The 115,343-nt window shown below is 45.3% G+C and carries 108 protein-coding genes, 1 other RNA gene and 3 pseudogenes (2 of these 112 running past the window's edge); 24 read left to right on the top strand and 88 right to left on the bottom strand.

What is annotated here, in order from left to right; translation table 11 throughout:
• A protein-coding gene (locus RRU94_RS11855; protein WP_315694475.1) for a methyl-accepting chemotaxis protein crosses the window boundary here: on the top strand, positions 1-1,278 show its 3' portion. Its footprint begins 429 nt before the window's first position; 1,278 of the gene's 1,707 nt are visible here — the last part of the coding sequence; its start codon lies beyond the left edge, outside the window; the stop codon is at positions 1,276-1,278.
• 33 nt (positions 1,279-1,311) lie between these two features.
• Here RRU94_RS11855 and lepB read toward each other — a convergent pair whose 3' ends face one another.
• Positions 1,312-1,848: a signal peptidase I gene (lepB, locus tag RRU94_RS11850; protein ID WP_315694474.1), complete on the bottom strand. Its 537-nt coding sequence runs from the start codon at positions 1,846-1,848 to the stop codon at positions 1,312-1,314.
• A gap of 173 nt (positions 1,849-2,021) precedes the next feature.
• On the opposite strand from lepB, the gene RRU94_RS11845 reads away from it, so the two are divergent.
• Together RRU94_RS11845 and RRU94_RS11840 are read left to right on the top strand one after the other, a co-directional pair.
• Positions 2,022-2,888, top strand: coding sequence for an SDR family oxidoreductase (locus RRU94_RS11845; protein ID WP_315694472.1), 867 nt, complete (start codon positions 2,022-2,024; stop codon positions 2,886-2,888).
• 66 nt (positions 2,889-2,954) lie between these two features.
• On the top strand, positions 2,955-4,130 hold the full coding sequence (locus RRU94_RS11840) for an AGE family epimerase/isomerase (protein ID WP_315694470.1): 1,176 nt from the start codon (positions 2,955-2,957) through the stop codon (positions 4,128-4,130).
• Positions 4,131-4,203: 73 nt separating this feature from the next.
• On the opposite strand, the gene RRU94_RS11835 is transcribed toward RRU94_RS11840, so the two are convergent.
• From RRU94_RS11835 to RRU94_RS11810, 6 genes and pseudogenes are all read right to left on the bottom strand, one after another.
• Positions 4,204-4,347, bottom strand: coding sequence for a hypothetical protein (locus tag RRU94_RS11835; RefSeq protein WP_315694468.1), 144 nt, complete (start codon positions 4,345-4,347; stop codon positions 4,204-4,206).
• 73 nt (positions 4,348-4,420) lie between these two features.
• Positions 4,421-5,299: a UTP--glucose-1-phosphate uridylyltransferase GalU gene (galU, locus tag RRU94_RS11830; protein WP_410493019.1), complete on the bottom strand. Its 879-nt coding sequence runs from the start codon at positions 5,297-5,299 to the stop codon at positions 4,421-4,423.
• On the bottom strand, positions 5,296-5,682 hold the full coding sequence (locus tag RRU94_RS11825) for a GtrA family protein (protein ID WP_315694467.1): 387 nt from the start codon (positions 5,680-5,682) through the stop codon (positions 5,296-5,298). Before RRU94_RS11825 ends, galU begins: the two co-directional genes overlap by 4 nt.
• Positions 5,666-6,631: a glycosyltransferase family 2 protein gene (locus RRU94_RS11820; RefSeq protein WP_315694465.1), complete on the bottom strand. Its 966-nt coding sequence runs from the start codon at positions 6,629-6,631 to the stop codon at positions 5,666-5,668. Before RRU94_RS11820 ends, RRU94_RS11825 begins: the two co-directional genes overlap by 17 nt.
• A 4-nt stretch (positions 6,632-6,635) precedes the next feature.
• Entirely contained in the window at positions 6,636-8,588 is a 1,953-nt protein-coding gene (locus tag RRU94_RS11815; RefSeq protein WP_315694464.1) for a glycosyltransferase family 39 protein, read from the bottom strand.
• A 148-nt stretch (positions 8,589-8,736) separates the two neighbouring features.
• Positions 8,737-9,192, bottom strand: a pseudogene (locus RRU94_RS11810) (VOC family protein).
• Positions 9,193-9,284: 92 nt separating this feature from the next.
• On the opposite strand from RRU94_RS11810, the gene RRU94_RS11800 reads away from it, so the two are divergent.
• Together RRU94_RS11800 and RRU94_RS25695 are read left to right on the top strand one after the other, a co-directional pair.
• Positions 9,285-10,073 carry a nucleotidyltransferase domain-containing protein gene (locus tag RRU94_RS11800; protein ID WP_315694461.1) on the top strand — a complete coding sequence of 263 codons (789 nt, stop codon included), beginning with the start codon at positions 9,285-9,287 and terminating at the stop codon, positions 10,071-10,073.
• A complete protein-coding gene (locus RRU94_RS25695; RefSeq protein WP_410493018.1) occupies positions 10,070-11,089 on the top strand; it encodes a GNAT family N-acetyltransferase in 1,020 nt (339 codons plus the stop codon). Before RRU94_RS11800 ends, RRU94_RS25695 begins: the two co-directional genes overlap by 4 nt.
• An 11-nt stretch (positions 11,090-11,100) precedes the next feature.
• Here the strand turns inward: RRU94_RS25695 and sda are convergent, their stop codons facing one another.
• The 8 genes from sda to RRU94_RS11750 form a co-directional block, all read right to left on the bottom strand.
• Positions 11,101-11,241 carry a sporulation histidine kinase inhibitor Sda gene (gene sda / locus RRU94_RS11785; protein WP_315694460.1) on the bottom strand — a complete coding sequence of 47 codons (141 nt, stop codon included), beginning with the start codon at positions 11,239-11,241 and terminating at the stop codon, positions 11,101-11,103.
• Positions 11,242-11,325: 84 nt separating this feature from the next.
• Complete coding sequence (locus RRU94_RS11780) at positions 11,326-12,468, bottom strand: CapA family protein (RefSeq protein ID WP_315694459.1); 1,143 nt, start codon at positions 12,466-12,468, stop codon at positions 11,326-11,328.
• A gap of 65 nt (positions 12,469-12,533) precedes the next feature.
• Positions 12,534-12,923 (bottom strand): putative periplasmic lipoprotein, encoded by a 390-nt coding sequence (locus tag RRU94_RS11775; RefSeq protein WP_315694458.1) that lies wholly within the window; start codon positions 12,921-12,923, stop codon positions 12,534-12,536.
• Entirely contained in the window at positions 12,920-14,233 is a 1,314-nt protein-coding gene (locus tag RRU94_RS11770; RefSeq protein ID WP_315694457.1) for a PepSY-associated TM helix domain-containing protein, read from the bottom strand. Before RRU94_RS11770 ends, RRU94_RS11775 begins: the two co-directional genes overlap by 4 nt.
• A gap of 91 nt (positions 14,234-14,324) precedes the next feature.
• Positions 14,325-14,732, bottom strand: a complete 408-nt coding sequence (locus tag RRU94_RS11765) for a disulfide oxidoreductase (protein ID WP_410493017.1) — start codon at positions 14,730-14,732, stop codon at positions 14,325-14,327.
• Positions 14,722-15,372: a DsbA family protein gene (locus RRU94_RS11760; protein WP_315694456.1), complete on the bottom strand. Its 651-nt coding sequence runs from the start codon at positions 15,370-15,372 to the stop codon at positions 14,722-14,724. Before RRU94_RS11760 ends, RRU94_RS11765 begins: the two co-directional genes overlap by 11 nt.
• A gap of 56 nt (positions 15,373-15,428) precedes the next feature.
• Positions 15,429-16,271 carry a M56 family metallopeptidase gene (locus tag RRU94_RS11755; RefSeq protein WP_315694454.1) on the bottom strand — a complete coding sequence of 281 codons (843 nt, stop codon included), beginning with the start codon at positions 16,269-16,271 and terminating at the stop codon, positions 15,429-15,431.
• Position 16,272: 1 nt separating this feature from the next.
• A complete protein-coding gene (locus RRU94_RS11750) occupies positions 16,273-16,686 on the bottom strand; it encodes a BlaI/MecI/CopY family transcriptional regulator (RefSeq protein ID WP_309088450.1) in 414 nt (137 codons plus the stop codon).
• Positions 16,687-16,864: 178 nt separating this feature from the next.
• Between RRU94_RS11750 and RRU94_RS11745 the strand changes: the two genes are divergently transcribed.
• The gene (locus RRU94_RS11745) at positions 16,865-17,245 is read left to right on the top strand and encodes a DoxX family protein (protein WP_315694453.1); all 381 of its coding nucleotides are present in this window, start codon (positions 16,865-16,867) and stop codon (positions 17,243-17,245) included.
• A 26-nt stretch (positions 17,246-17,271) separates the two neighbouring features.
• On the opposite strand, the gene RRU94_RS11740 is transcribed toward RRU94_RS11745, so the two are convergent.
• From RRU94_RS11740 to RRU94_RS11710, 7 genes are all read right to left on the bottom strand, one after another.
• Complete coding sequence (locus RRU94_RS11740; protein WP_315694452.1) at positions 17,272-18,417, bottom strand: DUF3238 domain-containing protein; 1,146 nt, start codon at positions 18,415-18,417, stop codon at positions 17,272-17,274.
• A gap of 180 nt (positions 18,418-18,597) precedes the next feature.
• Entirely contained in the window at positions 18,598-18,753 is a 156-nt protein-coding gene (locus RRU94_RS11735) for a hypothetical protein (RefSeq protein ID WP_251269937.1), read from the bottom strand.
• 226 nt (positions 18,754-18,979) lie between these two features.
• Positions 18,980-19,900: a hypothetical protein gene (locus tag RRU94_RS11730; protein ID WP_315694451.1), complete on the bottom strand. Its 921-nt coding sequence runs from the start codon at positions 19,898-19,900 to the stop codon at positions 18,980-18,982.
• 77 nt (positions 19,901-19,977) lie between these two features.
• Positions 19,978-21,207 carry a S1C family serine protease gene (locus tag RRU94_RS11725; RefSeq protein WP_315694450.1) on the bottom strand — a complete coding sequence of 410 codons (1,230 nt, stop codon included), beginning with the start codon at positions 21,205-21,207 and terminating at the stop codon, positions 19,978-19,980.
• 186 nt (positions 21,208-21,393) lie between these two features.
• Positions 21,394-22,794, bottom strand: a complete 1,401-nt coding sequence (locus RRU94_RS11720) for a sensor histidine kinase (protein WP_315694449.1) — start codon at positions 22,792-22,794, stop codon at positions 21,394-21,396.
• On the bottom strand, positions 22,784-23,458 hold the full coding sequence (locus tag RRU94_RS11715) for a response regulator transcription factor (RefSeq protein WP_315694448.1): 675 nt from the start codon (positions 23,456-23,458) through the stop codon (positions 22,784-22,786). Before RRU94_RS11715 ends, RRU94_RS11720 begins: the two co-directional genes overlap by 11 nt.
• An 85-nt stretch (positions 23,459-23,543) precedes the next feature.
• Positions 23,544-25,202, bottom strand: a complete 1,659-nt coding sequence (locus tag RRU94_RS11710; RefSeq protein ID WP_315694447.1) for an ATP-binding protein — start codon at positions 25,200-25,202, stop codon at positions 23,544-23,546.
• A gap of 142 nt (positions 25,203-25,344) precedes the next feature.
• On the opposite strand from RRU94_RS11710, the gene RRU94_RS11705 reads away from it, so the two are divergent.
• Entirely contained in the window at positions 25,345-25,587 is a 243-nt protein-coding gene (locus tag RRU94_RS11705) for a hypothetical protein (RefSeq protein ID WP_315694446.1), read from the top strand.
• Between the two features lie 276 nt (positions 25,588-25,863).
• On the opposite strand, the gene RRU94_RS11700 is transcribed toward RRU94_RS11705, so the two are convergent.
• The 8 genes from RRU94_RS11700 to RRU94_RS11665 all read right to left on the bottom strand — a co-directional run bounded on the left by RRU94_RS11700 (position 25,864) and on the right by RRU94_RS11665 (position 36,628).
• Positions 25,864-27,063 carry an MFS transporter gene (locus RRU94_RS11700; protein WP_315694445.1) on the bottom strand — a complete coding sequence of 400 codons (1,200 nt, stop codon included), beginning with the start codon at positions 27,061-27,063 and terminating at the stop codon, positions 25,864-25,866.
• 80 nt (positions 27,064-27,143) lie between these two features.
• Complete coding sequence (locus RRU94_RS11695; protein ID WP_315694444.1) at positions 27,144-28,196, bottom strand: iron-containing alcohol dehydrogenase family protein; 1,053 nt, start codon at positions 28,194-28,196, stop codon at positions 27,144-27,146.
• Positions 28,193-28,846 (bottom strand): MtnX-like HAD-IB family phosphatase, encoded by a 654-nt coding sequence (locus tag RRU94_RS11690; protein ID WP_315694442.1) that lies wholly within the window; start codon positions 28,844-28,846, stop codon positions 28,193-28,195. The genes RRU94_RS11695 and RRU94_RS11690 overlap by 4 nt, the downstream gene beginning before the upstream one ends.
• Positions 28,847-28,981: 135 nt before the next feature.
• Entirely contained in the window at positions 28,982-33,292 is a 4,311-nt protein-coding gene (locus RRU94_RS11685; RefSeq protein WP_315694441.1) for a rhamnogalacturonan lyase family protein, read from the bottom strand.
• Positions 33,293-33,574: 282 nt separating this feature from the next.
• Positions 33,575-34,795 (bottom strand): hypothetical protein, encoded by a 1,221-nt coding sequence (locus tag RRU94_RS11680; protein ID WP_315694440.1) that lies wholly within the window; start codon positions 34,793-34,795, stop codon positions 33,575-33,577.
• A complete protein-coding gene (gene nfsA / locus RRU94_RS11675) occupies positions 34,792-35,520 on the bottom strand; it encodes an oxygen-insensitive NADPH nitroreductase (RefSeq protein ID WP_315694439.1) in 729 nt (242 codons plus the stop codon). The genes RRU94_RS11680 and nfsA overlap by 4 nt, the downstream gene beginning before the upstream one ends.
• Before the next feature lie 6 nt (positions 35,521-35,526).
• Positions 35,527-35,985 carry a small multi-drug export protein gene (locus tag RRU94_RS11670; RefSeq protein ID WP_315694438.1) on the bottom strand — a complete coding sequence of 153 codons (459 nt, stop codon included), beginning with the start codon at positions 35,983-35,985 and terminating at the stop codon, positions 35,527-35,529.
• Positions 35,986-36,145: 160 nt separating this feature from the next.
• Complete coding sequence (locus tag RRU94_RS11665; protein ID WP_315694436.1) at positions 36,146-36,628, bottom strand: HXXEE domain-containing protein; 483 nt, start codon at positions 36,626-36,628, stop codon at positions 36,146-36,148.
• Positions 36,629-36,735: 107 nt separating this feature from the next.
• Here RRU94_RS11665 and RRU94_RS11660 point away from each other — a divergent pair, with 107 nt between their 5' ends.
• Positions 36,736-37,512: a 3-ketoacyl-ACP reductase gene (locus RRU94_RS11660; RefSeq protein WP_309088416.1), complete on the top strand. Its 777-nt coding sequence runs from the start codon at positions 36,736-36,738 to the stop codon at positions 37,510-37,512.
• 139 nt (positions 37,513-37,651) lie between these two features.
• Here the strand turns inward: RRU94_RS11660 and RRU94_RS11655 are convergent, their stop codons facing one another.
• A complete protein-coding gene (locus RRU94_RS11655) occupies positions 37,652-38,485 on the bottom strand; it encodes a VOC family protein (protein WP_315694435.1) in 834 nt (277 codons plus the stop codon).
• 445 nt (positions 38,486-38,930) lie between these two features.
• Here RRU94_RS11655 and RRU94_RS11650 point away from each other — a divergent pair, with 445 nt between their 5' ends.
• Complete coding sequence (locus tag RRU94_RS11650; protein WP_315694434.1) at positions 38,931-39,620, top strand: TerC family protein; 690 nt, start codon at positions 38,931-38,933, stop codon at positions 39,618-39,620.
• A gap of 43 nt (positions 39,621-39,663) precedes the next feature.
• Here the strand turns inward: RRU94_RS11650 and RRU94_RS11645 are convergent, their stop codons facing one another.
• The 26 genes and pseudogenes from RRU94_RS11645 to RRU94_RS11525 all read right to left on the bottom strand — a co-directional run bounded on the left by RRU94_RS11645 (position 39,664) and on the right by RRU94_RS11525 (position 65,495).
• A complete protein-coding gene (locus RRU94_RS11645; protein ID WP_315694432.1) occupies positions 39,664-40,425 on the bottom strand; it encodes a DeoR/GlpR family DNA-binding transcription regulator in 762 nt (253 codons plus the stop codon).
• Between the two features lie 39 nt (positions 40,426-40,464).
• Positions 40,465-40,779: an L-rhamnose mutarotase gene (gene rhaM / locus RRU94_RS11640; protein WP_315694431.1), complete on the bottom strand. Its 315-nt coding sequence runs from the start codon at positions 40,777-40,779 to the stop codon at positions 40,465-40,467.
• A gap of 505 nt (positions 40,780-41,284) precedes the next feature.
• Positions 41,285-41,590 (bottom strand): Dabb family protein, encoded by a 306-nt coding sequence (locus tag RRU94_RS11635; protein ID WP_285878795.1) that lies wholly within the window; start codon positions 41,588-41,590, stop codon positions 41,285-41,287.
• A 140-nt stretch (positions 41,591-41,730) separates the two neighbouring features.
• Positions 41,731-43,011, bottom strand: coding sequence for an L-rhamnose isomerase (gene rhaA / locus RRU94_RS11630; RefSeq protein ID WP_315694429.1), 1,281 nt, complete (start codon positions 43,009-43,011; stop codon positions 41,731-41,733).
• Positions 43,008-44,459: a rhamnulokinase gene (gene rhaB / locus RRU94_RS11625; protein ID WP_315695928.1), complete on the bottom strand. Its 1,452-nt coding sequence runs from the start codon at positions 44,457-44,459 to the stop codon at positions 43,008-43,010. The genes rhaA and rhaB overlap by 4 nt, the downstream gene beginning before the upstream one ends.
• An 87-nt stretch (positions 44,460-44,546) precedes the next feature.
• Positions 44,547-46,613: a bifunctional aldolase/short-chain dehydrogenase gene (locus tag RRU94_RS11620; RefSeq protein WP_315694428.1), complete on the bottom strand. Its 2,067-nt coding sequence runs from the start codon at positions 46,611-46,613 to the stop codon at positions 44,547-44,549.
• Between the two features lie 149 nt (positions 46,614-46,762).
• On the bottom strand, positions 46,763-46,897 hold the full coding sequence (locus tag RRU94_RS25690; protein WP_410493042.1) for an SDR family oxidoreductase: 135 nt from the start codon (positions 46,895-46,897) through the stop codon (positions 46,763-46,765).
• Between the two features lie 94 nt (positions 46,898-46,991).
• Positions 46,992-47,276, bottom strand: a pseudogene (locus RRU94_RS25685) (SDR family NAD(P)-dependent oxidoreductase); the annotation flags it as partial.
• A 602-nt stretch (positions 47,277-47,878) separates the two neighbouring features.
• A complete protein-coding gene (locus RRU94_RS11610) occupies positions 47,879-48,979 on the bottom strand; it encodes an ABC transporter ATP-binding protein (RefSeq protein ID WP_242231781.1) in 1,101 nt (366 codons plus the stop codon).
• 115 nt (positions 48,980-49,094) lie between these two features.
• Positions 49,095-49,979: a PucR family transcriptional regulator gene (locus RRU94_RS11605; RefSeq protein ID WP_315694426.1), complete on the bottom strand. Its 885-nt coding sequence runs from the start codon at positions 49,977-49,979 to the stop codon at positions 49,095-49,097.
• Positions 49,980-50,207: 228 nt separating this feature from the next.
• A complete protein-coding gene (locus RRU94_RS11600) occupies positions 50,208-50,333 on the bottom strand; it encodes a hypothetical protein (RefSeq protein WP_315694425.1) in 126 nt (41 codons plus the stop codon).
• 74 nt (positions 50,334-50,407) lie between these two features.
• Positions 50,408-51,376, bottom strand: a complete 969-nt coding sequence (locus tag RRU94_RS11595; protein WP_251269961.1) for a sugar phosphate isomerase/epimerase family protein — start codon at positions 51,374-51,376, stop codon at positions 50,408-50,410.
• 14 nt (positions 51,377-51,390) lie between these two features.
• Complete coding sequence (locus RRU94_RS11590) at positions 51,391-52,428, bottom strand: Gfo/Idh/MocA family protein (protein ID WP_251269962.1); 1,038 nt, start codon at positions 52,426-52,428, stop codon at positions 51,391-51,393.
• Positions 52,429-52,445: 17 nt separating this feature from the next.
• Positions 52,446-53,471 carry a Gfo/Idh/MocA family protein gene (locus RRU94_RS11585; protein WP_315694422.1) on the bottom strand — a complete coding sequence of 342 codons (1,026 nt, stop codon included), beginning with the start codon at positions 53,469-53,471 and terminating at the stop codon, positions 52,446-52,448.
• Positions 53,472-53,476: 5 nt separating this feature from the next.
• A complete protein-coding gene (locus RRU94_RS11580; RefSeq protein ID WP_315694421.1) occupies positions 53,477-54,196 on the bottom strand; it encodes a ThuA domain-containing protein in 720 nt (239 codons plus the stop codon).
• Positions 54,193-55,227: a LacI family DNA-binding transcriptional regulator gene (locus RRU94_RS11575; protein WP_315694420.1), complete on the bottom strand. Its 1,035-nt coding sequence runs from the start codon at positions 55,225-55,227 to the stop codon at positions 54,193-54,195. The genes RRU94_RS11580 and RRU94_RS11575 overlap by 4 nt, the downstream gene beginning before the upstream one ends.
• Before the next feature lie 180 nt (positions 55,228-55,407).
• Positions 55,408-56,226 (bottom strand): carbohydrate ABC transporter permease, encoded by an 819-nt coding sequence (locus tag RRU94_RS11570; protein ID WP_315694418.1) that lies wholly within the window; start codon positions 56,224-56,226, stop codon positions 55,408-55,410.
• On the bottom strand, positions 56,226-57,086 hold the full coding sequence (locus RRU94_RS11565) for a carbohydrate ABC transporter permease (protein ID WP_251269967.1): 861 nt from the start codon (positions 57,084-57,086) through the stop codon (positions 56,226-56,228). The genes RRU94_RS11570 and RRU94_RS11565 overlap by 1 nt, the downstream gene beginning before the upstream one ends.
• Positions 57,087-57,173: 87 nt before the next feature.
• Positions 57,174-58,466, bottom strand: a complete 1,293-nt coding sequence (locus tag RRU94_RS11560; protein WP_315694417.1) for an ABC transporter substrate-binding protein — start codon at positions 58,464-58,466, stop codon at positions 57,174-57,176.
• Between the two features lie 258 nt (positions 58,467-58,724).
• Positions 58,725-59,276 (bottom strand): 6-phospho-3-hexuloisomerase, encoded by a 552-nt coding sequence (gene hxlB / locus RRU94_RS11555; protein WP_315694416.1) that lies wholly within the window; start codon positions 59,274-59,276, stop codon positions 58,725-58,727.
• Positions 59,273-59,893 (bottom strand): 3-hexulose-6-phosphate synthase, encoded by a 621-nt coding sequence (gene hxlA / locus RRU94_RS11550; protein ID WP_315694415.1) that lies wholly within the window; start codon positions 59,891-59,893, stop codon positions 59,273-59,275. Before hxlA ends, hxlB begins: the two co-directional genes overlap by 4 nt.
• A 64-nt stretch (positions 59,894-59,957) precedes the next feature.
• Positions 59,958-60,950 (bottom strand): LacI family DNA-binding transcriptional regulator, encoded by a 993-nt coding sequence (locus RRU94_RS11545; RefSeq protein WP_315694414.1) that lies wholly within the window; start codon positions 60,948-60,950, stop codon positions 59,958-59,960.
• A 39-nt stretch (positions 60,951-60,989) separates the two neighbouring features.
• Positions 60,990-62,288, bottom strand: coding sequence for an MFS transporter (locus tag RRU94_RS11540; protein ID WP_315694412.1), 1,299 nt, complete (start codon positions 62,286-62,288; stop codon positions 60,990-60,992).
• Positions 62,269-63,249, bottom strand: a complete 981-nt coding sequence (locus RRU94_RS11535; RefSeq protein WP_315694411.1) for a sugar kinase — start codon at positions 63,247-63,249, stop codon at positions 62,269-62,271. The genes RRU94_RS11540 and RRU94_RS11535 overlap by 20 nt, the downstream gene beginning before the upstream one ends.
• Entirely contained in the window at positions 63,246-63,989 is a 744-nt protein-coding gene (locus RRU94_RS11530) for a hypothetical protein (RefSeq protein WP_315694409.1), read from the bottom strand. The genes RRU94_RS11535 and RRU94_RS11530 overlap by 4 nt, the downstream gene beginning before the upstream one ends.
• Positions 63,990-64,466: 477 nt before the next feature.
• The gene (locus RRU94_RS11525; protein WP_315694408.1) at positions 64,467-65,495 is read right to left on the bottom strand and encodes an oxidoreductase; all 1,029 of its coding nucleotides are present in this window, start codon (positions 65,493-65,495) and stop codon (positions 64,467-64,469) included.
• A 160-nt stretch (positions 65,496-65,655) separates the two neighbouring features.
• Between RRU94_RS11525 and RRU94_RS11520 the strand changes: the two genes are divergently transcribed.
• The 4 genes from RRU94_RS11520 to RRU94_RS11505 are packed head-to-tail and all read left to right on the top strand — an operon-like array spanning position 65,656 to position 70,087.
• A complete protein-coding gene (locus tag RRU94_RS11520; protein ID WP_315694406.1) occupies positions 65,656-67,272 on the top strand; it encodes a diguanylate cyclase in 1,617 nt (538 codons plus the stop codon).
• Entirely contained in the window at positions 67,269-68,315 is a 1,047-nt protein-coding gene (locus RRU94_RS11515; protein ID WP_315694405.1) for a HEAT repeat domain-containing protein, read from the top strand. The genes RRU94_RS11520 and RRU94_RS11515 overlap by 4 nt, the downstream gene beginning before the upstream one ends.
• Positions 68,315-69,712: a glycosyltransferase family 2 protein gene (locus RRU94_RS11510; RefSeq protein WP_315694404.1), complete on the top strand. Its 1,398-nt coding sequence runs from the start codon at positions 68,315-68,317 to the stop codon at positions 69,710-69,712. The genes RRU94_RS11515 and RRU94_RS11510 overlap by 1 nt, the downstream gene beginning before the upstream one ends.
• A 21-nt stretch (positions 69,713-69,733) precedes the next feature.
• Entirely contained in the window at positions 69,734-70,087 is a 354-nt protein-coding gene (locus RRU94_RS11505) for a response regulator transcription factor (protein WP_315694403.1), read from the top strand.
• A 30-nt stretch (positions 70,088-70,117) separates the two neighbouring features.
• Here RRU94_RS11505 and RRU94_RS11500 read toward each other — a convergent pair whose 3' ends face one another.
• The 3 genes from RRU94_RS11500 to RRU94_RS11490 all read right to left on the bottom strand — a co-directional run bounded on the left by RRU94_RS11500 (position 70,118) and on the right by RRU94_RS11490 (position 77,348).
• The gene (locus RRU94_RS11500; protein WP_315694402.1) at positions 70,118-73,237 is read right to left on the bottom strand and encodes a hypothetical protein; all 3,120 of its coding nucleotides are present in this window, start codon (positions 73,235-73,237) and stop codon (positions 70,118-70,120) included.
• Positions 73,224-76,091, bottom strand: coding sequence for an ATP-binding protein (locus tag RRU94_RS11495; RefSeq protein ID WP_315694401.1), 2,868 nt, complete (start codon positions 76,089-76,091; stop codon positions 73,224-73,226). Before RRU94_RS11495 ends, RRU94_RS11500 begins: the two co-directional genes overlap by 14 nt.
• A gap of 87 nt (positions 76,092-76,178) precedes the next feature.
• Complete coding sequence (locus RRU94_RS11490; protein WP_315694400.1) at positions 76,179-77,348, bottom strand: FtsW/RodA/SpoVE family cell cycle protein; 1,170 nt, start codon at positions 77,346-77,348, stop codon at positions 76,179-76,181.
• A 205-nt stretch (positions 77,349-77,553) separates the two neighbouring features.
• Here RRU94_RS11490 and RRU94_RS11485 point away from each other — a divergent pair, with 205 nt between their 5' ends.
• Positions 77,554-77,874, top strand: a complete 321-nt coding sequence (locus tag RRU94_RS11485; protein ID WP_251269983.1) for a thioredoxin family protein — start codon at positions 77,554-77,556, stop codon at positions 77,872-77,874.
• Positions 77,875-77,910: 36 nt separating this feature from the next.
• Here RRU94_RS11485 and RRU94_RS11480 read toward each other — a convergent pair whose 3' ends face one another.
• From RRU94_RS11480 to RRU94_RS11470, 3 genes are all read right to left on the bottom strand, one after another.
• Positions 77,911-78,816 (bottom strand): CobW family GTP-binding protein, encoded by a 906-nt coding sequence (locus RRU94_RS11480; protein ID WP_315694399.1) that lies wholly within the window; start codon positions 78,814-78,816, stop codon positions 77,911-77,913.
• Between the two features lie 108 nt (positions 78,817-78,924).
• On the bottom strand, positions 78,925-79,059 hold the full coding sequence (locus RRU94_RS11475) for a hypothetical protein (RefSeq protein WP_315694398.1): 135 nt from the start codon (positions 79,057-79,059) through the stop codon (positions 78,925-78,927).
• 81 nt (positions 79,060-79,140) lie between these two features.
• Positions 79,141-79,455, bottom strand: coding sequence for a winged helix-turn-helix transcriptional regulator (locus RRU94_RS11470; protein ID WP_242231801.1), 315 nt, complete (start codon positions 79,453-79,455; stop codon positions 79,141-79,143).
• Positions 79,456-79,616: 161 nt separating this feature from the next.
• Between RRU94_RS11470 and RRU94_RS11465 the strand changes: the two genes are divergently transcribed.
• Complete coding sequence (locus RRU94_RS11465; protein WP_315694397.1) at positions 79,617-80,231, top strand: nitroreductase family protein; 615 nt, start codon at positions 79,617-79,619, stop codon at positions 80,229-80,231.
• A 59-nt stretch (positions 80,232-80,290) separates the two neighbouring features.
• Here the strand turns inward: RRU94_RS11465 and RRU94_RS11460 are convergent, their stop codons facing one another.
• From RRU94_RS11460 to RRU94_RS11445, 4 genes are all read right to left on the bottom strand, one after another.
• Positions 80,291-81,319, bottom strand: coding sequence for a LacI family DNA-binding transcriptional regulator (locus RRU94_RS11460; protein WP_315694396.1), 1,029 nt, complete (start codon positions 81,317-81,319; stop codon positions 80,291-80,293).
• Positions 81,320-81,419: 100 nt separating this feature from the next.
• Positions 81,420-82,412, bottom strand: a complete 993-nt coding sequence (locus RRU94_RS11455) for an ABC transporter permease (RefSeq protein WP_410493016.1) — start codon at positions 82,410-82,412, stop codon at positions 81,420-81,422.
• Between the two features lie 19 nt (positions 82,413-82,431).
• Positions 82,432-83,952, bottom strand: a complete 1,521-nt coding sequence (locus RRU94_RS11450) for a sugar ABC transporter ATP-binding protein (RefSeq protein WP_315694395.1) — start codon at positions 83,950-83,952, stop codon at positions 82,432-82,434.
• Between the two features lie 126 nt (positions 83,953-84,078).
• Positions 84,079-85,032: a sugar ABC transporter substrate-binding protein gene (locus RRU94_RS11445; RefSeq protein ID WP_315694393.1), complete on the bottom strand. Its 954-nt coding sequence runs from the start codon at positions 85,030-85,032 to the stop codon at positions 84,079-84,081.
• Between the two features lie 534 nt (positions 85,033-85,566).
• Between RRU94_RS11445 and RRU94_RS11440 the strand changes: the two genes are divergently transcribed.
• From RRU94_RS11440 to RRU94_RS11430, 3 genes are read left to right on the top strand one after another with little or no spacing between them, the layout of a single operon-like run.
• A complete protein-coding gene (locus RRU94_RS11440) occupies positions 85,567-86,025 on the top strand; it encodes a hypothetical protein (RefSeq protein WP_315694392.1) in 459 nt (152 codons plus the stop codon).
• Positions 86,026-86,085: 60 nt separating this feature from the next.
• Positions 86,086-86,769, top strand: a complete 684-nt coding sequence (locus tag RRU94_RS11435) for a response regulator transcription factor (protein ID WP_309088897.1) — start codon at positions 86,086-86,088, stop codon at positions 86,767-86,769.
• Positions 86,753-88,189, top strand: coding sequence for a sensor histidine kinase (locus RRU94_RS11430; protein ID WP_315694390.1), 1,437 nt, complete (start codon positions 86,753-86,755; stop codon positions 88,187-88,189). The genes RRU94_RS11435 and RRU94_RS11430 overlap by 17 nt, the downstream gene beginning before the upstream one ends.
• 27 nt (positions 88,190-88,216) lie before the next feature.
• On the opposite strand, the gene RRU94_RS11425 is transcribed toward RRU94_RS11430, so the two are convergent.
• The 6 genes from RRU94_RS11425 to RRU94_RS11400 form a co-directional block, all read right to left on the bottom strand.
• The gene (locus tag RRU94_RS11425; RefSeq protein WP_251269992.1) at positions 88,217-89,179 is read right to left on the bottom strand and encodes a siderophore ABC transporter substrate-binding protein; all 963 of its coding nucleotides are present in this window, start codon (positions 89,177-89,179) and stop codon (positions 88,217-88,219) included.
• Positions 89,180-89,194: 15 nt separating this feature from the next.
• A complete protein-coding gene (locus RRU94_RS11420) occupies positions 89,195-89,953 on the bottom strand; it encodes an iron ABC transporter ATP-binding protein (protein WP_251269993.1) in 759 nt (252 codons plus the stop codon).
• Complete coding sequence (locus RRU94_RS11415; protein WP_251269994.1) at positions 89,953-90,900, bottom strand: iron chelate uptake ABC transporter family permease subunit; 948 nt, start codon at positions 90,898-90,900, stop codon at positions 89,953-89,955. The genes RRU94_RS11420 and RRU94_RS11415 overlap by 1 nt, the downstream gene beginning before the upstream one ends.
• Positions 90,893-91,843 (bottom strand): ABC transporter permease, encoded by a 951-nt coding sequence (locus tag RRU94_RS11410; RefSeq protein WP_315694389.1) that lies wholly within the window; start codon positions 91,841-91,843, stop codon positions 90,893-90,895. Before RRU94_RS11410 ends, RRU94_RS11415 begins: the two co-directional genes overlap by 8 nt.
• Positions 91,844-91,946: 103 nt before the next feature.
• The gene (locus RRU94_RS11405; RefSeq protein WP_315694387.1) at positions 91,947-92,375 is read right to left on the bottom strand and encodes a MarR family winged helix-turn-helix transcriptional regulator; all 429 of its coding nucleotides are present in this window, start codon (positions 92,373-92,375) and stop codon (positions 91,947-91,949) included.
• A gap of 72 nt (positions 92,376-92,447) precedes the next feature.
• Positions 92,448-92,759, bottom strand: coding sequence for an antibiotic biosynthesis monooxygenase family protein (locus RRU94_RS11400; protein WP_309088323.1), 312 nt, complete (start codon positions 92,757-92,759; stop codon positions 92,448-92,450).
• A gap of 158 nt (positions 92,760-92,917) precedes the next feature.
• Between RRU94_RS11400 and RRU94_RS11395 the strand changes: the two genes are divergently transcribed.
• Positions 92,918-95,068, top strand: coding sequence for an MMPL family transporter (locus RRU94_RS11395; RefSeq protein ID WP_315694384.1), 2,151 nt, complete (start codon positions 92,918-92,920; stop codon positions 95,066-95,068).
• Between the two features lie 265 nt (positions 95,069-95,333).
• On the top strand, positions 95,334-95,519 hold the full coding sequence (locus RRU94_RS11390) for a hypothetical protein (RefSeq protein ID WP_315694383.1): 186 nt from the start codon (positions 95,334-95,336) through the stop codon (positions 95,517-95,519).
• Positions 95,520-95,561: 42 nt separating this feature from the next.
• Here the strand turns inward: RRU94_RS11390 and RRU94_RS11385 are convergent, their stop codons facing one another.
• Positions 95,562-96,401 (bottom strand): DUF2268 domain-containing putative Zn-dependent protease, encoded by an 840-nt coding sequence (locus RRU94_RS11385; RefSeq protein WP_315694381.1) that lies wholly within the window; start codon positions 96,399-96,401, stop codon positions 95,562-95,564.
• 167 nt (positions 96,402-96,568) lie between these two features.
• Here RRU94_RS11385 and RRU94_RS11380 point away from each other — a divergent pair, with 167 nt between their 5' ends.
• The gene (locus tag RRU94_RS11380; RefSeq protein ID WP_242231816.1) at positions 96,569-96,823 is read left to right on the top strand and encodes a S1 domain-containing protein; all 255 of its coding nucleotides are present in this window, start codon (positions 96,569-96,571) and stop codon (positions 96,821-96,823) included.
• Positions 96,824-96,874: 51 nt separating this feature from the next.
• Here RRU94_RS11380 and hflX read toward each other — a convergent pair whose 3' ends face one another.
• The 7 genes and pseudogenes from hflX to nirB all read right to left on the bottom strand — a co-directional run bounded on the left by hflX (position 96,875) and on the right by nirB (position 104,184).
• Entirely contained in the window at positions 96,875-98,143 is a 1,269-nt protein-coding gene (hflX, locus tag RRU94_RS11375; protein ID WP_315694380.1) for a GTPase HflX, read from the bottom strand.
• Positions 98,144-98,281: 138 nt separating this feature from the next.
• Complete coding sequence (locus RRU94_RS11370) at positions 98,282-99,115, bottom strand: undecaprenyl-diphosphate phosphatase (RefSeq protein WP_315694378.1); 834 nt, start codon at positions 99,113-99,115, stop codon at positions 98,282-98,284.
• A 65-nt stretch (positions 99,116-99,180) separates the two neighbouring features.
• Positions 99,181-99,465 carry an AbrB/MazE/SpoVT family DNA-binding domain-containing protein gene (locus RRU94_RS11365; RefSeq protein WP_315694377.1) on the bottom strand — a complete coding sequence of 95 codons (285 nt, stop codon included), beginning with the start codon at positions 99,463-99,465 and terminating at the stop codon, positions 99,181-99,183.
• Between the two features lie 519 nt (positions 99,466-99,984).
• A pseudogene (locus RRU94_RS11360) lies at positions 99,985-100,587 on the bottom strand (alpha/beta hydrolase).
• An 84-nt stretch (positions 100,588-100,671) separates the two neighbouring features.
• Positions 100,672-101,421 carry a uroporphyrinogen-III C-methyltransferase gene (cobA, locus tag RRU94_RS11355; RefSeq protein WP_315694376.1) on the bottom strand — a complete coding sequence of 250 codons (750 nt, stop codon included), beginning with the start codon at positions 101,419-101,421 and terminating at the stop codon, positions 100,672-100,674.
• Positions 101,422-101,439: 18 nt separating this feature from the next.
• A complete protein-coding gene (gene nirD / locus RRU94_RS11350; RefSeq protein ID WP_315694375.1) occupies positions 101,440-101,757 on the bottom strand; it encodes a nitrite reductase small subunit NirD in 318 nt (105 codons plus the stop codon).
• A 15-nt stretch (positions 101,758-101,772) separates the two neighbouring features.
• Complete coding sequence (gene nirB, locus RRU94_RS11345; RefSeq protein WP_315694373.1) at positions 101,773-104,184, bottom strand: nitrite reductase large subunit NirB; 2,412 nt, start codon at positions 104,182-104,184, stop codon at positions 101,773-101,775.
• A gap of 182 nt (positions 104,185-104,366) precedes the next feature.
• Between nirB and RRU94_RS11340 the strand changes: the two genes are divergently transcribed.
• Positions 104,367-104,693, top strand: coding sequence for a MerR family transcriptional regulator (locus RRU94_RS11340; protein WP_242231824.1), 327 nt, complete (start codon positions 104,367-104,369; stop codon positions 104,691-104,693).
• A gap of 122 nt (positions 104,694-104,815) precedes the next feature.
• Positions 104,816-106,303: a sensor domain-containing diguanylate cyclase gene (locus tag RRU94_RS11335; protein ID WP_315694372.1), complete on the top strand. Its 1,488-nt coding sequence runs from the start codon at positions 104,816-104,818 to the stop codon at positions 106,301-106,303.
• Between the two features lie 80 nt (positions 106,304-106,383).
• Here RRU94_RS11335 and RRU94_RS11330 read toward each other — a convergent pair whose 3' ends face one another.
• Positions 106,384-108,168, bottom strand: a complete 1,785-nt coding sequence (locus RRU94_RS11330) for a 7TM diverse intracellular signaling domain-containing protein (protein ID WP_315694371.1) — start codon at positions 108,166-108,168, stop codon at positions 106,384-106,386.
• A gap of 269 nt (positions 108,169-108,437) precedes the next feature.
• On the opposite strand from RRU94_RS11330, the gene RRU94_RS11325 reads away from it, so the two are divergent.
• Positions 108,438-110,288 (top strand): polysaccharide biosynthesis protein, encoded by a 1,851-nt coding sequence (locus RRU94_RS11325; protein WP_315694370.1) that lies wholly within the window; start codon positions 108,438-108,440, stop codon positions 110,286-110,288.
• 19 nt (positions 110,289-110,307) lie between these two features.
• Here the strand turns inward: RRU94_RS11325 and RRU94_RS11320 are convergent, their stop codons facing one another.
• From RRU94_RS11320 to secG, 6 genes are all read right to left on the bottom strand, one after another.
• Positions 110,308-110,994 (bottom strand): acetyltransferase, encoded by a 687-nt coding sequence (locus tag RRU94_RS11320; protein ID WP_315694369.1) that lies wholly within the window; start codon positions 110,992-110,994, stop codon positions 110,308-110,310.
• A 125-nt stretch (positions 110,995-111,119) separates the two neighbouring features.
• Positions 111,120-111,481, bottom strand: a transfer-messenger RNA (tmRNA) gene (gene ssrA, locus RRU94_RS11315).
• Between the two features lie 117 nt (positions 111,482-111,598).
• Positions 111,599-112,066 carry an SsrA-binding protein SmpB gene (gene smpB / locus RRU94_RS11310; RefSeq protein WP_046174343.1) on the bottom strand — a complete coding sequence of 156 codons (468 nt, stop codon included), beginning with the start codon at positions 112,064-112,066 and terminating at the stop codon, positions 111,599-111,601.
• Positions 112,067-112,084: 18 nt separating this feature from the next.
• On the bottom strand, positions 112,085-114,445 hold the full coding sequence (rnr, locus tag RRU94_RS11305) for a ribonuclease R (RefSeq protein ID WP_315694368.1): 2,361 nt from the start codon (positions 114,443-114,445) through the stop codon (positions 112,085-112,087).
• Positions 114,446-114,470: 25 nt separating this feature from the next.
• On the bottom strand, positions 114,471-115,217 hold the full coding sequence (locus RRU94_RS11300) for an alpha/beta hydrolase (RefSeq protein WP_251270010.1): 747 nt from the start codon (positions 115,215-115,217) through the stop codon (positions 114,471-114,473).
• 81 nt (positions 115,218-115,298) lie between these two features.
• Positions 115,299-115,343: the 3' portion of a preprotein translocase subunit SecG gene (gene secG / locus RRU94_RS11295; protein WP_251270011.1), read on the bottom strand. It continues 192 nt past the right edge of the window; the window shows 45 of its 237 coding nt (coding positions 193-237); its start codon lies beyond the right edge, outside the window — the gene reads right to left on this strand; it ends in the stop codon at positions 115,299-115,301.

Raw genomic sequence — 115,343 nt, 5'->3', positions numbered from 1 at the left:
TACGAGCAGTACTTAGCAGAAGTAGAACCTGCACGTGCAAAAATGACAGAGCTTGGCACTCAATTAAGCAATTATAATCAAGACACGGCAGCTTTATTAAACAAAGAAAACCAGGAAAGCGCCCAAAAAGCGAACGCTATTATTTTAATCGCTTCTCTTCTTTCCATTCTTCTTTTCGTAGGACTTGCGATTTTGATTTCCCGGATGATTACTCATCCTATTCGTGCCATTCAGGAATTAATGAGCCAAGCCCGAAAAGGAGATTTAACTGTTGCCGCAACATATGCTTCTCGTGACGAGCTCGGCCAGTTGACTGCGTCATTCAACGACATGACGAGCGGATTGCGTGATGTGATTCGGCAGGTCGCCGAAACGGCGGAGCAGGTTGCGGCTTCATCCGAGGAACTCAATGCGAATTCAGAGGAAACGACACGCGCGACCGAATTGATCGCAAACACAATGGAAGAAATGGCAAGCGGGTCGGACAGCCAGCTGGGTCGAGTGTCTGATACAACGACAACGATGAATGAACTGGCAGACGGCGTTCAGCAAATCGCCCGCAATGCGCACTCTGTCTCCGAAACAGCTGCCGGGGCGATTGAACGTGCAACTGCCGGAAACGCATCGATCCGCCAGGCCGTTAACCAAATGGGGTCTATCAATACAACATTCGACGGGCTTTCTGATGTGATTCAAGGACTCGGCCGCCGTTCAAACGAAATTGGCCAGATTATTGACTCCATTACAGCGATCGCTGCCCAAACGAATCTGCTTGCGCTGAATGCAGCGATTGAAGCAGCACGGGCCGGCGAACAAGGCCGCGGATTTGCGGTGGTAGCGGATGAAGTTCGTAAGCTTGCTGAAGAATCTGCCCGGTCAGCCAGCCAAATTTCCGAGCTGATTTCCGCTATTCAAGCAGAAACCGCCCAAGCTGTCGAAGCAATGAAATCAGCCACAGCTGAAGTACAGGGCGGTATTGATGTGGTGCATAATGCGGGTGGCTCGTTTGCAGATATTACTTCTGCAATCGGCGATGTAACCGGCCAAATCCAGGAGGTATCCGCCGCTGTCCAACAAATGGCTGCCGGCACTGAGCAGGTTGTTGCAAGCATGGATCAAATTCATTCTATCTCAGAAGCAGCTGCTGCCAGCACTGAAAATGTCTCGGCGGCATCCGAGGAACAAATGGCTTCGATGGAAGAAATTGCTGCTTCTGCCCGTTCTTTAGCGGAAATGGCCACACAGCTTCAAGAAACGACCCGCCGCTTTACCGTTTAACAAAAAAGCAGTCTCTTTACCGAGACTGCTTTTTTAATAAGCCTGGATTGAGGACAATGGATAAAACCGCAGCTGCACTTCTCCGTTTACACTGTTCTCCGGGATCAGCCCGAACGCGCGGCTGTCTTTGCTGACACGGCGGTTATCGCCCATCACAAATAAGTATCCGTCCGGAACCCGGTCATACCCGGTTTTTTCCTTTAAAGTAAAGTCACCCATCAGCTTTTCACCCGGCATCAGCCCGGCCCGATTTTCATCTAAATACGGCTCCTCTGTCGCTTTTCCATTCACGTACAGCACATCATTTTTCACCTCAATCGAATCGCCTGGTACTCCAATAACCCGCTTAATATAATGTTCATCCGCATCCGGTGCGTCAAATACGATTTGATCAAATCGATCGACCTTCGTTGTTTTAGTGATAATGACTTTATCGTCGTTCTCAAATGTCGGTGCCATGGATTCCCCGTGTACGACAATACTTGAAAATAAAAAGTAGCGTACAGCACCTGCAATGATCACCGCCATGGCAATCGACTTTATCCACGAAATGACTTCGCTCCAATTCATGTAGTTCTTCCCTCCCTTTTTCAGTTTAAGCCATGCCTTTTCTTTATTGTATCAAACCGAATCCTTTTCATGCCAGAATCACCCTTTTAAAACGGACAACTGCAAGAACACGTTTAGCCATCTTCTGGAAAGGTTAAGGTACTATTGTGTATAAAAAGAAGGAGGAGATCCAGATGAACATTTATGAACAGCAGAAAAACGGCCAGCCGGCGCAGTCACAGTCCAATCAGCCGGGAATTGAATCTCAAATGGAGCCCCGTCCGATTCAGCCGACTAACTACATAGGCAGCGGCAAGCTGAAAGACCGCGTAGCACTGATTACAGGCGGTGACAGCGGCATTGGCCGTGCGGTTGCTATTGCCTATGCTAAAGAAGGTGCTCATGTGGCCGTCAACTACCTTGAGGAACATAGCGACGCGGAAGAAACAAAGCAGCTTATTGAAGCGGAAGGTGTACGCTGTCTTCTGCTCCCTGGCGACGTTTCAAAAGAAGATACATGCAAGGGGCTCGTAGAGCAAACGGTGAGCGAGCTAGGCAAACTTGATATTCTCGTAAATAATGCGGCGATTCAGTTTCCAACGCAAAACATTGAAGATATTACTGAAGAACAGTGGGATAAAACGTTCCGTACCAATATGTACTCCGTCTTTTTTATGAGCAAGCATGCGGTGCCGCATTTAAAACAAGGCAGCGCCATTATTTCCACCACTTCTATTAATCCTTATATCGGCAACCCAACCTTAATGGATTACACAGCAACAAAAGGGGCGATCGTCGGCTTTACACGCAGCCTGGCGCAAAACCTGGCGTCAAAAGGCATCCGTGTGAATATGGTGGCACCTGGCCCCATTTGGACACCGCTTATTCCGGCCACATTTGAAGGTGAGAAAGTCGCCGAATTTGGAACAAATACCCCGCTCGGGCGTCCTGGACAGCCGGCAGACCATGCAGGCGCATATGTGCTGCTTGCATCTGATGAAGGGGCTTATATTACCGGACAATGTATTCATATCAATGGCGGTATGGCGATGTCTTCTTGATCATTCCAGGCAGAAAAGCAGTCCGCTTTTCTGCCCTGTTACTTTACATGGAAAGAAGGGAAAGGAATGGATTTTACCCAAAAAAGCACACTCACCTCACACATTCACAATATCCTTCGTTTTTATTACCCTGCCTGCATTGATCAAAAAAGTGGCGGCTACCGGAGCGGCTTTTCCGATGACGGAACAGTGACAGACAGCCAAACAAAGCACCTTGTCGGCACAAGCCGGTTTGTTTACCTTTTCAGCATCGGCGTACTGACAGACGGACCGGACTGGTGCCGGGATGTGGCGGAACACGGCATTCGCTTTTTGACTGAGTACCACCAGGATAAAGAAAATGGCGGCTTCTTTTTTGAGCTCGACGGTACTCATGTACAAGATGATACAAAAATGGCCTATGGTCATGCTTTTGTGCTGCTGGCCGCTTCAATCGCCCATCAAGCTGATGTCCCAGGCGCCAAAGAATTACTCGAGATTGTTGACGAGGTAACGGAGCAGCGCTTTTGGGACGAGGAGCATGGCTTGTACCGCGATGAATGGGATGCTTCCTGGTCTGTACCGGCTGCGTACCGCGGGCAAAATGCCAATATGCATATGTGTGAAGCCATGCTGACAGCATTTGAAGCAACTGGGAAAAACAAGTACCTTGACCGGGCATACCTGCTGGCAAAAAAGGTGCCCATAGAACTGCGGACAAAGGGCGGCGGCATGATCTGGGAGCATTACACACCAGACTGGCAGCCAGACTGGGTATACAACCAAGGTAACACAAAAGACGAGTTCCGGCCGTACGGCTTCATTCCCGGCCATCAGCTTGAATGGAGCAAGCTGCTTCTCTGGCTGGATCGTCACCGTTCGGAGCCCTGGATGCTTGAGACAGCAGAAGACCTGTACCGCAACGGCTGGGGATATGGACATGACGCTGAGCACGGCGGTATTTACTACTCTCTTTCCCCGGAGCATGAGGTGATTGATACCGATAAAAATTACTGGGTAATTTCTGAAGCCATCGCTGCTGCCGCTCTTTTGGGCGCAAAAACCGATCATGATCCATATTGGGACCATTATTGCCAATTGTTTGCTTATGCCTCGGAGTATTTTATCGATCATACATACGGTGGCTGGTATACGCTGCTGAATGAACAAAATGAGCGGTACGAAGGAGAAAAAAGCGTTGCCCCTAAAGCTGACTACCATCCGGCGGCAGCCTGTTATCAGGCGATTCTCGCTCTACCATAAAAAAAGCCCACAGCATGAAAAAACGATCCCCTTGTACAAGGGGATCGTTTTCGGCCAGACGGTTTTTCTTCTTTTACGGAAGACGCGTCTCTGTGTCTTTTAAACGATTTTGGTCATCAGGCATACGGTTTTTATCAGCCGTTTTTTGCGCTTCTTGTTTTTGGGTTTCTTTCATGTTTTCCTTTTGCTTGTTTGTTAATTCTTTTGGATGGTCCATGAAATATCACTCCTTTGTTATGACTGTTCCCGGTCCGATGAGGTATAAACGTCCTTTTTAAAAAGTGGTTTCATTACTGAACCGCCATTCTTCCGCGAAGCCCGTCCAAATAAGCAAGCACTGGTCCGCGCATTTCCGGCCGGCTGAGCGCCATTTCAATGCCGGCACGCAGATAACCGAACTTGTCGCCGATATCATAACGCTGCCCCTCAAGTAAAACTGCATGAATCGGGGAAGCAGCACACTGTTTCCGAAGTGCATCTGTCAGCTGGATCTCTCCTCCTGTGCCACGCTCTAAAGATTCTAAAACAGGAAAAATAGATGAATTGAGCACATAACGGCCCATAACCGCAATCATCGACGGCGCTTCGTCAACAGATGGTTTTTCCACCAGATCAGCGAGTTCGTACACAGAACCTGTGCAGGCACGAGGGGCGATAATACCGTATTTTGCTACATCCTCCGGCGCAACATGCTGTACGCCGACAACATCGGTCCCCACCTGTTCGTGCACATCCATCAGTTGGCGAAGCGCCGGCTTTTCAGACATCATTAAGTCATCTCCTAAAAGTACTGCAAACGGTTCATCGCCGATAAATTGACGGGCGGAAAGAACAGCGTGTCCCAGGCCCAGAGGCTCTCTTTGCCGGATATAATGAATAGAAGCTAGATTCGAAATTCCCTGCAGTTCTGCCAGTATCTCATTCTTCCCTTTTTCCTCTAATGTTTGTTCCAATTCAATCGAGCGGTCAAAATGATCCTCAATCGATCTTTTGTTGCGCCCTGTGACAATAATAATGCTTTCGATGCCCGAGGCAACTGCTTCTTCCACAATATATTGAATGGCCGGCTTATCAACAACCGGCAGCATTTCTTTTGGCTGTGCTTTCGTAGCAGGCAAAAATCTTGTTCCAAGTCCTGCTGCTGGAATGACGGCTTTTTTAATGGTCATATTGATTTTCTCCTTTGCTGCCTGAACACCCAGAAACGGCTGCCGAAAAACGTGACGGACAGGCCGCTGAGTGTGGCGATGGTTTTACTAACAAAAAGCGGCTGCCCGCTTAAAAGGGATAGCAGAAACGTCGACATACAAAGAGCAATTGTATTCAGAAGAATAAACTTTGTTATCTCCTCCATATTTGTTTGCCCGCTTGCTTTAAACGTCCATGACCGGTTCCAGACGAAACTGTTGAGTGTGCCTGCACTGTAGGATAGTACTTGTGCTAACAAGTACGGCATACCAACCGACCAAAGCGTGAAAAAAAGAAGCATATCGATCGCTGTATTTAATACGCCTACAATCCCAAATTTCATTATTTTATTTAAATTTCGCATAGCGGGTCACAACGTCGCTTTCATGTTCGGATTGGCGGCTGTCACGCAAAATATACAGCGGCCGGTTTTTTGCTTCGTCGTAAATGCGGCCGATATATTCTCCAATGACGCCCAGCATAATCAGGATGACACCGTTGAAAAACAGCATTGTCAGCAGTAAGGATGACCACCCCGGAGTCGTTGTGTCTGTAAACAAGCGCTGATACAAGACGATCAAAATAGCCAGTGAGCTTGCTGCTGACAGCATGACGCCAAGCAGGCTTGCCAGCTTCAGCGGTTTATAAGAAAAAGAGGTGATGCCGTCTATTGAAAACTTCAGCATTTTTTTGAGCGGGTATTTTGTTTCGCCAGCCAGCCGTTCGTCTCGTTCATATTCAATCGCGGTTTGTTTAAAGCCAACCCAGCTGACAAGACCTCGGACAAAGCGGCTTTGTTCTTTCATGCCCTTCAGCTGATCGCATACTTTCCGGTCGAGCAGGCGGAAATCACCGGTATCGAGCGGAATATCGATATCGGTAGACGCCCGCAGCAGCCGATAAAACATTTTCGCGGTTTGTTTTTTGAAAAAGGTCTCTCCTTTGCGCTTTGTCCGCTTGGCGTACACAACATCATAGCCTTCTTTCCATTTCTCAATCATGTCTAGAATAAGCTCCGGCGGATCCTGTAAATCAGCATCAATCACCACGATCGCGGAGCCGGCAGCATGATCCATGCCGGCTGTAATCGCAATCTGGTGTCCGAAATTACGAGAGAAATCAAGATATTTCACGTGGCGGTCCTGCACCGCAATCTCTTTTAAAATATCAATGGTCGCATCCTGGCTGCCGTCGTTCACAAACAGCAGCTCATACGAACCGTCTGCCTGATCCATTACTGTTTTAAGGCGACTGTATGTTTCACGGATCACTAATTCTTCATTGTACACTGGGATAATAATGGAGTATTTCATATCCTCACGCTCCTTCATAAACATATAAACCGCTCCAGTCATCAGATGTGACTTCCTTGCAATGCTCTTGAATCCATTCGGTTACTTCACTATTTTGGCCGCCGCCCGGTCCGCCGCCTGATGTCATGAAAAATTTCACTTCTCCGCTGGCTGTCATTTCTTCCAGTTTTTCAACCGTCATAGCTGGATCGGAGCCGCCAAATCCTCCCATAGCCAAGGCTGTGTGATCCGTATCCAAAATAATGCTGGCAGCAGAATTCGCATTTTGCACTGCAACTAAGTAGGTTTCGCCTGTATTGTTTTCTTCCAAGTAGCTGATCAGCTCTTCGCTCATCTCTCTGCCCATACTGCCGCCGCGGCCGTCTGAACTGTTTTCATCTGTCCCGTCAGGAGGCTCCATTCCATCTGGCATTTCACCATCTTGAGGCATTTCCATTCCTTCCGGCATCTCCGGACGTTCACCGTCTGCTGCCATCGCCATACCTCGGTCAGCGAATACGCCGCCGCCCGGTCCGCCTGCTGTAGCAGGTCCGGCGGTTGGCATGATGCTGTTTGTCGTACCCGCCATAACGGGTATGACCGCCCAGTAAGCTGGCATTAAAAGCAGCCCCAGCATCGCTGCTGTCCGGACATGATGGGCATATTTTGTTGTAAGAATCAGCAGGATGCAGACAATCAATCCGAGAGCCAGCACTCCGCCGATCAGCCACGGCTGAATCGAGTCAATATTTTGATAAAGTACGTATGCTTCAAAAGCGAATGTGGCCAGCAGCGCTATTGGAAACAGCAGGCGGCTCCAGTTCTTTTTCTCTTTGTACAGTCCCCACAGCACCGCGCCGCCAATGGCTGTTAAAGCCGCAACAGCCGGTCCCATCATGCTTAAATAGTAGCGATGGTAAAAGCTTGCGATGCTAAAAAAGCCCATCATCGGAAGCAGCCATGCCAGCCAGAAAATAGCGAATTTATGCTGCATCGTAAGTGCTCTTTGACGCTTGATCGATACCGCCATTCCGATTAAACCGAACAGAACAAATGGAAGCAGCCAGCTCGACTGTCCAGACATTGAATCTGAGAACAAACGCAGAACACCTGCTTCGCCAATATCTTCCCCGCCGGCTCCCTGGGAAGAGTTGTTATTCAGTAAGCTGCCGGATTTATCATCGGTACCACCGCTTTTTGATTGGTCCCCGGTCAACCGCTGAATCCCGTTATAGCCAAATGCCAGCTCCAGCACTGAGTTTGTCTGGCTTCCGCCGATATAGGGACGGTTCTCTTCCGGCGTCAGCTGCACCGCTGTCGCATAGGAAACAGAAACACCCAATAAAACGACTGTTGCTATAATCAAGTGAACGATTCGTTTTTTCCAGTTGTGCTGCGCAGCGATTAAATAAAAAAGATAAAAAGCCGGTACCACCATGTACGCCTGCAGCATTTTAATGTTAAAGCCGATCCCGATCAACACCATGGAAAGGAGCAGCCAGCTGAATTTTTTTTGCTGAACCGACTTCATGAGCGCCCATACAGCAAAAAGCAGTGTTAAAATCAGCATCGCATCTGTATTGTTCGTCCGTGTTACCGCAACGAAGATTGGCGTTACCGCCAGCACAAGCCCGGCCCAGCGTGCGGTTTTCACACCAAATACGGGTTTGACAATCGTATATAAAACAAAAACGGATAATACACCGGCGATCGCTTCCGGAAGCAGCACGCTCCAGTCACTCACGCCAAAAATTTTCGCGCTGATCGCTTGAACCCAAAGGGCGACCGGCGGCTTATCCACCGTAATAAAATTGCCTGAGTCCAATGACGCGTAGAAAAACGACTTCCAATTGGTCGTCATGCTTTTTACAGCCGCCGTATAATACGAATTGGACCCTGATGACCCTATGTTATAAAAATTCAATATCGCTGACAGCGCTAAAATCGACGCCAGCCATGGATCAAACCGTTTCTTCATTCTCTTCACACTCCATTTTTTCTTTCGATATTCTGAAGTGTAAACCGCGTTGGTGAAAGAACGGTGAAAAGCAACCTGTTTTTTGTAAAAGAAAAACGCCCGTGCCCTATTGGCACAAGCGCTTTTCGTCAATCCCGGTTTCCATACATCAGTTCCGTACTATGGCTGTACAGCTCAATGGTGTTGCCAAAGGGTCCTGGCAGTACTGTAAAAAGTACGGCTTGCCGGGGCGGGTGTTCCACTTTTGGCTGATCCGCTTCCCTCCCCCCTCTTCAATTCGTTCGGCGGCCGCATCCACATCATCTACTATCAGACAAAGATGAAAAAATCCGGTGTGGTATCCCTCCGGTTCTCTTCGTTCCATCCTCGGCTCGATAAATTCGAACAGCTCCAGCCCTACCCCATTTCCAGCTGTTAAGTGGGCATTTTTCATCCTCTTTATGTGCTGCCCCTGTAGATCCTGTGTCATATTAGGCTTTTCTTCTTCCTACGCATCAAATAAATACGGTCCGGCAATGAGCTCAAATCCGAGGGTCTTCTCATACCAATCAACCGCTTTCTCCAAATCTGGCACCGCAAGCCCTACATGTGTAATGGCAATCATCTTTTTTCCTCCTTTTTTACGTCTTTACCCCATCTTGAGGTTTACAATAGTCGAAAAAGCGAGTACACTACCGCAAACGGAGGTGTAAAAGGATGGAAAAGGAGATTTTGGCAGCATTACGGAGCATTGAACAGGAATACGATGTGAAGGTACTGTACGCCTGTGAATCAGGGAGCCGGGCATGGGGGTTTCCGTCTCCGAACAGCGACTGGGATGTTCGCTTTTTTTATATACACCGCCCAGAAGTGTATCTCAGTATTGACCCTATAGGTGTCGGAAAAAAACGTGACGTGATTGAACGCCCGATTCATAATGAGCTTGATGTAAGCGGCTGGGACCTGACCAAGACACTTAAGCTGTTTCGTAAATCCAATCCGCTGCTTTTGGAATGGCTGTTCTCCGATATTGCATATAAAGAACCGTACCAAACCGCCGGGCAGATGAGACAAATGAGCAGCAGCGTGTTTTCACCGGTTTCCTGTATGCATCATTACATCAATATGGCAGCCAGCAACTACCGGGCTGTGCACAAAAAAGAAAACAGCAAACTTAAACAATATTTTTATATCCTGCGCCCGGTGCTCGCAGCTAAGTGGATTGCTGAGCGGCAGACTATCCCTCCTTTTCCGCTCGGTTCCCTGCTGGACGCGCTGATCAAAGATAAAGCCCTAATGACGGCCATCCAGCAGCTTGCCGCACGAAAAACTGCGGACGAAGAGGGAAACGGTGGATCTGGCATCACCCTCATAGACGCATTTCTTGAACGGGAGATAGAAGAGCTTCGAAGCCGTGCTGCGTCCCTCAAGCAGCCCTCGGAGAATCCAACAGAACGGTTAAACGATTTGTTCCGCCAAACATTGAAGGAGGTGTGGATTGAATGAAAAAAATCACCTTGCAGCCGCACAGCTTAACGAATGCAGACCGAATTTTCACGCTGACTTCTGCGCCCGAGATAAAGGAAGCGCTCGGCCTGCAAGTAAATACAGTCCATGACACGATTGACTTTTTGCAGGCAGTGATGGCGGAAGAGCTGGAAGGAAAAACAGTGTCACGGGCGATAATCAATGAAGACGGTGAACTAATCGGCATTACCACTTTAATGTTCATTGACCGGGAAAGCGGCTCATGCAGTCTCGGCACATGGATTGGATACGAATATTGGGGACAGGGCTATAATAGGGCTTCTAAATACGCTATTTTACAGACAGCTTTTGCAGAACTGGGCCTTAACCGCGTTTTTATCGGTGCGCGTCTTGTGAACAAACGATCACAGGCCGCACAAAAAAAACTGCCGTTTATTACATGGAACGTCGAAGCGGATTACCCGGACGTACATGCAGCGCTTGAAAAAAAAGAAGGACAGCCCTGCCTGTTAAACGTTGTGTACCGGGCAGATTTCCCGCTCGTCCGCCCGGCGAATACCGAAGACATTTCAGCCGTCCAGGCTGTCGCACGGGCTGCCTGGCATGATACATATGAAAAGATCATTCCACGGCCTGTGCAGGATGCTTTTTTGGATCGCGCTTTTGCGGTAAACCAGCTTAAGGAGCGGTTCCAGAGCTTGTTTTTTGTGGCGGAATGCGGCGGGCAGGTGGTTGGGTTTGCAAACGCCGTACAAGAAGGGCCAAATGCCAGTTTGCAGGCGATCTATCTTTATCCGGATGCCCAGAGGCAAGGGATCGGCACACGGCTGCTGGATGAAATGATCAATCATTTATCTAAACCCTGCTCTATAACTGCTGAGGTAGAAAGCGGCAACGTGTCCGGGGAGCGATTTTACGAAACGAACGGTTTTTCCTTTGTAGAAGAATACGAAGAAAACTTTTCAGGTCATAGCTGGCATACGAAAAGGATGCAGCGAAAATGCGGACAAACAAAAAAGGGTGTCTCCTCATGAGATACCCTTTTTTAATATACTTTTTCTCTATGTATGTCTAACTCTCTGCGCTCAAGCTCTTCTTCGAGCAGCAAGAGAAAATCGTGATCCAAATCCAGTTCCACTGCTTTTTTATACGCTTCCACAATAAACTCATCCGTTTGCTCTTTCATTGTTAAACGCTTCCCCCTTTTCTAAAGGAACATATACCTTCCTATGCCCTTCTTTAAACCTTTTTTATCAAAAAAAACCGTCCCCTAATTGGACGGCTCATTTTTCATATATTGTACCCAATTGGCTGGCTGAATTTGACGGGATACATCTAGAATCTTTTCTATTACCCGTTCCCGCTCTGCTCCTTGAAGCAGAGTCGGCTGGTAATCATTCCGATCTGTTCGTGAAGAAATGGAGAAAGGCACCACATTAATATCTTTTCCATCTGTCAGCTTTCCATCTTTTACTTCAAACGTCTGCTGGAACACATACGTGTCTTTATCGGACGGATTGCGATTTCCGCCAAACATAAAGTTACCAAGACTGTAAACAATGAATTTACCGTTATATTCTTCAATTCCCTGCACCACATGCGGATGATGCCCTACAACAAGGTCAGCCCCGGCATCGACCGCAAATCGCCCCAGTGTCTTCTGCGATTCTTCCGGCACGTAGCTTCTCTCCACTCCCCAATGAAAATGAACGATCACGATCGCCGCGCCCTTTTCCCGCATCTGTGCAATATCCTTTTCCATCTGATCGCGGATCTCCGCTGTATCGGCCCAGCCTTCATAGCCGAGCGCACCGACTTTCACACCCTTCACTTCTGTTAAAAAGGAATCTTCATAACCAAAAAAGCCGATGTTCGCTGCTTTTAAATTCGCCTTTGTATCTTCATACCCTTGCTCCAGGTAATCAAAAATATGATTGTTGGCCACATTTACTGCTTCTATACCGGCATCCGTTAAAATCTGCGTATATTCCGGATCTCCTTTAAAGCGGAATTTTTTTTCTGCTTTTTCTGCCGCTTCGGTCAGCGTCGTCTCCAGGTTTACCGTTGTCAAGTCATCGCGCTCGAAAATACCGTTCAGCCCTTTTGTAAAATGAGCTAAGCCATTCCGTTCTGCTTCATCTGGAAATGACCCGGCATATGTAAATGTCTCATCCGTTCCGAGTGTAAAATCTCCTGCTACACTCACTGTAATCGATACAGGCGGCGTTTCTTTTTGAGAAGCTGTCGCCTCATCCAAAATACCTTTTGGCACCCCTTGTGCCTGTTCTTTCGTCACCATTATATTTAATGCAACAGCTGCAGCAACAGCTAAACATAAGCCGAAAAGCGACACTCTGACCCAGCGTTTCAGCCGGCGGCGCTTTCGTCTTTCCATCCTTCTTTGTTCTGGCATAATGTACCTAATCCCCCTGATCCCTATTTATACCATTATACAACATTTTCGGCCAAAACAGGAGATCAATGGTGGTGCTTCATATCTACGGAAGGCTCATTTTGCTCGAGGTCTGCTTCTACGCCCACCCATATTTTTTTGGTTGGCATAATATGCTGTTCATTCGTTTGGATATCCGCTTTTACAAAATAAATCCCTTTTTCTATAATCCTTTTTTGTGCTGTAAAAACCCCTTCTTTTCCTTCCTGCATGGGCAGCGTTTCCCTTTGTCCGCCCTCCGGCCAAAAAGAAATGGATACGTCCGCACCCGGTGATGTGGTAACCTGTACCTGGCCGGCTGATACATCAATCGCTGCATCCAGTTTTTCCTCTATGACATACTGATCCGCTGAATCGGGATCAAGGCTGCAGCCGGATAATAGAAATAGACTACTAAAGATGAGCCACTTTCTCATGCTGCGAATCCCCCTCTTACCCGCTTTGCGATTTGATCAATGGTCCATACAACGAGCATGGATGCGCCCGCAAGTGGAAACAAAATACCAAGCACAATAATCAATGCCCATAATCCTTTTGCCACTCCCGCTGCAGGACGCGCGGGTGCGCCGTGCTTTCGCTTCCTCCATAGAAGCAGTCCGCTTACAATAACAAGTACCATCCCTATACAAACTGCAAGCCCAATCAGCTTGTTGATCATGCCAAACTGCGACCCTTTATGAAGGGTAATGCCGAGTGCAATCGCCTTACCGGCCGGTCCGTAGTCTTCATAACGATAGTCTGCCAGTACTGCGCCGGTATACTGATCAATATGCATCGTCACTTCGTCCTGTGCTTTTGGCGGAAACGCAGAAACCGTGTACACACCTGTCGCCTCTTGAGGAATAAATAAGTCATAGCCCGGCTTGGTGCCCCGTTCGTTTATAATGCGGATCACATCATCAATCGATAGCGGGACGTACGCCGATTGCACAGACTGCGGCACCGGAAGATTTTCCGCCGACCAGCCAACATCCGCTACATCTTCTGTTTTTAAGCTGGAAAGCGGTGCTTCACCTACCCAGATTGATGGCGGATATCCTTCTCCAGAATTGGTTGCCGCATTTTGTACCTGCGTACCCCAAAAACCAGACCACGGTAAGCCGGTCATAATAAGAAAAAACATGCCGGCGGAGATCCAGGCGGCCGGGACTACATGCAAGTCACGGACGAGTGTCCGGCTTCCTTTAGAAAAGCGCGGCAGCACGACGCCCCATATTCTTTCCCTCTTACGCGGCCACCAGAGATATGCCCCCGTAATGATTAAAATCAGTGCCCAGCACGCGGCCAGCTCCACCAGACGGTCACCGACTGTGCCTGCCATTAATTCGCCGTGAATTTTTTCAAGCTTGTCCATAATCCGGTCCGCGTCATCGAGCGTTCCCATAATCTGCATCGTGTGCGGATCGACAAACACGGTCATCGCTGTTCCGTCATGATCGGTGATGCCGATTTCCGCTGACCGGTCTGCCGAATCTGCCGGCCGGTAGCGCGTGATGACGGCATGCGGATATTGCTCTTTAACAGCCGAAAACATATGACTGGCCGGCATCGTCTCTGACTGCGGCGTTACATCATATAAGTCTGCATAAAGCGCATGCTCAATTTCTGCTTTAAACAAATAAACTGCACCTGTTATCGCGAGTACAAGCAAAAAAGGTGCAAAAATAAGACCGGCATAAAAATGCCAGCGCCAAATCCATTGGTAATGCCTTCGCGATTGTTCCACTTTCCTGCCCCCTCTTACTCTTTACTTCATGGATTATACAGGTCAGATGTGAACATTGCGTGAAGAATAAATGAAAAAATGCCCGTTTGATTTAAACGGACATTTTACGAAGAACAAGCATAGATATTGTAATGATCGTAAAGGCACACAAACTTAAAAACGGAATGGTAATAAACCCAAGCCAGTTAATATATTCTCCTGAGCAGGGAACGCCGCTTGTACACATTTCAAAATGCTTCATCGCCGGTATCTTTTGCAAAGCATAATGATATCCTGCAATCCCCATTCCGAATATGCTGACCGGCAGAATATAGCGGTACATGCGTGTGTCGCCCCAATAAAACGCCAGGCCGAGGAAAATACAAAGTGGGTACATTAAAATACGCTGATACCAGCACATCGTACAAGGAATAAAACCCATTTGCTCACTGAAAAACAGGCTGCCAAGCGTAGCTGTAAGGGCCGTGAGCCAGGCGGCGAGAAGCGGTTTACTCAGCATCAGCCGTTGCCTCATCCACCATTTCAACTAAATCGTCAAACGAATTTCCTTCAAACTTTTTGCCGTTTACGAACAGAGTCGGCGTTCCAGATACCTCTAGCTCTTTTGCCGTTTCGGCATCTTTTTCCCACGCTGCCATCGAGCCTTCTTTTTCTACGACCGCCATCACTTTTGCCACTTCTTCATCGGTTGCAATCTCCGACAGCGTTTCTTTTAAAAAGTCATTCGTATATAAGTCGACTTTTTCAAATGATAAATCATCCGGCTGTTTTTCATACATAAGATGATGGAACTTCCAGAAGCGGTCATTGCCAAGTGTCTGATAAACTGCTTCAGCAAACTGGGCCGACCGATTGGAGTCTACGTTAATAAATGAGTAATTCATAAAATAAAACTTCGCTTTCCCTGTTTCCACGAGTTGTTCATTGATCAGCGGAAAAAACGATTCATTAAAATCTTTGCACACAGGGCATTTATAATCACCGAATTCTACAATGGAAACCGGCGCCTCTTCTTTGCCTAAAAACGGTTCCTTCTCATAATTAATCTCGGCACTTTTTTCACTTACGTTCGATAAAAAAACGACTCCTGCCATACAAATGGCAAAAAAGCCGACAATCCAAAAAACACCTTTCGCCAAACTTTTTCCTCTCCTTTAAACTGCAATTCGCAGCTTTTCTCTATTCAAATATTTCTTTACAACAGCACATCAATAAATAACAAGCAAATGCCGGCAAAAACAGACAGCGACCAAAAAGCTGACTGAACCGGTATATGCAGCGGCCGGTCCGCAGCCGGGTTCAGCAGGCGGTGAATCCGCTCGTTTACAGATGTATCGGCAAAAGACACACAGGACAGCGGCATATGAATTTGTCTGCCTGCTTTGATCATCTTAACAAGCGCACTGCCAAGCTCGGCTGCAGAGCCTGTCCGCTCAATCGCATACGCATCAGCCAGCAGTTCTTTATCACGCCGGTACTGCTCCCGGACCCATCCTAAAATAGGCATGTACCATAAAACAGAGGCCGACACTGCCAGCAAAAAAACCTTCAGCGGATCTCGGCTTCGATGATGGTAAAGTTCATGATACACGACTGCTTCAAATTCCGAGTCCGTCAGCATGTCCTTTAATCCAGTTGACAGAACGACAACCGGACGAAAAAATCCCATTGTCACTGCCACAGGGGCAGGGTATGAAATCAAGCGGATATCCGCACTGTACCGCTTGGACCATTCATTTGTCAGTGTACCGATTTCATATGCGCCAAACCACCGTCTCAGACGAGAGGCCAGAAGCCATTGCCTGCTAAGCTTCCAAACGAATAGTATAAGCGTGCTGAACACAAGCGCATCAACGGCGTATTCCAAAAACGTAAAACCGATCCATTTTAACGCGCTATGGCACACAGCGACGAAATTCAGGCGCACATCCCAGCCGGCTAACAGCGAAACAGCATAAAGCCCCATCTGGGATAAAATCGTACCCGAGGCAAGCAGGCTGACGAGAAACAGACTTTTTGATGGGTGTGTAGTCCTCATATTACCGGTCCTTTTTCCATTCTTTTATTTTCTGCTCCAGCTGTGCGACCAAGTCATCATCTGCTTCATCAAGCGCATCAATCATATGGCTGACAACCACGCTCCCGAATTCGTCTACCAGCTCCTGTGTCATTTCTTTTGACTGGGTGTTTACAAACTCTTCCCGCGTAAGAACTGGCTGGTACATAGAAGTCCGTCCTTCTAATCGTTTTGTCAGGATGCCTTTTTCCACCAGACGGTTCATGACCGTCATGACAGTATTGAAATTAGTTGCTTTTTCCTTTTCCAGTTCATGCTGAACGTCCTTGATCGACTTTTCGCCGCCGCACCAAAGCACATCCATAATTTTAGCTTCAAGCGGTCCAAAAAAACGGTTCAAGCCGCGCTCATTAAATTTAAAGGATTGAATTTTCACTTCCTGCCCCCCTCACATTACTCATTGTAGTGTGCAGACAAAGACTTCGTCAAGAATCCGTTGTGTAACATTTTTGAAACAAAATCTTAACAATTATTTCGCTCATTTCATAGTAAACTACAAAGCATAGTGCTATAACACTACCGAATGTAGTGAATAAGAAAAAGGAGGATTTACAATGGAAAAAGGAAACCTTATTTTGAGGCTTGTGCTTGGATTTACGTTTTTTATGCACGGATTAGACAAGTGGAGAGGGGGCATTGACGGCACAGCCGGTTTTTTTGAAAGTGTAGGAATTCCGGGCTTTATGGCGTATGTGGTTGCAGGCATTGAACTTGTTGGGGGTATCCTTTTAATGCTCGGACTAGGTGTGCGCGTCCTGTCCATTTTGTTTGCCGTTATTTTAATAGGGGCGATTTTTACAGTCAAGCTGTCGGCTGGTTTTTTAGGCGGACTGGAATTGGATATTGTACTGCTGGCGATGTCTGTTCACCTGGCTCTTGCCGGCTCGTCTAGATATGCTCTTGATTCTCGCGTAAAAGTAAAAGCAGCCTCCTAAGGAGTGCTGCTTCTTTTTCTCTTTTCTTATATCATATTAGAGTACCGCCAGAACCGGTTAGCTGTCGGCGGAGCCAGGCGCTCAAGCCCGCGGCTCTTGGAACGGTGCAGCGGCTTCCATTCGCCGCCTCCGCTTTTTAAATAAACTTCATGATGCGGTGCTTCATCATGTTCACCGCTTATCTCCATCAATCCATTTGTATAAAAAGCGGCATGCACCTTATACACAATGTCCGGTGATGGCATTAACGGGTTGCCTACGGAATGATCAAGCAGAAAAGATACCTTTTCCTCGTCGGTCTGTACACTTTTTATGACAATCCCTTCATCTGAAGCCCGGTCCCGTTTAACCAGTTTCTTTTCTACAGTATAGCCTTCAGATGCGCCGACACTTCGTGAAAGTGTAACATTTTTGCCCTTAATTTTCACTTCAGCTCTTGTCCGGTACCGGTCTGCTTCCGGATCAAATGTCCGTCCGTCTCCTGTAAAAAAGCGCATTTTCGATAAAACATTCGGGTTTTCTACCCACTCATCTTCTAAAAAGGTTGTATAACGAAGAACATGGGCACGATCTACAGAGGCCTGCTGTTCTTTTAACGCATCGGCCGGCCGGCCAATATCTTTAAAAAGCAAAAACGTTTCAACAAGCATATCATCTTCATTCTTTTGAACTTTTAGCAAATCGATCACTTTGGCAATCGGAGATGATTTTTCCGCCGCTTCTTCATCTCCCGGCTCAAGCGGCCGGACACCTTTAATTTCGTATACATATGATTCATCCATCGTTATACGGGTATCATGAAAACCCGGCTCTGTTACGGTTCCGGCATATTCATTGTTACGGTAAATTGCATACTCCTCTACACCGCGAATCGGCTCCCAGGCCATCGCGATTTTTCCTTCTTCCACAACCGTTGTAACAATTAGTTCCTGCAGCGGAATGTCCGCATTTTTTTCCTCACGCTCTACCGCTGTTGCCGTTTGAATCTTCAGCGTGCTGTCTCCTTTAAATAAATAGGAATATGTGGTTCCCGGTTTCAGGCCTGTATCTGTAAACGTCGTATCCTGGCCGCTGTAGACCTCTTTGCCGTCTTTTAAAATGCGCACTGGTCCTGCTGCCTCCCAATCCAGAGAAATGCGGTCCGGTGTCTGGCTGACTCTTGTAAGATTCATGATGACGCCACCTTTCTTTCTCCTTCTTTACCCGCCTTTTTACTGTTCAAAAACTTTGCAAAAAAGAAGCTGACTTTATTCAGCTTCTTTTTTTACCGATTTTAATCAGTGCGGCTAATAAAATAAGCACCGGTACTCCGAGTAAAAGCCCAAGACCCACGGTGTAAAAGCTTTCGACAATCATTGGCGCTCCTCCAGCTTTTTTTCTATTCGGTCCAGCTGCTTTGATCGTCTGCGCCAGGAGCGTATACCGAGGAAAATCAAACCGGCTGGCACAAAGAGCGTCAGCAGCATAACCATTTGAAATAAAACGTCGGCGATATTTATGTTACTCATATGGCAGCCTCCGATCTTTCTTTTTAGTATATAAGTTTTTTCCAAAACAAAAAAGCCCTGGTTCCCCAGGGCTTTTTTGTTACGCTGTCCAGCTCCGGATGTTTAATCCGCTGCTGGGTTACAAGGGCTGAAGGCCGGCCGCTGGCTGTCAGCTCTTGATCCAGGTAAGCTTTGTGCTTTTCTCACTGTCCAGCTTCAGGCCTGAACGGCCGCCTTGCTCTTTTCTTTAATGCAATGGCATTTTGTCAACACCAAGGTCTTCAAGCTGTGTTTTTGCGTCTTCAATCAAGCTTTCTGCTTCTGCTTTTGTTTCATCATCCAGCCCTTGCAGCATATCGCCGCGTCCTTTTCCGCCATGTCTGCCATGTTCAGGCAGATCTACACCAAGCGCTTCAAGCTGCTCGTCCGCTTGCTCACGTGTTAAATCTCCACTTTTCAGTTTTTCCATAATCGCTTCTGCTTTTGCTTTTGTTTTGTCATCCAAGTCCGCAAATGGATCCGGACGCTCAGGAATAGTGATACCGAGTGCTTGAAGCTGTTTCTTTGCTTCTGCCTCCGTTAAAGTGCCGTTCTTTTTCTTTTCTAAAATCGCTTCTGCTTTTGCTTTCGTTTCGTCATCTAAGCTTGAGAGAAAGCCGTCCTTGCCGCCGCGTTCATTGATTTCAATACCGAGCGCTGTCAGCTGCTCCTCCGCTTCATCATGTGTAATGGTGCCGTCTTCCACTTGTACAAGAATTTTATCAGCTTTCGCCTGCATAGATTCGTTCAAATCCGCATTTTCTACGTCCTGTGCCAGATGACCGATGCCTTTGCCGTCGCCACGCTCTGGCATTTGAACGCCCAGTGCCTCAAGCTGTGTTTTTGCTTCTTCTTCCGTGATCTCACCGGCTTTCTTTTTATCCATAATGGCTTCTGCTTTCGCTTTTGTTTCCTCATCTAAATTCGCGAACATCTCGCCTTTTTCCGGGAGATTCACACCAATGGCTTCAAGCTTTGTCCGTAAATTACTCATAATAGTGTCTACTTTTGCCTGTGTGCTGCTGTCGAGTGTAGAATTGCTTGCTGCAAACACCGGCAGGCTTGCTGCTCCGAGGACACCCAGCGAAAGGGCACTGGTCATCACTACATTAAAAACGCTTTTTTTCATTCACTTTCCTCCTTTTGATTTGGGCTTTTCCAGCCCTGCTCATACTGTAACCAGCCTTGGTGAAAAATCGGTGAAAGTTATTCACTTTGTGTGGATAACGTCATGGAAATCGTTTGCTCCTTGCCATCTCGATAAATGGTGACGTTAACTTTGTCGCCAATGTTCGCTTTATTGTACAAGTACTTTCGGAATTCTGATGTGCCTGCCACTTTTGTATCATTAATCTTTACAATTACATCTCCGACCTCAAAGCCGGCTTTTGCTGCTGATGACCCCATTTCCACTTGAGAAACCACGGTGCCTTTTGTAACACTTGTCGGCAAATTCAGCTGGTTTTCTGTAACTTCGCGTGATAACGCACTCACATCTTCTAAGCCTACTCCAAGGTACGGACGGTCCACTTTCCCGTCTTCCATCAATTCTTGAATAACAGGGACGGCATCCTCAGATGGGATGGCAAAACCAAGCCCTTCTACACCTTCTTCAGCAATTTTCATGCTGTTAATGCCAATCACCTGGCCGGCACTATTAATAAGCGCACCGCCGCTGTTTCCCGGGTTGATCGCCGCATCGGTTTGAATGACATTTGCTTCCCATTCACCCGCCGAGGTCGAAACCGGCACAGTCCGGTCGATTCCGCTGACAATCCCTTCCGTAACTGAACTTGATAAATCCAGTCCGAGCGGGTTGCCAATTGCCGCTACCTGCTGGCCTAATTTAAGGGCACTTGAGTCACCAAAGTCTGCGACTTCTGTAACATGGTCACTGGAAATTTTTAAGACAGCAAGATCCGTCAGTGCATCCGTTCCGACTACCTCCGCATCAATCCGCTCGCCTCCTGCCAGCGCCAATTCCACCGTGTCGGCTCCCTCCACCACATGGTTATTCGTGACAACATAGCTGACATCTTCTCCTTTTTTGAAAATGACTCCCGAGCCCGTTCCAGCTTCTGTTTCCTCTGTATCTTCGTCTGTGGCAGCCATGGATTGACTGCCAAAAGGGTTAAATTGCTCTTGCTGCTGCAAATTCACAACACCAACGACTGCTTCATTCACCGAATCAATGGCGGACATTAAATCATTTTCTGAAGAGGAAGCCGTTGATGCCGGCTGTACAGTGATTTCATTTGCTGTATTTGACGACTTTGTTCCAGTCGCTGTTGTATTGGTATCAAGCAGAGCTGGTGCCATATAAAACATCATTGTGCCGCCGGCCAAAACACCCGTAAATGAAGCGGCCGCCATTTTCACGAAACCGCCCTTTCCTTTTTTCTCTGGCTGTGGTGTATAACGTTCTTCTGTCTCCATGTTTATCTGCTCCTTTTGCGTAATTGATTTACTGAATTGACTTTATTGTAGAAAAGAAAAGTGAAAAGACGGTGAAAATGTAGAAAAAGTATTTTTTATTTCATTTTGGTTGACGATCCTTCCCTGCGCTCATCCAAAAACGGCTTGGCCATACGGCCGTTAACGACAAAAAAAGCTGTTTCCCTATTACGCGGAAACAGCTTTTTCTTTTGGTATCGTAACAATAAATGTACTGCCCTTTTCCGGCTCACTCTCTACAGAAATGGTGCCGTGATGAATATCAACAATCCACTTGGCGATCGATAAGCCCAGTCCATGCCCGCCGACAGTGCGGGTGCGCGATTTATCAGAGCGGTAAAAGCGGTCAAAAATACGAGGCTGATCATCAGGATGAATACCGATGCCTTCATCTGTTACTTTCATCGTCCAGTGACGAGCGGCCTCTGATAATTGCAGGCTGACCCTGCCTCCGTCCGGTGAATACTTGACTGCATTATCCAGCAAAATGTACATAAGCTGTTTTAATCGCTCCCGATCCCCCATGACCGGCAGGCTTTCCGGTGTTTCTATCTCAAGCGAAACACCGTTTGCTTCGGCATGCGGTGTCAGCGATTCGATCACACGGTCAGCTTCTTCCCTCACATCGAAGCTGGCCAATGTACGCTCTGCCCCGCCTGAATCAGCACGGGCCAGTACAAGCAGATCGCTGACAAGCCCTGTCATTCTTTTCACTTCCGACTTCATATTTCGCAGTAGTTTCTGTGCAAAAGGATCTGCTTCAACACCGTCTGTCATGTGAATCGCATCAATAGATGAAAGCATGACACTGAGCGGCGTCCGCAGTTCATGTGAAGCATCACCGACAAACTCTTTCTGCCGGTTAAAAGCATTTGAAATGGGTCCCATCGCTTTTTTCGACATTACAGAGCTAATAAAAATCGCTACGCCGGCAAACAGTACCGTTAAGCTGACTAATACAACAAGCAGCCATTGAAACAATTGATACGCAAAAGAAATGTCCTTGCCGATGTAAATCATGCCGACAAACTGTCCATTATAAAAAATCGGGCTGCCGTCGATCATCAGCCGGACTGTATCGGATTTCGGCTGTTCTTTAATTTCTTTTCCGCCAATACGCCGTTCATCAAATTTCACCTGTATGGTTTCTTCACGAATTTGATTGCGTTCAGGCACCCAGCCTGACACAAGCGAAAACAAATCCTCCCGTATATTCGGAACCATTTCATTTCCCATTACAAAATTTCCATCTGCATCTGTCACATAGTAAAAAAACTGGTCAACCCCGGCAAGCACCAGCTCCTGGCTGCCGATTCCCTGCAATTCATTTCGGGCGCTCTCTGCTAAGTAATCACTGATCACCCGCGTTTCCTGCCGGGTCAGCTGTTCAAGCTCCCGATGCTGGTCACGCAGAATGACGATATATAGCAGCGTGTATACAACCACGATAAAAAGAACGAGAAACAGCATAATTAAGCTGCTGTACTGCATGGTGAGTTTCCGCTGTGTTTGTTGAAACAAGTCGCTGCTGCTTTTGAACCAGTTTATCTTTAACCATTTATTCTTCAACTTTATATCCGACTCCCCGTACACTTTGCACAATATCCGGCCGGTCAACGAGATCGAGCTTTTTACGCAGCAGCTTTACCGTTGCATCGATCGTTTTGGTCGTTACGTCCGCCTCGTATCCCCAAATGCGGTCAAGCATAACATCCCGGGTTAATACTTGTCCTTTATTTTGCACAAGCAGGTCTAAAAGCTGGAACTCACGAGGGCTTAACTGAATAGATTGGCCGTTCTTTTGAATTGTTTGGCTATTTCGGTTCAGCTCTACCCCTTGAATAGATACCGTTTCTTCCACAATAGGGGCGTAGTTGCGGCGGGTAAGCGCCCTAAGCCGCGCAAGCAGCTCATCAATTTCAAACGGCTTTACCAGGTAATCATCTGCTCCTGCATCAAGCCCCATCACCCGGTCTTCTACTGCATCCTTTGCCGTCAGCATTAAAATGGCTCCACCGTATCCTTCTTTGCGCAGGTCCCGGCATACCTCTACTCCAGTGCCATTCGGCATCATCCAGTCTAAAACGAGAACGTCATAATGAACAGAGGATGCATAATCATAAGCATCTTCTCCTGTTTTCACCCATTCTACCCCATAACCGCCTTTTTTCTTCAGCATAAAGCTGACTAATTCTCCAAGCTGCAAATCATCTTCTGCCAGCAATATATTCATCCGATCCACTTCCTTTCGCTTCTTTTGTTATACCATGTTTTAATGAAAAAAGAGTGAAAAAAAAAGACGCCCTCAATAGACGACTTTAAACCGAAACAAGCGGCAGCTCGATTGTAAAAGCTGTCCCTTTGTCCACCGTAGATTCAACGCGGATAATTCCTTCATATTGCTCGACAATATTAAAACAAACCATTAATCCGAGGCCTGTCCCATCTTCCTTTGTCGAATAAAAAGGTTCACCCAGCTTTTTTAATACGCTTTCCGGCATCCCTTTTCCTTCATCGGTAATCACAATTTCCACTTTTTCACCGTTTAAACGTGCCGAAGTGCGTATTACTCCGCCGTTTTCCATCGCTTCAATTGCATTTTTTATAATATTAATAAACACCTGCTTCATCTGCCCGGCATTACACCGAACAAAGCAATCCGGTTCTATGTCACTGTACTGAATGTCAATTTTCCGCATTACTGCCTGTGATTGAAGCAGCATCGATACGTCTTTCAGCATTTTGCCGGCATCGCACGTTTCAATTTCAACCGACATCGGCTTGCCGAGCACAAGCAGCTCACTCGCGATCGTTTCAATCCGGTCAATCTCTTCTTCGATAATCGTGTAATATGCATCATGCATGGCATCTTCACGGGCCAGCTTAATAAACCCCTTAATCGAAGTCAGCGGGTTGCGCACTTCATGGGCAATCGACGCAGCAAGCTGTCCGGCAAGGCTGAGCTTTTCTGTTTTAATAGTCAGCTGCTGATGAGCTTTGCGATCCTGAATGCTGCGGATAATGGCAATGACCGTAAAATCTTTTTCAATATCAAATGAAAAAGGAAAAGTCGCCACCTCAACATCTAAAATTTGGCCATCATACGTTTTTATTTTCATTTCCTCAAGCGGTACTCTATTGTTTCGCAAAAGTTTTTCTGTATTTTCGTAAATAAGAGGATGATATTCCTTTGTGAATAAGTCCCAAATGGTCGCATGCTGCAAATCACTTTCTTTGCAATTCAGCATCTTTAAAGCGGTATAATTTCCATACACCACTTTCTCAGCCGAAAAAATAAAAACAGCATCAGGCATCTCGTTGATTAAATGTTTATAGTGCTGGACTTTTTCCTGCAAAAAGTCTTCTATAAATAGAGAGGGTGTGTTTTGTTCACTTTCATAATACGGTGAATTTGTAATCTCGTTATCTGTCATAATATGCGAGTGACCCTTCATCAGCTTTAAAGAGAAGTTTGCCGAAACATCATTGCCATCATACGCACAGACTGTGAATACGTGGAACGGTTTTAAAACGGCGTTGGCCTTTTGTTCATAAAGCGGAATTTCCTTATCGCAGTCTACATCTTCACGCCATATCACACGGCTCCATATACGAATAGGTGCGCCGTTCGCTACATAATGACGAACAGCGTCATCAAGCCCCTGCAGCACCGTTTCGGTTTCAAATGATTGATAGGTGTTATAAAATTGGCAGTGGTCTATAAATCCAATTGAGGCGATTTGTTCATCCGAGAACCCTTTTTGAGCAAGCTGCTGTTTGATTTTCTCAATCTTTTCCGCCGACTCAAGCAGGATCACCTGATGCTTCAGCTCTAAACCCGTTATGGTGAAGGAAAATATATTTTCCCAGTACTTTTCCTGATCTGCATATAAATACAAAATGTGGGTTCCACTTATCAATTCCATATTTTTTGTTAACGCCACTTTCGGGTGTACAAGGTCATTTGGCAAGTTCATAAGCGTGATCCCTCATTTTGACATGTTTTTTCAATCTATTGTAACATGGACATTTTCTTCCGTATATATGTGACATTTTACCCACTTAACTGTACTTATATAAGATCTTTTCGTAAAATAGTAACTAAAAGGAAGTGATGGATTGAAAACATGGTCATTCCGGCTCATATATCGCATCGTATTAATTATTTTTGCGCTTTTTTACGGAATTTCCGCTTATCCGGGCGGCTGGAGCCGATTCGCGCTACTTGTAGCAGTTATCGCTATTTTTATGACGATTGAAGATCTTTTTATGAAAGAAGCAGAGAAAAAACAGCGGACTATTTTCGTTGTATTGTTTGCCCTTGTTTTTTTCGTTACCTTCTTTTTTGTTTTTCTGGCATAAAGAAAAAAACCGCCGTTATGGGGCGGTTTTTTTATATTAACGTTTGTTTTGATCTAAATATTGATTTAGCTGTTTAAACAGCAAATGAAGCCCGCCGCTGGCGATGGCAATCGCAACAATAAATGCTACAAACATGATAAGAAAAAAGCTCATTTCTGCTATACGCCCCTCTCACGTAATCTCATGAGGTTAGTATAGCGCCGGACAGTTACACACGTGTGACAATGGAGTTAAGTTACATTACGGTTTGATGAACGAGTGAAACATAAAAGACATTCATTCGAGTTCCGTTTGTTTTGTTTCACGCCCAAGCAGAGCCAGCACAAGTACGCCGATAACAATACTTACGCAAAATAAGCCAAACACAAAGCCGATCGACTGGCCGGACGCAACAAGCGAGCCAACTAAAAGCGGACCTAAAATACCGCCAATTCGCCCAACAGAAGCCGCCATGCCGGATCCGGTACCACGGATAACAGCTGGGTACTGTTCTGGCGTGTATGCATATAGTGCTCCCCACGCCCCCAGGTTAAAGAATGAGAGAAGCATTCCTGAGGCAATCAATACTGCAGTTGATTCAGCATTTCCAAATACAAGAGCAGAAGCAGCTGTGCCAAGCAGATAAACAACTAAAACAAACTTCCGGCCCGCCCGTTCAATCAGCCAGGCAGCCGTAAAGTAGCCAGGCAGCTGTGCCAGAGTCATAACAAGGACATATCCGAAGCTTTGAATTAAATCAAAACCTTTTATCACCATTACACTCGGCAGCCATAAAAACATGCCGTAATAAGAAAACACGACCGTAAACCATACGACCCATAGTACGAGTGTAGACCGTGCATGCTTTTTCGACCATACATCGCGAATATTTTGCCCAATCGTCCGTTTTTCAACTTTAGACGGGGAAAACGCCGGCGAATCTGGCAGCTTTAACCTTAAGTACAGCGCGTAAAGCGCCGGCAGTGCCCCAATAACGAGAGCCGTCTGCCATCCATAGGATGGAATAACAAAGTACGAGATGACAGCAGCCAGCAGCCAGCCCAATGCCCAAAAGCTTTCAAGCAGCACAACCACACGGCCGCGATCCTTCGCCGGAACGCTTTCTGATACAAGTGTAGAAGCGACCGGCAGCTCGCCGCCCAAGCCCATTCCAACGAAAAAGCGTAACAATAAGAAAACAGTAAGCGTCGTTGTCAGGGCGGATAATCCGCTTGCCAGTGAAAACATCAACAATGTAATAATGAAAATATTTTTTCGGCCGATCCGGTCGGCATAAATGCCAAATACGAGCGCACCCACTGCCATACCAATAGAGTTTACGCTGCCGATCCAGCCCATTTGTTGCGGCGTTAAATCCCACTCTACTTTCAGCGCCGCGATAATAAACGACAGCATGCCGACGTCCATCGCATCAAACATCCAGCCGAGCCCGGCAACGCCAAGCAGTTTTTTCTGAGAAATTGTTTTTTCTGCCATTGATCCCTTCTCCTGTCTTTACAGATGTTATTACTTCATCACTATAGAGAATCTTTGTCGAAAAAACAACCGTTTTTCCCTTAATGCAAAATCTCTTTCAATGTCGAATTCTGCTCAACTATTTGCTTCGCTTTTTCTCTGTATACTTCTTCATGCAAGTACGTGCGGCGGCTCGGCTTTATTCCAGGTGCCCGGTCAATAGCCATCAGAAATTCAGACCGCTTCATTCCAATGGTTTTTACATAATCAAAAAAGCCTGTACGCGAAAATACCTTGTGCATTCTCTCGTACCGATGCTCCTGCACAAGCGACATAATGTAAGCAGCGACACCGACTTGAATGCCGTGCATTTGCGGCTTTTCTGCCCATTGGTCAAGCGCGTGTGAAATCAAGTGCTCTGAACCGCTGATGGGAGCGCTTGAGCCGCTGATTTCAGTGGCAATCCCGCTCATCGTCATCGAGCTGATCAGCTCTTTCAGTAGAATAGGGGCATGAATGTCTGCCATAGGCGTGCGGATGAAGCTGTTAACCGCTTTTTTACTGAGCATTTCCGCAAAAGCATTTACTTCTGCTGCCCCTTGTTCTGCTTCAAACTGCCAGTCGTATAAGGCTGTAATATTCGACAGCAGATCGCCAATTCCCGCCAGAATAAACGGGGCCGGTGCCTGCTCCAAAATAGTCAGTTCTGCTACAATGCCAAATGGAATTTTAGCTGGTACGCTCGTTTTTTTTCCATTAACCATTAAAGAACAGCCGCTGCTTGCGAATCCGTCGTTTGAAGCGGCTGTAGGAATGCTGATAACGGGCAGCTTCCGCAAGAAGGCGGTGTACTTTGCCATGTCGATCACCGCACCGCCGCCCATGCCAATGACAACATCGCTTGCCGTTAATTGAAACGCCCTCTCCGTAATATCATGAATGTCACTCGTTCCGTCCAAAAGAACCGTCCCAACTGAACAGCCATGTAAAGCGGAAAGAAGCCGGGGTCCGTATGAGGCTTCCACAAAGCCATCCCACATAATGGTCACACGCTGAAATCCATACTGGCGTAACCGCTCGCCTACAGAATCCAGCACCTGCACGCCAATTTCCATCATCGCTGGGATCGAAATGTTCGTCACTGCACGATTCATTCGGGCAGCCTTCCTTCTTTAATTAAATCTGCTTTAATATCATTAAAGCGTTCAAAGTGGACATAAGGGACCCCTTTTTCGTCTAATATAGCCGGAAGTGCTTCTTTCGCATACGTCCGGTCCGCAAAAACAGCTGGATGAGAATCTGGCTCACTGTCTCCAGCAAAATAAACGACATCATATTCTTCCTTCAATCGCTGAATCACAATCGCTTTATCAATCCCGTACCGTTCTGAATAACTCCAGTGCTCCGGATCAATATCAAGGTGAATATTTTGCTCGCGGTACACGCCTTTATTGGAAAGCACAGTTACGTTTTCAAGCCCACGGCTTTCTACAATTGGTTTAATATAGTAATCGGTGCCGGCGCTTAAAATGAAAAAATCGCCGCCAGCCGCCTGCACGGATCGGACAAACTCCGGTACATCTTCATCAATAGGAATAGACAAAATGTCTTTTGCAATCTGTTCCTCGCTTTGATGAATGGACCCAAACACTTTCGCCAAAAAATCAACATCTTTCCACTCGCCGCTTTTCCATTTCGGGTATAGATCGCGTCCTTCCGGAAAATACGCATCAATTACAAGCCAGTAAAAATCACGTTTTGAAATCGTGCCGTCAAAATCAGAAACAAATGCCCACTTTGTCATTCTTTTCCCTCCTGATGGTCTGTTATAACGTCATTATATAAAAGTCATTGTCCAAAAACGAGCGATGTCACAATTTTGTGAAAATATTCACAAATAACTTCTGAAGGAAAAGCGGCACTAAGCCGCTCACCTTCCTTATTTTGTTGGTTCAATACGGGCTTCCGGCTGGCCGTCCATTCCCTCTCCTAAGAAGAAAGATGGGTGAGTCGGCTGATTGTAGCCGACATTCTGCCAGGCAACCGCTTGACGATACTGCAGGTCATGCATTAATGTGTACAGCTTGTGCTCCGTTAAATCCGTTGTCGTGTAAATACGAAGAGCAGAGCTGTCTTCTGTCCGCCAGGCAATTTCTTCACGCCAGTCGCCAAACAAGTCTGCTTGAATGGCCGGATTACCTTTTGTCGTATTGTTTGAGAATGTTCCTTCTGCCGTTAGTAGATTCACAAGTTTATTTTGCTCGTAATCCCATTTGTCGATCGTACCGATGCCGGCTGCGGCTGATTCCTTATACGTATGATCTGCAAGTTCCCGCAGCAGATCGCCATCCCACCAGATCGCAAAGTTTGCGGATGGAATCGAATCAGAAATCTTTTCTCCCGTTGATGTATGAAGCCCGCCTGCACGGCTGTTCCAGGCGCCTGAAACGGCCCATGCCTCAGCTCCGGCGTGGCGCGGGTCAATATCTGCTGCAACTCCCCGGCCTGTGTCCTGTCCGGTTTTCACACCCCATAAAATACGTCCCGTTTTCGCGTCACGCATATCGTAGCCGTACGGGCCTGTTTTAATTTCCTGGGTCGCAAATACTTCCAGACCTGGATTTGACGGTACAAGATCACTTACATGAAGCGCGTCGCCGTGGCCAAGACCTGTCGTATAAAGCCCTTTGCCGTTGTCATCAATAACCATCTGTCCGTATACAATTTCGTCTTTGGCATCGCCATCAATGTCTGCGACACTAAGCGCATGGTAGCCTTGTCCTGTATAATCCTGCTTGCCTTCGTTTGTATCAAACGTCCATTGCTTCGTTAATGTACCGTTTTTAAACTGGTAGGCGGATACAACGGTGCGTGTATAATATCCGCGCGCCATAATTAAGCTCGGGGTTTCTCCGTCCAAGTAGGCGACTCCAGCAAGAAAACGGTCTACCCTGTTGCCATATGAATCGCCCCATGAAGCCACATCCCCCCGAGCCGGTGTGTATGCAATGGTCGTTAAAACTTTGCCCGTTGCGCCTTCAAAAACGGTTAAAAATTCATCACCCTGTAAAACATAACCGCTCGAATTGCGGTGGTCTGCATCGGCACGTCCGATCACATTTCCCTGCCCATCAACCGTACCGTCCGCTGTTTTCATGGCGACCTCCGCTTTTCCGTCGCCGTCAAAATCGTACACAATCATTTGTGTATAATGGGCGCCAGCGCGGATGTTTTTACCGAGATCAATGCGCCATAATTTAGTTCCATCGTGCTTGTACGCATCAATGTATACATTGCCTGTGTAGCCTGCCTGGGAATTATCCTTTGAATTGCTCGGATCCCATTTTACAATATATTCATATTCCCCGTCGCCGTCCACATCGCCAATGCTTGTGTCGTTCGCCCGATATTGGTATGGATCACCAAGCGGTGTCATACCCGGCTCTGGTTTATCAAGCGGAATATCCAAATAGTTTTTCTCTATTACCGTAACAGTTTCATAGCCTTTTTCTTTTCCGGAGACAATCGGACGGATTTCGTATGTGTCACCTGCTTTTCCATCTGGATCAACCAGGTTTGCCGCACCGGAAACCGGCTGCTTGTTTACTTTTTTTCCATTGCGGAAAACATGAAATGAAATGTTCTTCGGATCTGTGCCCAGTATCCGCCAGCTCACAAACACACCTTCATCTGTTTCCACTGCCACAGGAGACCGTTTCAAGGACTCTGCCTGCCGCTTTAAAACAGTTACAGCTTCGGTTTGGAGTACATCGGATTCTGCTGAAGCACCGCCTGCGTTTACAGCTGCTGCTTTATAATAATACGGAATGGTTGTCAGCACATTGCTGTCTGTAAAAGAAGCAGACGTTGTAACACCAGCAAATTCAAATTTACCATCTGCTGACTCTGAACGGTAAACCGAATAAGAGGAAGCGCCGTCTACAGCATCCCACGTGAATGTCACTTTATTTTTCTCGATATCGGTTACGTTCAAACCGGCTGGTTTTTGGGGTGCCGGTATGTTCGGGTCAATCAATGATACTTCCACTGATTCGGATGGAGCGGTTTCCTGTCCGCTTTCATCTACTGTTGTGACAGCATACGTGTACTTGTATCCAACATGGGCGGTTTTATCTGTGAATTCTGTCGTTGGCACAGTGCCCACTTTTTCTGTTTTATCTGTGCCGGCCATTGTCCGGTACACGTTGTACTCTTTCGCACCGCCCGCTTCCAGCCATTTTAGTGAGACGGATGGAGCAGCTGGATCAAGAGAAATGTCACCTGCCTGCGGCTGGGCTGGTGCGGTTAAAATTGGGGTAAGCTCAATACCATTTACAATCCCTGTCGCGCCGCTGAACGCAAAGTTCATCTGCCCGTCTTTGATCGAAATCTCCGGAATGATTTTGGTTGTATAGTTGTTTTTCGGTGCAGAAACGGTTCCATAGCTCACACCTTCTACCGCTACATCTGTACGGGCTGTTCCGCTTAAATCACCGACATACACTTTCGCTGAATAAGATCCGTTTGGCACATCCGCTGCGAATTCCCACTTGTTGTTAAAATAACCAACCCAGTCCCGGACAATATCATCTCCGGCTGCACCGCGGTCACGTCCTATCATACCTGCAGGATCGATAATGCCAAACCCTTTTTCTTTTGAATAAATGGTCGATAGATTTACCTCGTTGTATCCTTCTGCTACCGGTGTGCCGGCTAGGCCGAAGTCATACTTGTAAGCAGCTTGCTTTGTCTGTACCGTAATCGTTTGAGACGGCTCGGATTCGCCTTTCGCATTGACCGCCGTGACATAAAGATTGTATGATTTCCCTTCTTCCATGCCGGAAATCGTCAGGCGCGGCAGTGTGCTTGTCCCGATCAGCGAATAGGAATCCGCCGTTGATTCTTTCCGATACACTTTATAAATATCGGTGTTTTCTGTTTCATCCCACGTTAAAAGCGCTCCGGCATTGCTGATATTGCCGGCTTTGACGTTTTTCGGCACAGATGGTACGGCAGCCGGCGGCTCAACAGATGTGACGAATTCTTTTAAACTGCTGCTGCTTTTTTCTACTTCACCGGCAACGAGCCGCGCCATTTGAATCGCCCCGTATTCCTGGAAGTGTGTATTATCCTGTGATCCATTTGGGAAAGCAGGGTATACACCGGGATCTGTATGCAGGAAAACAGCAAGCGTGCCTTCAGGGCCGATCTCATTGAAATATTCTACGCTCCGGGCGCTTAAATCAACGAGTTCAACATTCATTTCTTCTGCGACTTCTTTCATACCCTGTACGTATTCAGGGAAGCTGATATTAAATTGTCCGGTTGCTTCTTGAAAATCACGGCGTCCGACCGGTGTGACTAAAATCGGCTCGGCTCCGCGCTGGCGTGCTCCATTGATGTAGGTCTTGAGGTAATTTTTGTAATCAGGTACAGATGCGTAACGCTCCGGGCGGCTGATGGTCGCATCGTTATGTCCGAATTGAATGAGGAAGTAATCGTTTGGACGGATGGCTCGCAAAATGTTATCAAGCCGGCCTTCCGTAATAAATGTTTTGGAGCTTCGGCCGCCGATCGACTGATTGGAAAAAGCAATGTCTTCATTAAAATAGCGTGGAATCATCTGGCCCCAGCCGGCTTCCGGATGCCAGTATTCGTCGTATGTCTGCACGGTGGAATCACCGGCCATGTAAACCGTCGGCTCTTCTCCCGCTGTCCGTTCCGGAAGTTTTTTGATCGACAGTCCATTGATCACAGGCGCTGTTCCCGTCCACTGAAGCGTCAGCTGGCCGTCCACAAGTGCGATTTCAAAGGTGCGTTCCGTAAACTCACCGGGTGCCGCAACCGTATTCTGTACTTTTTGAATGCTTTCGGCCATCACGCCGGTTTCTGTTTGTTCCAATGCGTCCCCTGAAGTAACGGTCACAGCGTAATCACCATTGGGTAAATCAACTTGAAATTTGGAGGCGCCAGGCCGGACGAAATCTGATTGAACCGGATCCTCTCCTGTTCGTTCTACAGAAGATAAAGACTCGGCGTCTGTAAAACCAAAGCCGGTGCTACCATCATACAGGCTTCCGTCCGTTACCTGCACGGCTCCTTCTTTCACTGGACTGTCTGCTGTGCCAAAGTCAAATTCTTTTACTGTATCCCTCTCTTCCGCCTGGATAACAGCAAGCGGCGGAACACTGGAAACAGCAAGCATCGTTCCCATAACAGCCGCTGCTGCTCTCTTGTGCTTCTTGGCCATCTTATCCCTCCTTTATTTATGTAAGCACTTACATTGATCATCGTAATCTCGTAAACGCCATTTGAATAGCCAAAAAACAGTTGTGATTGTTTAAAAAGCAGATATTCATGCTCCTTTTTTTAAGAATAAAAATATAGACCTATGACTTAAAGAAGTACTTTTAGATTTTTTTTACAAACAGCAGGAAAATGGAATGATCTGTTTTTTAAACAAGGATTTAACATTGAAAATAAGAGACATAAAAAAAAGCAAAACTCTTTTGAAAAAAGAGCTTTGCTTTTTTTACAAAAACAATACTTCTCCGGTGGCTGCGTGAACAGCTGCATGTGAATCGAGCTTGCCATTCAGCCGGTACTTTTCACCATCATACACATACATTGGTGTGACCGTGATATGCGGCTTGATTTTATCAAATGCTTCATTTTTTGAAAGCACTGGTTTGGCGGCTTTTTGGAATTCAGCACATGCATCCGTCATCCAGCTGCTTTTATCTACATAATGAACAACTTTATATGAATCAGAATCAATAAATACATCGTACATTCTTGGAATGACGGTAATGTCTTTTGTGTTCACCAGCCTGGCTTTGACCATGCCATTCGTCCGGCTTATGTCCGACAGCGCCCATTCACCGCTTTCTTTTGGAACATACGTCTGCAAAAAAGCAGTAGCTGCTTCGCGTACTTTTGCCTGCGTTTTTTTCGTTAACGGCTTTGTATCGGGATGAGGCGGAAACTGAAAAAGTTCTTCTTCATCGATCTCTGCAGGCCCCAGCTGCAAAAGCTTTCGCTTTACCCGCTGGTTTTTTGCGCTTTTCCATGTTAGGATGTCCTGCTTCTTTAAAACCGCTTTTCCTGTTTTATTATCGACAAACACATCATCTATCATAAACAGCGGCAGCCATTTTTCTTCTTTCATAAGCGGGTATTCCACAAATACGAGCCGCTCTTTTGCCAAGGACTCAAGCGCGTCAGCATCAAGCTGGAACTCTGCTTCTTCCGCTTCATCTGGCACAAGTCCGTAAGCAGAAAACAGGGTCAGTTTTTTTTGTTCATCCATTTCCACTGTAACCGAGCCGCCCGGCGTAACGGGCACGCCTTTGTATGCAAGGTCAAATGTAAAGGAATCTGTCTCCGCTCTTGTATCTATAAACTGGCTTCCATAGATCCAGCCGGTTTCCTGTTCAATAAACCGGATTACTTCTTCCCTGTCCCCGCTTAAAAACGAAAAGCCATGCTCGGGCGTCCGTCCGCCCACAAACACAACATTGGTCAGCCGTCCTGTTTTCGCGTCAAGCTCTATAACAGCTGTGCCTTCTGGATTTGTTTCGTCTTCTTTACGCTCGGAATGTCCCGGAGGAAGCCATTCACTCGTAAAACGATAGCTGGTTTCGTTCCACTCGTTTTTTTCATAAGTGGCAAACGTCTCCAGGCATGTATAGTCCTCAAGGCCAAACTTTGACCTGACCATGTCGACCCATTGGGCCAATTGCGCATGTTTCACTTTTTTAAGAACCCCTTCCTCTGAACAAAATCAAGCATATACGCACGGCGCGGCTGCGATAAATAATCGGCCATACCCTCGGTCCAGCCGGCTGACTTATTATTGGTAGAGCGGCTGGCGTAATACGTGCGGATCACATCATCGTACTCATCTAAAATCGCTTCGTATTTTGCTTCATCGTATTTATTCGTATGCAAAACAGCTTGCACCGGCAGACGCGGTTTTACTTCATTGCGTTCAGCCGGAACGCCAAATGTTAAGCCGAATAACGGAATCACATGCTCAGGCAGGTTTAACAGCTCACTGATCGGCCCGGGATTATTGCGGACACCGCCAATATAGCAAATCCCATAGCCTTTTGATTCAGCCGCAACAACGAAGTTTTGAGCGAAAAGAGCTGTATCAATCACCGCCACCATAAAGTTTTCGGCTGTGCCCGCTTCGACCGTTTTTCCGTGCTTTTTGGCTGCATAATCAAGCCGCTTCAAGTCCGCACAAAATACAAGCGCGCGTGCCGCGCCTTTGATTTGAACCGGGTTTTTTGACAGATCGGCAAGCTTGTCCCGTTTGTCCGCATCTGTTACATCAACAATGGAGTATGCCTGAACAAAGTGCGATGAAGCCGCGCCCTGAGCTGCTTCGATCAAGTCATGAAGCTGCTCATCTGTAACAGGTTCATCTGTGTATTTTCGAACGGAAACATGTGATTTCAAGAACTCTAGCATAAATGATCATCCTTTCGTTTGTTGAAGAAAAAAGTCAAAGCCAAGCACTGTGGCAATGCCAATAATAAGCGTCCAAAGAGCGATACTGACTGTTATCCACAAAGTTGTCCATCCCCTGCTTGCCCCGAATGACAGCCCGATGAATACCGCAATATGCGTACCGATAAACAAGGGACCGAGCAATGCGAGCGTCGGAAACCCGTATCGATTCATGATTTGGCGCGCACGGTCTGCTTGTTTTGTTCCCTTAAGGCCCGTTCGCTCCAGCCGTTTTTCCAGCCAGACTTCTACTTTTGAAAAAGCGGCAATCAAGAGAAGCACTGTTACCATATTGCCTGTGAACGCCAGCAGCATGACCCAAAAAGGCGACAGGCCGCGCACAATTCCGACTGGGATCACAAGCGCAATCTCCATCCAGGGGATCGCAGCTGCGATAAAAACAAGCGCATACTCAATGAGCTGCATTCATCTGCCTCCATCTTCTTGTTATTCTTACTTTAACGAAGGGCTGTCCTCCCTGCAACTAAAGAGTACCCGGAGCTTTCTGTTCTTCGTTTGTAAAATATTTTAGTCTTCAGTAATCCGGCAGGAAGCCGGCCCCTGCTGCTTGCCATCGTTTTGAAAGCTAATAAGAGCTGATTCGTGACATAAAGCCGCCTATCCATAGAGCTGCCCATGTGGCAATCGGATAAGTAAGCAGGCTGCCGAGCAGAATGAAACGTATGAGTTTTCTTTCCAGAAATGGCCGTACCTGCCGGAAAAAAAGCAGAAAGAGGACAAGAATCACACAAGCGGAGAGCACACCCGGATTATATGCCCTGAACACAGCAAACAGCACGATATGCTGGACGGCGTTAAAAAAAATGGTTCCATAAAGGAACAGCAGAAAGGCTTTTGACTTTCCAAAGGTTAAAACAAGAAAGAAAACGAGGATTGTCAGGATAGCGACAGCTGCTGTGAATTGGTGCTGTGTGACCGCTTCTACCCTAAACCGGTCGTGTAAAAAAGATATCATTCCAAAGGATTCCTCTATGTTATGTACAAGAAAAAGAACAGGCAGTCCCCATTTACACAAGTGCCATCCAGCCTGCTGTTTGATTGGCGTCACAATATTCCCCCCTTCAATTTATTAAACCATAGAAAGCAAATCCATTGTCCGCTTAGCGGCAGGCTGATAAGATAAAGCGAAGAGATTTATTGAAGGAGGAATGAACTGTGGCACAATCATTACAAGGAAAAAAAGCTATTATTACAGGCGGAGGCCGCGGCATCGGGCGTGCGATTGCGGAAGCGCTTGCGGCGGAAGGTGTTCATATTGGCTTGATTGGACGGACAGAAGAACATGTACAAGCAGTAGCGGAGGACCTCGGGTTAAACCCGGAAGTGTCAACACGTGATATGTGCGGCCGTCCCGTACTGATGCCGTCTAAGGTAGAAATTAAAACAGCGTTCGCAGCGGCGGATGTTTCAAATCTAGAAGAAGTAACAGCAGCTGTTGAAAAAGTGAAAGCAGAGCTTGGCGGAGTAGACATTCTCATCAACAATGCCGGCATCGCAAAATTTGGCGGTTTTATGGACCTTGATCCAGACGAATGGAAAAAAATTATCGATGTCAACCTGATGGGTGTGTACAATGTAACACGCGCTGTACTACCGGATTTAATCGAACAAAAATCAGGCGATATTATTAACATTTCTTCGACTGCAGGCCAAAAAGGAGCACCAGTCACAAGCGCCTACAGCGCATCTAAATTTGGCGTGCTTGGCTTAACGGAATCTCTTGCGCTTGAAGTACGGAAGCACAATATTCGGGTCACAGCTCTGACACCAAGTACAGTAGCAACGGACCTTGCAGTTGAAAATAACTTAACGGACGGCAATCCTGACAAAGTGATGCAGCCGGAAGATATTGCGGAGTTCGTCGTGGCACAGCTGAAATTAAACAGCCGCACGTTTATCAAATCAGCGGGACTTTGGTCAACTAATCCATAAAAATAAGTAAACGCGCCGGAACTGCCGGCGCGTTTTTTATATGTGAAGCGACTGTTTTCATCAGCTTCTCTGTTTTTAAAATGCTTTTCGTCTCTCTTTGAAAGGCTGCTGCATAAAAATGGAGCAGGCCGGCTGCTTTTTAAACGAGAAGACGAATCCGGTTTCCTGCCGGGTCTTCTGTTACATACTGATCGACGTTAGCACCTATATTTTGAAGACGTGCCACCGCTTCTTCTCTTGCTTCCTCATTCGGAAACACAATTGTATACCAATTGAGCCCTGCACTGTTTTCGACTGGACGCGGCGCACCAACCCCCTGCCATGTATTTAACGCAATGTGGTGATGATATCGGCCGGTTGAGGTAAAAATCGCTTGCGGATAATGGCTGACAATCTCAAACCCAAGTCCTTTCGTGTAAAAACGTTCCGCATCCGGAATATTCGAAACATGCAGATGAATGTGCCCCATGATTGTTCCAGCAGGAAGGCCCGTAAATGCTTCTTCACTTTCCGCAAGAATACTGTCCCCGTCGAGCTGGACAGTAGCCATATCAACCAGTCCATCGTTCCACGTCCATTCTGACGCCGGGCGGTCGCGGTACACTTCAATGCCGTTGCCATCAGGATCGTCCAGGTAAATCGCTTCGCTCACGTAATGGTCGGCCGCGCCAAAACGGTAGCCCGTTTGCAGCAGGTGGCGTAAAAATTGAGCCAAATCTTTTCGCTCCGGCAGCAGAATCGCAAAATGATACAAGCCCGACGTACGTCCTGCTTTCGGTGTGACACCTTCTGGCTGCTCCAGTGTTACCAGCGCTGTTTGTCCATTCGCTGTTAATACAGCCTGCTGCTCAGACTGCGACAACACTTTTAAGCCAATTATTTGCGTATAAAATGCAATCGATCTATTCAAATCTGTTACACGGATACTCACTTCTCCAACAAACGTATGCGGCTTTTCATGAAAATGATTCATGGTCTATTCTCCTCTTTTGTTACCTTTTTAATTTTAGTTACTTTACGTAACACATTATACAAATGATCAAAAGTGAAAGTCAAGCATCCCGATGACCCTTCAAGAGAGCTCTCTTTTTGTAGAAAAGTGAATATAGTATAAACAAACAGGGGATCATTATCAGCCTTTACGAAAAATAATGGCTGTCAATAAAAAAATGAATCTTAAAGCATCTTTTCTTTTAGCGCTCCACCTGTTACAATAAACCCACAAGCATTATGAACTGAATATCGCCTTCATCCGTAAAGGGGAGTAGCGTCAGGAAACTGAAATAAAGTCGTCATTACGTGGAATTCATTCCTCCGGCTTTATTGACCTATTGATTTAGTGTTTAGCGAGACCTTTGCCATATACCTATGGCAGAGGTCTCTTTTATTTTGATTAAAAATAAAAAGGAGATGGGCAAATGGAAACAGAATTTATAACCGCATTATTTGCTATTATTATGATTGACCTTGTGCTCGCTGGCGACAACGCCATCTTGATCGGTCTTGCTGCACGCAAGCTTCCAAAAGAACAACAAAAGAAAGTAATCCTTTGGGGAGCGATCGGGGCCATTGTGATTCGTGCAATCGCCACATTGCTTGTCGTGTACCTGCTTGAAATCCCGGGCTTGCACTTGATTGGCGGCATCCTACTTGTATGGATCGCGTATAAACTGCTTGTGGAAGAAGAAGAACATGAAGTCAATGCAGCTGACTCCCTATGGGGAGCTGTTAAAACGATTATTATTGCAGATGCTTTGATGGGTCTCGATAACGTTTTAGCTGTTGCGGGCGCTTCTCACGGAAACATGTGGCTTGTGGTCATCGGCTTGCTTGTGTCGATTCCAGTTGTTATGTGGGGCAGTACGTTGATTTTGAGAATGATTGAGCGTTACCCGGTTATCATTATGATTGGGGCAGCTATTCTTGGCTGGACAGCATCGAAAATGATTGTTGGCGAACCATTTATGAACGGATACTTTGCCAACCCATTTATCAAATACGGCTTTGAGATTGTCGTCGTAGCGGGTATTTTACTGGCTGGTGCGTTGAAACAGCGCAAAATGGCCAAAGAAAAAAACGATACACGCCTGGATGAAAATGCTCTTTAATACATTCAAACAGCCTGCTTTCTCTACGAAAGCAGGCTGTTTTTTATTCCACAATGGCAACATGGATCTGCCGTTCGTCCAATCCCCTTTTTACGGCTTCATCCACTCCTCTGTCTGTAATCACTTCATAAAGACCACTTGGCGGCCCGATCGATGAAAAAGCACGCTTGCCGAATTTGCTTGAATCAACCATTAAAAACACTTCATCTGACTGCTCCATCATTTTCTTTTTTAAAAGAGCCTGCTGCTCATTGGAATCACTCAGACCTGCATCAAGATGAATAGCTTTGCAGGACAAAAAGGTTTTGTTCACATGGTATAAATCAAGAGAACGTTCCGCCAGCGGCCCAACAAACGATAATGACTTTGGCAAAAGAATACCGCCGGTTGAAATCACGTTGATCCGTTCTTTTTTACTTAGTTCCATCACTACTTTTATCGAATTCGTAATAACTGTCAGTGTCATATTCGGCAGCGCCTTCGCCATATACCAGGCCGTCGTGCTTGCATCTAAAATAATGCGATCCCCTTCCTGCACCCGTTTGGCTGCTTCATGTGCGATTACTTTTTTTTCCTGTACATTCGTAATAACACGCTCGGAAAAATGCACTTCTGATTCTTCATCCTGCATGCTGACCGCACCGCCATGACTTCGCTGCAGTTTGCCTTCCTTTTCAAGCTTTTCAAGATCGCGGCGAATCGTTTCTTCCGTGACGGAGAAAATATCGCTCAGCTCTGATACGCGGATACTTGACCGTTCATTCACCAGCTCTACAATTTTTTGATGTCTCTCTGCTACCAGCATCCTTTTGCACCTGACCTTTGTTTGTTTTTGTTTATTTTATCATGCTAAATAAAAAACGTCTTTCAGCTCCACTGCCACTGGACTGTTATCCGGATTCGTTTCCATTATCGGCTCCATAAACGCCCACCATCTCTGACAAATATCTGTCTCTGCCATTTGAGCCCATTTTTCGTCACTCTCAATTTCCACATAGGCAAACAGCTTGCCCGTCGCTTCCTCTAAAAAAATTGAATAGTTGCGCGCTCCATGGGCCCGCAGTGCCTCTGCCAGCTCGGGCCAAAGCTCATCATGACGCTTTTTGTATTCCTCGTATTGGTCTTTATACACAGTCATCACAGTCGCTTTTCGAATCATTGCCTGCACTCCGTTTCTTTTTGTTTTATCATAACTCATTTTTGTTTATTTTTGAATACCCTTTCAAAACAAAAAAACCGGACGTTTACAAAATCCAGTTTCTTTTATGTTCAACCTCACCTGTCTGCATATGCCTATTCATTTTTCAAGACATGCCATTTGTTTCACAGATTAGCACAGCTAATCTTTTCCATAAAAAAACCGGTACTTGTTGTAAGTACCAGTTTCTGTGTGTAGACGAAGTCTCTCGCTTTAAAAAAGAGCCGATAAGTGAAGCCTGCCGGACTGCGCGTTCCACGGGCAGTGTGGGAGCCTCCTCGGCTGCGCCTGTGGGGTCTCCCGACTCACTGTACTTCCCGCAGGAGTCTTCGTCCGGCAGTCTTCACTAAGTGGTGTTGAAGATCCATAAGCAAAGATTGACTACCATATAATCTGTCTACAGTTTGAAACTGGTACTTGTTGTAAGTACCAGTTTTCCTTTTTGTTTATTTACAACCGCTGCTTTTTACCAGGCAACTTCATAATCCACTACGATGACATTATCGGTTAATCCTTCAATTTCGGATAGAAATTTTTCATGCAGCGGGTGTGTTTGGTACTCTTCTAAAGACTGTTTATCTTTAAATGTAACATGCAGGCCTAATGTGTACCCTTGTGCCTGTTCTACTTCATCTGTTGCGTTAATGCCGGCTGTTACCTTCATAATACCCGGGATTTCTCCTTGAAACTTCAGCAGCTGCAGTGCCAGCTCCTGCTGCTTTTCCGTTGTTACTTCTTCTTTAAATTTAAAAGACACCAAGTGTTCGTACATGTTTGCTACACACCTTCCTTTTTTCCGTTCACTCGTTTTATTCCCCATTTTTCCAGCGGATATGCAAAAGAAAAAGCCGCCCGGTGGAAGATCTCTGGGGGCGGCCTTTCACAAAAGAACTTTTTCTTGGTTTTTCTGTTTTATTTGCTTACTTCCTGCTCTTTTTGTGACCGTTTCGACAAAACCGTTTTTTCGTATTGCTTTATCTCATTCAGCCAGCTCTCTTTCACCGGCACGTTCATCTGCTCACAGTAGTAATCCCAGACGGCGCCGAACGGATACGTTTTAAACTCTTCCATCAAAGCAAGGCGTTCGGTGAAGTTTCCTTCCTCCTGCAGCTGCTTTAAGTGCTCGTTCGGCACGAGAAGCGCATATAGCAGTGCTTTAATCATATTGCGTGTACCAATCGTCCACGCTGCTACACGGTTAATGCTTGCATCAAAGAAATCAAGGCCGATAATCACTTTATCGAGCGCATCGTTACGGACAATTTCAAGCGCAATTTCCCGAAGCTCGTCATCTAAAATGACAACATGGTCACTATCCCAGCGAACGGGTCGCGATACATGCAGTGCCAACTTATCTGCATAAAGCAGCATGGACGAAATTTTGTTCGAAACTGTTTCAGTCGGATGATAATGCCCCGTATCAAGCAAGCATAATTTGTTGTTTTTCAGCGCATAACCAAGATAAAATTCATGAGATCCCACCACATAAGACTCAGAGCCGATTCCGAATACTTTGCTTTCCACGGCATCCAGGTGGTACTGTTCATCGATATCTTCAGCAAAAATTTGATCCAATGACTCTTTTAATCTTTTGCGGGGCGTCAGACGGTCACTTGGAATGTCCTTGTATCCATCTGGAATCCAAACATTCGTTAAGCAGGGAGTTCCAAGCTCACGGCCAAAATGCTCACCGATTTTGCGAGATGCGATGCAGTGATCAATCCAAAACTTTCGGATTTCTTCGTCCGGATGCGAAAGTGTCAAGCCGGCTGCTGCTTTTTCGTGTGAAAACAGCGTCGGATTAAAATCAAGACCAAGGCCATGCTGTTTTGCCCAGTGAACCCAGTTATCGAAATGCTCCGGCTTTAATTGGTCACGGTCCACTGCCTCTCCGTTCGTTTCCGCATATAAAGCATGCAGATTTACCCGGTGCGTACCCGGAATAAGTGACAATGCTTTTTCTAAATCTGCCCGCAGCTCTTCTGGCGTGGTTGCCTTGCCCGGGTAGTTCCCCGTAACATCAATGCCGCCCGATAATTCACTTTTGTTCACTTCAAATCCACCAATATCATCACCCTGCCAGCAATGAATCGAAATAGGCACTTTTTTTAATGTTTCAAGTGCTGTATCTACATCGATCCCCCACTTGGCATACGCCTGTTTCGCTGCTTCGTATTGTTCTTTTACGCTCATACCTTTTCACCCTTTCGATGTTGATTAAACTGTTCTATTCGTGTTGCTGCCTGCTCCTGCGGTGAAAATATCTGGAGCGGAAATGAAGCTCGAATAAGTTCCCTTCCTTCTTGCAGGCTGCCAAGTTCTTTTGAAGCAATCATCTGCATCATTAAATTGCCAACCGCTGTTGCTTCCGAAGGGCCCGCATAAACCGTTCTCCCGCTTACATTTGCAGTAAGCTGGTTAAGCAGTTCGTTGTTCGCTCCGCCGCCGACAATGTGCAGTCTGTCAATCCGCTGGCCGGTCATTTCTTCGAGATCTCGAATCGCAATGGCATAAATAATAGCCAGGTTGTCATACACACAGGCGGCCAGCTCACCGGCTGTTTCCGGGACAGGCTGATTGGTTTCACGACAGTACGATTTGATTTCTTCAACCATGTTAACCGGGTTTAAAAAACGGTCGTCGTTTAAGTCGACAAACTGTCGGAAATGCTTCATGTTTCTCGCTTCATCTACAAACTCGGCAAACGTGTAATCAACCGGGAGATGCCGGCGCACTTCCTGCATAATCCACATGCCCATAATATTTTTTAACAAGCGGTATGTGCCGAAAACGCCCCACTCATTCGTATAATTATCTTCAAGAGACAGCTCACTGATCACCGGCTCAGCCGACTCAATCCCCAGCAGAGACCAGGTGCCGCTGCTTAAGTACGCCCAGTTTTCGCCTTCTCCCGGTGTACCGGCAATGGCGGAAGCGGTGTCATGTGACGCAGCCACTATTACGCGGCAATCCGGGAGATCTGCTCCTGGAAAACGTTCCTTTACAAGGGGTCCAAGCTCCTCCCCCGGTTCCGCGAACGGCGGAAATTGGCGGCGTTCAATGGACAGTAATGCCAGCAGTTCTTCATCAAAATCACGCGTTTTTACATTCAGCATCTGCATAGTCGATGCATTGGTCACTTCCGTAACTGCACGTCCTGTCAGGCAGTATCCCAGATAATCAGGCACAAGCAAAATATGTTTTGCGCGCTTGATGAGCTCTTGTTTTTCTTCATACAATTGATAGAGCGTATTAAACGGTAAAAATTGAATGCCTGTTTTTTCGTAAATTCTCTTTTTGTTTATATGCCGGCTGATTTTGCTTATCGTCTGCTCAGTCCGGCTGTCCCGATAGGCAACGACTTCTTGCAAGCGGTTACCATTTTCATCAACCAATACATAGTCAACCGCCCACGTATCAATTCCTATGGTGACAGAATGGTAGCCACGTTTTTTCGCTTCAGCCAGTCCTTTAATGATTTCATTGAGTAAATGATCAATGTCCCAATAACATGTACCATCTACTTCCCGAAATCCATTGGCAAAACGGTGAATTTCGTTCATTACAAGCTTGCCGTCTTTTATTTCGCCCGCTACAAGCCGGCCGCTTGAAGCGCCGATATCTACTGCAATATGCGCCATTTCCATCACTCCTTCTTTCACGCCAGAAGCAGCCGGACTGCTCATGCCATTACTGCATAAAGCAGTCCCTTGCCTGCTGATGAAGCCTTATCGCGTAAACGCTGCCGGCACACCGCCGTCAACTGTAATCATGCAGCCCGTTGTTTTGTCGGCTTTAGATGAAGCGAAAAACGCAATGGACTCCGCAATGTCAGACGGATAAATGTTTACAAGCAGCGTTGTGCGCTTCCGGTAATGCTCTTCCAGCTGATCCGGTTCAATGCCGTATGCTGCCGCACGTTCATTGCGCCAGTTGGAGCCCCAAATAGCAGATCCCTGCAGCACGGCATCCGGCAGCACCGAGTTTACACGAATGCCAAACTCGCCGCCTTCTGCTGCAATACAGCGGGCCAGGTGTGTTTCAAGCGCTTTTACGGCACTGTAGGCCGAAGCATTTTTCCCCGCGTACACAGAGTTTTTCGAACCGATAAATATCATGTTGCCGCCAATGCCCTGCTGTTTCATTTGCTTGAACGCTTCACGCGCCACAAGGAAATAGCCTGTGCCAAGTACATTCATATTTAAATTCCATTCTTTCAATGATGTTTCATCAAATGGGCTGGATGTTGCAAGGCCTGCATTATTCACGATTGAATCCACACCACCAAACGTAAGGGCTGCTTTGGCAAAAGCCGCCTGCACCTGCTCTTCGCTGGTCACATCCATTTTCACGGCAGCCGCGCGTTGTTCCTTGTACTGCTCATTAATTTCAGCCGCGACTTTTTCCGCTCCTTCAAGATTCAAGTCAGCCAGCACCACATGAGCGCCCTCTGACACTAAACGGCGGGCTGTCGCGCTGCCAATCCCGCCGGCACCGCCTGTAATAAACGCGACTTTGCGGGAAAATTCTGCTTCAGCCGGCGCCAGAGACAATTTGTACAGCTCGAGCGGCCAGTATTCTACGTTATAGGACTCGTTTTCACTTAAGGATACAAATTCACCAAGAGCCGTTGAGCCTTTCATAACCGCAATCGCACGATGGTAAAGGGCGCCGCTCACATTCGCCATGGTGATGTTTTTGCCGGAGTTTACCATCCCGACACCCGGAATAAGGGTTACACGCGGTGCCGCCTCAAACATCGCATCGCCTTCGTTTTTGTTTCGTTCAAAGTACTCTTTATATTCGGCTTTAAACTGTTCTACACCTGCTTTTACTTTCTCGATCAGCTCTTCCGTCGTACCGTTCTGTGGATCCCAATCAATATAAAGCGGCTTCATTTTTGTGTGAACAAGATGATCCGGGCAGGCCGCACCTACTTGTGAAAGCGTGCCGGCATTTCTGCTGTTAACAAATTGAAGCACATCTTCTCCATCATCATAAGTAAGAATCATTTTCTTTTCATCGCTGACTGCACCGCGGATCACTGGCATCACAGCCGCCAATACGTTTTGGCGCTCCTCTTCCGTTAATGACTCGTAGACCTGTCCGCCAAATGCTTCTGTTTGTTTTTGTTTGTTTTGGATATAGCTTTCTGCTTCGTTAATGATATTGATGGTTTGGCTGTATGCCTCTTCGGATGTTTCTCCCCATGTAACCAGTCCGTGTTTTTCCATAAGGACAAGCTCTGCATTTGGGTTGTTTTTTACCCCTTCTGCAATCATTTTTGATAAGGTAAAGCCCGGGCGCACATAAGGAACCCATACAAAACGGTCACCGTAAATTTCTTTGGCAATCTCTTTCCCATTGTCCGCGCAGCAAAGGCTGATAATAGCGTCTGGATGTGTATGGTCAACGTGTTTAAATGGCAGGAACGCATGTAAAAGCGTTTCAATCGACATACGCGGATGCTTGCTGTCGGTCATGCAATGCGTCAAGTACTCTACCATTTCTGCATCCGGCATTTCATCGCGCTCAATAAGCGGACGGATATCTTCCAGGCTTAAGCCGGTAAAATTTCCTGCTTTCATTGTGGCTAAATCGGAACCGCTTCCTTTTACCCACATCACTTCAATATCGCGGCCCCGAAAATCTTTTTCGGTTGTTTTCATAGATGTATTGCCGCCGCCCCAGTTGCATACGGCGCGGTCAGAACCGATTAAATTGGAACGGTAAACCAATTCTTCTACACCTGACTTTGCTGCCGCTTCATTGGACTCCCACAAGTTTTTGACCATTTTGTTTTCCTCCACCCTTAATCTTTATTTATGTTTGTTTTATTGTACAATATATTTGTTTATTTTTGAATATATTTTTTGTTTTTTGTTTGTTTTCTTTTTCTCACACAAAAAACCCCTCTCAGCTGTTTAAGCTGGAAGGGGGTGAGTTATCCCTTTAAAAGCGTCTCCGCCCCGTCTACATACACTTCTGTTTCTGTGATATAGGAAGCGTCGTCGGAAACTAGAAAAGCAAACAAGCTGGCAACCTGCTCTGGCTGGCCCGTTTTTTTCGTAAATGGCATTTTTCGGGATATCGATTGGAAAATGAATGTCTTTGGTTCGCTCAGATTCATCCATCGACTCAAAAATATTTGTATCAATAGAGCCTGGACAGATCGCATTGACTCGAATACGATATTGAGCAAGCTCAAGCGCCGCCATTTTTGAAAAAGCGGCAATAGCAGCTTTAAATGTACTGTACGCGCTGAACCCTTCCTGAGCAAACTGGCGGCTGCCGCTGACCGAGCTTGTCAGCACGATGCTTCCGCCTCTTTCTTTCATATAAGGGATAGCCGATTTCACAGTCACAAAGGTGCCAACCACATTGTTTCCAATGGTTTTTGCCCAGTTTTCTTTGGTAAAATGCTCGATTGGGGGAAACAGTCCCCAAAATGCCGCCATTCGCAAAAACACAGTCATTGCTGCCTGCTTCTTCAGCGGTTTTTTGCATCACGCGTGCCATCCCCTGTTCATTGGTTATATCCTCGTGAAAAACAAGCGCCGCTCCTCCAGCGAGCCGGATTCCCCTCCTGTAATCACAGCCGTTTTCTTTGTGTTCACATTTATAGCTCCTTTTGTTGGACTCCTTTTTGTTTATACCCTTTTTTGTTCTGGCTGCACGCCAAAATGTTTCAAAGGCGAAGCCAATATATTTGGTACACCAAAAAAGCCTATGCCGAAAATTCGGCACAGGCTTTTTTCATTCCCTTTTTCGGGAATATGTGTGGAGAAGATCTGCTCGTTTTTCAGCACTCTCTCTTTTTCGTTACAGAAACTGCTTCAAGGACTCTGGCGATGGCTTTTCCACTCCGTCACCAATTGGAGCATATCATTCACCCGATACAGTCCATACAAGGTGGAAACGACATTCATTTCTCTTTTTGTACGTCTGTCCTTTTTCAATTCCCTGTATTTATACTTCCAAAACCGCTTTTCTACTTTTTTTGCTTTAAAAAAAGCAGAAAAAAACAGGAAGCCGGGGGCTGCTTCCTGCTGAAAACGTATTAAGGGCGAATCCGTACTTCTGATGTAGCATCGAAAAAGTGCGCTTTGTTCATGTCGAAAGCCAGCTGCAGTTTTTCACCTGCCGCAATATCAAGACGTGAATCAAGGCGTGCCACGAAGTTTTGCCCTGCGATGTCTGAATATACCATAATTTCTGCCCCGAGAAGCTCTGATACCGCTACTTTTGCTTCAAAAGCAGATTGCTGGGATGCTTCAAGGAAAATCAGTTCATCATGAATATCTTCCGGACGAACGCCAAGGATGATCTGCTTGCCTACATAGCCCTGATCACGCAGATAACGCATTTTTCCTTCTGGCACATCAAGCCTTTGTGTACCAATTCTTACATAGCCATCGCCAAGATCTGCATTAAAGAAGTTCATTGGCGGTGATCCGATAAAGCCGGCAACAAAGGCGTTTTCCGGATTTTCATATACTTCTTTCGGCGTACCGATCTGCATGATTTTTCCGGCTTTCATAACAACGATCCGGGTTGCCATCGTTAGAGCTTCAGTCTGATCATGCGTTACGTAAATCGTCGTCGTCTGCAAACGCTGATGCAGTTTAATAATTTCGGAGCGCATTTGTACACGCAGCTTCGCATCGAGGTTGGAAAGCGGTTCATCCATTAAGAATACTTTAGCATCACGGACAATCGCACGCCCAAGTGCAACACGCTGGCGCTGACCGCCGGAAAGAGCTTTTGGCTTCCGTTTTAAATATTCTGTCAGCCCAAGAATTTGGGCGGCGTTTTCTACGCGCTGTTTGATTTCTTCTTTTGGCATTTTACGGAGCTTTAAACCAAATGCCATATTATCGTAAACGGTCATATGCGGATAAAGGGCATAGTTTTGGAATACCATTGCAATATCACGGTCTTTTGGGGCTACATCATTTACACGGCGGTCATCGATAAAGAAATCGCCTTTTGAAATTTCTTCAAGTCCGGCAATCATCCGCAGCGTTGTAGATTTCCCGCAGCCAGACGGACCGACAAATACAATAAATTCTTTGTCCTGAATATGAAGATTAAAATCTTCTACCGCCGTTACATTTCCATCATAGACTTTATAGATATTGTTTAGTTGAAGTTCAGCCATTTTCCAATTCCTCCTGTAACCGTTTTCTTAAATCTATTGTATTCGCTTACAAACTAAATAAAAATAGACAGGGTGCACAAAGATCGTTCGCTCTTCATTGTGCACGTTGCCATTCTCACTTTTGCGTGCTGATTAAACACAGCATGTAAACTAACAAAGCCCCTTCATAGGAACGGACATCAATGCTTGTCCTGTCAATGAATTTATCAATCCGATACTGCAGGCTGTTGCGGTGCAGGTGAAGCTGCTTGGCAGTCTGGCTTACATTAAGATGATTTTGAATCAATAATTGAAGAGTATGGCGCAAATCATCATCTGATTCAAACCATTTCAATTCCTCCGCAAACAGCTCCGAGAGCTCGCTGCGGCTTTGGGCCAAAAACAGATAGGGAATAACCGTTTCAATCGTTGTGACCCGCTGCTCTGGAACAAGCAGGACCGCTTTGCGCGCCGCTTCCGTTTCCCGCTTATATAGATTTCTTAATGAAGCAGATGCTTGTGCAAACCGTCCGATAAACAGACGTCCCGTTATGTAAAAGTCCCCGGCGAGCACATCCAGAAACGTTTGCGCTTCTGTTTTTTGGATCGGATAATCGGACTCTTCTTCTATAAGAATGCATTCCTTCTCTCCTGTCCAGACAACCAGAAAAGCATGGTCAAAAAATGTATGGGCCGCTTCTAAAAAACTGCCGCGGTCGTTCTCTGACAGCTTCATATATAAAAACCGGACCCGGTCTGCGTTTAAAGCTGGGCATTCCCCATCTTTCATCAGAAAGTTCCACCATGCTTGTTCTGCCGAGGAGAACTGGCTTGCTTCCCCGTCTTCACGGATTCGGACAAAAAAATGGGAAAGAAGCTGTTCTTCTCTTTCAGACACATCTTCTTTTGGAATAGAAATATAGCGGTTCTGTTGTTTGTCGTAATAATGCAGGCGGCTTTCGTCGAGTTTAGGCTGTTCTGTCGTAATAGCTCTTTTGTAAATTACATCGATACTTTGCATCTCGGCTGCCTTCTTTCAATAAGCAGAAGCGATCCGCTGAAGGGAACCGTTCCCGCCCTTTTCTCCTTATTATACTGAAATTCGCTGAAAAACGCCTATCTAGTCCGTGCAAAATCATGCTGAAGGGAGAATGAAAACAATGAAAACAATGAGGCATGTATGTTCGTTGTTTCATTCCCTTTTCTCTAACTTATTTGGCCAATAAGAAAGGATGAAATCATCTTGATTTCATCCTTCAGGCTGCCCGCAAACGCCCGCTTTCGGCGTCATTTGCCGGCTTTGAATGCTCATGACCCGAAGAAGGTCACTCCGCTTCCCAGCCGGCTGCATTCCTGGAAAGGCAGACGTTTTCAATCAGCCTGCTTTCTTACTTTGTCTATACTCTCAAGGATGAAATCGGTTTGATTTTATCCTTTTCTCGTCTTCTGTTACGCCCACCACATCTCACCGGCAGATTCACGGATCAGTACATCGTTTAAATTTTTCACAGCACGGCTGAAGCCTTCGTCGATAGACATGATTGCATCTTCATGCTCGATGCTGACGACATAATCATAGTTATATAGACGAAGCGCGCTCATCATGTCAGACCACTCCTGTACACTATGACCGCAGCCAACACTGCGGAATGTCCAGGCACGCGACTGCACATCACCGTAAGGCTGCATATCTGTCAAGCCGTACATGTTGACGTTGTCTTGATCAATATACGTGTCTTTCGCGTGAAAATGGTGAATAGCACCTGCTTTACCGAGAATTTTAATGGCAGCCACTGGATCAATACCCTGCCACCACAAATGACTTGGATCAAGGTTTGCACCAATGGCATCACATGTTTCCTCGCGAAGCTTGAGCATTGTATAAGGAGTATGAACCAGAAAACCGCCATGCAGCTCGAGCCCAATTTTTACATTATGGCTTTTGGCAATTTCGCCAATTTCCTTCCAATATGGAATAAGCTTTTTCTCCCACTGCCATTTTAAAATATCATGATATTCTGCTGGCCACGGAACAACAGGCCAGTTTGGCTGCTTAGCTTCCTCGGAGTCTCCTGGAGTGCCGGAAAAACAGTTAACAACCGGCACATTCAAAAGAGAAGCGAGCTTAATCGTTTTACGGAGTACAGAATCGGATTCTTCCGCAAATGCCTTGTCCGGTGTGAGCGGATTGCCATGGCAGCTGAAGGCACTGATTGTAAGACCGCGTGACGTCACAGCTTCCAGATAATCGGCACGCTTTTTCTCATCTTCCAGCAGCTCATCAAGCGGACAATGCGCGTTGCCCGGATAACAGCCTGTACCAATTTCAACGGCGTCCAGGCCAGCTTCTTTTACATGATCCAGCATGTCCTCAAAGGACTTGTTGGAGAATAACACGGTAAATACACCTAATTTCAATGGAATCGCTCCTTTTATCTGATTTTGACGCTGCGGCCAATTTTGGCGCTTTCGTAAACAGATTCAATGATACTCGATACGTACATGGATTCCTCTGGATTTGTCAGCGGCGTGCTTTCTCCAAAGCAGCAGGAAGTAAAATGTTCCGCCTGCAAAATGGCAAACGGCTTTTCTTCTGGAATCCATGCGATATCCGAGTTGATCAGCACGCCATGCTCGGCTTTGTTCAGGCGAAGCGGAAACACATCAATACCGCCTTTTGTGCCGGAAATGCTGATCGTTTCTTCATCTTTCGGAATGTTCGCTGCCCATGAGGTTTCAAACATGACCACTGCCCCGTTTTCGAGCCGGATAAAAGCCGTGGCATGGTCTTCTACTTCAAAGGTGGCCGGGTTAATTGTACCCCATTCGTTTACCATATCTTTTTGCATACTTAAATGGTTAAAAGTAGCGCCGCTCACTTCAAACGGTTTTGAACTGCCGGTCAGCCACATTGCCAAATCAAGCAAGTGGCAGCCATAGTCGATCAGCGCGCCGCCTCCTTGAAGTTCGCGATTTGTAAATACACCCCAGCCTGGTACTTTACGGCGCCGCATGGATTTAATGCGAATCACAAGTGGCTGACCAATTTCGCCGCTGTCAATCAGCCGTTTAGCCGCCCGTGATTCTTTTAAAAAGCGCCAGTGATAAGCAATAAGCAGTACCTTTTTTGACTTTTCAGCTGCGGCAACCATTTCCTCACACTCTTTTGTATTCAATGCCATCGGCTTTTCACACATGACATGAACACCGGCATTTAGTGCCTGTACGGCGGCTGGAGCATGAAATTTATTTGGAGTAGCGATAATCAGCGCGTCAATTTTCTCAAGCATTTCTTCCAGGCTCTTGCAGACGTGCTCAATCCCAAATTTTTCGGCTGTTTCTCTCGCCCTCTCCTCGTTTACATCCATTACGGCCGTGATTTCCGCTTCTTTCACATGTTTAAAAGCCGGAATATGCCGCTCTGTTGCAATGCCCCCTGTACCTAAAACGCCGATTCTCAGTTTTGTCATGTTTGTCACCTCTTTGATTAAATACGGACAGTTCGCTTTGATTCACTTGATTCCAGTGCAGCTAAGATCACCTGCAATGACTTTTTGCCTTCATTCCCGCAGACAGGCGGAGTTGTATCCTCCAAAATGCTGTTAATAAATTGCTCTACCACACGAGAATTTGTTTGTTTACCTTCTTCATTTGACTGAATTGCACCGAGGCTGTGACGTTCACTGTTGCCATTTTTATATTGAATAATGAGTGAATAATTCGGGTCATCTTCCAAACGCATGATGCCATTTTCTGCGTAAAAGACAGTAGAATTGTCTTCACCGCCGTTGTACGCCCAGCTTGCGGCTAATGTTCCAATTACACCGCTTTCCGATTTTAGGACACAAACAGCATTATCATCGACTGTAGAATTTTCCTTGGCCGAGCCCTCGACAAATGCTGCCACTTCTACAAATTCTTCTCCGAGCAAATAGCGAAGCAAGTCGGTTTTATGAACACCAAGGTCACCCATTGCCCCGATAAACGCAAGCTCTTTTTTGAAAAACCAGCTGTTTGTTCCATCCACACTCCAGCCTTCCGGCCCCCCATGGCCAAATGCCGTACGAAAGCTATAAATCTTACCTAAAACACCACTTTCGATAATAGACCGGGCTTTTTGGTGGGAAGCAACAAAGCGCTGATTATGGGCAATCATTAATTTTTTGCCACTTTTTTCTGCCGCTTCGATCATCGCCTCTGCTTCTTTCTTTGAAGTGGCCATTGGCTTTTCGCAAAGCACATGCTTGCCTGCTTGGAGTGCCGCAATGGTAATAGGCGCGTGCAGTACATTCGGTGTACAAACGCTGATGGCATCGACGTCTCCATCTTTAAGTAATTCTTCATAGCTTGTATAAGCCTTTGCATTAAAATGCTCCGCGTATTTTTGGGCCCGTTCTTCCTTTACATCACAAAATGCTGTTACTTGAACATGCTCGTTTGCAACGTACTCCGGAATATGGCGATGCTGGGCAATACTTCCGCACCCAATGACGCCTACTTTAATTTTCCCCATTCTTTTTATTCTCCCCTTAACTCTTCAATTGGTTGTGCATTACCATATACAGGCCGTTCTCGTTTCACCGGAGCTGCCCATTTTACTGCGTTTTGAATGACACGTTGGACATTTTCATTAAAATATGTAGGATGTGTTTCATGTCCAGGACGGAAATAAAAGACTTTGCCGTTGCCCCGTTTGTAAGTGACGCCGCTTCGGAACACTTCGCCGCCTTCGAACCAGCTCATGAAAATGAGCTCATCCGGCGCGGGAATATCAAAATGTTCGCCATACATTTCCTCATGCTCCAGCTCAAAATATTCGCCGATTCCTTCTGCAATTGGATGTGCAGGGTCTACGACCCAAAGGCGTTCCTTTTCTCCAGCTTCACGCCATTTCAAATCGCAGGATGTGCCCATCAGTGCTTTGAAAATTTTCGAGAAATGACCCGAATGAAGCACAATGAGCCCCATGCCATCGAGTACACGCTGCTGTACTTTTTTCACAACTTCATCGCTCACTTCTTCATGTGCAACATGCCCCCACCAAAGAAGTACATCTGTTTGATTTAATACATCCTCTGTCAACCCGTGCTCTGCTTCATCCAATGTGGCCGTTTGAACGGTCCGTCCTTCTTCTTTTAAAAAATCTGCGATTACTTGATGAATGCCTTCTGGATAAATCTCTTTGACCGCCTGCTTGTTTCGTTCATGACGAAATTCATTCCATACTGTAATATTCATAGAATCGCTCCATTCTCTGATATTTTTTTGCATGAATCCCGTACCACAACAGAAGTCGGCACTAAAATATTCCGCTTCATCATGTCCGGTTTTTCCAAAAGATCTACCAATGTTTTGGCCGCTTCATAGCCGAGCTGAAATGCATGAATATCGACTGTTGTCAGCGGCGGGCTCGAAAGCTCGGAAAGCATGGAATCCGTAAAAGTGGTGACGGCTACATCATCCGGCACCCGCAAGCGCCGCTCGTATAAAGCAGACAGCAGGCTCATAGCCATTAGTTCATCCGTCGTCACAATCGCCGTTGGCCTTGGATCCATCATCATCATCTCATCAATGGTTTCCTTGGCGCTTTCTTTTGAAATTTCTTTTCTAAAAAGAACTTCTGATTGAATATTCGCAAGTTTTAATGCCTGTTTATATCCTTCTTCACGATCTTTATGCACTTCAAACCTCGGATCGCCCCCGACATACGCAATATGTGTATGTCCGGCACGAATCAAATGGTCTGTTATATCACGTGCTGCTTTGACGTTATCGTTATCTACATACATGACCTTGTCAGTATGCTCCGACGGTTTACCGATCATAACAAACGGAAAGTTTTGCTCTAAAAGCAGCTGCAGTACCGGGTCATGATCCTGTGAATAAAGCATAATCATGCCGTCGACGCTTTTGCCTTGAACCATGTTCACAACTTCCCGATAAATGTCTTCATCAGATTCACCGCACGTCAATAGGATGCTGTATTCCTTTTGATGCAGCAGGTCACTCATTCCTTGAAGCGCTGCCGGAAAAAACGGATCGGACAGTGAATGCTTCGTAGACGTTTTACGAATAATCCCAATTGTTTGGGAGGACTGCGTGACAAGCTTACGTGCAAGCAGGTTCGGATGGTAGCCGAGCTCCTGCATCACTTTTCTTACTTTTTCTTTTGTTTCCTGCGTAATTTTTGGATGGTCCGCGATAACACGGGAGACGGTCGAAGGCGCAACCTGCGCTCTCTTTGCTACATCTTTAATTGTGACAGCCATGACCGGTTCCTCCCTTTTCTAGTTTATAGTACCATTTTTCAAAAAAAATAAGAAAGTATATCGTTTCTTAATAATGCCCTGCTGCAGCCCCCGCAGCATTTTACTTTCCCAGCCGCCCGGGAGCTTCTTGTATTTCTTTGTCTCGATTGGAGCGCTTTTGTACGCAAAGTGCTGCTCTTTTTATTTTACAGCGCCATCGGAAACCCCTTTAATAATTTGTTTTTGTGCGAAGAAATACGCAATGATAACGGGAATAATCGAAATCGTTAAACCAGCAAGCGCTAAATGCCACTGCTTCGTATACTGGCCGAAGAAGTTAAACAGCTTTAACGGAATCGTATCCGTACCGTCGCCGCTGATCACCAGTGATGGAAGAAGGAAATCGTTCCAAATCCAAATCACGTTCAAAATCCCAACTGTAATAGAGATCGGTTTTAGCAGCGGGAAGATAATGTACCAAAATACTTGAAGCCGGTTACAGCCATCAATCGTTGCCGCCTCATCAAGTGATTTGGAAATGCCTTTAAGAGCTCCGTGATAAAGAAAGATCGACAAGCTGCATCCGAAGCCAAGATACATAAAAATCAGCCCGTAAAAGTTAAGCGCATTGGCTTTTCCGAAAATCGAAACAAGCGGAATCATAACGGATTGAAAAGGAATCAGCATGGCCGCTACAAACACAAAGAAAATGATATTGCTCAGCCGGCTTCCGTTGCGGGATAATGCATAAGCAGCCATAGCGGAGAAAAAGAGAATAACCGCTACGCTCAAAAGAGTTACAAGCACTGAATTCACAAATGTCTGCAAAAATGTTAATTCTTCAAAAGCCTGTGTAAAGTTATCAAAAGTAAAATCTTCTGGCAGCTTTAGCGTATTGGTAAAAATCTCGCGTTTTGTTTTAAAAGCATTGGCAATCATTAAGTAGAAAGGAGAGATCCAAAAAAGAGCCAGTAAAATACCAATAATTTCGAGCGTCCAGCGTTTTCCTGACTTTTTCATTACATCTCTACCTCCTTTTTCTTATTAATGTACACTTGTGTTAATGAAATAATCGCCACAATGATAAAGAAGATAACGGCTTTCGCCTGTGCTTCTGCCATTTGGTTTAATTGGAAGGCCGTTTGAACAATATCCATGGCAACCATTTTCGTTGAGTCAAATGGTCCGCCGTTTGTGAGCGATAAGTTCTGATCATAAATTTTAAAAGCATTGGACAGCGTTAAAAACAAGCTGACCGTAAAGGCAGGCATTACAAGGGGGAACGTAATATTTCGGAAGCGCTGCCATGCATTTGCGCCGTCGATCTCTGCTGCTTCAAGCAAATCTTTCGGCACGTTTTCCAAGTACGCAATGTAAATAATCATAATATAGCCGGCCATCTGCCAGCTCATCAAAATAACCATTCCCCAGAAGCCTGTCTGGGAGTCGGAAAGCCAGCCCTGCAGCCATTCAATACCCGTTGCCCGTCCAATAGCATCAAACACTTTTGTGAAAATAAACTGCCAGATAAAGCCGAGAATCAACCCGCCGATTAAGTTTGGCATAAAAAAGATAGTGCGAAGAACGTTTTTAGATTTAATGTAGGATGTAACAAGCATGGCGAGGCCAAGCCCCATAATGTTGATAACGATAACAGAAGCAACGGAGAATTTAAACGTAAACCACAACGATCTTAAAAAGCCCTCGTCACTGAACAGTTCAATATAATTTTTCACACCGATAAATTCAGCTGCATTTACCCCATCCCAGTCTGTGAAAGAGTAAATAATCCCGTAAATAAGCGGAAGCAGGACGACGATGCCAAGCGCAAATAAAACCGGCGCTAAAAAAAGCCAAAACATAAAGTCTTTGTTTCTCATGCTGCCTAAACCTCATTTCTGTTGAATTTTGGGAAAGAAAAAGATAACAGCTGAAACGTGCCTGTTATCTTTTTTCTTTTCATGGAATTACTGACGCGCTTTTTTCCAATCATTTTTCGCAGCTTGAATCGCTTCTTCCCAAGACGCTTCACCTGCAAGATACTTTTGAAGATGCGCTCCTAAAATATCACTCCATCCAACTGGATAGCCAAGGAATACCCATCCTTGCGTGTTTCCTTCTTCGGCATATTGATAGATCGTTTTAGAAAGCGGGTCGGCAATTTTATCTGCATCGTAGCCTTCGTAAGCCGGGATAAATTTAAATTGTGTTAGAACCGCTTCTTTTCCTTCATCAGACGTGTACAGCCAATCTAAAAATTCTTTTGCTGCTTTTTGAGCTTCTTCATCTGCGTTTTTGTTTACAGCCCAGTATTGTGGAACACCAACTGGCATTTTCATTTCACCGTCAACCGGGATTGGGAAGATGCCAACATTTTCAGCAAGCTCTGGATCCATCTGTTCGATTGTCGGGTATACCCAGTTTCCTTGCTTAATCATGGCTACGCGGCCTGTTGAAAACAATTCTTCTACCTGCTGTGAATAATCAAGGCTCAAAACCGGCTGTACGGAATATTTGTTTTGAAGGTCAATATACTCCTTGTACTGTTCTGCTTTTGTAAATGGAAGTTCTTTCGCCTGGAATGCTTCCATTACGCTGCCATTAAAATCGTCTGCGATAAAAGAGTTTGAGCCGTGGTTTCCTTCTGTCCATTTTTCTTTTCCAGCAAAAGCAAACACAGCGTCAATGCCAAGCTCGTCCTTTTTGCTGTCCAGCGTTTGAACCGCTTTCGTTAAATCATCCATTGATTTAATCGAATCTGCATCCACTCCGGCTTTTTCGAAAATCTCTTTGTTATAAACAAATCCGTATCCTTCCTGATTGTATGGAAGGCCCAGCACTTTCCCGTCTTCTGTCACACTTTCGAGCGTGCCTTCCAGCGCTGCTCCAGCCGCTTTCGTATCACTTACATCTATCAATCTATCACGGTACTGCTGCACATCAACGGCTCCGTTAATATTAAAAATAGCCGGCTCGTCTCCTGAAGCAAATTTGGATTTCAGCGCCGAACCATAATCGTTCCCGCCCCCTACTGTTTGAACATTTATATCAACTTCCGGATGGTCTTCTTCATATTGCTTCGCGAGTTCCTCAAACTGGTCTTTAAACTCCACTTTAAACTGGAAAATATCTACGACCGTCTGATCGCCGCCCCCTCCGCCTGAACTGCCAGATGATTCTTCTTTTTTCTCAGCTGTTGAGCAGCCAGCAAGACCTAGAAACAATGCCGATGAAAGTACGAATGCTTTTTTTGTTAACACGTCATCTACCCCTTTGCAGTCTTTTTAGTTGATCGAAAACAGTAACCGCTTTCAACTTCTGAAACCACTATACCACCGTTACTATGAAAGCGTCAACATTTTTTGAGAAATCGTTTGCATATTTTTTGTAAAGCCTTTCAAAGTTAATTTAATAGGTTTTCATTTCTTGTATATACAAAGAAAATTAGAAATACTTGATGCAAACGATTGCTCTTCTTTTCACAATAAAATGGAATAAAAAAACAGCCTTTACGGCTGTTATTCCACATTGCTATGAAGCTTAAACGTTTGTTCGTGTGTCCGATCTTGTTTTTCTGCATAGTTCAGGCAAAGTACATCGAACAGTACATGAGTGCTTTGATCAAAAAGGGAGCCGAGCGGCTGAATGCTTTTTCTTTCTCCTTCATTCCGATACTTCGTAGCGGCCGGTACGTGAAGAATAGAAGAAGCATGGGAAGCAAGTGGAGACGCTGGATCCGTTGTGACGGCTATCGTTACACATCCTAATTGAGCTGCCCTTTCTGCTGTCCAGCATACACTTTTTGTTTTTCCAGATCCCGACACAAGCACGATGACATCCCCTTTTTGAATAGATGGCGTTGTGGTTTCGCCAATGACAAATGACTGGACACCAAGATGCATTAACCGCATCGCAAACGACTTTGCCATAAATCCAGACCGCCCTTCACCGAATACAAAGATTCGTTCAGCTGATGTTAGATGGTCCGCCGCCCTTTCCAATTGCCCCTCCTGAACGTGACTGGTTACATCTTCAATTTCTGCCAGAACGGCTTTTATTTTTTCCTTCATTTTGATTCCTCCATGTTTAGCTGTTGTTTGAATGCAGCTGCTATCCGGACAGGATCCTCTGCTTTTGTAATGGCGGAGCCGATAATAAAAACAAGCGGGTTCATTTTTTTGTACGCTGGCAGGCTTTCTAATGTAATTCCGCCCGCTACCGCTATTTTTAAGCCAGCCTGCACGCCTGTTTCACTGTTTTGTTTTGTGCCAAGCTCCTGCTGGTCTTTGCTTGTATGCAGACAAAGAATCGCATTATACTGGCTTAACAGTTCCTGCTGGGCAGGTGTTGTATAAAGCAGGTCGATCATCATTTGCTTGCCTCTTTTTTCTGCTTCTGCTATACAGGCTTCAATCGTCACAAGCGGTGCAGTTCCCATTACCGTGGCAATATCTGCTCCCGCTTCAAAACAAAGCTGGCATTCGTACTGCGCGTTGTCATTGGTTTTCATATCGGCAACAATCACTTTATTCGGAAACGCTTTTTTCATCGCCCGGACACTGTCCATACCAAACTCCTTAATGAGCGAGGTTCCGACTTCCAGCCAGTCGACATGCTCTTCTGTCTCTGCTGCCATTCCAATGGCTTCTTCGATGGTCATACGGTCTAATGCCAATTGTATATTCACTGTGCTCCCCCTAACTAAATCGGTTTATTAACCAAAGAAAAAGAAAGAGCTTTTATAAAAAGCTCTATTGGGCCGAATCCCGAATCAGCAGGCTTGTTTCTAAAACATGCGTCTCTGGGGTAACCGGCTTTTTCATAATTTGCTGAATCAACAGTTCCGCTGCTCTTGTTCCCATTTCGTAAGCCGGCTGTGAAATGGTTGTAATAGCCGGTTCGTATATATCAGCAAATTTAATATTATCAAAAACAATCAGCGCTAAATCCTGGCCAATCTTCAAGTTGTTTTCTTTAGCAAACTTCATGACTTCCATAAAAGATAGATCATTGGCCGCTATGAGTGCTGTCGGAGGATGCTGTTGAAACATTTCTTTCATAGATGGCACAATCGCCTCATATGGAACGGATTTTACATATTGATCCTGAAACGGCAATCCCCTTGCTTCTATCGCTTCCTTATAGCCCTCAAGCCGTTCTCTCCGTGTATACGTCGTCATTGGCGGCGTCACAAGCGCAATACGGTCATGCTTTTTTTCAACTAGATATTCTACTGCCTGGCGGACAGCTCTTCGATTATCGACTACAATCGTGCTTACTTCTACACCTTCTATCTTACGGTCAACAAAAACGATTGGATATTTTTCCTTTTCCAGCTGACGGTATAATTCCTGATTGCCCCCGGACGGAAAAATGATCAGCCCATCGACCTGGCGTGCGCGCAGCATATCAATATACTTTTTTTCTTTTTCCGGATCGTCATATGCATTGCATACAATTGCATGGATGTCTTTTTTTTGACAGTAATCCTCAATAGCCTGGCACACTTCTGTAGAAATGCCATGGACGATATTGGCCACAATAATACCGATCATTGATGTTCTTTTTTGCTTTAAACTGCGAGCAATGACATTCGGGCTGTACGAAAGATCTTGAACTGCCCGCTCAATTTTTTTCTTTGTGTCTTCGCTCATATATTCAAATCGTCCGTTTAAAAATTGCGATACGGTACTTTTCGACACACCCGCTTCTTTCGCTACATCCGCCATTGTTACCCGTTTCATATGTCCTCTTCCTTTAAATCATTTGAATTTTCTTTTATATTACGCTTCTTTTTGCGTAATTCCAAGAGAGGAAGCGGACTCGGGACGTTTTTTTGGCTTTGCGCCTTTTACAGCAATAATCGTCAGGATAGCTGACAGGAATAAGGATCCTGACATAAACATGTAGGAAGCACCAAATCCGCCGGTGGTCCCGTTCAAATAGCCAACGAAATAAGAACCTGCAAACGAACCGAGCGCACCCATACTATTGATCAGCGCCATTGCCCCTCCTGCTACGTTACGCGGCAGCACTTCCGGAATAATCGCGAAAAATGGCCCGTATGGTGCATACATGGCACCGCCGGCAATAATCAGCAGCACAAACGACAGCCAGAAGTGACTTGTGCCGACCATGTAGGATCCTAAAAACGCAAAGCCTCCAATTAAAAGAAACGGCCAGACAAACGCGGTGCGATTCTGCATTTTGTCTGAAAAATAAGAGGCACTCAGCATGCCGATAATCGCCAATACATATGGAACAGAAGCAAGCCAGCCGGTTTTGACAATATTCATGTTCGGCGCGGCATTTAAAATGGACGGCAGCCACATCACAAAACCATATACACCAATGCTCCAAAGCGCATATTGCGCACTTAACAGGATCACGGTTTTCGAACGAAATGCTTCTGCATAGTTTTTAACCGGCTTGATTCCCTGCTGCTCTTTTTCAAGCTCCACCTGCAAGTCCCGCTTTTCTCCGTCTGACAGCCATTTAGCATCTTTCGGTTCATCTACAACAAGCTTCCACCATAAGAATGCCCAAACGACAGCTGGAAGCCCTTCCAAAATAAACATCCAGCGCCAGCCGACCGATTCAATTAAGTAGCCGGACAAAATGGACATCCATAAAACGGTGGCCGGATTTCCTAAAATTAAAAACGTATTCGCCCGGGAACGCTCGGCTTTTGTAAACCAGTGGCTTAAAAACACAAGCATAGACGGCATAACGGCACTTTCTACAACGCCAAGCAAAAATCGGATGACAATCAAAAAGCGTACGTCGCTGACCATTCCTGTTGCCGTCGCCAGCCCGCCCCATAAAATCAGCGACCAGAAAATCAGTTTTTTGGCACTTCGGTTTTCAGCATAGTGGGCACCCGGCACTTGAAAAAAGAAGTAACCAAGGAAAAACAGAGAGCCAAGCAGCGCGGACATGGAAGCTGTAATATGTAAATCTTCCGCCATGCCTCCGGCTGCGCCGAATCCGTAATTGGCTCTGTCTAAATAAGCAAGACTATACGTAATAAAAACGACTGGAATGAGACGAAGCCATCTTGATTTAGCGAGCTGTGTTTTCATTGTATGCCACCTCTTTTTCAAATTTGTTCATAAACCGTGCCAATGTCAGCCGGTCCGGATATCCTTCATGATCGCCTGCATGCCCGACCGCCATTGCACCAATTGCGTTGCCACGCCGAGCGCACTCCTCAATCGGCAATCCTTCGAGCAGACCGCTTATCACACCAGCTGCAAAGCCATCGCCAGCACCAACTGTGTCAACGATCTGTTCCACTTTGTAACCCGGCACTACTGCTTCTTGAGCGGCAGTTTTTACATATGCTCCTTCACTTCCGAGCTTTACAATCACACACGGTACACCGCGCTTTCTATAAAAATCAGCGATTTCGTCGGGTTTCGTGTACCCTGTCAGCTGTTCTCCTTCTTCGATTCCCGGCAGCACGATGTCCGCTTGGTATGCGGCTTCGTTTGTTACGCCAATCATTTCTTCCGATGAATCCCACAAGGAGGGGCGTAAATTGGGATCAAACGAAATGGTTTTGCCTGCTTTTTTCATAGTGGATAAAACCGATAAGGAAAACGCTCTCATTTCTGAAGACAGAGCAAGCGGGATGCCTGTCATATGCAGGTGGCGCGCCTGTAAAAAGTAAGCCGGATTCATTTCTTCATCGGTTAGGCGGCTTGCTGCTGAGCCTTTTCGGTGATACTGCACATGCGGGTCGCCTTCGGTCACTTTGGACTTAAACTGAAAGCCAGTCGGATATTGTTCGTCCATCCATACATGATCTGTATTTACTCCTTCTCTTGCAAGAGCCGCTAAAATAAACGCACCAAATGCATCTTTCCCCACCTTGCTTGCCCAGCCGCTTTGAAAGCCAAGACGCGCAAGGCCAATCGCTGTGTTTGTTTCTGCGCCGGCGAGCGCCTGCGTAAACTCGGTTACTTCGTGCAGCGGGCCCGGAGTTTTCGCCATAAACATCGACATCGCTTCGCCAAATGTTACAACCTCTATGGTAGTCATTGTACAACCGCCTTCTTTTTTTCGATATAGTTTTTATAAAGAAACAGATCATTCATGGACAGCGGAAACTCAAGCGCTACTGGAACTGCAGCAGGTAAAAGCTCCAAAATCATTTCCCACTCAGCGCTTTTCCCGAGAGGAATAGCAACGGTTTGAAGCCCTTCCGGTGTTTCGTTCACCTGCTTTACATGAAGGTAACGAATATAGCTTTTCAATACATGAAATGCTTTTTGAACCGATTCACCTGTGTACCGCCAGTTTCCAGTATCAAATGTAAGGCCAGCCTCCATTCCTTCCTCGGAACAAATTTCTAAAAAAGCAGCCAGCGGCTCGATCGTTCCGCCCTGCTTTGTTTGATCATTTTCAACAAGCCACTGCGTTCCAGCAGGAAGAGCTTTGCGAAAAAAATGGTCCATTTCTTTTACATTGGATTTTCCCTTCATAAACGATCCGAGCGGAAGCTTTAACGTATCCGCCTTTATTTCTGTCATTTCCTGAACGACTATCTGCAGGTTTTCTTTGTTAAAAGTTCCATCTGCCTGAAACAGTTCAACAGGTGCAGAATAAACCGTGTAATGCTCCGTTTGAAATTGTTCCAGCGGTCTGTCCGAAGGAGTAAGAAGCTCACGCCGAATTTCGACTCCTTTGATATCGCTTTCAATAAGCTGTTTAAAAAGAAAAGCCTGGCCATTTTTCTTTACTTCTGCTTCGCCAAATGCATTCATCGGAATAACAATCATTGTTCTGCACCTCTTTTTATAAATCGATTTACTAAACCGGTTTATTAGATTATATATCCGTGTAAGCGTTTTATCAAGCTTTTTTTATCCTTTTTTGCTCAAATAAAAAAACAGGGCTCATACTGCCCTGTTTGAGACTATAGACAAATGATATGGATGATCGTGCGCATGAATGGGATGGATCGGCGGCGTCCAGGCAGCTCCGCTTTCTATGGGGCAGGCGCTGAGCCCGACTCCGCCTGGCGGCTCAGCGGTCTCTGCTGCCCGCTCGTCCCATAGGAGTCTGCACTGCCCTCCCGCCGCCAAGTGGCTTGCAACAAGATTTTATAGAGCTCATAAGGTCGTATCTTTCTGTTTAAAAAAAGAGAAAATGTTTATTCAGTCCCTGCTTATAGATCTTCAACACCACTTATCGACTTTTTTTAAAAGAGAAAGACTTTGCCTATACACTGAAACAGGGCTTATGCTCCCCTGTTTTTATAATTCAATTGTTCTTTTGTCACGGCTGCTTTCGAGCGCTGCTTCAATAACGCGGATCGTTCGTACGCCTTCCTCTCCCGAAACCGGGCACTGCTTTCCATCACGAATACATTGATAAATTTCTTTGTAATAACGCCGGTAATCACCTGGAAGTGTTACGATTTTTTCGTTTCCTTCTTTTGTATAAAGCGTTCCATACTGGTCAAGCCGGTCCATTCCCCATTCGGGACTTTCAAGGGGCTCTCCATTTATCAATTCTTCCTCCTGAGGATCTTCCCCCCGCTTCATAAACGTTCCCTTTGTACCGTGCACTTTATACTTGGCGCCTTGCTCCACTGTAATCATGCCGCTGTGTAAAATCACTCGTTTCGTTCCGTACGTTAAAACAAGATGGAAATAATCATCTACGAGTGCATGAGGGCGCTGCTTTTGAATATCTGCCGTTATACTATCAGGCATCCCAAACAGTGATAGAGCCTGGTCAATCAAATGCGCCCCAAGATCATATAAAACGCCTGAAGCTGGTTTTTTCTCTTCACGCCAGCCTCTGGCAATCACCGGCTCAAAGCGGTCATAATGTGCTTCATATACAGAAACATCACCCAGCCGGCCCTCTTCTATCATTTTCTTGACAGTCAGGAAATTTCCGTCATACCGGCGGTTTTGAAAAACACTAAGCATCACGTTATGTTTCTTAGCGCAGTCAGCAAGCGTTTCTGCTTCTTGAATGGTCGGTACCATCGGCTTTTCGACAATGACGTGTTTTCCTGCCTCAAGTGCCTGCTTCGTAATATCAAAGTGAAGACTGCTCGGTGTGGTTACGACTACAAGCTCTACCTGAGCGTTATTTAAAATGTCGTCCATTTGCTGGACAACGTCTATAGATGGAAAACACTCTTTTAATTTTTCTTTTTTAGAAGACAAAATACTGACAAGCTGAAATTCCTCCATTTTGTTTAAAAATGGAGCGTGAAAGGTTGAGCCTGAAAATCCATACCCGATTAACGCTGTGCCGATTGCCTTCAAAACGCCATCTCCTTTATTCTCGTTTTTTTTACACTCATTCCCTTTCTATTCTTTATTCAAACGAAAGACGCTTAATGTGCTCGATAGAGTGGTACATATAGTATAATAAGGTAGAATATGAACAGAACCTTTTCACTACTTTTGAGAGGATTGACTTATTATGGCCCGCAACGATTACCAGGCAATGCTTTCTAAGCGGATGGAAAAGGAGTTTTCCAGCTGGTTTGAACAAGATCATATCCAAGAACGGGATTTATACCGTTTTTTACATACGATGAAAGGTACCGCAGGCACAATCGGCATGGAAGAAATGTCTGCTTTTTGTGCCTCACAGTTGGAGACACTTTCTGAAGCAAGCGAGGCGACTATTCCGGTTCGTTCATTAAAAAACTTTATTTTTTTAATGAGAAGTTTTTTCAATAAGAAAGAATTAACGACCCAGCCTGAAGTGAAACAGCCTGAAAGTACGCTTCATTCCATCGAAGAAAACAGCGGCTTTATTTTACTAATTGATGAGGATGCAGAATCCGCTTCTTTTATTAAAGAAACACTAGAAGAAAACGGCATACAAGTGGTAATTGCTTTAAATGGAAAACGAGGAGTTGAACTTTTTTATACCCTTCAGCCCCATATGGTTGTAGCCGATGTCCAGCTTCCCGATATGAGCGGATTTGATGTACTGGCGCAAATCGGTGATATTGCCCGAAGCCGTTATGTTCCTATTACATTGGTTAGTACGAACAATCCGATCGAAAATACCATTCGCGCTTATGAAATGGGTGCGATGGATTTTATTCAGAAACCGCTTAATATGAGCTTATTTGTCCCTTATATTTCTAACCGATTAAGAAACAAATCGGCTGTTTCACAATCTGCACTGACCGATGAGCTGACAGGCGCTGGCAACCGGCGCCAGTTCACACAAACGCTTATGCAAATGTCTGCTTTAGCGGAACGGAAACGACATACATTTACGCTTGTGATGCTAGATTTGGATTACTTTAAAAAAGTAAACGATCAATATGGGCATCCTGCAGGGGATGAAGTGCTTCGCCGCTTCAGCTCTATCGTGCTGATACTCAAGCGGGAAACCGACTATTTCTTCCGTTATGGGGGGGAAGAATTTGCTTTAATTTTAGCAGATACGACTCCTGAGGAAGGGACGGTCTTAATTGAACGGATTCGTGCAAAAATGGCCGAAACCGAATTTACCGTCCCGGGCTTTGATCCTTTCTATGTGACGTTTTCTGCTGGTGCAGCTGAATACAGAATCAATGAATCTACCGTTTTGGCAGAAGCGGACCAGGCGTTATATAAAGCAAAACGAAGCGGCCGAAACCAAACGGTTATTTATGAAATTGACAGCGGTGATGTTAAGCGCCATTTGAATATTATGATTATCGATGATGACCTTCTTATGCGAAAAATGTTGTCGAAGCAGTTTTCCGGCTGGAAGCCAAATGAAATCGATGTGGTTGTCCACGAATATCCGGATGGCATTACATTCCTGGAGTCAGACTGGTACAAGGCTGATGAGAATTATATGATTCTCTTAGACGGCATTATGCCGAAAATGGATGGCCTCGAAGTGCTGTCAAATGTCCGCAAACGGTTCCCGGATGACAACATTGTCATATCGATGCTGACAGCCCGGACAAATGAAGCAGATATTGTTTTAGCACTAAAAAGTGGAGCGGATGACTACATTGTAAAACCATTTCACCCGCAGGAAGTGGTCGCGCGTGTACAGCGCTTGACAAAGAGGATGTTTAAATGACCCTCTCTTTTTTCCTTCTCTTGACGGTGCTCTTACTTCTATTTCAAATGGGACTGCTCCTTTATTTAGTCATCCGCAAACGTAAAAGGCAGCGTCTGGAAGAAGAAATAGAAAGCCAGTATACGCATTCAACAGAGCCGTTTGCTTCCTATATGATGGATCCATCAGACGCGCGTTTTCTTTATGCCGTCAAATCGATTCCTCATCAACAGGTTGTACTGGAACGGCTATTAAACGGCTACGTGGCATTTACAAAAGGAGGCAGTGCCTCTCCTTTAGTGCAGCAGCTGTCGGAAGAATTTTTAACAGAACCCTATACACGCGTGTTAAATCAGCGCAACTGGGCGCGGAGAGTGAACACCCTTCATTACATTGAAGATTTTCATATGCGCTCTTTAGCACCTATCCTGCGTGAACGGCTGAAGCAAGCCGGGAAACTGGACGTGGAAACCCAGCAGCTCATTCGGACACTGGCTTCTCTAAATGAAGATGTTGTCATTGAGGAGTTAAACCGTTTTCCGAATGCGCCTGTTCGGCTGTTCGTAGACGCGTTTCACCGATTAAACAAAACGCATGCTGAAAAGCATGTGAAAGCGGCGCTCGAAGGTGAAGATGAGACAATCAAACACGCTGCCTTTACTTATATTGCTCATTCAGGGGCGATGACTTTTTTGCCGCAGGTAGAAAAAGAACTGGCCAGCCCTCAAGTCGAAACCAGAATCCAGGCACTCAAAACGATCTTTCGGCTGGAGTATTTGTCGGAACCGGATTTGCTGGCTCCCTTTTTTGGTTCTCCTTTTTGGACAGAGCGAATGTTTGCAGCACGAATTGCAGGTATTATGCAGTTTTCCCGCTATAAACAGACTTTAAGTACATTGCTTGGCGATTCAGTTTGGTGGGTGCGCTATTCAGCGGCAGAAGCGTATACTCATTTTTCAGATGGAGATGTGATTTTAGCGCATTTATCTGAGAATCACCCTGACCGCTATGGCCGGGATATGGCTGCCCAATGGCAGACATTTCGACCTGGAGGTGCCCAATAATGCATATATTTTTTCTTGTTCTTTCGTACGCTATTATTGCTTATATGCTTTTTTCGAGCTTAAGCTATATTCTTTTGTTTGGACTGGCTTTTCGAAAAGTATACAGAGAAAGTGAATTAGATCCGCGGGAAACGACGGAGGACATTGCCGGAAATGAACGGACCTTTCCGGTCTCTATTTTAGTTCCTGCCTATAATGAGGAAGTCGGCGTAGTCAGTACAGTCCGCTCGCTTTTAGCGCTTGAATATCCGGAAAAAGAGATTATCGTCATCGATGATGGGTCAAAGGACCAAACTTCGGCCCGCATGATTGAAGAATTTCAAATGACGGAAGTGTCTTTTGCTGTTCGTGCTTATTTGGAAACGGCTGAAATCAAAACAATCTATCAATCCTCTATTTTTCCATATATTCGCTTAATCAAAAAAGCCAATGGAGGCAAAGCAGATGCCCTTAACGCCGGTATTAACCTGGCATCTTACCCTTATTTCTGTGCCATCGACGGTGATTCGGTTTTAGAAAACGATGCACTGCTGAAAACAATGAAGCCAATTATTGAGTCGGACGGCCAAATTATTGTAACGGGCGGCTCAGTCCGGATTGCCAATGGCTCGACGATTTCAAGAAGTAAAGTTGAAACTATTAATCTGCCGAGCCACCCGGTTGTACTAATGCAGATCATCGAATACTTCCGTGCTTTTTTAATCGGCCGCCTTGCGCTGAGCCGGATGAATATCCTGCTAATTGTCTCCGGGGCATTTGGTGTTTTTCATAAAGAACGGGTTATCCGCGCAGGAGGATACAACAGAAAAACAGTCGGGGAAGATATGGAGCTTGTCGTCAGACTGCACCGGCTGCTTCGGGAAGAAAAGTCCAAGCAGCGGATTGAATATATCCCAGATCCTGTTTGCTGGACGGAAGCACCAGAATCCCTTGAAGTATTGCGTTCTCAGCGGATTCGGTGGCAGCGCGGGTTATGGGAAACACTCTGGACGCATAGAAAAATGATTTTTAACCCTGCCTATGGTTCAATCGGACTCCTGTCTATGCCGTATTTCTTACTTGTGGAGCTATTGGGTGCTGTTTTTGAACTGGGCGGATACTTTATGATTTTTGGCGGGTTCTTTTTCTCTTTAATTGACCCCAAAACAGCCGGCATCCTCTTTTTAGTCACTATTTTTTATGGGTCATTTATTTCTGCGCTGGCTGTACTGCTGGAGGAAATGACACTCCATAAATATCCAAAGGTCTCCCACTTGGTCCGGCTTTATTTATGGGCGCTGACAGAAACATTTTGGTATCGGCCTTTTATGGTTATTTGGCGCATCCAGGGAATCTTTGCCGCTTTCCGTAAAAAGCACAATTGGGGCAATATGAAACGAAAAGGAATTTCGACATAACTCAGATGGAGGCGGGCAAACGTGAAAAAGATTTTAGTGGCAGATGATGAAGATATTTTGCGTATGTTAATTGTCGATACGCTTGAAGATGACTTCGAGATTATCGAGGCGGAAGACGGTCAGGAAGCACTGGACAGCATTCGGTCCGGCACATATGATTTAATTGTTTTAGATTATATGATGCCGCATTTAACAGGCATGGAGGTGCTGGAGCAAATCCGTAAGGACGGCGTTCAAACACCTGTTATGATGCTTACCGCAAAAGCCCAGGAAGCAGACCGGGAACTGGCCATGTCTTACGGGGCTGATTATTTTATGGCGAAGCCATTCAGCCCTATTGAACTTTTATCGTTTATCGAAAGCATTCTGGATTAAAAAAAGACAGCCCGCTATGGGCTGTCTTTTTTATTCGTCTTTCTGGGCAAATCGTTTTTGAACAATGTGATAGGACTCTTTCAGCCGTTCTTTTGATTCGGTGTCCTGGTCCCAGCCCTCCCATTTATATATATTCATCTTGGAAGCTGCTTTTTCAGGCACCGTTGTTTTTTGATCAAATGACTCGGCAATCCCAATACCTTTGATCTGTTGCTCTGCTTCTATTCCTTCTTTAAAAACATCTCCTGTTGCCTGCAGGCTGCTTGGGTCTTTTACATTTAACAGCAGCCACGAAATACGAATTTCAATCTCTCCTGTTTCTTCATTTACATAGTAGTCAGATAAAGAATCATAATCAGGCGATTCTGGATTGCCGTTGCCAAACCGCATCGCGCCTGTTTCATAGTAATCAAAGGGAAGCACTTCCCCTGTATCCGGACGGATATTTTCCCTGCTTAGTGCCAGCCGGATTGGGTTGAAAACACCGCTGTTATTTAGCGGTTTTTTCGGTGCAGGCTTTAACATAGGAACGTCAAATCCATACTGATACAAAAATGTGTCGTAGTACGCATCTACTTTAAGCTTCCCTTCCTTTGTCCCGTCAAATGAAAGAACAAAATCCGGATCATTTTCTTTGAACGTGACAGTTTCCGCCTTGTTGCTTCCGATGCTTGGATGTACGTCAAAGTAAAGCGTCGGCATCTTGCCGTTTAACAGCTTAGACCGGATATACAAGTAACGTTCGTCGTGTGTGACATACAAATCGTCATTGTCTTTGTAGAATGGCTCAATACCTTTCCAGTCTGCTGTATTTCCGTCTGTTTGGATAAGCTGGCGGTCAAAGCTGAGAAGGCCGAATTGCTGCTCATTCGTCTGGGCGTTCGACCAATATGGACGGCGTTCCGGATCATCTAAGTCCATTGTGTTCCACGTCCGCTTAAACCATTCATCCTGCCACGTAAAGACAAGTCCGCCCATCATTCCTTCGGCTAAAATATCATCATACATATGGACTAAGCCTTTACCCTGCTGCTCCTCACTGATAAAGCCCTGGTTCAGGCCAAATGCGTTCCGGTGTGTCATGCCTCGCGAAGATGGAATACCAAACTCGGCAATCAGTACCGGCATATCGTGCGCTGTCCGCAAATCATGCAGGTATCCGGCGTAGTTATTGTTTTCTCCGCGTGAATCCTTATACGTTAAGTATTTTTCTTCTAGATTTAAAAAATCCGGATAGTAAGGATACACATGATAAGAAGCAAACAAGCTGCTGTTCTTTTTAGGCTTGATCATATTTGGATTAACAGATGCAAGATCTTCCTGTTCCTGTGGTTCAGCTGGATGGTCAAGTAGATCGGTTGGAACCCAGTTGGTAAAGCTCATTGGACGTGTCCATTTATACTGGTCCGCTTCGTATTTCATCATCGTATCCATTTGCTCAGCCAGCCAAATTTCCATCGGCTCAGCGCTCTCTGTTTGAACGAATTCTCCATCATACTGCGCAAGGCCTGCGTATTTCGTTTTCATATTGTCAACCATAAACGGATACCATTCGATTCCAAGCACCCAGCCGATTACGTACGGTGAAATATCAGCTCGATACGTTCCTGATGCGTGACCGGTCCGTTTTGGAATGTCCGCATTACCATGAATAACATCCGCAACCCGTTTCATTTCCGCCTGGAATTCTTTTGTAATTTCCGGCGTAAACGCATCTAGGGTTTCTTCTAACGGCCCTTCATCAATCCAGACGCCATGCAGCAGATAAATCGGCTTGTCCGCATGCTCTTCGTTATACCGCTTTAAAGCGTTGTAAAAACCCGGTGGATGAAGGGTGTAGACGCGAATGGTATTTGCGTTTAATTTTCCAATATCGGTAAACCATTCATAATACTCATTTTCAGAAATAGCTGCTTCTCCCGGAAAAGCACCCGGTTTCCCCATTCCAATATTGACCCCTTTTACCGTCATCGTTTTCCATGTGCCGCTTTGAAGTACTTCAAACCGGTCTCCATTTAAACGGGACGTATAAGAGAGACCCTCCTTCTCTTCCACTGGCACAGTCACTGCTTCTTTTTCCGGCTTTTTCTCCATTGAGAGAACACCTTTCATGAGCGGCACGTACGTTTTCCAAAAAAAGGCCTGCTCTGGATAAAGCGTAGACGGCGTAATAAGCGCCCGCATGGAGGCAAAACCAGTATACCGGTAAACGGAAGAGACGTCTTCTGTATCGGCAAAATCTCCGGCAAAGTAAAAGAGATCCGATTGTTCATACGAATGGTGGGTAACGGCAGGAAATGAAAGCGGGATTCCCTCTTTCTCCAATACCGTTTTCCCCTTATCCGACAAATCCCATTGATAGTTTGCTAGAATGTCTTCTTTATTGTCCGGCACGGTTATATCGAACCAGTACGTATACGGCGCTCCTTTATCAAGGCCTGTAACTCGTTTTCCCTCTTCTGTAAAGCGCATCGTTAGCCGCTCGTTCTCTATTTCTCCCTCTTCATCAGAGAGCACGATTACTTTTTGTTTATCTTCATTCACAAGCACAAAGCCGGCCCCTTCGAATGCCCACTTTTTACCGCCTGCTTCATAAAGTGACAGAATTCCATCGGTCAGCTCTTCATTTTCCCTGCTTAAATCGCTGAACGCCCGACCGGTCCAGCCGGTTGGTGTTGTATGAAGAAAAGACGCCACATCTTTTTTCACATCGGCTTTTGTCGGAGAAGCAAATGTATTAAACTCCATAATCAAAGTGGTCGGATGGCCAGCCGTTTGCTGTTTGATCGTTTCCCATTCATCCATTTCGAGACCGCCATAAACTAAGTCATTTTCGTTATCATACACGCCGTATGTATCGGCCGCATAAATGACATCTGCATCCTCCAGTTTCTCTGGAAGCGCCCGTTCCTTTGTTTTTCTTTCAGGAAAGTATCCATAATAGTCATCTTCTCCGCCAAACGTTTCAAAACGAAAGTGGTTCAGTACCCATGTAAGAGCCCGATGCTCCCGTTTATTATCGGTCGGAACAGTTTTGTCTAAAATTACAACTTTTTCTTCTCTCGTGCTGCCAAGCTCCCATATAATCCAGGGCAGCAGCAACAGCAAAAGAACTACTGGAAGGAAAATCCATTTTTTATTTACTTTCATCTTGATCAGAACCTCTCTCCGGGTAGAAAATAACTCCTTGCTGTATTGGTTCGGTTAAAAATCCAAGTACGGCTTTTGACAGCTGTGTCGGCGGATACGGTTTTGTTAAGTAATGATCGATTTGGTGTAATTTCCCCTCGCCCTCAGCCTGGTCAAGAGCGGAGGAAATGATAATCGGGATGTCTTTCGTTTTTTCTTCTTTCTTTAACAGCTCTACCAAATCCCAGCCATTCAGATCGTCGCCAAGCATCAGATCAATCACAATTCCAACAAGCGGTGTCCGCTTTGCTTCTTCAAAGGCTTCCGATGGTTTCATGTGATACACCACTGTAAATCCGCTCATTTTTAATTCTTCCGATAATAAAAGAGCAAGGCTCATATCATCCTCTACTATCATAACGGAAGGACTGTTTTCATTGCCTTCTGGGCGCGCAATTCGATGTCTGCCTGTTGAAAGAAGCGGCAATGAAAGGCGGACTATTGTTCCTTTTCCCTCTTCTGACTCGATTGTAATCGTCCCATTATGCTTTTCGATAATTTCTCTACAAATCGCCAGTCCAAGGCCCGTACCGCCAATTTTGCGGCGGGCGCTGTTGTCAATCCGCTGAAATTTATTAAACAGCTTCGGTATATCTTCAGCCGGAATTCCAATTCCTTCATCTTGAATGGCAACCATTACGTTATTTTCATCGTTCGAAAGCGTCAGCGTTACATGTCCGCCGTCCGGTGAAAATTTAATGGCATTTCCTAACACGTTTGTTAATACTTGAGCGAGACGCTCTTTATCCCCTTCTACCTGCACATTAGCCGCTTCATCCACGACAACGAGCGGATGGCTGCTTTCGGTACGGAAGCGGGCGATCGCTTCTACCGCCAGTTCATTGATTTGTAACGGCTCCATTTGATACACCTGGCTGCCTGATTCCATGCGCTGCAAATCCAGGAAATCGTTAATTAAGTTTGTCAGCCTTTTCGCTTCCTTATAAATTGTTTCTAAATATTTCTTTTGCTTCTCCGGCTTCAGCTGTTTATGAAGCAGCAGCTCTGTAAATCCAAGTACACTCGAAAGCGGCGTTCGAAGCTCATGGCTGACTGTGCTGACGAGCTCTGTTTTCATTTGATCGACTTCGTATTCTCTTGTAATATCCCGATGAACAAGAATGGTGCCTATTTTTTCTTCATTTACTAAAACCGGAGCACTATACACTTCTATCACGCGTTCTGCCGGCTCTAAAATACGGTACCGATACTCCTGCACATGATGCGCCCCGCTATCAATACAGCCTTCTAGAAATTCTCTCATTTGATCCGGGTCATCTGTTTGATTAGAAATGTGATCGATCCATTGCGCTCTTTCAACCGTTTCATCGAGCGGTACTTCACAATTGATAATCTCACAAACTGCTTCGTTTCGCTGGAGCATGGATCCGTCGTGGCCAACAAATTGAATGCCTTCATTAATATTGTTAATGATACGTTCGTTTAAAATTCGCTCTTTGATATTGCGGTCGTACAGCTGAATACGTTCAATCGCTAAAGCAACCCGATTTAGTAAGCCCCGCAATTCTTTTTGTTCTTTCTCGGAAAAAGCACGGCCAATCCGTGAAGCGCCAAAAAGAGCGACCATGTCTCCTTCCGGATTGTGTACGCCAGAAAAATAATCATGTACCAAAACAGAATCGGCAGCGAGCCCTTTTTCATGGGACGCTTCTCTTGTTACCGTGAAAAAAGCATCCTCTTTTAACCGCTGGTCAATATAATCCGTTCGGTTCGTTGAAAACTCCTCGAACAGGGCATCTGTCATCCCTTTCAGCGCCCGCTCTCCGCTTTCCCGAATCCAAAACATGCCTAGATCCAATTCATAAGTCGAATCCAAATACTCTAGTATACTATCAGCCAGCTCCTGTTTATTTAAAGTAAAAGAAAGAACGTGGTTCAAGTCGTTATACCGTTCGAGGCGCTCTTTTGTTTGTTTCGTTTCATGAAGTGATTCTTCAATTTTATGCTGGTGCTCCTGCAATTCTTCCTGCTGCATAATCAGCTCTTCATTTTGAGCCGTTAATTCTTCTTCTTTTTCTTGAATGATGCGAATCATGGAACCAAATGAAGAAAACAGCACACCGATTTCATCGCTCCGCTTCACCGGCAGCAGCGAGAAGCTTTTGCCGGACGCAAAATCATCCGTCGCCTGTCTCATTTGCTCAAGCGGCCGAACAATATCTTTCATCATGCGCCAGATTAAGTAAGCAATAAACACAAATAGCAAAAATAAAAAAATGACCATTACAAATGTAAACTCATTGGCCTGCTCGATCATTTCCTTCGATAACGCCTCAAGGTCATCATCAATATCTACCTTATATTGCTTCACGTATTCCATAAATTGGTTTACAGAATCAACAATATCTCTGCTAGAATAATAGTTTTGAAGACCTGCGTAATCATTTGCTTCCACAAATCGAATCAATGTAGGCAATGTATCTGATTGGTATGTGCTTAAAAACTCTGTCAGCTTTTCCGTCATTTGCTGCTCTTTTGAATTTAAGCGAACGCCTTTTAACTCTTCAAGCGCGCCTTCTACTTCGTTAAGGTCTTCGTATACCCGATTCAATTCCTCACTGTCCCGAAACGCTATATAACCCCGCGCCCGAAAAAAAAGATCATTTAAAGAATCGCGCAGTGTTTCCAATTTCACCTGCTTATCGTACAGCCTTTCTCGCTCTACTCGCAATTCATCCTGTGAATGCTTCATATAAAGAAAAGCGCCGGTTCCTGCAGCTGTCAATACTAGCAGAATAGACAGCGATAAAAGCAGATAACGGCGCCGAATACCTGACGTGATTGGTTTATTCATATTCCATCCTCTCCCTTCTGTTCCTATGATTTCATTATAGATTATAGACTGTAAAAGTTCATAAAAAAAACCCGCTTTAAAAGCGGGTTATGATCGATCTGATGAAAACATATAGTGACGTTCGTTATAGGTGATGGAGAAAATAAGCGCCAGAGCCATCATATTTCCCATCATCGCACTGCCTCCATAGCTGATAAATGGCAGTGGAATTCCTGTAATCGGCAGCAGGCCGATCGTCATGCCGATATTTTGGAACGCGTGAAACGTAATCATCGCGATAACGCCTGCGCACATGTAAGAATAATAAGGAGTTTTTGTGGTCAATGCGAGTTTTGTAATGTGATAGATGAGCACAAAAAACAAACTTACAACAACCGATGCACCGATAAATCCATATTCTTCTCCAATAATACTAAAGATAAAGTCAGTATGGCTTTCCGGCAGATAGACTTCCCGGTAGCCAAACCCTTTGCCCATCGTCTGGCCTGAGCCAATCGCAAGCAGCGAACGGGTCAGGTGGAAACCGATCGAGCTCTCATAGTTATACGGATCAAGCCATGAATAAATCCGATCGAACTGGTACTGCCTGACACCAAGATATTTTTCTAACACTGCCGGCTGCCAGAGTACCATATAAAACACAAGGCCGATCAGAGTAGCGGCGCTGCCAAAGAGAGGAAGGAGTATTTTCCACGTGATACCTGAAACGAAAATCATGCCAAGCAAAATAGAAATAATAACCAGAGATGTTCCAAGGTCCTGCCGCACCACAAGCGCAAGCGGCAAAGCAGTAATAGCGCCTAATTTAAGCAAAAGCATCCAATCACTGTTGATCGTTTTAATAGGGTTTTTAGAATGGTGATTCACCATTACCCGGGATAATGTTAAAATCAGAAATACTTTCATAAATTCTGACGGCTGAATGGTTCCTAAGCCCGGAAGCTTGTACCAGTTTTTCGCTCCGTTGATCGTTGGAGCAATAGATGATGGTGCTACGATCAAAAACAACAGCAGCAAAATGCCAAAACCGTACAAATACCAGGCCATGCCGTGAAATTGGTCTGAATCCAGCCGGATAAATACCAGGATAATGCCGATCCCAATCACGTACCAGATAACTTGCCGGAAGACAAAGTTTGTTCCATATTGACCTGTTGTCTGTGCACTGTAAATCGCTGCACAGCTTACAACAAACAGCATAAGCAAGATTAAAATCAATCCGTAGTCAATCCGGCTTGATTGTTGTTGAGAATTCATGTAAACTCCTCTTTCTCGTAAAAATAGACCAATTCTTATTATAACGTTATTGTTCCATTCTACAACAGCCAAACGATTCAGATAGGAGAAATCTAAGCGAGACCGTGATACAATAACTTGAACAAAATGTTCCGGCTTCTGCGTTTCATACTTAAATGCGCTGAATGCAAAAGTCGATGAACCAATCAGAAAGGAAGTTAGCAGAATGGAAGCAATTCAAACACAAGAGCAATTCGAAGAAATTATTGCCGGCAGTGAGCCGGTCATCATTAAATTTTACGCCGGCTGGTGCCCGGACTGCACAAGAATGGATATGTTTATTGATGAAATCATAGCAGACTACAGCCAATACCGCTGGTTTGAACTGAACCGGGATGATTTTCCCGAAGCTGCACAAAAATACGATGTAATGGGCATCCCAAGCCTGCTTCTTTTTCAAGATGGCGAAAAATTAGCTCATTTGCACAGTGCAAATGCTAAGTCTCCGGAGCAAGTACGTGAGTACCTGCAAAACCTTCCTGCTTAATGAACAGCCAAAACCGGCCCGTATACGGGCCGGTTTTTAAAATACGCCTTCGAGTTTATTTAACTCTTTACGCATCTCCTCTTCCGGAAGCTCTTCCCCAATCACAACAATGACCGTCGGCCGCTTGATCGGCTGCGGCTGAAAAAACGGAACGCCATACGCATACTGAAACAGCTCCGGCTGATCTCCTGAATCCTCGAACTTGATGAATCCTTTGATGCGCAGCACCGAATCCGGCAGATGTTCTACCCACTTTCTAAAAGCAGCACGCGGTACATGATTCACAAATTCATAAGCAAATGTTCGAACATGCAGATGATGGCGGGCGTGATGCTGTTCTTGTGACTGGCTTCCACTCCCAAAAACAGCTTCTCCTTCTCCATGCGTTATTTCAATTAACTGAACCTTCTGATTGAGTGAGCGGATATCTCTGCGAACGACTGCCAAAGTTTCCTCGGCGACCAAATCTGTTTTAGTAAGTGCGACAATATCACTCCAGCGTGCTTGATCCTCCATCAGCTTCCGATGGGCAATCGGCAGCCGGTTCCGCTCCACCCACCGGGCACAGTCTACGAGCGTTAAAATGCCTTTCACATCAATTTTCATCGCTATTGATGGAGACATGCAGGCATCGAGCACTTCCATCGGATGAGCAGCACCGGTCGTTTCAATATAAACGACATCCGGCTGGTGTTCCCGGTAAAGCGCCAGTAATTCCACTTCTATTTCATCTTTAATCGTACAGCAAATACAGCCGTTCAACATATCCCGCACAGCCGTTTTTTCTCCGATAAGCGCCGAGTCAACCGAAAGCGCACCGATTTCATTCATCAGAACAGCGACTTTTCTGCCTGCTTCTTTTTCTTTTTGAAGCAGTTTCAACAGCAGTGTGGTTTTCCCGCTGCCAAGAAAGCCTCCAATTATATAAAGTTCTGTTTTCATAGGCCAACCCTTTCTCAAATCCACATAGTTCCGATTTAATACACGTTATCTATTGTACATGCTCCTTCACTTTTTGCCAAAACAAAAAGCAGGAGCGAACCCCCTGCTTTACTTTGGTTTGATCACCAGTTCAAGTTTTTCGATAATCACCGTCATAACGGCATCCACACTCGCATCCTGCCGCTCACTCTGGAAGTAGGCTTCCTGCATGGCTTCAAGCAGGGCCTGCTGTTCATGGGACATGTTTTTTCTCCTTTTATCATGTTACATGTCCCATTCCCGCTGGAATGCGCAATCAAACAGGGCGAAAGCCTTAAATTTGATTTATACGTGTTCTTCTAATTCAACCCAATCATGCGCCCAATTCTCTATTTCTGTAATAGCCGCTTTTAAGGCGCGTCCTTTTTCCGTTAATGTATATTCAACCCGAACCGGCACTTCTGCATACACTTTTCGAGTGACCATGCCTTCCTCTTCCAGCTCTTTCAGCCGCTCTGTCAGCAGCTTGCCGCTGATCGGAAATCCAGCTTTAATTTCAGAGAACCGCTGCGGCCGATCCAAAAGCTGTTTAATCACAAGGCCCGTCCATCGTTTGCCTAATAACTGCATTGCTTTTTCTACTTTTGGACAAAGCTCCATTATTCTTTCACCTCTTTTATGTACTCCTAGTATACACCATTTTAAAAAAAGATGATATCTTTCCACTTTTTAATATCTAGTTACTTGACTAATTTAATTTATTTTTTTAAACTATGTTTCTAAAGGTAACAAAATTTTATTTGAAAGAAGGTACATAAACCATGTCAAACACTTCTACCCAAACAGATTTTTACACAGCTGTCCAAAATCGCCGCTCTCATTATGCTATTTCAAAAGAGTCTGTCGCTTCAGATGAAAGAATCCAAGAAATCATTGAATTTGCAGTTAAGCATGTGCCAACAGCTTTTAATTCGCAAACAGGGCGTGTTGTCGTTCTTCTTGGCGAACAGCATGATACATTGTGGGATATTACAACACAAACGTTAAAAACTGTGGTTCCAGAGGAAAGCTTCGCTTCTACACAAGAGAAAATGGATATGTTCCAGGCAGGCTACGGAACAGTTTTATTCTTTGAAGATCAGTCGATCATCCGCAGCCTTCAGGAGCAGTTTGCCCTTTATGCGGACAACTTCCCTGTTTGGTCTAACCAGGCATCTGGTATGCTTCAATTTACCGTTTGGACAGCACTTGAAAACGAAGGCTTCGGTGCAACCCTGCAGCACTACAATCCACTGATTGATGAAAAAGTAGCAGCCCAGTGGAATATTCCAGCAGACTGGAAGCTCATTGCTCAAATGCCATTCGGCAAACCAACAGCGCCAGCCGGCGACAAAGAATTTGCGCCGCTTGATGAGCGTGTAAAAGTGTACAAATAATGTACCCCTTTTTTGAATAAAAAAGCGCGGACTTTTCAATATTGAAAAGTCCGCGCTTTTTAAATTTCATTGGATGAAGATCCACCGTCGATGATTTTTCGAACCGATCCTCTTTCAATTAAAGATGGCGCCAGCATAATCCGGTGTCCAATTTGATCCGGCTGCTTGATGAGCTGTAACAGCTGGTCAAATGAATAATGAGCAAGATCCGTAATAGGCTGTGCAATTGTCGTAAGTCCAGGATCGGCAATTTCCGCATAAATGGTATTATCAAAGCCGATGACCGACATATCCTCGGGTACCCGCACACCCGCTCCTCTCGCTTCGTTGATCAACACAATAGCGATCAAGTCCGTTGCTGCAAACACAGCGGTTGGCTTTTTCGGGAGACGAAGCAGCTTTTGCGCGGCTTTTTTCGCTTCCAAAATATCAGAGCGGGTATCAATAACGTACGGTTCTTCAACCATCACATCTGCTTCTGATAATGCCTGCTGAAAACCAATCAAGCGGGAACGCCCCGATTGGCGCTGCTTTTCGTACATAATGGCTAATTCATGGTGTCCTTTCGACAGCAAATATTTACCGGCTAAGTACCCTCCGCGCACATTGTCTGTCATGACCACACTGGCTGAAGCGTCTAAGTGATTCACAGACAGCATTACGCTTGGGACGCCGCGCTCATTAAATTTTTTGAAATGATCCATTTCTTCCGGCTCAATGGCTACCATCACACCGTCGACCTGCTTTTTAGAAAAAAGCTCTAAATATTCCCGTTCCCTCTGCTGCTTATAATCTGTGCTGCACAGCATCAGTGTATAACCAGATTCCCGTGCCCGGTTTTCCAGTGCCCGGGCCACTTCCGCAAAAAACGGGTTGGCAATATCAGGAACAAGCACGCCGACGGTATATGTTTTTTTGCCTGTCAGTGCCGCTGCGACACTGCTCGGCTGGTAGTCAAGAACCCGCATAATCTCTGTTACACGTTTACGGGTTTTTTCGCTGATCCGCCCTGTATTGTTCACGACCTTGGATACGGTAGCAATAGAAACTCCCGCTTTTTCCGCCACGTCATAAATCGTCGGTTTCATATCATCGTTTCTCCTCGTGTCATTCTATTCTTAGAGTAACACGAAACGCCGTGAATCACTTCATGTGACGCTGAAATTTTTCAGTCAGCATCCCGCTTTATTATTTTTTCTTGTGCTTGCGTGCATCGATATAAACTGCGACTGTAATGATGGCGCCTTTTAGAATTTGCTGCCAGTATGAAGAAACGTTCATTAAATCAAGACCGTTATTCATTACGCCAATGATTAACGCCCCGATTACCGTACCGCCGATTGTTCCGATACCACCTGTTAAACTAGTTCCTCCAATAACAGCCGCTGCAATTGCATCAAGCTCGTACATTGTACCCGCTGTCGGCTGTCCGGACGCAATACGCGCTGTTAAAATCATTCCGGCAAGACCTGATAAAAGGCCTGCATAGGTGTAAACGAGAATTTTTACTTTTGTTACATTAACACCGGCGATCATAGCCGCCTGCTCATTGCCGCCAATCGCGTATACGTATTTCCCAAATTTCGTTTTGTTTAATAAGACATAAGAGATAATTCCAATTAACGCAAAGATAATAATCGGTACTGGAATACCCAAAATCATGCCCTGCCCAAGAAATTGAAACGTATCAGATAAGCCGCCAATCGGACGCCCGCCGCTGTAAAGAAGCGCTAATCCACGCGCTGCTGTCATCATGCCAAGAGTTACGATAAATGGGGCAATGTTACCTTTTGCAATCAAAAAGCCGTTGAAAACACCCGTTGCCACACCAACTGCAATGGCCGCAAGAACCGCTACCATTAAAGGATATGTGCCTTCTTGTGCAAACGTGGCAACAACAACCGACGTCAGTGCGATAACAGAACCGGATGATAAGTCAATTCCGCTTGTGATAATAACAAATGTGACACCGATCGCGACAATTCCGATAACCGCCATTTGCCGGACGATATTGATAATATTATTTGAATTGATGAAGTTCGGTTCCAGCGCTGTCATAAGTGCAATTAAGGCAACTAAAATAATCAGCATGCCGTATTTTTTAAACAAAACGGCCCCTTTTGATTCTTTGTGAAGCCCTGCATCTGGGTTATTATTCGTAACAGTTGATAAGTTGCTCATCGTTACTGCCTCCCTGTTCTTACGATGTTTTTTGTTTTATTAATTCTCCGCGTGTCGCAAGCTCCATAATGGCTTCCTGAGTCGCTTCGCTGCGGTTCAGCTCTCCTGTTTGGTACCCTTCACTCATGACGACAATCCGGTCACTAAGCCCAATCACCTCTGGCATTTCTGATGACACAATAATAATGGCTTTACCTTGTTTGGCCAGCTCAAAAATCAAGTTGTATATTTCACTTTTCGCCCCGATGTCAATGCCACGCGTCGGCTCATCCAGGAATAGAATATCTGGATTATGAAGGAGCCAGCGTCCGATAAGCACCTTTTGCTGGTTGCCTCCGCTTAAATTACTGATGAGCTGATCCATATTCGGCGTTTTAATATTCATTTTTGCCTTTTGGTCTGCACAGTCATTCTCAATTTTCTTCCGGTCAAGCAGTCCGCCTTTGTTATACTTATTGATATTCACCATGATCATGTTGTCCCGCACGCTGAGCGGCAGGAAGCAGCCTGTTAATTTCCGGTCTTCTGTTAAAAGGCCAATTCCCGCATTGATCGCGTCTTTCGGCGAGCGCATTTTTTTCTTTTGGCCGTTAACGAGAATGTCTCCTGAATCCGCCTGCATGGCGCCAAAAATTGTTTCCAGAATCTCACTGCGTCCAGAACCCATTAAGCCGGCAATACCGAGTACTTCTCCTTTACGGACCTGAAAGTTCACGTCGTAAAACTTTCCTTCTTTTGTTAAGTTTTTAACTTCAAGAGCCACTTCTTTGATCTCTGTATGCTCTTTATTAAATACTTGCGAAAGCTCGCGGCCAACCATCATTTCAATTAAACGTTCCCGTGACATATTGTCAATAGAATCGGTGCCCACATACTGTCCATCCCGGAATACCGTCAGCGTGTCAGCGATTTGTTTGAGTTCTTCCATCTTGTGCGTAATGTAAATCACACCGACGTCTTTCTTTTGAAGAGAACGGATAATTTCAAACAAATGAGCCACTTCTTTGTCTGTAATGGCGGACGTTGGTTCATCCATAATAATGAGCTTCGAATCATAAGAAACTGCTTTTGCAATTTCAACAAGCTGCATTTTGGCTACCGTTAAGTCAATCATTTTTGCTTTTGGATTGATCGTCGTAATGTTTAAACGCTCAAAAAGTTCTCTTGTGTTCTCAACAAGCTGCTTTTGATTCACAATTCCTGTTCTGCCATATGTTGGTTCGCGTCCGAGAAAAATGTTTTCTGCGACCGTCATTTCCGGCACTGGATTTAATTCCTGGTGAATCATTGAAATGCCTTTATCAAGCGCTTCACTGACATTGTTAATCTTTAATTCTTCACCGTCGAATATCACACTTCCCGTGTCGGCTGTATAAATGCCTATCAATATTTTCATCAAGGTGGATTTACCCGCGCCGTTTTCACCCATCAAGGCATGTACTTCGCCTTTTTTTACGTCCAGGCGAACATTCTGCAATGCTTTAACGCCTGGAAAGCTTTTCGATATATTTGACATTTGTAAAATGTATGGAGATGCCATTTTTCTCACCTCAAATTTGTTTTATAAAAATCTGGGCAGCTTTATACCGCCCAGATTTACGATCTGCAGGTTACAAAGGGATTTCAGCAGGGAACTGCACGCTTAGCCTTTCATTCAGCCCTTTCCTTATTGCCACTTTTTCTCGAATGTTTCTACATTTTCTGGTGTGATCAATTCAAATGGAATGTAATTCATTTTTTCTACTTCTTCACCTTTTGCCGCTTTCGCTGCAATTTCAAGCCCTTTTGAACCTTGGCCAGCCGCATCTTGGAATACAGAAACTTTCAGCTTTCCTGACTTTACATATTCAAGTGCATCCGGTGTACCGTCAATGCCTGCTACAGTTACTTCTTCAAGCTTGCCAGCTGCTTCAAGTGCCATGATCGCGCCAATGGCCATTTCATCGTTATTTGCTACAACAGCGTCAATTTTCTTACCTGATTGCAGCCAGTTTTCCATTAATGTCATCCCTTTTGCACGGTCGAAGTCAGCATTTTTCTCAAGTACAACTTTCATGCCAGGATTTTTGTCGATAATCTGTTTGTTTCCTTCTGTACGCTTGATTTCGGCTTCATGTCCTGGAATACCGTTCATAATGGCAATATTTCCTTTGCCGCCAAGAAGTTTTGCGACTTCTTCCATTTGCATAATCCCTGAATCAATTGAGTTTCCGCCAACGAATGCTGTTGCATCTTCAATATCTTTATACGTACGGTTCACGACAACAATTGGAATTTCTGCTGCATTTGCCATGTCTACGATCGTGCCTACAGATTCTGTATCAACGGGTACGATTGCAATTGCGTCTACACCTTGGGAAATAAACGTTTCAACCTGAGACATTTGCTTCGCTGCGTCATTCATTGCATCTACATAAACACCTTCAATATCGCCAGCTTTTTTCTCGTAATCTGTCATACCATCTTGCAGGTAGCTGAGCCATTTATCATCAAAGTCTGGGAGTGCCACACCGATTTTTAATTTTTCCTCCCCATCTGCACCTTCCCCGCCTCTACATCCTGCCAATACAGCTGTTAGTGCTACCATCAATGCCATGAACAGAAAAAACTTTTTCTTCATTTTTTTCTTCCTCCCCCTGGATGTTCATATATGGAAACGATATGAAATCGTTTTCAAAAAAAGTAAGGTGTTAAACTGCTTGTCCTTGCAACTCCAGCACATTTCTTTTATGGATCCCATAGCTCTTTTCTTTAAATTAGGTTAAGCGTTTTCCCAACTGGCACTATGTATCTCTTTTTCCTGCGCTTAATGCAGCCTTGCTCAAAAGATCTTCTAGCTTCACCGCATAACTCTTTTAATCGGGAATCTGCACACTCTAATAATCAGTTCCTCTCATCTTTGCAGTGATTTTATTCTTTCTTCCTAACTTTCATGCCACCACATCTGAAAGCGATTACTTTTCTGAATTTTCTTTATTAAGTAAGCGCTTAACTAGATATTAATCGATGTGTTTTTAAAGATCAAGAAGAATTTTTCAAAAAAATAGATGTAAACGTGAACAAAATTAAAAAGTTTTCAATTTGACATGTACTTGACTTAATTATCGGGTAAACTAAAAGCATCTAGTAAAGGAAATGCACAGGAGGAAGAATCATGAAGAAGAAAACAATGTCATATGTTATGACGGGCGCGCTATCCATTACAATTTTAAGCGGTGTTCCCTCTTCTCCAGCTCAGGCGGCTTCCCCGCAGCTTATAAAAGAACAAACGGCCTCGTCCGTTGCTCGTACAGGCACAAGAAATTTTGCCGATATCATTGCAGATCAAGCAATGGCACTCGGTGTTTATAATGAACATGATGATTTGGAAACAGCTGCTAAAAAAGTCCGTCTGGCAAAATTACAGCGCCAGGCCGAAGCTCTCCATCTTGATACAGCTGGCAAAGACGAAAAAACACTTCGCCTTCAGGTGAAAAAAGCCCATGAAGCCTATGTACATAATGTGGCAGCTCAATTCGGCGTCCAAACAGAAGGCCAGCGCACAAAAGAAATCATTGCGGCCATTGCGGAAGTAAATGAAACAGCGGCTGAACAATTAAATGGATTTTATTAAAACCGGCCAAGCAAGGCCGGTTTTTTGTCGAACCCTTTGAGAAAGGAAAGGAAGATGGACATGCAGACAGTTTTAATTGCAGAAGATGAACCGGCAATCAGCCAGGTATTAAAGGTATATGTGGCGAAAGCCGGCTTTGATGTTGTACAAGCTTTTAACGGAACAGAAGCGGTTGAAAAGTTTCATTCGATTTCTCCTTCTCTTGTTCTGCTTGATGTGATGATGCCAGGAAAAGATGGCTGGGCGGTATTAAAAGAAATTCGGGAAAGCAGCAGCTGCCCGGTGATTATGCTCACGGCTTTAAATGATGTGAACTACCGGCTGGACGGCTTAAACGGCGGAGCAGACGATTATATCTCTAAACCATTTATCGCCGATGAAGTCGTTGCACGCATACGGGCTGTGCTTCGCCGTTCTGATTCAAAACGCACCGACGAGAATGTACAGCACTTCGGAAGCCTGACGATTGACTTTACTGCGCATCGTATTTCTTTGGGAAGTAAAGACATTACCTTAACACCGCGGGACTTGTCTCTGCTGCTGTTTTTAGCAGCGGCTCCCAACCGGACCTTTACACGGGACCAGCTTTTAGATGAGGTATGGGGGCATGATTATGATGGAAGCGATCGTGCAGTTGATTTATCTGTGAAGAGAATCCGGAAAGCACTGGCAAAGTGGCCGTCATCTGAGGGGGAAATTAAAACATTGCGCGGTTTAGGGTATCAATTTGTTACGGCGGAATAGAACACGGCGCATTTCACTGCTTCGCTATTGGACAACCCGTTATGCCATTACCCTTGCCCTCGGCCTGCTTGTCCTGGCTATGCTGTCGGTCGTCTGGATTCAGCACACGACTCTTCAAAACCGGCTCGATGTATCCGAGTTTTTAGCAGCAGAGCTTGCCGGCCGCATTGCCGGAAGCCAGCAGGCTGGTGATGACTCTGAGGCATCTTCTTACCTTGACCGGGACATGCTTGATGTACGGGATGAACTGAGAAAAATGGAGTCCCCCCCTTCCATTTTTATTACGGATGCGAATGGTGTGATCATATCCGCTGGTGACGACAACTTGTACAAAGAAAGTTCTTTTCCAACCGCCGTGCTGGAGAAAAACAGTGCAGTGCAGACCTTTTCCGCCTTAAACGATGACGCCATTGTTTACTTGATCAAAAAGCCGATTATGGTAAATGATATCACATTCGGATGGGTCGTCATGCTGCAGCCGGAAGATAAATTTGCTGATTTAAACGATGAATACCGTCTGCTTGCGATGCTTATTATCGGCAGCGGCCTGCTTGGCTGGGCAGCGATTTACATTTTATCGCGCCGGCTTGCACGGCCAATCAGTGCAGCAGCTGCCGCGGCCAAGGAAATTCGCAACGGTAACTATGGAGTACTCCTTAAGCCTTCGAGGGCAAAAGAACAGGAAGTATACGACCTCGTCACGTCTTTTAACGATATGGCTGTCCGCCTTGAACAGCTTGAATCTATTCGTGCTGAACTGCTTGCGGGTGTCACCCACGAGTTAAAAACACCTGTTACCTCAATCAGCGGCCTGCTTCAAGCTGTCAAAGACGACGTTGTTACCGGGGAAGAAGCGAAAGAATTTCTCACGATTTCTTTAAAAGAAACGGAACGAATGCAGAATATGATCAATGACCTGCTCGAATTCAACACGTTTGCAGCCAATGCTCTGCCGGTTTCAACCGCACCGCATGAACTCAATGAACTAACAGGCGACATTGTTCATGAATGGAACTTAGCCCGTAATCCGGATGGCATACCTATTCATTTTCATCCGTATGAGCGGGACTTGATGGTGCTGACGGATCCTGACCGCCTGCAGCAGATTATGATGAACCTGCTCAACAACGCGGCTCATGCTACTGAAACGAAAGGCCAGCTTTCTGTTACGATTCGCACTGATGAATCGTACGCCCTCATTGACGTAGCCGATACGGGAATTGGTATTCCGGATGCTGAAAGAGCCTTGATTTTTGAACGGTTTTACCGTGGAGAAAATAAAAAATATAAAGTCCGCGGCCTCGGTCTCGGTCTCCCGTTCAGCCAGCTGCTTGCCCGGGCCATGGATGGCGACCTGGAGCTGAAGGAAACATCACCTCTTGGCACAACCTTTACGATTAAATTAAAAAAACAGGACTGATGCCTCCGCATCAGTCCTGTTTTTGGATTACTTGCTAATCGCTTTTTCAATTTCATCAGCCTGCTTTAAAACAGACTGCAAGCCTCCGCCTGATAAGTACCAAACGTTTGCATCAAGGTAAACGACATGATCGTTTTTCACAGCTTTTGTGCTCTTTACAAGATCATTTTCTACAACCTGTTTTACAGAAGATTCCCCGTCTACTACAGCCGCACCACGGTCTACAACAAACAAGTAGTCTGGATCTGTTTCCACTAAGTATTCAAATGAAACGCTTTGTCCATGGGTAGATACTTCAATGTTTTCATCCGCTGGTTTTACACCGAACACGTCATGAATAATACCGAAGCGTGACGCAGGTCCGTACGCACTGATTTTACCTTCATTCGCCAAAATAATAAGTCCATTTTCGTTCATTGATGATGCTTTTTCGTTTAGTGCCGCTACTTTTTCATCAATAGCTGTTAATTTTTCTTTTACTTCTGCTTCTTTATCAAAAATTTGACCGATTGTTGTTGCATTTTTCTTGAATGATTCCATGTAGTTCGACTCATCAACAGCAAGATAAACAGTCGGCGCAATCTCCGCAAATTGGTCGTATAAGTCCATTTGACGGCCTGAAATAATGATTAAATCTGGTGCAAGTTCATTAATTTTTTCAAAATCCGGCTCTTTTAAGCTGCCTGTGTTTTCATACTTTTCATCTTCAAACTTTGAAAGGTAATCCGGAATATTTTCTTTTGGAAGGCCGACTGGCTCAATGCCAAGCTCTGCCATTGTATCAAGTGAACCAAAATCAAATACAACTACTTTTTCCGGATTTACCGGCACTGTTGTTTCGCCAAGCTCATGTGTTACGGTTACTTCTTTTGGTGTTTCATTGCCCTCTGCCGGCTCTGTTTCGGCTTTCTCGCCGGAAGTTGATGAACTGCATGCCGCTGCGATTACCGCAAAAACAGCCATAACGATAAATAACAAATATTTTTTCATAATGCTCTCCTTTTATCAGCTAAAATACACGCATATTTTTTGATTGTTAATTTCCTGAATAGACATATCCATGCCATATACCTGTTTGAGTGTCAACGTGGTAATAATCTCATTGACCGTTCCCTGCGCTTCAATTTTGCCGTCTTTTAGGGCCACAATATAATCGGAATACACAGAAGCAAAATTGATATCATGGATGACAATCAGAACCGTTTTACCGAGTTCATCTGCAAGGCGGCGCAGCACTTTCATAATTTGAACAGAGTGCTTCATATCCAAATTGTTCAGCGGTTCGTCTAATAGAATATACTCGGTATCCTGAGCGATGGTCATCGCGATAAACGCCCGCTGCTTTTGCCCGCCGGACAACTGGTCTAAGTAGCGGTCCTGCAGTTCCTCGAGCTCCATGTAACGAAGCGCTTCGTCAATGTGAACATGGTCTTCTTTAGTTAATTTCCCTTGTGAGTATGGGAAACGCCCGAAGGCAACAAGGTCACGGACCGACAAACGCAGGTTTAGATGATTAGACTGCTTTAAAATAGCCATTTTTTTGGCTAAATCTCTGCTTTTTGTTTCGTTTACTTTTTGCCCGTCGATCAGCACTTCACCAGTATCCGCACTCATTAAGCGGCTGATAATGGATAAAAGCGTACTTTTCCCGGCACCGTTCGGACCAATAAACGATGTGATTTTTCCCTTTTGAATATTGACTGACACATCATCAACAACTGCTTTTAATCCGTATGATTTCGAGATAGACTGCACTTCTACCATTATTTTTTACTCTCCCTTAACAATAAGTATATAAAGTAAATGCCGCCGACAAAGTTAATGATCACGCTAAGCTGCGTAGAAAAAGTAAACACATGTTCAACGATCATTTGACCGCCGGCAAGTGCCGCAATCGACACAAGTATCGAAGCAAAAATAAGAACGGAATGTTTATAGGTTTTAAACATTTCATAGGCCACATTCACAACGAGCAGTCCAAGAAACGTAATCGGACCAACAAGCGCCGTGGCAACGGAAATAAGAACAGCAATAATAACAAGCAGTCGTTTGACTGTGTAATCGTACTCAACTCCAAGGTTAATCGCTGTTTCTTTTCCGAGTGAAAGAACATCAAGATACTTAAAAAATTTCATTAAATACAGCAGCATAGCGGCAGTAATCACGGCTGCCATCATCAAAACCTCTGTCTGGACATTGTTAAAGCTCGCAAACATCCGGTCTTGAATAATTTGAAATTCATTTGGATCAATCAATACCTGCATAAATGAGGTAAAGCTGCCGAAAAACGTACCGAAAATAAGGCCAAGCAGAAGCAAGAAGTAAATGCTCTGCCCTTCTCTGCGAAAAAGCAGCCGGTACAGCACAAGTGCAAACAGTACCATAAAGCCGATCGAAATCGCAAAGTTCACCTGCTTGTTCATGACTGTCAGGCTGGTCGAGCCAAGGAAAAACACAAGTGTTGTCTGCACAAGCATATACAAGGAGTCAAGCCCGATAATGCTTGGCGTTAAGATCCGGTTGTTCGTTACCGTTTGAAACAGCAGTGTAGCGACTGCAATAACTGTTCCTGTCAGCACAATCGCTGCAATTTTTTCTGCCCGTCTTGGCAGAGCATAGTCCCAATTAGGCCCAAGCTCAATAAACATATAGCCGGCTATCGAAGCTGCCGCCAGCACAATTAGTATGATCAGTTTGCCCTTTTCACGCATAATCCCGTCTCCTCATCAGCAAGTAAATAAAAATCCCGCTCCCAATAACGCCAACCGTTAAACCGATTGGAATTTCATATGGGAAAATGATGATTCGCCCGAGAATATCGCAGAACAAAATGAATACGGCTCCTAAAAGCGCGGTATCAAACAAGCTGTTTTTTAAATTGTCCCCCCGGTAAATCGACACAATATTCGGAACAACGAGACCAAGAAACGGAATAAGCCCGACTGTCAGCACAACGAGTGTGGTAGACAGCGCCACAATAACGAGACCAACGTTTACAGCCTGCTTATAATTCAAGCCGAGATTTTTTGCAAAATCCTCTCCCATTCCGGCGATCGTAAACCGGTCGGCGAAGAAGTAAGCAATCACAACAAGCGGAATACTTATGTACAGCATTTCATAGCGCCCGGCTGTAATCATAGAAAAGTCTCCCTGCAGCCAAGCAGACATGTTTTGAATCAAATCGTGCTTATACGCAAAAAATGTTGTGATGGAACTGATAATATTTCCGAACATAAGCCCGACAAGTGGAATAAAAATAGGATCTTTCATTTTAATCCGGTCAAGGATCTTCATAAATAGAAACGTGCCGGCAAGGGAAAACAGAAAAGCAATAACCATTTTTTCAAATGGACCAGCCGACGTAAAGACAATCAGCGCAATGAGGATACCAAATCGGGCGGAATCCATCGTTCCCGCTGTAGTTGGCGAAACAAATTTGTTACGGCTCAGCTGCTGCATAATAAAGCCGCTGATACTGAGCGTTACTCCGGCAATTAAAATACTGATCAGCCGTGGAACCCGGCTCTGCCAAAAAATCTGCGTCTGGTGATCGCTAAATCGAAACAAATCCAACGGCGAAATAGTGGTAACGCCGACAAACAGTGAAGCAAAAGATAATAAAATAAGCAATAATACTAAGTAACGTTTTTTCATTCATTTGCCCTACCCTTTATATTGCTGTCAGGCAGTTAGTGATAGAGAGATTCATTCTCAATTGAAGTGAAAGATAAAAGCCGATTGGAAACCGGCATCCTTTCTACGACAAATTGCGTCGGATACGATCCAGCGTGCGCAGGCACTGTTCAAATTCAGCCGGATCAATTCCTTTTGATGCATCTTGTATGGTTTGAAAAGCGATCGCTGTATAATCGTCCTTCATCCGCTTGCTTTCTTCCGTTAAAAAAACAAGATTTACCCGTTTATCCGTCGGATGCGGACGCCGTTCAACGAGCCCATTTCGTTCCATATTTGCAACAAGACGCGATACACTTGGCTCATCCCGTTCATTTAACACAGCAAGAGATTGCTGCGTTTGACCGTCCCTTTCAAACAAGCGGCTTAACAATTGCCATTGTTCATGGGTAATCGGATAACCATTGGATCGAAAATGCTGATTCAACCTGTTCGTCATCAGACGCGAGCTTTGAAACAGCTTATATCCGAGTGAATCATCCAGCTTATACATAGCTCTTCACCTCTAACAGCTTATCTCCATTATTGTAATGGAAATAACTTGTCTGTGCAAGTATATGTCGTATTAAACGGATGCGGGCAATGATGCTTCTACAAACGTTTCATTTTTGAAATCCAGGATGTAATCCGGTTTTTCCCGTTTTGTGCGGTGACCGGCAATGTGAATCGGGCTTTTCTTCCACCCTTTATAGGCTTCTTCTGATTCCCACTGGATCGCCACAATCACTTTTTCATCTTCTTTGCTGCGTGAACGGACCCAAATTTTTTTATCGATAAAGCCATCCATTTCCGCCATAGCATTTTTTCCTTGAAAGTTCTCAACGACCAAGTGCGATGTGCCCGGTTTTACCGTAATGGTTTTCATTTCAACAAACATGGTTTACCTCCTTTTTACCAAAATGAAATTGTTTTTCACTTTATCATTATATTGATAATGATTTTCAGTGTCAATAAGAAGTTTACTAAATGAATTGTTTTCCCGTTTGACAGATTTTCCTTTATCATGAAAAAAGAAAGAAAAAAGGAGATGCTTCCATGAAAAAACAATCGTTTGCAATTCAATTCTGGAAACCGATTCTTATTCTTTGGCTGATTGCGGCGGCTGTTTTTGGATTCTTTGCCGCTAAGCTTCCTGCCAAGCTTGAAGGAGACGGTTTTCGGACAGATGGTGACTATGAAGTGGTTCAGCAGGAGCTGCATGATACATTTCATTTTCCGGAACAGACCCTGCTCGTTTTATTTGAAAAGAGGAATCATGAATCATCTAAGACCTTTCAAACAAACATCAGCTCGGTCTTAGATGAAATTGATCAGACTGTATCGCCATCTGCCATCGATTCACCTCTTGAAAAAAAAGAATGGCTGAAAGAGGACAGCGCTTATGCCGCCATTCATTTTGATGATCAGTCAAAGCCAATGGATCCTGTGATTGATGACGTGCGGGCTATTTTGGCAAAAGAAGACGGTATCTCGCTGACAGGCGGACCTGTTATCTCAAAAGATATTAATCAAGCGAGCCAGGATGACTTAAAACGAGCCGAACTGATTGGACTGCCTGTGGCACTTATCGTGCTCCTGCTTGCTCTTGGAACCGTGGTCGCTTCGATTCTTCCACTTGTGATTGGCGGAATTACGATCATTGTCGGCTTCGGGATTTTATCGTTTATAGCCGACTCGGTTGATTTGGCTATCTTCATTTTAAATATCGCTCCAATGCTTGGACTGGCACTGTCGATTGACTTTTCACTTTTGTTTATTAATCGTTATAAAGAAGAACGCTCCCGTGGCCGGTCAATCGATGAAGCAATCCGGATTACACAGGCAAAAGCCGGCCACTCCATTCTTTTTTCCGCTTTATGCGTATTTATCGGGCTTGGTTCAGTGCTGCTGATCGACATTGATATTTTTAAAAATGTGGCTATTGGCGGCATGACTGTTATTGCGGTCGCGGTGATCGCGTCCATGACACTGCTTCCGGCGCTCCTAAAGCTTCTTGGCAGCCGGATTTATAAAGGACGGATTTTGCGCGTCTCTGGAAACTCTGCCAGCCGGTGGCGCTTATTTGCCCGATTCGTGATGAAGCGTCCTGTTTTAGTCGCGCTGCTTGCTCTTTTTCTGCTCGGCACAGCGGTCATTCCAGTGAAAAACATGCACCTGGCCATTCCAGCAGCAGATTCATTGCCGACTACGTTCGAATCCCGCACGGCTTACGACAAAATTGAAGAGAACTTCATGAAAGATACGGCTTCAACGGTGTATGCAGTCGCTGAACGAAAAAACGGCTGGCTTGATGAAGACGGATTAACGGTTACAAAAGAACTGGAACAGAAATTAAAGCGGAGCGAAACCGTGAGCGGTGTAGAAACCTTGTTTTCCATAAGCGGCCAGCGTGATCCGGCTGTACTTGCGGCTTCCCTTGAAAATCCGCAAACAGCCGCAAAGCTTGAGCCGGCAATTGAAAGCTTTATTCAGGGAGACAAGCTCTTGCTTCCCATTTCTCTTAACGCAGAAGCCGCCTCTGACGAAGCTCAGACAGTGGTTCGGAACTGGAGCGAAGACGACTGGCCGGTAAAGATTACATTTGGCGGCCAGCCTAAATTTAACCAGGAGCTGTATGATGAAATTTTTGATAAAGCAGCCCCTGTGCTGGCGGTTATCTTGATTTCAACCTTTTTTATTTTAATGATCGCGTTCCGGTCGGTTCTGATTCCGCTCAAAGCGATTATCATGAATGTTCTCAGCCTTGCTGCTACGTTTGGTATCCTTGTCTGGCTGTTTCAAGGAGGGCATCTGGGAATGGAACCGGCTTCTGTTTCTCTTATTCTGCCAGTGCTCGTTTTCAGTCTCGTGTTTGGCTTAAGCATGGACTATGAAGTGTTTCTCATCTCTCGCATTCGCGAATTTTATATGGACACATATAACAATGCGTATGCGACCGTAGAAGGGCTTGCAAGCACAAGTAAAATTATCACTTCCGCTGCTGCCATTATGATCGCCATTACCGGCGCTTTTGCTTTTACCGGCGTTGTGCCAGTAAAACAAATTGGAATCGGTATTGCGATTGCCATTGCGATCGATGCGACCATCGTGCGCCTGCTGCTTGTGCCCAGCTTAATGAAACTGCTTGGCGCAGCCAACTGGTGGATGCCGTTTCAAAAAAAGTCAAAAAAGCAGTCTTCTATTTAAGAAGACTGCTTCAGTGTATAGATGAAGTCTTTCGCTTTCAGAAAAGAGCCGATAAGTGAAACCTGCCGGACTTCGCGCCCCTTAGGGCAGTGCGGGAGCCTCCTCGGCTGCGCCTGCGGGGTCTCCCGCCTCACTGTACTTCCCGCAGGATCTTCGTCCGGCATGCTTCACTAAGTGGTGTTAAAGACCAATAAGCAAGAACTGACTAGACATTTTCTTTTTTTTAAACAGAAAGATACGACCTTATGAGCCCTATACCATCTCGTTGCAAGCCACTTGGCGGCGGGAAGGCAGTGCAGACTCCTATGGGACGAGCGGGCAGCTGAGACCGGTGGAGCCTCCAGGCGGAGTCGGGCTCAGCGCCTGCCTCATGGAAAGCGAAGCTGCCTGGACGCCGCCGATCCATCCCGTTCATGTGCACGGTCATCCATATCATTTGTCTGAAATCTGAAGCAGTCTTCTTAAACAGAAGACTGCTTTTTTGCGACTGCATTCAGCTGCCAAATATCGAGCCGGCGACGATTTCATCAGCGCTTTTTTGCAATAGATCTTCTACTTTAAATGGGCCGGATCGCTCTGAAAAAGACTGGACAATATGATAGCCGATACAATATCCAATCCACTTGGGAAGGCGGCGATCTTTTTTTCCATATAGAAAATTATGCTGTAGTTCTTTATCTGTGCTCTCCAACGCAGAAACAAACGCTTTCTTCCATAGTTTCATTGCCGTTTCAAGTGAATACAGGCCCACCCAGGGAGCAAGCTGCTTTTCCCCATACAGTTCTTTTACCGCAAACTCAGCTATTCCTTCTAAAACGAGGGCCTCTTTTAAACGTAAAGAATGATCCTCTTTTTTGAAATGATCTAACCAGCATACATGATTGTACTCATGTGCCAGCAGGGCTTTTACTTCTTCCCTTGGTAAATCAGGTGTCAAAAACAGAAAAATAACTTTCCCGACAGCAGCTCCATTTTTTTTAGGGATAGACGCTCTGCCTCTCCAGCGTGCTTTTCGTATCGGAAAAAGAACAATATGTGCTTCAGGTCCATCCCACTTTTGCTGTAGCTCTTTGTATTCCTTTGCTGCCAGCTCCCACATACCACTTTTATCCATTCCCTCCACTGTGTTCCGTAATTTTTTCCATCCAGACGGATCAAACAAGCCGGCGGCAAGCAGGTGATAGTGAAGTTCCTCTGGGCTGAACGCTGGAAAAAAAGAGACCAGCGGAGCACACAGCGTCTCACATTGAATAAAATACACTTCCTTTTTCCCTTTTCTTTCACACTCTCTTATAAACTCATCCAGCCATGCTCTGCTGTTTAATACCGGCATGATGCTGCCTCCTTTTTCACTGCCCTTCTTAATATATATATATGAATAAGGTTTATTTTGAAGCAGTCGTACTGTTTTTATAGAAAAAAAGTATATTTCATAGACTTTTCGTTTATCCACCTCTTTTTTTCCTGCATAAACTATGAAACAAAGAAAGGAGGAATATCATGTCTCGAGCACACTTTTATCATCTTTGCTCACAGCACACAGGAAAAAAAGTGAAAATTACCTGCCGTGATGGCAAAGTTCATACAGGAAGAATTACCCGCGTAACGAGAGACCATGTTTGGATTCGTCCTGCCGGCTTTTTAGGAGGGTTTGGCTACGGATTTTATGGCTGGTACGGCTACGGATACGGCTATCCGGTTGCCCTGGCGGCTATTGCCGGTTTTGCCCTCGCATCTGCCTTTTTCTTATGGTAAAAAAATAAAAAAACGGTCATCTTATATGGGATGGCCGTTTTTAAAAGCGGGTTAGCCGGTAACAAAGGACTTGAATTTTTCATAATCTTTTCGATGGCATTCAACCGTCAGCTTTGTTCCATTCTCTTCATATTCTGTTTCGAGCACAGCCGCGTGCTCATTAAAGTACGATACGACTTCCCCTTCGTCGAATGGGATAAGCAGGGTGCAGCGGACATAGTCTTTAAACAAGTACTCTTTCAGCTTATTTGTCAGCTCGCTGATACCGGCTCTTTCTTTGGCGGATATATATACCGAATCACCGGCTGTCTGCGGGTATTCGATACCGGCCCGGTCTGCTTTATTGTATACATAGACGACCGGCATGTTTTCTGCCCCAATATCTGCGAGCGTTTTTTCCGTAATATCTGTCATTGTTTCAAACTGCGGGCTTGATACATCAATGACATGAACAAGCACATCGGCAAATGCCGCTTCCTCCAGTGTTGAGCGAAACGCTTTTACAAGATGGTGCGGCAGCTTGTTTACAAATCCGACCGTATCGGCGAGCAAAAACTCTTTTTTATCCGGAAGCTCGATGCTGCGCACAGATGTATCCAGCGTAGCGAAAAGCATGTCTTTCTCAAAAACCTCTCCCCCGTCTCCGCCGTACGTTCCGAGCATTGCGTTCATAACAGTTGACTTACCGGCATTTGTATAGCCTACAAGCGCAGCAACAGGCAGGTTATTTTTTTGGCGCTGTCTGCGCTGTACAGTCCGCTGCTCCGAAATTTTCGCCAGTTCTTTGCGTAAATAAGAAATTTTCGATTCAATTTTCCGGCGGTCAAGCTCGAGCTTCGTTTCCCCGGCACCGCGGTTCTTAAAGCCTGAGCCGCCCCCCTGACGCCCAAGTGCCACATACGTGCCGACCAGGCGCGGCAGCATATACTGAAGACGGGCCATCTCCACCTGGAGCTGTGCTTCTTTCGTTTTGGCGCGCCGGCCGAAGATGTCTAAAATAAGCATGGTTCGGTCGATTACTTCGCAATCAAGCTCTTTTTCGAGATTTCGAATTTGCGAAGGAGACAGCTCACTGTCAAAAATCACGACATCTGCTTCCATCTGTTCGACAAGATGCTGAAGCTCTTCTACTTTTCCCGTTCCCATATACAGAGCGGGATGTGTACGGGGCAGATTTTGCGTCAGCTCCCCCTTCACTTCAATGCCGCACGCTTCGGCCAGATTTTTGAGCTCTTCCATTGAGTACAGAAAATCTCCCTCGCTATCCGTATTCACACCCGCTGTAATGCCCTTGAGTTGTTCGGTTTTTGTTTCGTTCATAAGGACCTCCGTTCTGAAAAAACCGCAGACATCAGCCTGCGGTTCGGTTTCGTGCTGTTAGTTTACCACGCCCGCGTCTTTTAAATCAAACGTTGCGAACACTTCTTTCCATATAAAAAAGCGGGGTATGCCCCCCGCTTACAAAAAGACGAAATAAATGACCGCTGCCAGAATGATACGATAAATGGCAAACGGAGTTAATTTGATACGGTTAATTAATTTCAAGAAGAACTTAATGGAAATTAAAGCGAAAATAAAAGCACTAATAAAACCGACCGCGTAAAAAGGAAGATCAGAGCTTGAAATATACTCAAGGTTTTTCAACAGTGAAATAGAGCTGGCCCCGGCCATAATCGGCACAGCCATAATAAACGTAAAATCCGCTGCAGCACGATAGCTCATGCCAACAAGAACCCCGCCGGAAATGGTAGATCCAGAACGTGAAAAACCGGGAAGCAGAACAGAAAGACATTGGAAAATACCAACAAGAAATGCCTGCTTATACGTTATTTGATCAACAGTCTCAGCTATATTATCCGTCTGCTTTCTGCCCCTGTAAATATCTGCAATAATCATCAGGACAGCACCAGCCACAAGTCCGATCAACACAGTCTCAGTTGTAAACAAATACTTATCAATCGTATCTTCAAACAAAACACCTAAAACCCCGGCCGGAACCAATCCAACAAGCACCTGGCCAAGACGAAGCCGATTTTCTTTGCCGCGTGTTTCTTTGTTTAAGCCAAGCAAATCAATAAACCGCTGCCTGAATACAACAACCACCGCTAAAATAGAACCAAGCTGGATGACAACCTTGAACGTATTAGCTGCATATTTTCCCAAAAATTCTTTAGAGTGAAGCCACATATCATCGACAATAATCATATGCCCTGTTGAAGAAACCGGGGCAAATTCGGTCATTCCTTCTACAAGCCCGAGAATAACCGCTTTTAATAGAGTGATAAAATCCATTCCTATTCTCCTTTGTCAGATTTCCACTCTCTAAAGTAGCATACTTTTCACTATACGCCAATTGATTACTGTTTAGACTTCCATTCTGCCAGAATCTTGAGAGCCGCTTCTTTACTTAAATGAATACCTCCGCTAAATGAATGGCAGTCAGGCGATGCAGCGCCCGTTATATAACACATTTGCGTTTCCTCCACCTGCTGCTCCGTGTACTTCTCAATCGTAATTTCATCCTGCTGTCCTACCACCCGTACCCGGTCTTCCGGAGAAATACCCAGCTCCTTCCGCACCGCTTTCGGCAGAACCACCCGCCCCTGCGCATCCATAATTCGCTTTGATTTCACCGCAATCATGCATTTCACCTCTTTTAGTAAGATAAGACTACTATTCCACCCTTCCATTTTTTAGTCAAAACACGATAAATAAGAAAAAAAACAGAAATAATGCTTTTTATAAGATCCTATTACCTAATTAACTATTTTTAAAATGAATCTTATAGCTTATTTTTCGTGATAAATAGGCTTAAATAACTAATAGATCGAATATAGAATGTAAATTTACCATTTTTACAATTAATGTTAAAAACGTTTTTTAAAATGATACGAAAAGCTTCTATCTATATTTTGCTTTGAGAAAAGGAGAACAAAATGAACGCCTTATGAAAACTGAGTTTTAGAATTTTAACAGCGGCTTTATCAGCTCTTCTTGTTTCCTATATCCCTATTTTTTCAACTCTAATTTACAGATGTAGAGAAAATGCTTGAACAGCTTAATGATTTGTCTCCATCCTCTGCCGATCATAAGAAACCAGATCACAATAATATAAAACAAAAAACGCCTTGCGAACAAGGCGTTTTTTGTTATCAGAACAATTAAGCGAGATGGGCTTTGAACCACTGTGCTGCTGCCTGCACTTCTGTAGCTGTCAGCATATGGCCATTCATTTCCCAGTGAATGTCAGTTTCTGCGCCGGCACCAGCCAGCAGTGCCGCTAAATCATCTGTTTCTTTTGCCGGACAAATAGGATCGTTTTTTCCAGCTGTAATCAAAACAGGGGTGCCTGTTAAATCCGGAAGTTCAATCCCTCTTCTCGGCACCATTGGATGATGAAGGATCGCACCTTTTAAAGAATCTTTCAAATGAAATAATAGACTTGCGGCAATGTTTGCACCATTCGATTAGCCGATCGCCACTACTTTATTCCGGTTAAACCCGTAGTCGCGTGCCGCCTGGGCTAAAAATTCATTTAATTCATTTGTGCGGAACACTAAATCTTTCTCATCAAATACTCCTTCTGCCAGCCGTCTGAAAAAGCGCGGCATACCATTTTCAAGCACATTTCCCCGCACGCTCAATACAGATGCATCCGGATCAATACTGTCAGCGAGCGGCAGCAGGTCATGCTCGGTGCCTCCTGTTCCATGTAAGAGAAGCAGGACACGGTCGTTTGATCCTTTTTGAAATACATGTTTCATGGCGCTTCCACCTTTTCTGTTTTTATTATCTCGAATTAAAGATAATGGTACAGGAGGAAGAGAAGCGCGTCAATTCCTTTTCCCTTAATAGGCAGCCGCCAGAGCCATTTCACGTTCCAGCTGCTCCCGGCAGTTGACGACGTCGCCAATGACAATTACAGCCGGATTGCCTATTTCCTGCTTCTGCGCTTCTTCTGCAATACGGCACAGAGGCGCTGTTACAACCCGCTGTGCATTTGTCGTGCCCTGCTCAATCACTGCGGCCATCATTGCCCCACTGCGGCCATGGTGAATGAGCTGCTTCGTAATATGATCCAAGTGTTTCATGCCCATATAAATCACAAGCGTGTCTACAGACGTGGCAAGCTTCGACCAATCTGTTTCCCCTTTGCCTTCCATTTGATGCCCGGTGACAATGGCGAATGAATTGCCGTACTCCCGGTGTGTAACGGGAATATTTGCATAAGCAGGTGCAGCAATGCCCGCCGTAATACCCGGAATAATTTCAACCGGGATGCCAAAGCTTCTCGCATAAGCAGCTTCTTCGCCGCCGCGTCCGAACACAAACGGATCACCGCCTTTTAAACGCACCACACTTTTTCCGTCAGAAGCGAACTTTACTATCAGCCGATTAATACGGTCCTGAGTCATCACATGATTGCCTGGAAACTTTCCGCAGAAGACGCGGACAGCTGATGGTTTTGACTCCTTCAACAGCTCTTTGTTTACAAGCCGGTCATATAAAATAACATCGGCCGTTTGAATGGCTTTTAATGCTTTAACGGTAATGAGTTCCGGATCGCCCGGCCCTGCTCCTACAATCGATACACCCATCTTCGTCCGCCTCCTTCTTTAAATAAATAAGTATACGTCGTTGTCTTCAATAACGGCTTTATAAGTGGACACACAGCCAACATCCGGCGCCTGCACTTTCCCATCAGTTGTGCAAATTTTCCAGTCATGCATCGGGCAGAAAACGTGCTCGCCGCTGACAATTCCTTCTGCGAGCACCCCTCCTTTGTGCGGGCAGCGGTTTTCAATCGCTCTGACCGTGCCATTTCCAAGTTTAAACACAGCCAGTTCCAGCTCTCCCACCCGGACAGTTTTTCCCATTTTCTCCGGTAAATCCGCAATGGATGCGATCCGTACCTTCTCCAATGTTTTTTCCATGTTCATGGCCCCCTTTTATTTTGTTGTGCTCACAAGCTCTGTTTCATATAGTTCTTTTCGGATTTTTTCGCTTTCAATTACTTCTTTCCACGGCTCTTTTGTGACAGACAGTGCTTCGTCGATCCGGGCGTTCAGCGCATCACGCGTGGCTTTATCGGACAGAACTTCTTTAATATGGTCAAGGCCGACACGCTCTACCCAGGCCGCCGTCCGTTCAAGATATACCGCATCCTCCCGGTAATACTGCATAAATGCACCTGTCATTTCCATTACTTCTTCGTTCGTTTTTACTTTGCAGAAAAGATCAGCTGCCCGCAGATGGGTTCCGCCATTTCCGCCAACGTATATTTCCCAGCCGCCGTCTACACCCACGACTCCAATATCCTTGATGCCAGATTCTGCACAGTTGCGCGGGCAGGCAGATACGGCCATTTTCACTTTATGCGGTGTGCCGATTCGCTCGAATTTCTTTTCCATCTGGATTCCCATGCTCATGGAATCCTGGGTGCCGAAGCGGCAGAAACTTTCACCGACACAGGTTTTAACCGTTCGTAATGTTTTTCCGTACGCATAGCCGGACGGCATATCCAAATCCGCCCACATACCCGGCAGATCCTCTTTTTTCACACCGAATAAATCAATCCGCTGGCCGCCGGTTACTTTGATGAGCGGCACATTATATTTATCTGCTACATCCGCAATTTTCCTCAGGTCATTCGCTGACGTTACACCGCCATACATCCGCGGTACAACTGAATAGGTGCCATCTTTTTGAATATTGCCATGCATCCGCTCGTTCACAAATTTAGAGGCTTTTTCATCCTCGTATTCTTTCGGATTAATCATGCCTAAATAATAGTTCAGTGCTGGACGGCACTTTGAACAGCCGCCGTCTGTTTCCCAGCCAAGCACATTCATCACTTCTTTTGTATGAGTCAGCCCTTTTTCACGAATTGCCTCAACAACTTCATCACGCGAAAGCGTGGTACAGCCGCAGATCGCTTCTTTTTGGTTCGATGTGTCAAATCCATCTCCTAATGTATGGGCAAGCAGGTCTACAACGAGTGGTTTACAGCCGCCGCATGAACGGGATGCACTCGTGCAGGCTTTTACTTGATCCACAGTTGTCAGCCCGTCACGTTTGATCGCTTCCATGATGGTGCCTTTTGATACGCCGTTACAGCCGCAGATCAATTCGCTGTCATCCATAGATGCCACCAGGCTCGCTCCACCAGTGCCTTCTTCCGCCGCACCGATGTATTCCTCTACATCCGCTTTCTTATTAATCAGGCGAAGCAGCTTATTTCCTTCACTTGTGTCCCCAAACAAAACAGCACCGGCCATTTTTCCGTCACGGATTAAGACCTTTTTGTATGTGCCTTTCCAGTCATCAAACATTTTAATTGTCTTCGTTTCTTCATCTTCTACAATTTCACCGACCGAGAATACATCCACACCCGAAACTTTTAACTGTGTGGACAGAACTGAGCCTGCATAGCCGGGAGCCTGTGTATCACAAATGTGCGCTGCCATTGCCTTGCCCTGCTCATAAAGCGGAGCCACAAGGCCGTAGACGACTTCGCGGTGCTCGGCACATTCCCCAACCGCGTACACATCTGGGATATTGGTTTCCATAAAGTCGTTGACAAGAATGCCCCGGTTTACGGCAATACCGCTCTCTTTCGCCAATGATGTATTCGGCCGGATACCGACCGCCATCACGACCAGATCCGTTTCGATTTCTTCGCCGTCATTAAAGCGGATACCTTCTACCCGGTTCTCCCCTAAAATCTCGGCTGTCTGCTTTTGCATAAGGAAGTTCATTCCTTGCTTTTCCAGCTCTTTCTGCAGCATTTTACCGGCTGTTTCATCGAGCTGGCGCTCCATTAAAAAGTCGGCCAGATGAATAACGTTTACTTCCATGCCTAGATTCAAGAGCCCGCGTGCAGCTTCGAGTCCGAGAAGACCTCCTCCAATAACGGACGCTTTTTTGAATTCTTTGGACGCATCGATCATTTTTTCACAGTCTTTAATATCACGGAATGCGGTTACGCCTTTTTTCTCATGCCCCGGCACCGGAATAATAAAAGGAACCGAGCCTGTCGCAATAATAAGTTTGTCATATTGGACTGTCCGCTCTTTTGTGGTATGAACACATTTTGCTTCTGTATCAATCCGCGTTACCCCTTCACCTGGATATAACTGAATGTTTTGTTCTTCGTACCAGTTCCAGTCGTTTAGCGTAATGTCAGCGATCGTTGTATCTCCTTGAAGGACCTTTGACAATTGAATACGGTTATAGTTCGGATAAGGCTCTTCACCAAAAATAGTAATATGAAACCGATTCGGGTTAATTTTTAATATTTCTTCAATAGACCGGACACCGGCCATCCCATTTCCGATTAGTACGATTTTTTCTTTTGTCATCTGAACATCCTCCTTGGTGGCTGTTGATAGTGATGATTATAGGAGACTTAAAAGAAGTAGTCACAATAAATGTTATATAATCTAACATAAAAATTAATTGTTAGAAAATATCACATATAATCGTTACATAAATTAACGTATTGATATATAATAGTACAGGTAATCCATTTCGAGGTGATTCCATGACAGATGAAGAGAAAAGCTATAAGACGAAAAAGGTTATTACAATTGGAATTGTGAGCGAGTTAACCGGCTTGTCTGAACGCCAGATTCGCTATTACGAAGAACGCCAGCTTATTTTCCCTGACCGCTCAGAAAGAGGCACGCGAAAATACTCCTTTGGCGACGTGGAAACACTGATGGATATTGCCAACCAAATGGAAGATGGTGTCCGGACATTTGAAATCAGGCAGGAAATGAAGAAAAGACCAGATCAAGACAAATTAAAACGAAGCATGATCAAAGGCCAGCTGAATGCACGGTTCGGTATTCAAAACAAGTTCAAATGAAAAATCCCGGAATCTTCATCCTCCGGGATTTTTCATTTGAAAAGCTCGTTTAACAGAGCACTGAATTCATTAGGATGCCCTATAAAGCTATGGTAAAATGCAAGTAAAAAAGGATTTATAATATGAAGAAAGATACATGGAGCGCTTTCTTTCAACCGGATCGGCCTGAAGATGAGCAGTTCTGCCGCGAGCATGGTGAAATGCTGTTCGCCAGGCTTCGGTTTGTTTGTTTAATGGTTGTCCTGTCTTACCCGCTTTATTTGGCTTTGGATCTTTACTTTTTGTCAACGGGAGAAAAGAGATTAAACTTGGGTATTCTCTCTTTTTTACATTTTCTTTCGTTCTTTATGTCGCTCACCTTTTTGCTGGTCCGTAAAAAGCTGATCCGGCGCCAGCAGTCTGGCAGGAGGGATTTGCTGCATTATGTATATAGCTATTTTTGCTTTTATATTTTCATTGGCGCGTCCGGATCGTTAAACAGCCAATTTTTAACCGGCAATATTTACGCGTATTTAATTATTTTACTGGCAGCTTCTGTGACTTTTCCGATCCCTCCAAAAAAATCCGCAGTCATGCTGGCCGGCATCCATGTTTTGTTTCTAACCGGATTAATGAAAATTGGCGGTTTTTCACTTACATCTATTATGAATATGATTAATTCGACCGCAGCAGCCGGCATTGCTTTTTTTCTATCGTCCACTTTTTATTCCTATCGAAAAAAAGAGATGGAAAGCCAGCAGCAGCTTCAAAAGAACGAAAAAACATTTCGCCTTTTATTTGATTTAAATCCGCACCCACTCATTCTGGCACGGCTTTCTAATTATCAGATTATCCTTTTTAATCAGCGGGCATCTGCGTATTACGAAGGAACTCAGCTGCACGATAAAGGCGCTGGCCTTCTTTTTAAAAATTCGTATGAGGAGCAGAATATCGTTGATGTTTTGCAGGAGAAAGGAAGCATCAAAGGATATTTAACGCCGCATTTTGATCCGGCGAAGAAAGATATTTGGATTATGCTGAGTGTGGAATTAGTTGATTATTTGCAGGAACCGTGCCTGCTGATCGGAACAACGGATGTAACGAGCTTTAAAGCAGAAGAAGAAAAGTTATCGGCGCATGCCTTTTTGGATGAACTGACAGGTATTATGAACAGACGAAAAGGGCTGAATGTTCTTTCTAGCCTGATGAACAGCCGCCAGGCCCAGCCCTTTACACTCTGCTACATCGATATTAACGGATTAAAAACTGTTAATGACCGTTACGGCCATAATAAAGGTGACCATTTTATTAAAGCGATCTGCCAAGCAATTCAAAAATCTCTGGGTGAAGAAGATCTTTTATTTCGAATGGGCGGGGATGAGTTTGTTATTCTTTTTCCCAATCAGCCGCCGGAAGCGGCCAATCAAGCCTGGGCTGCCATTCAATTAGAGTTTGACCGCGCCAACCAGGTCTCCCGGCAGCCGTACAAATTGTCGGCCAGTCACGGCATCTGCTATTACCATCCCGGCATGAATATTTCTCTTGAAGAGCTGCTTGAAATGGCTGATCAGGAAATGTATAAAGAAAAAAGAAGCCGGCATCACAATAAACTTCCTCCTTCTCTTCCTTAAAAATAAAAGATCAAACGAAAGCCATACGGCTCTTCGTTTGATCTTTTTTGATAAGAGCTAAAAATTCCTAGAAACTCCTCCTATTCAGGGAATTTATGAGCTACTTCGAGGGCGGCATCAATGTCAGCTAAAAATAAATCAACTAACATCGGATCGAAATGCTTTCCTTTTTCTCTTTCCATAAAAGAAAGAATACCATCCAGGTCCCATTTTTCTTTATAAGCTCTTTTACTGTTTAATGCATCGAACACATCCGCAATAGCGGTAATCCTTGCAAACAAATGAATGTCTTCTCCCTTTAGCTTCCGTGGGTACCCGGTACCATCATATTTTTCATGATGCTGATGGGCAATAATCGCCGCGATTTGCAAGGTCTCACCGGATGAATGCTTAAGCATATTATAGCCGATCGTCGTATGCTTTTTCATTTCTTTGAATTCTTCCTCTGTCAGCTTGCCGGGCTTGTTTAAGATGCTGTCTGGAATCCCCACTTTTCCAAGATCATGCATAGGAGAAGCCGCTTTTAGCTTTTTCACTTCTTCCCCTGACAGTCCATAGGCAAGGGCTATAATGCCGGAATATTCCGCTACTCTTTTCACATGGTGGGATGTTTCTTTTGAACGTGCTTCCATAACCTCCCCGATCGTCAGCGTGATATCTTTTTGTGTTTCCTGCACCTTCTCATAGAGCTGTTCCTTTTCTTTCCGGATAAGTCCTACTTGAGCGGAAAGGCCCAGTGAGAACAAAACCAGTTCCAATGGAGAGCCAATTAAAACGGCATAATGGGTTGCCAGGCTGCGCACGATGAGCCCGGCATCCGCAAGAGAAGAAATCGTATTGCCAATTAGAAAAAACAGCCAGGCAAAAAGAAAATACTTCGCCAGTTTACTGCCTTTTTTCCATAAGAATAAGGCCAAAAAAAGAAAGAAAAGGCTGTGGAGCAAGCTCGAAACAAAAATCATATGCAAGGCAAGCGGGTAGCTTACGAAAAATAAAATACCAATAATAAGCACCTGTATGGCTGCTAATAGCGATAAAGCTTGATCCATCCAGGGCGAATACTTGGGAACGTTCAATAAATGACGAATAAAAAAGCAGGAAAGAATAAATGAAAAACTAATAAAAAACACGATAGAACGGTTATTCCACCACGACGCCGAAGGCCATAGCCATTGATAAGCGTCCCCTAAATTAGCCATGTGAATCATGACATACGAAAGAGAAAACAGCGTGTAAACCAAATAGCTTTTATTCCGTAAAAAGATAAATAAAAAGAAATTATAAACAGCCATAATGATGACAAGTCCGTAATAGCCAAAATGAATCGCTGTTTCTTTTGTAGAATGCGGCAAAAAGGTGTCCTCTGTCCACAGTTGGATCGGAACGCTCATGGCACCTTCCGTTTGCACCCGCAGGTAGTACGTTTTCTTTTCTCCGCTTGAGAGTTTAATAGGAAACAGAAAGTTTCGATGTTTAATCAGCCTGTCGCCAAACTCCTTTGTATCCCCTGCTTCTGTTTTCTGAAAAGCCCCCTTCCCGTCGGGCCCGTAAAGAATCAGAGAATCAAGTGGAGGAGAAGGGACCTCAAGCAGTAATCTTTCTTGACCCGTTTTGTTTTCCACCGTGAGCCGGAACCAATAGACAGAATCCGTATAGCCAAAATTCGGACTTTTTTCCGCCGGTCGAAACAGATGCTTCTTTTGAGCCGCAGCAACCTCCTCAATAGAGAATTGCTGCTTGGAATCTTCCAAATAAAAAATAGATAAATGTATATCCTCCGATGCCGGCTGCCCCTCGGCATGAACAGCCTGCGGAAACCATGACATCAGAAAAAACAGTCCGCATAAAAACCGTACGCTAGGCATTTTCTTTGTCTCCGTTTATTATTTTTTTCCGTTTTTTCACTAGTTTCATAATACTACAACCAAAGTTCTGTAAGGGAAGTTTTTTATAATCAGAGACGGACACAGCCTATTTTCGGCTTTTTTGGCAAGTTCCTTTTTAACAAAAGCGGCTGTTTCCCAACGTTTCTCCCTGTCCTTTTTGCGGCGGGCCGGCGGCTATTTTAATCACACCTTATTCCATAAATTCATATAAAATAAAGAGCTAAAAAGTATGGAATGGAGGCTTTGGTGTGAGCCGAACGAAACGATATGTTCTGGCGCTTTTCATGGATTTCGGAATTCTTTTTCTTTCTGTTGCGCTTTCCTGCTTTGTTTTCTATGAAAACGGCAGAGGGGTCACATTTTCCCAAATGGCGTACATCTTCGCCTTGTTTTGGATTGTACTGACGATCGGATTCCACCTTTTTCACCATTATCGCCACTTATGGCGTTTTGCCAGTATGGGGGAATCAAAAGTCATTGGAAAAAGCTTCACATTTACTTTCGTAACAGGCGGCATGCTGCATCTTCTTTTTACGGAGTGGGGGGTAACCACCCTGCCGTACTCTCTCCTTTTTATAACATGGACCGTTGCCCTGGCGGCCTTTTTATTTTCACGCTTGATTTTATGGTCTGTAAATGAAAACAAAGGCATTCCCAATAAAAAAGGAAAGCGGACACTCATTATCGGTGCTGGTAATGCGGGGATTTTAGTGGTGAAAGAGCTGAAAAAATCGATGGACCCTTTTTTATATCCCGTTGCTTTTATTGACGATGATCCCGAAAAACTTGGTCTGAACGTCCGGAATATGCCGGTTGCCGGCACAACCAACGAGATTGAACGGGTCATTGAACATTTCCATATTGAAACAGCCATTATCGCCATTCCCTCAGCTTCCGGAAGCGATATTACCCGAATCGTAAAAAGCTGTCAAAAATGCGGCGTCACTGTCCGGATTCTTCCGCGTATTACAGATATTATTAACGGTCGTGTTACATTGAGCATGATCCGTGAGGTCAACGTGGAAGATTTGCTTGGACGCCCGCCGATCCAGCTGGATGTTCTCGGCATTTCTCACTATGTACAAGAAAAAACCGTGCTGATTACCGGAGCGGGCGGCTCGATCGGCTCGGAAATCTGCCGGCAGATTTCTTCATTTCATCCAAAAAAAGTGCTTCTGCTTGGCCACGGTGAAAACAGCGTATATGCAATCGAAAAAGAACTCGAGCAGCTTTATCCTCACCTTCCCATTCAGGCACTGATTGGCGACATTCAGGATAAAAACCGGCTTGAACATATTTTTTCTATTTACCGTCCCCAGGTTGTCTTTCATGCCGCTGCACACAAGCATGTCCCTTTAATGGAACACAATCCGACGGAAGCCGTTAAAAATAACATCTTCGGTACGAAAAACCTGGCAGAGTGTGCCGATCAGTACAGCGTTGAAACGTACGTTCAAATTTCCACAGATAAAGCAGTGAACCCAACGAGCGTAATGGGTGCCACAAAACGGGTGGCCGAGCTTATTATCCAAACGTTGAATCAGCAGAGCAAAACGAACTTTGTCGCGGTCCGGTTCGGTAACGTACTAGGAAGTAGAGGCAGCGTGATTCCTTTATTTAAAAAACAAATTCAAAACGGCGGCCCGGTCACAGTCACGCACCGGGATATGACCCGTTATTTTATGACCATTCCGGAAGCCGTACAGCTTGTGATTCAAGCAGGGGCGCTTGCAAAAGGCGGCGAGATTTTCATTTTGGATATGGGCAAGCCGGTTAAGATCAGCGAACTGGCCCGTAATTTAATTACCTTATCCGGCCTGACACCCGGCAAAGACATCGAGATCCGCTATACAGGCATGCGCCCCGGGGAAAAACTGTACGAAGAACTTTTTACAACAGAAGAAGGCCACACGGCTTCCAAGCATGAATTGATTTACACAGCCAGAACAACGAACGGATCAAAGATCGACCTGCCATTCTGGCTAAACCGGCTGGAGCAGCTTGTTTACGAGACAGGAAACGAAGAAACCGATACGGCAATTAAATCCGTTTTAAAAGAAATCGTTCCTTCTTATCAGATTGATTTCTTTTTCTCATAACAAAATAAACTTCCCATCTTTACGATAAGTAACTGTCTTCTTGCTTTCTTGTTCGTACTACTTTAGCAGGAGTACCATATGCAACCCCGTATGGACCAATACTTTGAAGCACCGTTGATCCAGCTCCAATAACGGTATGCTCTCCGATACTCACTGAGTGAATGACCTTGGCTCCAAGCGATACAACTGCACTGTTTCCTGCTTTAACATTCCTGCCCAGCACCGCGCCCGGAGCAATGCTGACAAAGTCACTGAGTATGCAGTCGTGATCAACTGAGGAGTTTGTATTAATAATAGAATGCTCTCCTATAATTGTATTTCGGTTAATGACCGCACCTGCCATCACAACCGTACCATCTCCTATTTTGACATTGCTGCTAATGCAGGCCGATGGGTGTATGATGGAAACAAAAGAAAAGTCAGGGACGAGTTTACGAATGGTTTCAACCGTTTTTTTCCGCGTCCAATTGTCTTCAATCGCCACAATGCCTCCACACACCTGTTTGCCCAATTTAAGCAAAGTGGGCTCTGTTCCTACTATCCGATATCCATATATACTCGTGTTAACAGGACGAACCGTATCAATAATGCCATATATAGCGTATTTTCTTTCCTTTTCAATAGCATCAATAATGACGCTCGCATGTCCACCTGAACCGATGATGATGATTTTTTTCACACCAATCACCTCGCATTGTTTTACCAATGTATGCCGGCCTCTCGACTATATGCACTTTGTCTTTGCCAATACTGGACAGGGTTGCTTTTCCTAAAACAAAAAAAGCCTTGCGAATAATTCGCAAGGCTTTTATAAATAGGTGCTCCATACAAGTATGGAGACGGCGGGAGTCGAACCCGCGTCCAAAGATAACGGCACCTGAGCGTCTACGGGCGTAGCTGCACTATTTCGATCTCGCCGGCCCAACTGCCGCACAGCAGGCGTTTGGATCGGCCAGCCTGATTAGTCTCTTCTCTCATCCCCAGGCGGAGGAATTGAGCGTAGTCCGCTTAAAGTGAGCCCCTTACCCGACTGCACGGACAACAGCGGGAGGAGCACAGGCTAACCTAAATTAGGCAGCTTGTAGTTGAGTTTGTTGTTTGCCAGTTATTATAGGCAAGTGCGTTTTGACAGAGCCGACCCTCTGGCCCGCAGCCCAGGCTCGAACTACCCCTGTCGAATCCGTAACGTCCCCGGATTAGATTTGAACAGGATGTTCTAGCTTATGCTAAGACATTCCCTGACAAAGTAGTATCGAAGCATAGCTGCTTCATCGTGACAGAATCTATCATACCACAAACAAACTAGTTATTCAACCCTTTTGACGATCACGAAAGGCGCGCTCAATGTCGCGTTTTGCTTCTTTCTGCTTTAAATCTTCGCGTTTATCATATTTCTTTTTCCCTTTTGCAAGGCCAATTAACAATTTTGCATATCCGTCTTTTAAATAAAGTTTTAAAGGAACGATCGAGTAGCCCGCTTCTTTCGTTTCACCGATCAATGTATTAATTTGCTTCCGGTGCAGAAGAAGCTTTCGCGTACGGAGCGGTTCATGGTTATGAATATTTCCCTGCTCGTACGGGCTGATATGCATATTGTGGACGAACAGTTCGCCATTTCGAATGCGGGCGAATGAATCTTTTAAATTCACTCGTCCCGCCCGGATTGCTTTAATTTCGGTTCCTAAAAGCACAAGACCCGCTTCATATGTTTCTTCAATAAAGTAATCGTGGCGCGCTTTTTTATTTTGCGCGACCACTTTTCCTTCTCCCTTTGGCATTGGCTCATCCCCACTTTCTTACTTGCGTTTCTTTTTCTTCGCAATTCCTTCATAAAATTTACGTTTTTTCTTTTTTTTCGGCGGCTGGTTCGACCATTCGCCGCCCTCTTTCACATCTGGAAGCGCCGGTTTTCTCGACGGTCTGTCTTCCCGTTTAATGGCTTGTGCTTTCTTGCCGCGGCCGCGCGGCTTTTTATCCGCTTTGCCCTCTATTCCAGCTGGACGCTGGCGCTGTTTTTTCATGCCCACGATTTCAAAATCGACAGACTGTTCGTCTTTATTTACATCACGCACACGGACGGTAATTTCGTCCCCAATGCGGAAGACGTTGCCGGTCCGCTCACCGATCATGGCATAGTGGCGTTCATCATAACGATAATAATCATCTGTCATATACGAAACGTGAATCAGACCCTCAATCGTGTTTTCAAGCGCCACAAACATACCGAAGTTGGTAACAGAGCTGATAACCCCATCATACTCTTCACCGATTTTATCAAGCATAAATTCTGCTTTTTTCAGCTCGTCGGTATCGCGTTCTGCATCAACAGCCCGGCGTTCCATGCTGGATGTGTGATCAGCGATTTCCGGAAGGCGCGCATCCCACTTTTCCCGTGTTTGCGGCGTAAGATCACCGTTGACTAAATACGTGCGAATTAAACGATGGACAATCAAATCCGGATACCGGCGGATTGGCGAGGTGAAATGCGTGTAAAATTCTGCTGCAAGCCCAAAATGCCCTAAGCTGTCCGCATTATATTTTGCCTGCTGCATGGACCGAAGCATAACAGTAGAAATAACTGTTTCTTCCGGCGTGTCTTTCACGTTTTCAATAATTTCCTGCAGGGCACGCGGATGAACAGAATTCGCTGTCCCTTTCACATTCAAGCCAAAATTCGTCAAAAACTCAAAAAAGCGCTGCAATTTATCTTCCTTCGGATCTTCGTGAATCCGGTATATAAACGGAACATCCATCCAGTGGAAATGCTCTGCTACCGTTTCATTCGCCGCAAGCATAAATTCTTCAATCAGTTTTTCGCCGACAGAACGTTCCCGAATGACTACATCAGTCGGATGCCCGTCTTCATCTACAAGCACTTTTGCTTCCCTGAAATCAAAGTCAATGGCACCCCGGTCCGTGCGCTTTTGGCGTAAAATGGCCGCCAGGTCTTCCATTCGCTCAAACATCGGCACAAGTGCTTCGTACTTAGCGCGCAATGCTTCATCTTTATCAACCAAAATCCGGTTTACATCTGAATAAGTCATTCGTTCTGTCGTTCGGATAACACTGTCAAAGATTTCATGGCTGACTACTTCACCAGATGCGTTAATTTCCATTTCACACGACATTGTTAAACGATCTACTTTAGGGTTCAATGAGCAGATGCCATTGGACAAGCGGTGTGGAATCATCGGGATTACCCGGTCCACTAAATAAACACTTGTACCACGCTCATAGGCTTCCCGGTCAATCGGGGAGTTTTCCGTTACGTAGTGGCTGACGTCGGCAATGTGAACGCCGAGCTTATAGTTGCCATTCTCAAGCTTGGTTACCGTGACCGCATCATCAAGGTCTTTTGCATCCGCTCCATCAATTGTCACGATGACTTCATCGCGAAGATCCCGGCGGTTCGCGATATCTTTCGGATCAATTTCATCCGGCACCGCATTCGCCTGCTCCAGCACTTCTTCCGGAAACTCCTGCGGCAGGCCGTGTTTATAAATAATCGACATAATATCGACGCCAGGGTCGTTCTTATGCCCGATGATTTCTTTTACTTCGCCTTCTGCCGCCTGGCGTCCTTCCGGCCAGCGCGTGATATGGACAACAACTTTGTGGCCGTCAATCGCACCGGCTGTTTTTTCTTTTGGGATAAAAATATCAGCGGTAAATTTTTTATCGTCTGTTTCCACAAAGCCAAAGCTTTTTTTGTCGATGAACGTACCAACAATATCCGTCTGGCCGCGTTCTAAAATACGGACAACAGTACCTTCCCGGCGTGTCCCGTTTTGGTCTTCTTTCGTCACACGGACAAGCGCGGTATCACCGTTTAGAGCTCCGTTCGTTTCATGCGGCGGAATAAATACATCATCCATTCCCTGCTCATCCGGCAGCAGGAAAGCAAACCCTTTTGCATGTCCGGAAATCTTTCCGCGCACAAGGTTCATTTTCTCCGGCAGGCCGTATCGATTTGCGCGCGTCCGCACGACTAAACCGCGCTCTTCCATGTACACGAGCGACTTAACAAAGTCGCGGAACCCTTCTGAGCCTTCAATGCCAAGCACTTCTTCAAGCTCCTGTACTGTGAGCGGCTTGTACGATTCTTCTTTCATATACGTCAATAATCGATCGACGATTTTCTCTATGTGCTGGTCCATCTGGAACCCGCCTCCTTTTGCGAAGTTACACGGTCCAGTCAAGCGTTTGGAGAAAGGCAAGAATGTCTGCATGCAGCTGCTCTTTTTCTTTATCCAGTGTAATCACATGACCGGACTCTTCGTACCACTTCAATTGTTTTTCGTCTGTTTCCACGCCTTCAAAAATCACATTGGCGCTGTTGGTATCAATCATTTTGTCGTTGCGTGCCTGAACAACAAAAACCGGTGCATAAATGTGGTCAATATGGCTGCGTACATCTTGTACAAGCTCACGAAGCGCCGCCAGCGTATTCATCGGTGTTTGTTTAAAGGCTTCTATTTCTTTTTCAATAACATCAGCGGATTTCCCTTCAAATTTCTTGAACCCGCGTGCGTATTCCACAACCCCATTGTACATCGTCTGCTCGTCTTTCATCGACATTGGGGCACACATTGGAATAATACCCTTTACAGGTTTAGTATAACCGAGTTTCAATGCAAAAACACCGCCGAGCGACAGTCCGCATACCGCAATTTCTTCATAGCCAAGGTTCAGCAGATGCTGATAGCCTTCCTCCACATCCTTCCACCAGTCTTCAGGACCCGTTTTCACTAGTTCTTCAGGCGGAACCGCATGTCCTTTATAGTGTGGTGCATGTGATGTATACCCATTTTTCTCAAGAAAACGGCCGATCATGCGCACGTCAGATGAATTTCCAGTAAAACCGTGTAAAAGTAAAACAGCCCGTTTTCCCGCTTCGAATGTAAATGGAGTTGGCAGTGTTAATTTCATGTGAGTCAATTCCTTTCTTTTATCGGATGATGAAGGCTTTGGGGCATAAAAAAAAGCGATTCAGCCGAATCGCCTTTTTTATTATAAACCAAAGTAAGAAAGCGCAATTGTTAAAACAAAAAACAG

Origin of the sequence: Domibacillus sp. DTU_2020_1001157_1_SI_ALB_TIR_016 (genome assembly GCF_032341995.1) — a bacterium.
Classification (GTDB): domain Bacteria; phylum Bacillota; class Bacilli; order Bacillales; family Domibacillaceae; genus Domibacillus; species Domibacillus indicus_A.
Note: the sequence above shows the minus strand (reverse complement) of the source record. Positions and strands in the feature narration are given on the sequence as shown.

What these genes read in the sequence shown, in the direction of transcription:
- RRU94_RS11645 (WP_315694432.1), bottom strand. Translation starts at nt 40,425, where the DNA reads ATGCTGGTAGCAGAGAGACATCAAAAAATTGTAGAGCTGGTGAATGAA.
- RRU94_RS11650 (WP_315694434.1), top strand. Translation starts at nt 38,931, where the DNA reads ATGGAAACAGAATTTATAACCGCATTATTTGCTATTATTATGATTGAC.
- RRU94_RS11835 (WP_315694468.1), bottom strand. Translation starts at nt 4,347, where the DNA reads ATGGACCATCCAAAAGAATTAACAAACAAGCAAAAGGAAAACATGAAA.
- RRU94_RS11825 (WP_315694467.1), bottom strand. Translation starts at nt 5,682, where the DNA reads ATGCGAAATTTAAATAAAATAATGAAATTTGGGATTGTAGGCGTATTA.
- RRU94_RS11610 (WP_242231781.1), bottom strand. Translation starts at nt 48,979, where the DNA reads ATGGCTGAACTTCAACTAAACAATATCTATAAAGTCTATGATGGAAAT.
- RRU94_RS11740 (WP_315694452.1), bottom strand. Translation starts at nt 18,417, where the DNA reads ATGAATCTTACAAGAGTCAGCCAGACACCGGACCGCATTTCTCTGGAT.
- RRU94_RS11450 (WP_315694395.1), bottom strand. Translation starts at nt 83,952, where the DNA reads ATGGCATCTCCATACATTTTACAAATGTCAAATATATCGAAAAGCTTT.
- RRU94_RS11395 (WP_315694384.1), top strand. Translation starts at nt 92,918, where the DNA reads ATGAAAAAACAATCGTTTGCAATTCAATTCTGGAAACCGATTCTTATT.
- RRU94_RS11515 (WP_315694405.1), top strand. Translation starts at nt 67,269, where the DNA reads ATGACCCTCTCTTTTTTCCTTCTCTTGACGGTGCTCTTACTTCTATTT.
- RRU94_RS11765 (WP_410493017.1), bottom strand. Translation starts at nt 14,732, where the DNA reads ATGCTGAGTAAACCGCTTCTCGCCGCCTGGCTCACGGCCCTTACAGCT.
- RRU94_RS11580 (WP_315694421.1), bottom strand. Translation starts at nt 54,196, where the DNA reads ATGAATATTACAGTATGGAATGAATTTCGTCATGAACGAAACAAGCAG.
- RRU94_RS11410 (WP_315694389.1), bottom strand. Translation starts at nt 91,843, where the DNA reads ATGAAAAAACGTTACTTAGTATTATTGCTTATTTTATTATCTTTTGCT.
- RRU94_RS11300 (WP_251270010.1), bottom strand. Translation starts at nt 115,217, where the DNA reads ATGAAATTAACACTGCCAACTCCATTTACATTCGAAGCGGGAAAACGG.
- RRU94_RS11585 (WP_315694422.1), bottom strand. Translation starts at nt 53,471, where the DNA reads ATGGGGAAAATTAAAGTAGGCGTCATTGGGTGCGGAAGTATTGCCCAG.
- RRU94_RS11385 (WP_315694381.1), bottom strand. Translation starts at nt 96,401, where the DNA reads ATGCCGGTATTAAACAGCAGAGCATGGCTGGATGAGTTTATAAGAGAG.
- RRU94_RS11455 (WP_410493016.1), bottom strand. Translation starts at nt 82,412, where the DNA reads ATGAGCAACTTATCAACTGTTACGAATAATAACCCAGATGCAGGGCTT.
- rnr (WP_315694368.1), bottom strand. Translation starts at nt 114,445, where the DNA reads ATGGACCAGCACATAGAGAAAATCGTCGATCGATTATTGACGTATATG.
- RRU94_RS11690 (WP_315694442.1), bottom strand. Translation starts at nt 28,846, where the DNA reads ATGACAAAGTGGGCATTTGTTTCTGATTTTGACGGCACGATTTCAAAA.
- RRU94_RS11340 (WP_242231824.1), top strand. Translation starts at nt 104,367, where the DNA reads ATGACAGATGAAGAGAAAAGCTATAAGACGAAAAAGGTTATTACAATT.
- RRU94_RS11475 (WP_315694398.1), bottom strand. Translation starts at nt 79,059, where the DNA reads ATGTCCCATGAACAGCAGGCCCTGCTTGAAGCCATGCAGGAAGCCTAC.
- RRU94_RS11440 (WP_315694392.1), top strand. Translation starts at nt 85,567, where the DNA reads ATGAAGAAGAAAACAATGTCATATGTTATGACGGGCGCGCTATCCATT.
- RRU94_RS11710 (WP_315694447.1), bottom strand. Translation starts at nt 25,202, where the DNA reads ATGAACTTGCCAAATGACCTTGTACACCCGAAAGTGGCGTTAACAAAA.
- RRU94_RS11715 (WP_315694448.1), bottom strand. Translation starts at nt 23,458, where the DNA reads ATGAATATATTGCTGGCAGAAGATGATTTGCAGCTTGGAGAATTAGTC.
- RRU94_RS11540 (WP_315694412.1), bottom strand. Translation starts at nt 62,288, where the DNA reads ATGAAAACACAGCTCGCTAAATCAAGATGGCTTCGTCTCATTCCAGTC.
- smpB (WP_046174343.1), bottom strand. Translation starts at nt 112,066, where the DNA reads ATGCCAAAGGGAGAAGGAAAAGTGGTCGCGCAAAATAAAAAAGCGCGC.
- RRU94_RS25695 (WP_410493018.1), top strand. Translation starts at nt 10,070, where the DNA reads ATGAAAAAAATCACCTTGCAGCCGCACAGCTTAACGAATGCAGACCGA.
- RRU94_RS11815 (WP_315694464.1), bottom strand. Translation starts at nt 8,588, where the DNA reads ATGAAGAAACGGTTTGATCCATGGCTGGCGTCGATTTTAGCGCTGTCA.
- RRU94_RS11465 (WP_315694397.1), top strand. Translation starts at nt 79,617, where the DNA reads ATGTCAAACACTTCTACCCAAACAGATTTTTACACAGCTGTCCAAAAT.
- hxlB (WP_315694416.1), bottom strand. Translation starts at nt 59,276, where the DNA reads ATGAAGGAAAAAATAAAAGCCGTTCTGGCAGAAATTGAAGATGTAACC.
- rhaM (WP_315694431.1), bottom strand. Translation starts at nt 40,779, where the DNA reads ATGATTCGAAAAGCGACTGTGATGACTGTGTATAAAGACCAATACGAG.
- RRU94_RS11575 (WP_315694420.1), bottom strand. Translation starts at nt 55,227, where the DNA reads ATGGCTGTCACAATTAAAGATGTAGCAAAGAGAGCGCAGGTTGCGCCT.
- RRU94_RS11780 (WP_315694459.1), bottom strand. Translation starts at nt 12,468, where the DNA reads ATGCCAGAACAAAGAAGGATGGAAAGACGAAAGCGCCGCCGGCTGAAA.
- RRU94_RS11545 (WP_315694414.1), bottom strand. Translation starts at nt 60,950, where the DNA reads ATGAAACGGGTAACAATGGCGGATGTAGCGAAAGAAGCGGGTGTGTCG.
- RRU94_RS11530 (WP_315694409.1), bottom strand. Translation starts at nt 63,989, where the DNA reads ATGATTGTTATTCCGATGAATGCATTTGGCGAAGCAGAAGTAAAGAAA.
- RRU94_RS11725 (WP_315694450.1), bottom strand. Translation starts at nt 21,207, where the DNA reads ATGGAGACAGAAGAACGTTATACACCACAGCCAGAGAAAAAAGGAAAG.
- RRU94_RS11755 (WP_315694454.1), bottom strand. Translation starts at nt 16,271, where the DNA reads ATGAGGACTACACACCCATCAAAAAGTCTGTTTCTCGTCAGCCTGCTT.
- galU (WP_410493019.1), bottom strand. Translation starts at nt 5,299, where the DNA reads ATGACCATTAAAAAAGCCGTCATTCCAGCAGCAGGACTTGGAACAAGA.
- RRU94_RS11565 (WP_251269967.1), bottom strand. Translation starts at nt 57,086, where the DNA reads ATGAGAAACAAAGACTTTATGTTTTGGCTTTTTTTAGCGCCGGTTTTA.
- RRU94_RS11590 (WP_251269962.1), bottom strand. Translation starts at nt 52,428, where the DNA reads ATGACAAAACTGAGAATCGGCGTTTTAGGTACAGGGGGCATTGCAACA.
- RRU94_RS11635 (WP_285878795.1), bottom strand. Translation starts at nt 41,590, where the DNA reads ATGTACGAACACTTGGTGTCTTTTAAATTTAAAGAAGAAGTAACAACG.
- RRU94_RS11800 (WP_315694461.1), top strand. Translation starts at nt 9,285, where the DNA reads ATGGAAAAGGAGATTTTGGCAGCATTACGGAGCATTGAACAGGAATAC.
- RRU94_RS11470 (WP_242231801.1), bottom strand. Translation starts at nt 79,455, where the DNA reads ATGGAGCTTTGTCCAAAAGTAGAAAAAGCAATGCAGTTATTAGGCAAA.
- RRU94_RS11490 (WP_315694400.1), bottom strand. Translation starts at nt 77,348, where the DNA reads ATGAATTCTCAACAACAATCAAGCCGGATTGACTACGGATTGATTTTA.
- RRU94_RS11500 (WP_315694402.1), bottom strand. Translation starts at nt 73,237, where the DNA reads ATGAAAGTAAATAAAAAATGGATTTTCCTTCCAGTAGTTCTTTTGCTG.
- sda (WP_315694460.1), bottom strand. Translation starts at nt 11,241, where the DNA reads ATGAAAGAGCAAACGGATGAGTTTATTGTGGAAGCGTATAAAAAAGCA.
- RRU94_RS11335 (WP_315694372.1), top strand. Translation starts at nt 104,816, where the DNA reads ATGAAGAAAGATACATGGAGCGCTTTCTTTCAACCGGATCGGCCTGAA.
- RRU94_RS11570 (WP_315694418.1), bottom strand. Translation starts at nt 56,226, where the DNA reads ATGAAAAAGTCAGGAAAACGCTGGACGCTCGAAATTATTGGTATTTTA.
- rhaB (WP_315695928.1), bottom strand. Translation starts at nt 44,459, where the DNA reads ATGGCGCATATTGCAGTAGATATCGGCGCTTCAAGCGGCCGGCTTGTA.
- RRU94_RS11620 (WP_315694428.1), bottom strand. Translation starts at nt 46,613, where the DNA reads ATGGTCAAAAACTTGTGGGAGTCCAATGAAGCGGCAGCAAAGTCAGGT.
- RRU94_RS11435 (WP_309088897.1), top strand. Translation starts at nt 86,086, where the DNA reads ATGCAGACAGTTTTAATTGCAGAAGATGAACCGGCAATCAGCCAGGTA.
- RRU94_RS11445 (WP_315694393.1), bottom strand. Translation starts at nt 85,032, where the DNA reads ATGAAGAAAAAGTTTTTTCTGTTCATGGCATTGATGGTAGCACTAACA.
- RRU94_RS11685 (WP_315694441.1), bottom strand. Translation starts at nt 33,292, where the DNA reads ATGGCCAAGAAGCACAAGAGAGCAGCAGCGGCTGTTATGGGAACGATG.
- RRU94_RS11535 (WP_315694411.1), bottom strand. Translation starts at nt 63,249, where the DNA reads ATGACTACCATAGAGGTTGTAACATTTGGCGAAGCGATGTCGATGTTT.
- RRU94_RS11655 (WP_315694435.1), bottom strand. Translation starts at nt 38,485, where the DNA reads ATGAATCATTTTCATGAAAAGCCGCATACGTTTGTTGGAGAAGTGAGT.
- RRU94_RS11380 (WP_242231816.1), top strand. Translation starts at nt 96,569, where the DNA reads ATGTCTCGAGCACACTTTTATCATCTTTGCTCACAGCACACAGGAAAA.
- RRU94_RS11840 (WP_315694470.1), top strand. Translation starts at nt 2,955, where the DNA reads ATGGATTTTACCCAAAAAAGCACACTCACCTCACACATTCACAATATC.
- nirB (WP_315694373.1), bottom strand. Translation starts at nt 104,184, where the DNA reads ATGACAAAAGAAAAAATCGTACTAATCGGAAATGGGATGGCCGGTGTC.
- RRU94_RS11735 (WP_251269937.1), bottom strand. Translation starts at nt 18,753, where the DNA reads ATGAGTAACATAAATATCGCCGACGTTTTATTTCAAATGGTTATGCTG.
- RRU94_RS11480 (WP_315694399.1), bottom strand. Translation starts at nt 78,816, where the DNA reads ATGAAAACAGAACTTTATATAATTGGAGGCTTTCTTGGCAGCGGGAAA.
- cobA (WP_315694376.1), bottom strand. Translation starts at nt 101,421, where the DNA reads ATGGGTGTATCGATTGTAGGAGCAGGGCCGGGCGATCCGGAACTCATT.
- RRU94_RS11400 (WP_309088323.1), bottom strand. Translation starts at nt 92,759, where the DNA reads ATGTTTGTTGAAATGAAAACCATTACGGTAAAACCGGGCACATCGCAC.
- rhaA (WP_315694429.1), bottom strand. Translation starts at nt 43,011, where the DNA reads ATGAGCGTAAAAGAACAATACGAAGCAGCGAAACAGGCGTATGCCAAG.
- RRU94_RS11370 (WP_315694378.1), bottom strand. Translation starts at nt 99,115, where the DNA reads ATGGATTTTATCACTCTATTAAAAGCGGTTATTCTCGGGCTTGTAGAA.
- nfsA (WP_315694439.1), bottom strand. Translation starts at nt 35,520, where the DNA reads ATGCTAGAGTTCTTGAAATCACATGTTTCCGTTCGAAAATACACAGAT.
- RRU94_RS11845 (WP_315694472.1), top strand. Translation starts at nt 2,022, where the DNA reads ATGAACATTTATGAACAGCAGAAAAACGGCCAGCCGGCGCAGTCACAG.
- RRU94_RS11605 (WP_315694426.1), bottom strand. Translation starts at nt 49,979, where the DNA reads ATGCAAAGTATCGATGTAATTTACAAAAGAGCTATTACGACAGAACAG.
- RRU94_RS11730 (WP_315694451.1), bottom strand. Translation starts at nt 19,900, where the DNA reads ATGAAAAAAAGCGTTTTTAATGTAGTGATGACCAGTGCCCTTTCGCTG.
- RRU94_RS11365 (WP_315694377.1), bottom strand. Translation starts at nt 99,465, where the DNA reads ATGATTGCGGTGAAATCAAAGCGAATTATGGATGCGCAGGGGCGGGTG.
- RRU94_RS11510 (WP_315694404.1), top strand. Translation starts at nt 68,315, where the DNA reads ATGCATATATTTTTTCTTGTTCTTTCGTACGCTATTATTGCTTATATG.
- RRU94_RS11495 (WP_315694401.1), bottom strand. Translation starts at nt 76,091, where the DNA reads ATGAATAAACCAATCACGTCAGGTATTCGGCGCCGTTATCTGCTTTTA.
- RRU94_RS11820 (WP_315694465.1), bottom strand. Translation starts at nt 6,631, where the DNA reads ATGAAATACTCCATTATTATCCCAGTGTACAATGAAGAATTAGTGATC.
- RRU94_RS11330 (WP_315694371.1), bottom strand. Translation starts at nt 108,168, where the DNA reads ATGCCTAGCGTACGGTTTTTATGCGGACTGTTTTTTCTGATGTCATGG.
- RRU94_RS11695 (WP_315694444.1), bottom strand. Translation starts at nt 28,196, where the DNA reads ATGAATCGTGCAGTGACGAACATTTCGATCCCAGCGATGATGGAAATT.
- hflX (WP_315694380.1), bottom strand. Translation starts at nt 98,143, where the DNA reads ATGAACGAAACAAAAACCGAACAACTCAAGGGCATTACAGCGGGTGTG.
- RRU94_RS11775 (WP_315694458.1), bottom strand. Translation starts at nt 12,923, where the DNA reads ATGAGAAAGTGGCTCATCTTTAGTAGTCTATTTCTATTATCCGGCTGC.
- RRU94_RS11460 (WP_315694396.1), bottom strand. Translation starts at nt 81,319, where the DNA reads ATGAAACCGACGATTTATGACGTGGCGGAAAAAGCGGGAGTTTCTATT.
- RRU94_RS11670 (WP_315694438.1), bottom strand. Translation starts at nt 35,985, where the DNA reads ATGCAGCTCATTGAGTATGCGCTTGTTTTTATCGCAGCTGCGATCCCC.
- RRU94_RS11405 (WP_315694387.1), bottom strand. Translation starts at nt 92,375, where the DNA reads ATGTATAAGCTGGATGATTCACTCGGATATAAGCTGTTTCAAAGCTCG.
- RRU94_RS11425 (WP_251269992.1), bottom strand. Translation starts at nt 89,179, where the DNA reads ATGAAAAAATATTTGTTATTTATCGTTATGGCTGTTTTTGCGGTAATC.
- nirD (WP_315694375.1), bottom strand. Translation starts at nt 101,757, where the DNA reads ATGGAAAAAACATTGGAGAAGGTACGGATCGCATCCATTGCGGATTTA.
- RRU94_RS11420 (WP_251269993.1), bottom strand. Translation starts at nt 89,953, where the DNA reads ATGGTAGAAGTGCAGTCTATCTCGAAATCATACGGATTAAAAGCAGTT.
- RRU94_RS11700 (WP_315694445.1), bottom strand. Translation starts at nt 27,063, where the DNA reads ATGGCAGAAAAAACAATTTCTCAGAAAAAACTGCTTGGCGTTGCCGGG.
- RRU94_RS25690 (WP_410493042.1), bottom strand. Translation starts at nt 46,897, where the DNA reads ATGCCATTTACGAAAAAAACGGGCCAGCCAGAGCAGGTTGCCAGCTTG.
- RRU94_RS11520 (WP_315694406.1), top strand. Translation starts at nt 65,656, where the DNA reads ATGGCCCGCAACGATTACCAGGCAATGCTTTCTAAGCGGATGGAAAAG.
- RRU94_RS11415 (WP_251269994.1), bottom strand. Translation starts at nt 90,900, where the DNA reads ATGCGTGAAAAGGGCAAACTGATCATACTAATTGTGCTGGCGGCAGCT.
- RRU94_RS11485 (WP_251269983.1), top strand. Translation starts at nt 77,554, where the DNA reads ATGGAAGCAATTCAAACACAAGAGCAATTCGAAGAAATTATTGCCGGC.
- lepB (WP_315694474.1), bottom strand. Translation starts at nt 1,848, where the DNA reads ATGAATTGGAGCGAAGTCATTTCGTGGATAAAGTCGATTGCCATGGCG.
- RRU94_RS11745 (WP_315694453.1), top strand. Translation starts at nt 16,865, where the DNA reads ATGGAAAAAGGAAACCTTATTTTGAGGCTTGTGCTTGGATTTACGTTT.